Annotated in this window: 97 protein-coding genes, 1 tRNA gene and 4 pseudogenes (1 of these 102 running past the window's edge); 59 read left to right on the forward strand and 43 right to left on the reverse strand. The window is 70.2% G+C overall.

Annotated features, from left to right (window positions below; all coding sequences use genetic code 11):
* On the forward strand, window positions 1–309 hold a 309-nt coding region (locus tag BLV39_RS36970; RefSeq protein ID WP_425304725.1), incomplete at its 5' end, for a phosphate ABC transporter ATP-binding protein.
* On the opposite strand, the gene BLV39_RS36975 is transcribed toward BLV39_RS36970, so the two are convergent.
* The gene (locus tag BLV39_RS36975; protein WP_090802946.1) at window positions 306–773 is read right to left on the reverse strand and encodes a YkgB family protein; all 468 of its coding nucleotides are present in this window, start codon (window positions 771–773) and stop codon (window positions 306–308) included. The genes BLV39_RS36970 and BLV39_RS36975 overlap by 4 nt on opposite strands.
* A gap of 77 nt (window positions 774–850) precedes the next feature.
* Here BLV39_RS36975 and BLV39_RS36980 point away from each other — a divergent pair, with 77 nt between their 5' ends.
* Complete coding sequence (locus BLV39_RS36980) at window positions 851–2,584, forward strand: FAD-dependent oxidoreductase (protein ID WP_090802949.1); 1,734 nt, start codon at window positions 851–853, stop codon at window positions 2,582–2,584.
* On the opposite strand, the gene BLV39_RS36985 is transcribed toward BLV39_RS36980, so the two are convergent.
* From BLV39_RS36985 to BLV39_RS37010, 6 genes are read right to left on the reverse strand one after another with little or no spacing between them, the layout of a single operon-like run.
* A complete protein-coding gene (locus BLV39_RS36985; RefSeq protein WP_090802951.1) occupies window positions 2,544–3,491 on the reverse strand; it encodes a hypothetical protein in 948 nt (315 codons plus the stop codon). The genes BLV39_RS36980 and BLV39_RS36985 overlap by 41 nt on opposite strands.
* Complete coding sequence (locus BLV39_RS36990) at window positions 3,479–3,979, reverse strand: hypothetical protein (protein ID WP_090802953.1); 501 nt, start codon at window positions 3,977–3,979, stop codon at window positions 3,479–3,481. Before BLV39_RS36990 ends, BLV39_RS36985 begins: the two co-directional genes overlap by 13 nt.
* Window positions 3,980–3,982: 3 nt before the next feature.
* Window positions 3,983–5,149, reverse strand: coding sequence for a macrolide family glycosyltransferase (locus tag BLV39_RS36995; RefSeq protein WP_090802955.1), 1,167 nt, complete (start codon window positions 5,147–5,149; stop codon window positions 3,983–3,985).
* A complete protein-coding gene (locus BLV39_RS37000; RefSeq protein WP_090802958.1) occupies window positions 5,146–5,994 on the reverse strand; it encodes a patatin-like phospholipase family protein in 849 nt (282 codons plus the stop codon). Before BLV39_RS37000 ends, BLV39_RS36995 begins: the two co-directional genes overlap by 4 nt.
* A gap of 10 nt (window positions 5,995–6,004) precedes the next feature.
* Complete coding sequence (locus BLV39_RS37005; protein ID WP_090802961.1) at window positions 6,005–6,868, reverse strand: aldo/keto reductase; 864 nt, start codon at window positions 6,866–6,868, stop codon at window positions 6,005–6,007.
* A gap of 14 nt (window positions 6,869–6,882) precedes the next feature.
* Window positions 6,883–7,509, reverse strand: a complete 627-nt coding sequence (locus BLV39_RS37010; RefSeq protein ID WP_090802963.1) for a TetR/AcrR family transcriptional regulator — start codon at window positions 7,507–7,509, stop codon at window positions 6,883–6,885.
* 102 nt (window positions 7,510–7,611) lie between these two features.
* Between BLV39_RS37010 and BLV39_RS37015 the strand changes: the two genes are divergently transcribed.
* Complete coding sequence (locus tag BLV39_RS37015; protein WP_090802964.1) at window positions 7,612–7,887, forward strand: hypothetical protein; 276 nt, start codon at window positions 7,612–7,614, stop codon at window positions 7,885–7,887.
* Between the two features lie 147 nt (window positions 7,888–8,034).
* Here the strand turns inward: BLV39_RS37015 and BLV39_RS37020 are convergent, their stop codons facing one another.
* Together BLV39_RS37020 and BLV39_RS37025 are read right to left on the reverse strand one after the other, a co-directional pair.
* Entirely contained in the window at window positions 8,035–8,439 is a 405-nt protein-coding gene (locus BLV39_RS37020) for a GNAT family N-acetyltransferase (RefSeq protein ID WP_239084104.1), read from the reverse strand.
* A 1-nt stretch (window position 8,440) separates the two neighbouring features.
* Window positions 8,441–9,007 (reverse strand): TetR/AcrR family transcriptional regulator, encoded by a 567-nt coding sequence (locus BLV39_RS37025; RefSeq protein WP_090802967.1) that lies wholly within the window; start codon window positions 9,005–9,007, stop codon window positions 8,441–8,443.
* Between the two features lie 89 nt (window positions 9,008–9,096).
* On the opposite strand from BLV39_RS37025, the gene BLV39_RS37030 reads away from it, so the two are divergent.
* Window positions 9,097–10,491 (forward strand): MFS transporter, encoded by a 1,395-nt coding sequence (locus tag BLV39_RS37030; RefSeq protein ID WP_090802970.1) that lies wholly within the window; start codon window positions 9,097–9,099, stop codon window positions 10,489–10,491.
* A gap of 169 nt (window positions 10,492–10,660) precedes the next feature.
* Here BLV39_RS37030 and BLV39_RS37035 read toward each other — a convergent pair whose 3' ends face one another.
* A complete protein-coding gene (locus BLV39_RS37035) occupies window positions 10,661–11,479 on the reverse strand; it encodes an MBL fold metallo-hydrolase (protein WP_090802972.1) in 819 nt (272 codons plus the stop codon).
* A 187-nt stretch (window positions 11,480–11,666) separates the two neighbouring features.
* Here BLV39_RS37035 and lepB point away from each other — a divergent pair, with 187 nt between their 5' ends.
* The 5 genes from lepB (at window position 11,667) to BLV39_RS43360 (ending at window position 18,653) form a co-directional block, all read left to right on the forward strand.
* Entirely contained in the window at window positions 11,667–12,203 is a 537-nt protein-coding gene (gene lepB / locus BLV39_RS37040; protein ID WP_176985273.1) for a signal peptidase I, read from the forward strand.
* A gap of 300 nt (window positions 12,204–12,503) precedes the next feature.
* Window positions 12,504–13,391, forward strand: coding sequence for a fructose bisphosphate aldolase (locus tag BLV39_RS37045; protein ID WP_090802975.1), 888 nt, complete (start codon window positions 12,504–12,506; stop codon window positions 13,389–13,391).
* Window positions 13,392–13,630: 239 nt separating this feature from the next.
* Complete coding sequence (locus BLV39_RS37050) at window positions 13,631–17,818, forward strand: amino acid adenylation domain-containing protein (protein WP_176985274.1); 4,188 nt, start codon at window positions 13,631–13,633, stop codon at window positions 17,816–17,818.
* Between the two features lie 68 nt (window positions 17,819–17,886).
* Entirely contained in the window at window positions 17,887–18,228 is a 342-nt protein-coding gene (locus BLV39_RS37055; protein WP_090802980.1) for a PadR family transcriptional regulator, read from the forward strand.
* A gap of 2 nt (window positions 18,229–18,230) precedes the next feature.
* Window positions 18,231–18,653 (forward strand): hypothetical protein, encoded by a 423-nt coding sequence (locus BLV39_RS43360; protein ID WP_090802983.1) that lies wholly within the window; start codon window positions 18,231–18,233, stop codon window positions 18,651–18,653.
* A 6-nt stretch (window positions 18,654–18,659) separates the two neighbouring features.
* Here the strand turns inward: BLV39_RS43360 and BLV39_RS37065 are convergent, their stop codons facing one another.
* The 5 genes and pseudogenes from BLV39_RS37065 to BLV39_RS37080 form a co-directional block, all read right to left on the reverse strand.
* The gene (locus tag BLV39_RS37065) at window positions 18,660–19,007 is read right to left on the reverse strand and encodes a tetratricopeptide repeat protein (RefSeq protein WP_239084117.1); all 348 of its coding nucleotides are present in this window, start codon (window positions 19,005–19,007) and stop codon (window positions 18,660–18,662) included.
* Between the two features lie 6 nt (window positions 19,008–19,013).
* A pseudogene (locus tag BLV39_RS45205) lies at window positions 19,014–19,148 on the reverse strand (hypothetical protein); the annotation flags it as partial.
* Window positions 19,093–19,449: pseudogene (locus BLV39_RS37070) on the reverse strand (tetratricopeptide repeat protein); the annotation flags it as partial. The pseudogenes BLV39_RS45205 and BLV39_RS37070, both read right to left, overlap by 56 nt.
* Window positions 19,436–20,683, reverse strand: a complete 1,248-nt coding sequence (locus BLV39_RS37075; RefSeq protein ID WP_090802991.1) for an MFS transporter — start codon at window positions 20,681–20,683, stop codon at window positions 19,436–19,438. The gene BLV39_RS37075 and the pseudogene BLV39_RS37070, both read right to left, overlap by 14 nt.
* 129 nt (window positions 20,684–20,812) lie before the next feature.
* Complete coding sequence (locus tag BLV39_RS37080) at window positions 20,813–21,844, reverse strand: Gfo/Idh/MocA family protein (RefSeq protein WP_090802994.1); 1,032 nt, start codon at window positions 21,842–21,844, stop codon at window positions 20,813–20,815.
* A 168-nt stretch (window positions 21,845–22,012) separates the two neighbouring features.
* Here BLV39_RS37080 and BLV39_RS37085 point away from each other — a divergent pair, with 168 nt between their 5' ends.
* The 3 genes from BLV39_RS37085 to BLV39_RS37095 are packed head-to-tail and all read left to right on the forward strand — an operon-like array spanning window position 22,013 to window position 25,080.
* Complete coding sequence (locus BLV39_RS37085) at window positions 22,013–23,293, forward strand: ABC transporter substrate-binding protein (protein ID WP_176985275.1); 1,281 nt, start codon at window positions 22,013–22,015, stop codon at window positions 23,291–23,293.
* A gap of 54 nt (window positions 23,294–23,347) precedes the next feature.
* On the forward strand, window positions 23,348–24,226 hold the full coding sequence (locus BLV39_RS37090) for a carbohydrate ABC transporter permease (protein ID WP_204083031.1): 879 nt from the start codon (window positions 23,348–23,350) through the stop codon (window positions 24,224–24,226).
* Window positions 24,227–24,237: 11 nt separating this feature from the next.
* Window positions 24,238–25,080, forward strand: a complete 843-nt coding sequence (locus BLV39_RS37095; protein WP_090802999.1) for a carbohydrate ABC transporter permease — start codon at window positions 24,238–24,240, stop codon at window positions 25,078–25,080.
* 38 nt (window positions 25,081–25,118) lie between these two features.
* Here BLV39_RS37095 and BLV39_RS37100 read toward each other — a convergent pair whose 3' ends face one another.
* Window positions 25,119–25,901, reverse strand: a complete 783-nt coding sequence (locus BLV39_RS37100) for a GntR family transcriptional regulator (RefSeq protein ID WP_239084103.1) — start codon at window positions 25,899–25,901, stop codon at window positions 25,119–25,121.
* A gap of 189 nt (window positions 25,902–26,090) precedes the next feature.
* Between BLV39_RS37100 and BLV39_RS37105 the strand changes: the two genes are divergently transcribed.
* The 4 genes from BLV39_RS37105 to BLV39_RS37120 are packed head-to-tail and all read left to right on the forward strand — an operon-like array spanning window position 26,091 to window position 31,316.
* Window positions 26,091–27,977: a primary-amine oxidase gene (locus BLV39_RS37105; RefSeq protein ID WP_090803001.1), complete on the forward strand. Its 1,887-nt coding sequence runs from the start codon at window positions 26,091–26,093 to the stop codon at window positions 27,975–27,977.
* 29 nt (window positions 27,978–28,006) lie between these two features.
* Window positions 28,007–29,023: an SIS domain-containing protein gene (locus tag BLV39_RS37110; RefSeq protein WP_090803003.1), complete on the forward strand. Its 1,017-nt coding sequence runs from the start codon at window positions 28,007–28,009 to the stop codon at window positions 29,021–29,023.
* Window positions 29,020–29,922, forward strand: a complete 903-nt coding sequence (locus BLV39_RS37115) for an N-acetylglucosamine kinase (protein ID WP_204083030.1) — start codon at window positions 29,020–29,022, stop codon at window positions 29,920–29,922. Before BLV39_RS37110 ends, BLV39_RS37115 begins: the two co-directional genes overlap by 4 nt.
* The gene (locus BLV39_RS37120; protein WP_090803005.1) at window positions 29,922–31,316 is read left to right on the forward strand and encodes an aldehyde dehydrogenase family protein; all 1,395 of its coding nucleotides are present in this window, start codon (window positions 29,922–29,924) and stop codon (window positions 31,314–31,316) included. Before BLV39_RS37115 ends, BLV39_RS37120 begins: the two co-directional genes overlap by 1 nt.
* A 68-nt stretch (window positions 31,317–31,384) precedes the next feature.
* On the opposite strand, the gene BLV39_RS37125 is transcribed toward BLV39_RS37120, so the two are convergent.
* Together BLV39_RS37125 and BLV39_RS37130 are read right to left on the reverse strand one after the other, a co-directional pair.
* The gene (locus BLV39_RS37125; RefSeq protein ID WP_090803008.1) at window positions 31,385–31,756 is read right to left on the reverse strand and encodes a YciI family protein; all 372 of its coding nucleotides are present in this window, start codon (window positions 31,754–31,756) and stop codon (window positions 31,385–31,387) included.
* Between the two features lie 108 nt (window positions 31,757–31,864).
* Window positions 31,865–32,344 (reverse strand): hypothetical protein, encoded by a 480-nt coding sequence (locus tag BLV39_RS37130; protein ID WP_143050053.1) that lies wholly within the window; start codon window positions 32,342–32,344, stop codon window positions 31,865–31,867.
* A gap of 279 nt (window positions 32,345–32,623) precedes the next feature.
* Here BLV39_RS37130 and BLV39_RS37135 point away from each other — a divergent pair, with 279 nt between their 5' ends.
* Window positions 32,624–33,871: an MFS transporter gene (locus BLV39_RS37135; protein ID WP_090803013.1), complete on the forward strand. Its 1,248-nt coding sequence runs from the start codon at window positions 32,624–32,626 to the stop codon at window positions 33,869–33,871.
* On the opposite strand, the gene BLV39_RS37140 is transcribed toward BLV39_RS37135, so the two are convergent.
* Window positions 33,792–34,589: an alpha/beta fold hydrolase gene (locus BLV39_RS37140; RefSeq protein WP_090803015.1), complete on the reverse strand. Its 798-nt coding sequence runs from the start codon at window positions 34,587–34,589 to the stop codon at window positions 33,792–33,794. The genes BLV39_RS37135 and BLV39_RS37140 overlap by 80 nt on opposite strands.
* A gap of 72 nt (window positions 34,590–34,661) precedes the next feature.
* Here BLV39_RS37140 and BLV39_RS37145 point away from each other — a divergent pair, with 72 nt between their 5' ends.
* Window positions 34,662–35,840, forward strand: coding sequence for a glycoside hydrolase family 3 N-terminal domain-containing protein (locus tag BLV39_RS37145; RefSeq protein ID WP_239084101.1), 1,179 nt, complete (start codon window positions 34,662–34,664; stop codon window positions 35,838–35,840).
* A gap of 31 nt (window positions 35,841–35,871) precedes the next feature.
* On the opposite strand, the gene BLV39_RS37150 is transcribed toward BLV39_RS37145, so the two are convergent.
* Window positions 35,872–41,022: a caspase family protein gene (locus BLV39_RS37150; protein ID WP_176985276.1), complete on the reverse strand. Its 5,151-nt coding sequence runs from the start codon at window positions 41,020–41,022 to the stop codon at window positions 35,872–35,874.
* Between the two features lie 75 nt (window positions 41,023–41,097).
* On the reverse strand, window positions 41,098–41,961 hold the full coding sequence (locus BLV39_RS37155; protein ID WP_090803020.1) for a hypothetical protein: 864 nt from the start codon (window positions 41,959–41,961) through the stop codon (window positions 41,098–41,100).
* 144 nt (window positions 41,962–42,105) lie between these two features.
* Between BLV39_RS37155 and BLV39_RS37160 the strand changes: the two genes are divergently transcribed.
* From BLV39_RS37160 to BLV39_RS37185, 6 genes are all read left to right on the forward strand, one after another.
* Window positions 42,106–42,777 (forward strand): TIR-like protein FxsC, encoded by a 672-nt coding sequence (locus tag BLV39_RS37160; protein ID WP_090803023.1) that lies wholly within the window; start codon window positions 42,106–42,108, stop codon window positions 42,775–42,777.
* Window positions 42,777–43,988 (forward strand): TIR-like protein FxsC, encoded by a 1,212-nt coding sequence (locus BLV39_RS37165; protein ID WP_090803027.1) that lies wholly within the window; start codon window positions 42,777–42,779, stop codon window positions 43,986–43,988. Before BLV39_RS37160 ends, BLV39_RS37165 begins: the two co-directional genes overlap by 1 nt.
* 103 nt (window positions 43,989–44,091) lie before the next feature.
* Complete coding sequence (locus BLV39_RS37170) at window positions 44,092–46,344, forward strand: ATP-binding protein (protein WP_176985278.1); 2,253 nt, start codon at window positions 44,092–44,094, stop codon at window positions 46,342–46,344.
* Window positions 46,345–46,595: 251 nt separating this feature from the next.
* Window positions 46,596–47,474: a hypothetical protein gene (locus BLV39_RS37175; RefSeq protein WP_143050055.1), complete on the forward strand. Its 879-nt coding sequence runs from the start codon at window positions 46,596–46,598 to the stop codon at window positions 47,472–47,474.
* A 274-nt stretch (window positions 47,475–47,748) separates the two neighbouring features.
* On the forward strand, window positions 47,749–49,368 hold the full coding sequence (locus BLV39_RS37180) for a hypothetical protein (RefSeq protein WP_090803037.1): 1,620 nt from the start codon (window positions 47,749–47,751) through the stop codon (window positions 49,366–49,368).
* 29 nt (window positions 49,369–49,397) lie between these two features.
* Window positions 49,398–50,657: a hypothetical protein gene (locus tag BLV39_RS37185; protein WP_090803039.1), complete on the forward strand. Its 1,260-nt coding sequence runs from the start codon at window positions 49,398–49,400 to the stop codon at window positions 50,655–50,657.
* 55 nt (window positions 50,658–50,712) lie between these two features.
* Here the strand turns inward: BLV39_RS37185 and BLV39_RS37190 are convergent, their stop codons facing one another.
* Window positions 50,713–51,387, reverse strand: coding sequence for an alpha/beta hydrolase (locus tag BLV39_RS37190; RefSeq protein WP_090803042.1), 675 nt, complete (start codon window positions 51,385–51,387; stop codon window positions 50,713–50,715).
* Between the two features lie 860 nt (window positions 51,388–52,247).
* Here BLV39_RS37190 and BLV39_RS37195 point away from each other — a divergent pair.
* Both BLV39_RS37195 and BLV39_RS37200 read left to right on the forward strand, forming a co-directional pair.
* Window positions 52,248–53,711, forward strand: a complete 1,464-nt coding sequence (locus tag BLV39_RS37195; protein ID WP_239084100.1) for an aminopeptidase P family protein — start codon at window positions 52,248–52,250, stop codon at window positions 53,709–53,711.
* A gap of 4 nt (window positions 53,712–53,715) precedes the next feature.
* Window positions 53,716–54,927 carry an aminotransferase class V-fold PLP-dependent enzyme gene (locus tag BLV39_RS37200; protein WP_090803044.1) on the forward strand — a complete coding sequence of 404 codons (1,212 nt, stop codon included), beginning with the start codon at window positions 53,716–53,718 and terminating at the stop codon, window positions 54,925–54,927.
* A gap of 25 nt (window positions 54,928–54,952) precedes the next feature.
* Here the strand turns inward: BLV39_RS37200 and BLV39_RS37205 are convergent, their stop codons facing one another.
* Complete coding sequence (locus BLV39_RS37205; protein WP_090803047.1) at window positions 54,953–55,330, reverse strand: CPCC family cysteine-rich protein; 378 nt, start codon at window positions 55,328–55,330, stop codon at window positions 54,953–54,955.
* A gap of 146 nt (window positions 55,331–55,476) precedes the next feature.
* Here BLV39_RS37205 and BLV39_RS37210 point away from each other — a divergent pair, with 146 nt between their 5' ends.
* Window positions 55,477–55,908 carry a DUF6188 family protein gene (locus tag BLV39_RS37210; RefSeq protein ID WP_090803049.1) on the forward strand — a complete coding sequence of 144 codons (432 nt, stop codon included), beginning with the start codon at window positions 55,477–55,479 and terminating at the stop codon, window positions 55,906–55,908.
* A gap of 210 nt (window positions 55,909–56,118) precedes the next feature.
* On the opposite strand, the gene BLV39_RS43365 is transcribed toward BLV39_RS37210, so the two are convergent.
* Both BLV39_RS43365 and BLV39_RS37215 read right to left on the reverse strand, forming a co-directional pair.
* A complete protein-coding gene (locus tag BLV39_RS43365) occupies window positions 56,119–56,265 on the reverse strand; it encodes a hypothetical protein (RefSeq protein ID WP_176985279.1) in 147 nt (48 codons plus the stop codon).
* A gap of 263 nt (window positions 56,266–56,528) precedes the next feature.
* On the reverse strand, window positions 56,529–58,034 hold the full coding sequence (locus BLV39_RS37215; protein ID WP_090803051.1) for an alpha/beta hydrolase: 1,506 nt from the start codon (window positions 58,032–58,034) through the stop codon (window positions 56,529–56,531).
* A gap of 444 nt (window positions 58,035–58,478) precedes the next feature.
* On the opposite strand from BLV39_RS37215, the gene BLV39_RS37220 reads away from it, so the two are divergent.
* Entirely contained in the window at window positions 58,479–58,967 is a 489-nt protein-coding gene (locus BLV39_RS37220) for a hypothetical protein (RefSeq protein WP_090803054.1), read from the forward strand.
* Here BLV39_RS37220 and BLV39_RS37225 read toward each other — a convergent pair.
* Both BLV39_RS37225 and BLV39_RS37230 read right to left on the reverse strand, forming a co-directional pair.
* The gene (locus tag BLV39_RS37225) at window positions 58,964–59,608 is read right to left on the reverse strand and encodes a response regulator (protein ID WP_090803057.1); all 645 of its coding nucleotides are present in this window, start codon (window positions 59,606–59,608) and stop codon (window positions 58,964–58,966) included. The two genes, BLV39_RS37220 and BLV39_RS37225, sit on opposite strands and share 4 nt — an antisense overlap.
* Window positions 59,609–59,615: 7 nt before the next feature.
* Window positions 59,616–60,881 (reverse strand): sensor histidine kinase, encoded by a 1,266-nt coding sequence (locus BLV39_RS37230; protein WP_090803060.1) that lies wholly within the window; start codon window positions 60,879–60,881, stop codon window positions 59,616–59,618.
* A gap of 488 nt (window positions 60,882–61,369) precedes the next feature.
* Here BLV39_RS37230 and BLV39_RS37235 point away from each other — a divergent pair, with 488 nt between their 5' ends.
* Both BLV39_RS37235 and BLV39_RS37240 read left to right on the forward strand, forming a co-directional pair.
* A complete protein-coding gene (locus BLV39_RS37235; RefSeq protein WP_143050056.1) occupies window positions 61,370–61,552 on the forward strand; it encodes a hypothetical protein in 183 nt (60 codons plus the stop codon).
* Window positions 61,549–62,415 (forward strand): DUF4253 domain-containing protein, encoded by an 867-nt coding sequence (locus BLV39_RS37240; RefSeq protein ID WP_090803065.1) that lies wholly within the window; start codon window positions 61,549–61,551, stop codon window positions 62,413–62,415. The genes BLV39_RS37235 and BLV39_RS37240 overlap by 4 nt, the downstream gene beginning before the upstream one ends.
* 753 nt (window positions 62,416–63,168) lie before the next feature.
* Here the strand turns inward: BLV39_RS37240 and BLV39_RS37255 are convergent.
* Window positions 63,169–63,510 carry a hypothetical protein gene (locus tag BLV39_RS37255; protein WP_204082955.1) on the reverse strand — a complete coding sequence of 114 codons (342 nt, stop codon included), beginning with the start codon at window positions 63,508–63,510 and terminating at the stop codon, window positions 63,169–63,171.
* A 412-nt stretch (window positions 63,511–63,922) separates the two neighbouring features.
* Between BLV39_RS37255 and BLV39_RS37260 the strand changes: the two genes are divergently transcribed.
* From BLV39_RS37260 to BLV39_RS37295, 8 genes and pseudogenes are all read left to right on the forward strand, one after another.
* The gene (locus tag BLV39_RS37260) at window positions 63,923–65,017 is read left to right on the forward strand and encodes a substrate-binding domain-containing protein (protein ID WP_090803067.1); all 1,095 of its coding nucleotides are present in this window, start codon (window positions 63,923–63,925) and stop codon (window positions 65,015–65,017) included.
* A gap of 2 nt (window positions 65,018–65,019) precedes the next feature.
* Window positions 65,020–66,042: an ABC transporter permease gene (locus BLV39_RS37265; protein ID WP_090803070.1), complete on the forward strand. Its 1,023-nt coding sequence runs from the start codon at window positions 65,020–65,022 to the stop codon at window positions 66,040–66,042.
* A complete protein-coding gene (locus BLV39_RS37270; protein ID WP_090803072.1) occupies window positions 66,039–66,872 on the forward strand; it encodes an ATP-binding cassette domain-containing protein in 834 nt (277 codons plus the stop codon). Before BLV39_RS37265 ends, BLV39_RS37270 begins: the two co-directional genes overlap by 4 nt.
* 885 nt (window positions 66,873–67,757) lie before the next feature.
* Window positions 67,758–69,278, forward strand: a complete 1,521-nt coding sequence (locus tag BLV39_RS37275) for an HD domain-containing phosphohydrolase (RefSeq protein WP_090803075.1) — start codon at window positions 67,758–67,760, stop codon at window positions 69,276–69,278.
* A 75-nt stretch (window positions 69,279–69,353) separates the two neighbouring features.
* Window positions 69,354–69,923: an SRPBCC family protein gene (locus BLV39_RS37280; protein WP_143050057.1), complete on the forward strand. Its 570-nt coding sequence runs from the start codon at window positions 69,354–69,356 to the stop codon at window positions 69,921–69,923.
* A 226-nt stretch (window positions 69,924–70,149) separates the two neighbouring features.
* Window positions 70,150–70,416 (forward strand): annotated as a pseudogene (locus BLV39_RS43800) (ATP-binding cassette domain-containing protein); the annotation flags it as partial.
* Between the two features lie 302 nt (window positions 70,417–70,718).
* The gene (locus BLV39_RS37290) at window positions 70,719–71,051 is read left to right on the forward strand and encodes an antibiotic biosynthesis monooxygenase (RefSeq protein ID WP_090803079.1); all 333 of its coding nucleotides are present in this window, start codon (window positions 70,719–70,721) and stop codon (window positions 71,049–71,051) included.
* A gap of 536 nt (window positions 71,052–71,587) precedes the next feature.
* Window positions 71,588–72,154, forward strand: coding sequence for a hypothetical protein (locus BLV39_RS37295; RefSeq protein ID WP_090803082.1), 567 nt, complete (start codon window positions 71,588–71,590; stop codon window positions 72,152–72,154).
* Window positions 72,155–72,597: 443 nt separating this feature from the next.
* Here the strand turns inward: BLV39_RS37295 and BLV39_RS37300 are convergent, their stop codons facing one another.
* Complete coding sequence (locus tag BLV39_RS37300; RefSeq protein WP_090803084.1) at window positions 72,598–73,023, reverse strand: cupin domain-containing protein; 426 nt, start codon at window positions 73,021–73,023, stop codon at window positions 72,598–72,600.
* 310 nt (window positions 73,024–73,333) lie between these two features.
* A tRNA-Pro gene (locus tag BLV39_RS37305) sits at window positions 73,334–73,407 on the reverse strand.
* Between the two features lie 105 nt (window positions 73,408–73,512).
* Here BLV39_RS37305 and BLV39_RS37310 point away from each other — a divergent pair.
* Window positions 73,513–74,409, forward strand: coding sequence for a PLP-dependent cysteine synthase family protein (locus BLV39_RS37310; RefSeq protein ID WP_090804018.1), 897 nt, complete (start codon window positions 73,513–73,515; stop codon window positions 74,407–74,409).
* Here the strand turns inward: BLV39_RS37310 and BLV39_RS37315 are convergent.
* The gene (locus BLV39_RS37315) at window positions 74,378–75,655 is read right to left on the reverse strand and encodes a serine hydrolase (protein WP_090803088.1); all 1,278 of its coding nucleotides are present in this window, start codon (window positions 75,653–75,655) and stop codon (window positions 74,378–74,380) included. The genes BLV39_RS37310 and BLV39_RS37315 overlap by 32 nt on opposite strands.
* A gap of 88 nt (window positions 75,656–75,743) precedes the next feature.
* Entirely contained in the window at window positions 75,744–76,946 is a 1,203-nt protein-coding gene (locus tag BLV39_RS37320) for an acyltransferase family protein (protein WP_090803090.1), read from the reverse strand.
* 384 nt (window positions 76,947–77,330) lie between these two features.
* Here BLV39_RS37320 and rho point away from each other — a divergent pair.
* Window positions 77,331–78,494, forward strand: a pseudogene (gene rho / locus BLV39_RS37325) (transcription termination factor Rho); the annotation flags it as partial.
* Here the strand turns inward: rho and BLV39_RS37330 are convergent.
* Both BLV39_RS37330 and BLV39_RS43375 read right to left on the reverse strand, forming a co-directional pair.
* Window positions 78,429–79,544 carry an FAD-dependent oxidoreductase gene (locus BLV39_RS37330; protein WP_239084017.1) on the reverse strand — a complete coding sequence of 372 codons (1,116 nt, stop codon included), beginning with the start codon at window positions 79,542–79,544 and terminating at the stop codon, window positions 78,429–78,431. The pseudogene rho and the gene BLV39_RS37330 sit on opposite strands and share 66 nt — an antisense overlap.
* Window positions 79,545–79,597: 53 nt before the next feature.
* Complete coding sequence (locus BLV39_RS43375; RefSeq protein ID WP_176985281.1) at window positions 79,598–79,888, reverse strand: hypothetical protein; 291 nt, start codon at window positions 79,886–79,888, stop codon at window positions 79,598–79,600.
* 64 nt (window positions 79,889–79,952) lie between these two features.
* Here BLV39_RS43375 and BLV39_RS37335 point away from each other — a divergent pair, with 64 nt between their 5' ends.
* Window positions 79,953–81,416: a vWA domain-containing protein gene (locus BLV39_RS37335; protein ID WP_176985282.1), complete on the forward strand. Its 1,464-nt coding sequence runs from the start codon at window positions 79,953–79,955 to the stop codon at window positions 81,414–81,416.
* A gap of 90 nt (window positions 81,417–81,506) precedes the next feature.
* Here the strand turns inward: BLV39_RS37335 and BLV39_RS37340 are convergent, their stop codons facing one another.
* The gene (locus tag BLV39_RS37340; protein ID WP_204082956.1) at window positions 81,507–82,568 is read right to left on the reverse strand and encodes a Gfo/Idh/MocA family protein; all 1,062 of its coding nucleotides are present in this window, start codon (window positions 82,566–82,568) and stop codon (window positions 81,507–81,509) included.
* 54 nt (window positions 82,569–82,622) lie between these two features.
* Here BLV39_RS37340 and lpdA point away from each other — a divergent pair, with 54 nt between their 5' ends.
* The 5 genes from lpdA to BLV39_RS43380 all read left to right on the forward strand — a co-directional run bounded on the left by lpdA (window position 82,623) and on the right by BLV39_RS43380 (window position 89,206).
* Window positions 82,623–84,011: a dihydrolipoyl dehydrogenase gene (gene lpdA, locus BLV39_RS37345; RefSeq protein ID WP_090803104.1), complete on the forward strand. Its 1,389-nt coding sequence runs from the start codon at window positions 82,623–82,625 to the stop codon at window positions 84,009–84,011.
* 93 nt (window positions 84,012–84,104) lie between these two features.
* A complete protein-coding gene (gene pulA, locus BLV39_RS37350) occupies window positions 84,105–87,095 on the forward strand; it encodes a pullulanase-type alpha-1,6-glucosidase (protein WP_204082957.1) in 2,991 nt (996 codons plus the stop codon).
* Between the two features lie 83 nt (window positions 87,096–87,178).
* Window positions 87,179–87,478 (forward strand): hypothetical protein, encoded by a 300-nt coding sequence (locus BLV39_RS37355; protein ID WP_204082958.1) that lies wholly within the window; start codon window positions 87,179–87,181, stop codon window positions 87,476–87,478.
* Window positions 87,479–87,710: 232 nt separating this feature from the next.
* A complete protein-coding gene (locus tag BLV39_RS37360; protein WP_090803109.1) occupies window positions 87,711–89,042 on the forward strand; it encodes an MFS transporter in 1,332 nt (443 codons plus the stop codon).
* Complete coding sequence (locus tag BLV39_RS43380) at window positions 89,039–89,206, forward strand: hypothetical protein (protein WP_176985283.1); 168 nt, start codon at window positions 89,039–89,041, stop codon at window positions 89,204–89,206. The genes BLV39_RS37360 and BLV39_RS43380 overlap by 4 nt, the downstream gene beginning before the upstream one ends.
* Window positions 89,207–89,226: 20 nt before the next feature.
* Here the strand turns inward: BLV39_RS43380 and BLV39_RS37365 are convergent, their stop codons facing one another.
* Both BLV39_RS37365 and mdlC read right to left on the reverse strand, forming a co-directional pair.
* Window positions 89,227–89,631, reverse strand: a complete 405-nt coding sequence (locus BLV39_RS37365; RefSeq protein WP_090803111.1) for a tautomerase family protein — start codon at window positions 89,629–89,631, stop codon at window positions 89,227–89,229.
* 69 nt (window positions 89,632–89,700) lie between these two features.
* A complete protein-coding gene (gene mdlC, locus BLV39_RS37370; protein ID WP_090803114.1) occupies window positions 89,701–91,320 on the reverse strand; it encodes a benzoylformate decarboxylase in 1,620 nt (539 codons plus the stop codon).
* A gap of 422 nt (window positions 91,321–91,742) precedes the next feature.
* Here mdlC and BLV39_RS43805 point away from each other — a divergent pair, with 422 nt between their 5' ends.
* Both BLV39_RS43805 and BLV39_RS37380 read left to right on the forward strand, forming a co-directional pair.
* Window positions 91,743–91,991 carry a cupin domain-containing protein gene (locus BLV39_RS43805; protein ID WP_204082959.1) on the forward strand — a complete coding sequence of 83 codons (249 nt, stop codon included), beginning with the start codon at window positions 91,743–91,745 and terminating at the stop codon, window positions 91,989–91,991.
* Window positions 91,992–92,079: 88 nt separating this feature from the next.
* Window positions 92,080–93,528, forward strand: coding sequence for an endonuclease/exonuclease/phosphatase family protein (locus BLV39_RS37380; RefSeq protein WP_176985284.1), 1,449 nt, complete (start codon window positions 92,080–92,082; stop codon window positions 93,526–93,528).
* Here the strand turns inward: BLV39_RS37380 and BLV39_RS37385 are convergent.
* The gene (locus BLV39_RS37385; RefSeq protein WP_090803119.1) at window positions 93,518–94,882 is read right to left on the reverse strand and encodes a glycoside hydrolase family 43 protein; all 1,365 of its coding nucleotides are present in this window, start codon (window positions 94,880–94,882) and stop codon (window positions 93,518–93,520) included. The genes BLV39_RS37380 and BLV39_RS37385 overlap by 11 nt on opposite strands.
* Before the next feature lie 151 nt (window positions 94,883–95,033).
* On the opposite strand from BLV39_RS37385, the gene BLV39_RS37390 reads away from it, so the two are divergent.
* Genes BLV39_RS37390 through BLV39_RS37410 form a run of 5 tightly spaced genes read left to right on the forward strand, consistent with a single transcriptional unit; the run spans window position 95,034 to window position 105,049 of the window.
* Window positions 95,034–98,378 carry a DUF4132 domain-containing protein gene (locus BLV39_RS37390; protein ID WP_176985285.1) on the forward strand — a complete coding sequence of 1,115 codons (3,345 nt, stop codon included), beginning with the start codon at window positions 95,034–95,036 and terminating at the stop codon, window positions 98,376–98,378.
* Window positions 98,375–99,475, forward strand: a complete 1,101-nt coding sequence (locus BLV39_RS37395; protein WP_090803124.1) for an AAA family ATPase — start codon at window positions 98,375–98,377, stop codon at window positions 99,473–99,475. The genes BLV39_RS37390 and BLV39_RS37395 overlap by 4 nt, the downstream gene beginning before the upstream one ends.
* Entirely contained in the window at window positions 99,475–102,036 is a 2,562-nt protein-coding gene (locus BLV39_RS44550; protein WP_090803127.1) for a DUF5682 family protein, read from the forward strand. Before BLV39_RS37395 ends, BLV39_RS44550 begins: the two co-directional genes overlap by 1 nt.
* Window positions 102,033–103,157, forward strand: a complete 1,125-nt coding sequence (locus BLV39_RS37405; protein WP_090803129.1) for a VWA domain-containing protein — start codon at window positions 102,033–102,035, stop codon at window positions 103,155–103,157. The genes BLV39_RS44550 and BLV39_RS37405 overlap by 4 nt, the downstream gene beginning before the upstream one ends.
* Window positions 103,154–105,049, forward strand: coding sequence for a hypothetical protein (locus tag BLV39_RS37410; protein WP_090803132.1), 1,896 nt, complete (start codon window positions 103,154–103,156; stop codon window positions 105,047–105,049). The genes BLV39_RS37405 and BLV39_RS37410 overlap by 4 nt, the downstream gene beginning before the upstream one ends.
* A gap of 191 nt (window positions 105,050–105,240) precedes the next feature.
* Here the strand turns inward: BLV39_RS37410 and BLV39_RS37415 are convergent, their stop codons facing one another.
* Window positions 105,241–105,885 (reverse strand): M15 family metallopeptidase, encoded by a 645-nt coding sequence (locus BLV39_RS37415; RefSeq protein ID WP_090803135.1) that lies wholly within the window; start codon window positions 105,883–105,885, stop codon window positions 105,241–105,243.
* Window positions 105,882–106,901 (reverse strand): acyltransferase family protein, encoded by a 1,020-nt coding sequence (locus BLV39_RS37420; RefSeq protein ID WP_239084018.1) that lies wholly within the window; start codon window positions 106,899–106,901, stop codon window positions 105,882–105,884. The genes BLV39_RS37415 and BLV39_RS37420 overlap by 4 nt, the downstream gene beginning before the upstream one ends.
* Window positions 106,902–107,135: 234 nt before the next feature.
* On the opposite strand from BLV39_RS37420, the gene BLV39_RS37425 reads away from it, so the two are divergent.
* From BLV39_RS37425 to budA, 5 genes are all read left to right on the forward strand, one after another.
* On the forward strand, window positions 107,136–108,176 hold the full coding sequence (locus BLV39_RS37425) for a LacI family DNA-binding transcriptional regulator (RefSeq protein ID WP_090803140.1): 1,041 nt from the start codon (window positions 107,136–107,138) through the stop codon (window positions 108,174–108,176).
* A gap of 44 nt (window positions 108,177–108,220) precedes the next feature.
* Window positions 108,221–108,358 (forward strand): cupin domain-containing protein, encoded by a 138-nt coding sequence (locus tag BLV39_RS43385; RefSeq protein ID WP_176985286.1) that lies wholly within the window; start codon window positions 108,221–108,223, stop codon window positions 108,356–108,358.
* Entirely contained in the window at window positions 108,358–108,936 is a 579-nt protein-coding gene (locus BLV39_RS37430) for an NUDIX hydrolase (RefSeq protein ID WP_239084055.1), read from the forward strand. The genes BLV39_RS43385 and BLV39_RS37430 overlap by 1 nt, the downstream gene beginning before the upstream one ends.
* 95 nt (window positions 108,937–109,031) lie before the next feature.
* A complete protein-coding gene (gene alsS, locus BLV39_RS37435) occupies window positions 109,032–110,711 on the forward strand; it encodes an acetolactate synthase AlsS (RefSeq protein WP_090803145.1) in 1,680 nt (559 codons plus the stop codon).
* A 2-nt stretch (window positions 110,712–110,713) separates the two neighbouring features.
* A complete protein-coding gene (gene budA / locus BLV39_RS37440) occupies window positions 110,714–111,484 on the forward strand; it encodes an acetolactate decarboxylase (protein WP_090803147.1) in 771 nt (256 codons plus the stop codon).
* On the opposite strand, the gene BLV39_RS37445 is transcribed toward budA, so the two are convergent.
* Genes BLV39_RS37445 through BLV39_RS37455 form a run of 3 tightly spaced genes read right to left on the reverse strand, consistent with a single transcriptional unit; the run spans window position 111,481 to window position 114,516 of the window.
* Window positions 111,481–112,395 (reverse strand): RNA polymerase subunit sigma-70, encoded by a 915-nt coding sequence (locus tag BLV39_RS37445; RefSeq protein ID WP_090803151.1) that lies wholly within the window; start codon window positions 112,393–112,395, stop codon window positions 111,481–111,483. The genes budA and BLV39_RS37445 overlap by 4 nt on opposite strands.
* A gap of 2 nt (window positions 112,396–112,397) precedes the next feature.
* A complete protein-coding gene (locus BLV39_RS37450; RefSeq protein ID WP_204082960.1) occupies window positions 112,398–113,222 on the reverse strand; it encodes an alpha/beta hydrolase in 825 nt (274 codons plus the stop codon).
* The gene (locus BLV39_RS37455) at window positions 113,170–114,516 is read right to left on the reverse strand and encodes an MFS transporter (protein ID WP_090803156.1); all 1,347 of its coding nucleotides are present in this window, start codon (window positions 114,514–114,516) and stop codon (window positions 113,170–113,172) included. Before BLV39_RS37455 ends, BLV39_RS37450 begins: the two co-directional genes overlap by 53 nt.
* Before the next feature lie 66 nt (window positions 114,517–114,582).
* Between BLV39_RS37455 and BLV39_RS37460 the strand changes: the two genes are divergently transcribed.
* Window positions 114,583–115,343: the 5' portion of a DUF5937 family protein gene (locus BLV39_RS37460; protein WP_090803159.1), read on the forward strand. Its footprint extends 229 nt past the window's final position; the window shows 761 of its 990 coding nt (coding positions 1–761); it begins with the start codon at window positions 114,583–114,585; the stop codon falls past the right edge of the window.

Consider the following 115,343-nt stretch of genomic DNA (forward strand, 5'->3'; position numbering starts at 1 on the left):
TTGTGCATCGCGCGGACGATCGCGGTGGAGCCGCAGGTCGTGCTGATGGACGAGCCGTGCTCGGCGCTGGACCCGATCTCGACGCTGGCGATCGAAGACCTGATGTTCCAACTGAAGGATCTGTACACGATCATCATCGTGACCCACAACATGCAGCAGGCCGCCCGGGTGTCAGACCGGACGGCGTTCTTCTCGATCGAGGAGACCGGCGACCCGGGCCGCCTCATCGAGTACGACACCACGCAGCGGATCTTCAACAACCCGAGCGAGAAGAAGACCGAGGACTACATCACCGGCCGCTTCGGCTAACGGAAGCCCGCCGCCCGCAACGAGTCGGCGGTGGTGAGCAGGCAGGCGCCGAGGAGCACGCCGTCCTTCAGGAGGGCCTCGCCCAGCACCGAGAGCTGCGGCACGCCGTGTCCCTCGCGCCAGGCCTCCGGTGTGGTGACCAGGAAGCTGAGCGTGCCGACCATCATTCCCGCCGCGCCGAGGCTGCCGAGCGCCGAAGCCCGTGGTGCCAACGGTTTCGCCGCGATCAGTGCGCCCAGCGCGACCTGCGAGATGGCGACGATGCGGCCGAGCTTGCGCGCGCCGAGCTTGCGGCGCAGTCCCGCGGTGAGCGGACTTCCGGTGACCAGCGGCTCCGCGTTCTGGATCTCGTACTCCGTGAACTTGAGCCCGCCGACCCACACGAACACCGTCGCGAGGCCGTAGCGCATGACGGGTATGCCCACTGACGTCAGGACGCCGACGGGCGTGAGTCCTGTGCGCATGATTGGCCCCGTTTCCGCCCGGCAATGCCGGTCTGACCGACTCCGGTTCACCGCAACTTGAGCCTAGCGTTGGACGCATGTCGGAGCGTTCGGAACGTCGCCTGTCCACGTCCGTCCTCGTGATCGGCACCGGCGGGTCCGGGCTGCGGGCGGCCATCGAGCTGGCCGAGCGCGGGGTCGACGTGCTCGTCCTCGGCAAGCGTCCGCGACTCGACGCACACACCACGTTGGCCGCCGGCGGGATCAACGCGGCGCTCGGCACGATGGACCCGCAGGACAGTTGGCAGCAGCACGCCGCGGACACCGTCAAGGAGAGCTACCTGCTGGCCGACCCGCGCACGGTGGAGATCGTGACGCAGGGCGCCGCCGCGGGCATCCACGACCTGGAACGCTACGGAATGGCGTTCGCCCGCGAGGACGACGGCCGCGTCTCGCAACGCTTCTTCGGCGCGCACACGTACCGCCGCACGGCTTTCGCGGGCGACTACACGGGTCTGGAGATCCAGCGGGCGCTCGTGCGGCGGGCGACGGAGCTCAACGTCCGGATCCTCGACACCGTGTACGTCACCCGCCTGCTCGTCCACGACAACACGGTCTTCGGCGCGTACGGCTTTGATGTGGGCGACGGCACCCGCGCCGTGGTGCACGCCGACGCGGTGATCCTGGCGACCGGCGGGCACACCCGGATCTGGCGGCGCACCTCGTCGCGGCGGGACGAGAACACCGGTGACTCCTTCCGGCTCGCGGTGGCGGCCGGCGCGCGCCTGCGCGACCCGGAACTGGTGCAGTTCCACCCGTCGGGCATCCTCGAGCCCGAGAACGCGGCCGGGACACTGGTCTCCGAGGCCGCCCGGGGCGAGGGCGGAATCCTGCGCAACGCGTCGGGTGAACGGTTCATGGAACGCTACGACCCGGAGCGGATGGAACTGTCCACACGCGACCGCGTGGCACTGGCCGAGTACACCGAGATCATGGCGGGTCGTGGCACTCCGAACGGCGGCGTCTGGCTCGACGTGTCGCACCTGCCGCGCGAGACCATCATGCGGCGCCTGCCGAGGGTCTACCAGATGATGTTGGAGATCCAGATGCTCGACATCACCGCCGGCCCGATCGAGATCGCCCCGACGGCGCATTACTCGATGGGCGGAGTATGGGTCCGGCCGGAGGACCACAGCACCGACGTCGCCGGCCTCTACGCGGTCGGTGAGGCGGCCAGCGGGCTGCACGGCGCGAACCGGCTCGGCGGCAACTCCCTCTCCGAACTGCTCGTCTACGGCCGCATCGTCGGTGCGGCGGCGGCCGCGTACTCCGCCGGCCTTGACGCACAGCGTCGCTCCCGGGACGCCGTCGCCGAGGCCCGCGCCGAGGTCGACGACCTGCTCGCGGCGGACGGCCACGAGAACGTCCGCGCCCTGCAGCGGGCGGTCCGCGACACGATGACGGCGTACGCCGGAGTGGTCCGCGACGAGCCCGGACTGCGGGCCGGCCTCGCCGAGCTCGACGCGATCGAGGACCGCATGCAGGACGTGGGCATCCATCCGGACATCGCCGGCTTCCAGGACCTCGCGCACGCCTTCGACCTCAAGTCATCGGCGCTCGCCGCGCGGGCCACGTTGGCGGCGGCGCTGGAGCGGCGCGAGACCCGGGGGTGCCACAACCGCAGCGACTACCCGGACCTCGATCCCGCGCTGCGGGTCAACCTCGTCTGGTCGCCGGCGACGGGCGTCGTCCAGGAGGAGATTCCGCCGGTGCCCACCGAGATCGCCGAGCTCATGACCGAAGTGTCGAGTGTAGGGAAACTGGTGGAGTGACGCCGGCGCGGACCAACGAGATCACCGTGTCGGCGGTGTGGTCGAGGTGGGTGCGCCCGTCGGGCAGCGTGGCGGCCGGGCTGATGTAGCTGTTCGGGCCGATGTGGGTGGCCGGGTCCAGCCGGTGCACGGTGACCTTGCCGCTGCGTTCGGCCTGGTTCCACGGGCTCCGGCGAAACAGCCGCCACCGCTGCGGGAAGATCCGGGTGCCGAGGCGTTCGATCCAGTCGGCGTCGCTGGTGAGCCGGTGGAGGTGGGTCGCGTGGGTGAGGTCGTTGGCGCCGTTGTGGAACCCGCCGAGGTTGATGAGCTGGAGCGGGCAGCGTAGCTGCGCCCACAGCTCCTCGACCGCGCCGGTGGCGACCTGGGCGCCGCCGCTGTAGCTGAGCAGCACGACCGGGATGCCGCTGTCGCGCTGGTAACCCGCGAGTCGGAGCTGGGTGGCGATCTGTGAGCCGACCGCCCGGTTGTAGAGCGGGCGGTACCGGTGGTCGGCGGCGATGAAGATCTGCATCACGTTGTGCAGGAACAGCAGCAACCCGACGTGCCGGCGCAACCAGATCCACACTGGACGTTCGGCCAGGGCATAGGCCAAGGGGGAGTACGGCTGCACCTGGCCCAGCACCCGCAGCTCCGGCGCCGCCGCGATGATGGCCTTGACCAGCCGGCCGCCGTCGCGGGTGTCGCGGTAGTGGCGTTTGCCGATGCCGTCCAGATAGACGAGGTACGCCGCCGGCGGCGCGTCGGGCTCCGCACCCCGGGCGTGGGGGATGCGGGTGCGGAGCCCGCCGGTGGGCGCGCGCCAGCCGGCGGCGTAGGCCAGCACCTCGTGCCGGGCCAGCAGCGCCTCGGCCAGCAGGACCGGCCCGAGCACGCAGAGCAGCAGCAGGAGCGTCAGGCCGGCCATGTCAGTGCCTCCCGGGCCGGTGCCGTGTTGAGCCAGGCGGCCAGACGGCGGACCACCTCGACGGTGACGCCGAGGCCGACTCCGGCGACGGCAACGCAGCCCGCGGCGGTCCACCAGCCCAGCCCGACGAGCGGGGCGAGCGCGGTGGTCAGGCCGGCGCCCACTCCCACGAAGAGCGCCAGGTGCAGGAACGGCCCGAGCAACGGGAACGCGAGCACCGCGGCGAGCAGCAGCGGGGCGACCAGCCCTGGTGACCAGACCAGCGCCGCTCCGTCTTCCGTTCCGGGCGGCAGGATCAGCATGGCGACGGCCCAGGCCGACAGGGGCCAGAGCGCGAACACCGCCGCTTCGACGACGGCGCCGGCGGTGATGAGCCCGATCGCCCGGGTGCGGGACACACCGGACCGTGCCGCCACCACGGGCAGGACGCGCCCGACGGCCTCGGACAGCCCGGCGAGCAGGAGGAGGATGACGACGAAGGGTGACATGGGTCAGCCCCACACCGACTCGAGCTCGTCGGCTGCCCGCTGATAGCCGCCCGCCGCGCGCTGGGCGGCCCGCAGTTGGTCGGCGGCCGCCCGGAACCGGGGCTCGTAGAGCAGGCGTTGGGCGAGCTCGCGTACGACCAGCACCTCGACCTCCTCGGTCCGGATCGTCAGGCCCGCACCGAGCTCGACGACCCGGGCCGCCACCAGCGGCTGTTCGGCGCCCTGCGGGACGACCAGCATCGGGACGCCGGCGTGCATGGCCTCGTTGACGCTGTTCATCCCGCCGTGGGTGACGAACAGCGACGCGCGTTCCAGCACCTCGAGCTGGGGCACGGTGCGGCGGGCGAGCACGTTGGCCGGCAGCGGTCCGAGCGCCGCGGGATCGGTCTGCCCGGTGGAGACGACCACGGTGCCGGCCAGCGGGGACAGGGCGGTGGCGAGGCTGCGCAGCAGGCGCGGCTCGGCGTTGAACACGGTGCCGAGGGAGGCGTACACCACCGGCTCTTTGAGGTCGTCGATCGGGAACGACGGATCGGGCCGGCGGGCGCCGATGCTCGGTCCGACGAACCGGAACGACGCGTCGAAGTTCTCGGCGCCGAGCTGGAACTCCCGCGACGTGTAGACCAGGTTGAGCGGCTCGGCGATGTTGCCGAGGTCGAGCAGGGGCAGCCCGCGCGCGTCGAAGCGGCGGTGCAGGTCCCATTGCGAGCGCAGGAAGGCGCGCAGCGTACGAGGCCGGGCCGCGGCCAGCAGTCCCCACGACCCGCGGGTGGGGCTCGGCACCTGACGGTTGAAGGCGAACGTGGTGAACGAGGACACCGCGGGCACACCGAGCTCGCGGGCGGCGATCGCGCCCCACAGGCAGGCGGCGTCGTGGACGATCAGATCGGGCCGGGTACGCCGCAGGTCCGTCAGCACCGTGGGCAGCACGGCGACGGCGGTCTGCGCCAACCCCGCGAGCAGGGTGGCCGGGGTCGGCGGGTCGGGGAGCGGCTGGTCGCCGCCGGGGTAGAGGCACAGGGTCGCGCCGGCGGCCGTGACCTCCGCGCCGAACGAGGGCGAGGTGTGGTACGTGACGGATTGTCCACGTCGGACAAGCTCGGCCACGACCGGCAGCGTCGGGTTGACCCGACCGTGCATGGGGATGTTGACGAACGCGATGGTGCTCATGAAGCCTCCTCCGTCCGGTACAGGTGGGGACCGCTGACCCGCAGCCGATCCAGAAACCGTCCGGCCGTGGCGGACGCGGTGTCGATCAGCCGCTGCGACTGGTCGAAGTCCCACGGCGCGGGCCAGGCGTCGACGCCGGTCGGCAGGACGACGGTCGGAATCTGCTGGGACACCTCGAGCAGGTCCCGCTCGATCTGGTTGCGCAGCATCAGCAGCCCGGCCCGGGCGGCGATCGCGTCGGCCCGGCGACGCGGCGCGATCCTTTGCAGCGGACCGCTTTCCGGACCGGTCGACAGCACCACCACGCTGGCCGCACCGGCCTGGCGCGCGGCGCGCACCGGGACGTACGCCGTCACGCCGCCGTCGACCAGGATCCGGCCGTCGCGGGTGACCGGTGGCAGCACGCCGGGGATGGCGGTGCTGGCCAGCAATGCCGACTCGAGGTCGCCGTGGTCGAGCAGCGCCTGCTCGCCGGTGACCAGGTCCATCGCGACGGCCGTGAAGGGGATCGCGAGTCGCTCGATCCGGTCTGGCAGCCCGGCCCGGGCGATCAGGCGGCGCAGGCCGCGGTCGGCGAAGACGCTGGCCCGCGAGGGCGGGTAGCCGAACGGGAACACCTCGCGGCGCCGCAGCCGGGTCCACACCTGTTCCAGCCACGGTGCCGCGCGGTCGGGGTGGGCGGCGGCGATCGCCCCGGTCAGCGCGCCCACCGAGGTCCCGATGATCAGGTCCGGGACGAAACCACGCCGCTCCAACGCGTGGCCGACGCCGACGTGCGCGGCGCCGAGCACGCCACCGCCGCCGAGAGCGACGGCCACGGGGCGGGGCAGGTCGTGCAGTCCCATAGTCCCCTCCTCAGGTCACGTCGAGCGCCGCGCCCTGGATGTTCAGGGCTCCCGCGGCGGCGTTGGCCGCCAGGTGCTCGGGTTTGCCGGTGCCGGGGATGAGCAGCACGTGCGGGGCGTGCTGGAGCAACCAGGCGAGGCCGACCTGGGCGGGGGTGGAGCCCAGGTCGGCGGCTGCGGCGCGCACGGCCGGCGCGTCGGTCACCTTCGGCAGGCCGGGGGTGGCGCCGCCGAGCGGGTAGAAGGGCACCCACGCGATGCCCTCGGCCAGGCAGAGCTCGAGCAGGTCCTCGTGCTCGCGGTGCAGCAGGCTGTAGGCATTCTGGACGGACGCGATGCCGGCCGGGATGGCCCGCTTGAGCCCGTCGAGGTCCACGGCGCTCAGCCCGATCGCCCCGACCGTGCCCTCGTCGCGCATCGCCACGAGCGCCGCGAGCTGGTCCTCGAGGTCGACCACCTGGTCGCCGTCGAGCGGCATCCGGGCGCCGACGTCGAACCGTCGCAGGTACACGAGGGGCAGTTGGTCGACGCCGAGGCTGCGCAGGTTGTCCTGGATGCTGGCCCGCAGCTCGTCGGGCCGCTGGGCGGGACGCATCGGGAAGCGGCCACCCGGGTCGGGGTCGATGCCGACCTTGGTCGCCACGACGACGCTGTCGGTGGGCCGCAGCGCGTCACGGACCACGCCGTTGACGAAGCCGGCGGCGTAGACGTGTGCGGTGTCGACATGGTCGACGCCGAGGTCGAAGGCGCGGCGCAACAGCGCGACCGCGGCGGGCCGGTCGTCGCGCAGGCGGGCGAGCTGCATGGCTCCGTACCCGATGCGGGAAACGTCGTGTCCGGCGAGACGGCCGATGCCGCCTGGGCGTGTCTGCATGTGGTGCTCCTAGATCAACTGATTGCTTCGATGGCCGCGTGATCGATGGCGTCGGGCGCACCGAGCGCGGCGCGGACGAGGTGCGCCTGGTAGGCGGCGACGAGCTGGTCGGCCAGCCGTGCCGCCCGGGGGCCGGCCTCGGACGGTGCGTAGTCCTTGGCGGAGACCAGCCACTGCTCGCAGCTCGCCCGGAACAGGCCACGAATCCGATCGATCATCGCGACCACGACGTCGTGTATGGCGGGGTCGGTCGTGGCCTCACCCCAGGCCTGGAGGGCAACGCGCGCCTCGTCGCGGTCGGTCGCGGCGGCGAGGTGGACGATCACCTGCGCGGGGCTGGGCGGTTGGGCGCGGGAGGCGTACTCGGCCAGGATCGCGGCCCGTCGGTCCATCACGTCCTGGACGACAGCGAGGACGATCTCGGCCTTGCTGCTGTAGTGCGCGTAGATCGACCCGGCCGAAAGCCCCGACTCGGCGGTGATCTCCGCGACGGAGGTGCGCTCCATGCCATTGCGCACGAAGCAACGCCGAGCGGCCTGCACGATCTGATCGCGCCGCAACTGACTACGAGCCTCGGTCAACTTAGGCACGGCGACCCACTCTCGGTTGGCAAACAGAACGGTCCCTCCGTAAGCGAGCATACAAACAAAATGGCCATCCTGTTAGTGGCACCAGTCACACAGGCTCGATCGCGCTGTGGAGATGGCCCGCGCCGCGCCGCATGACGGGTGAGTTGACGTTTGGTGCGGATCGTCGTCGACGGGGTGGGAGTCTGCGCCCGGCGGCGTACGTGTTCTGGCACGTACGCACATGCCGGGACACGTAGGCCGCCCGGGAACACCCGGCCGGATGGGTTCGGCCTGCGTTTCGCGACGGCCAACAGCGACGGTTCGGAGCGGCCGAACCCGGAGATCGTCGACGGCAGCCCGGCGGCCATCACCCTGATCGACGTTATCGACCGGCGGTCCATCATGGACGGTGGCGGAGCCAGGTCATCGGCCCGGCTCGCTGCCTACTAGTGGAGGGCGCGTTGGCCACCCGTGACGCCGCGAACGAGGTCAGAGCCGACCTGCGGCTTCGGCGGCAGGCCGCTTCCGGCGCCAGTCGCACGGACCTGCGCGTGATGGCCTTACTCGCACTGCCCGCGCTGCCCTGGGAAGGGCGGGTTACAGCACCAGCGCCATGCCGACTGACTCCGGTGCGGTTTCCGTGAAGCCGAACTTCTCGTAGAGGTGGCGGGCGTCGCCGTCGGCGATGAGGGAGACGTAGGCCGTGCTGGGGGCGCGGTCACGTAGCTCCTGGATCAGGGACGACATGATGGTCTTGCCGACTCCGCGGCCCTGGTGCTCGGGGAGCACGCACACGTCGACGATCTGGAAGGCGGTGCCACCGTCGCCGATGACGCGGCCCATTCCGATCGGCTGGTCGTCGAGGTGGACCACGACCGCGTGCCAGGTGCCGGGCAGTCCGGCGGCCGCGGCGGCCGGTGACTTCGGAGTCATCCCGGCGCCGACGCGCAGGGCGCGATAGACCTCGGGCGACGGCGTCTCGTGTCGTATGACGTAGGTCAACTCAGGCCTCCAGCATCGACGAAATGGTGGCGGTGACCACGCCCGCGGCCTCAGCGGTCTTCAGCCGGCCGGCGCGGATCTCCTCGGCGGCGCCGTGCAGCAGGTACTGGACCGCGTTGACCAGCCAGGCCGTCGGCAGATCGGTGCGGAACACGCCCTGCCGCTGACCGCGCCGGATGAGCTCCTCCATCCGGTCGGCCGCGCCGGCGTGCAGCTCGCGGACCCGCCCCTCCGGCAGCACCTTCTGCGCCGCGACGAGCAGGGCGGCGGACTCGCTGACCAGGGACCAGCTCGACTCGAGCAGCCGGGTCAGCGCGTCGTGGGCGTCGCCGGACAGGTCGAGGCCGCCCAGTGTCTCTTCGCCGGAGCGCAGGGCGTCCGCGATCGCGGCTTCGACGAGTTCCGGGCGGGTGCGGAAGTGCCCGTACAGCGTCATTCGCCCGACGCCCGCGGCTTTGGCGATGTCGTCGACGGTGGCGTCCGGGTCGGCGCTCAGGGCTTCGCGGGCTGCGGCCACGATCCGGGCGATGCTGCGCTCGGCGTCGGCCCTCCGGCGGGGGCGCGTCATGAACGAACACTAGCTCGTATGGGCATGTACGAGCTAACCTGGCCACTGAACTCGTACATGAGAGTACGAATTAAGGTGGGAGGCCGTCGATGACTACCGACGAGAGACGCGACACCGAGGTGGCGCACGAGGCACCGCATCCCGCGCGCTGGCGGATCCTGGGCTTCCTCGGCATCGCCCAGCTCATGCTGATCCTCGACGTGACCGTGGTGGCCATCGCGTTGCCACACATGGAGACCGACCTGCACCTGAGCCGGGCGGCGCTGACCTGGACCGTCAGCGCGTACACCCTGACGTTCGGCGGCCTGATGCTGCTCGGCGGCCGGATCGCCGACCTGGTCGGCGCCAAACGCGTGGTGCTCGCCGGCCTGCTGATCTTCACCGCGGCTTCCCTGGTCACCGGTCTGGCCGGCTCGGCCACGATGCTCCTGGCCGGTCGCGTCGCACAGGGCGCGGGCGCGGCGTTGCTGTCCCCGGCGGCGCTGTCCCTGGTAGTCACCCTGTTCGGCGGCGAGGAACGCAACAAGGCACTCGGGGTGTGGTCCGCGTTGGGAGGCGGCGGAGCGGCCCTCGGCGTGCTCCTCGGTGGGCTGATCACCGCCGGCCCCGGTTGGCCATGGGTCTTCTACGTCAACGTCCCCATTGGACTGGTGATCGTCGCCCTGCTCGCGCGGATGTTGCCGAGCCGCACCCAGGCCGCGCCCCGGACCGGGCTGGACGTGCTGGGCGCCGTCCTGGTGACAGGCTCGTCGGCGGCCGTCATCTACGCGCTGATCCGGGCCGGCGACACAGGCTGGTTCACGGCCACCACCGGATGGCTGTTGCTGCTGGCGGCCATCGGGTACGTGGCGTTCGTGACCTGGCAGCGCAAAGCCCGGTCACCGCTGATGGACGTCGCGCTGCTCGCCCGCCGCCCGGTGGCGACCGGAACGTTCCTCATCCTGGTCGCGACCGCACTGATGATCGCGGTCTTCTTCCTCGGCACGTTCTACTTCCAACACGCACGGGGGTACGGAGCCATGCGCACCGGGCTCCTCTTCCTCCCCGTCGCCCTCGCCACCATCCTGGGCGCGCACACCACCGGTCAGCTCATCGCCAGGGTCGGCGCCCGTGCGCTCGCGGTGGCGGGGTTGGCGGTCGCGGCCGTGGGCCTCGCCGTGCCGGCGTTGACGATGAACCCCGTCGCGGTGGTCGCCGGTGTCGCGCTGGGTGCGGCCGGGACCGGTGCCATCTTCGTCGTCGCCTCGGCCACCGCGCTCGGGCACGTAGCGCCGCACGAGGCCGGGGTCGCGTCCGGCATCGTCAGCACGTTCCACGAGTTCGGCGCGTCGTTGGGCGCCGCGGTCGTCTCCAGCGTCGCCGCCGCCAGCCTCGTCGGAGACACCCTGACGGGATTCGAGGACGGCTTCACCGTCGCCGCGATCGCCGCCGCGGTGGCCGCCGTCGTCGCGGGCGTTCTGACACCCCGTCGGCAGACCGACTGACGTCGTCGGCCCTGGAGCGGGTCCTGCCGATCAACGCGGTCCTCCGTCTGGCGGTGAAGCCGGCGTTGGTCGGCAGGATTGTCCTGGGCACCGACGGTCCGGTCGTCAGGGCAGTTCGGATCGTTCGGCGAGGCGCTCCGATTTGTCCTGGGCGTCGACGGCTCGGCCGTCAGGGCAGTTCGCATCGTTCGGCGAGGCGCTTGACTTGTCCGTTGTGGACATCGGTCACCCATTCCCAGCCGGGCTTGGCCGATGGGCCGATCCGCGGGTCGTCGGGCATCTGGCCGTCGCGCAGGGCGAGCACGTACGCCCGATCGCGCTCGATCCGTGCCTGTAGCTCGTCGGCTCCGCCGACTGACCCGTGGCCGGGGACGACGACATCGACGTCGCCCGCCACGTCCTCCAACAGCCGCAGCGCCGCGAGGTAGTCCTCGACGGGATCACCGGCGCAGTCCAGGTCGAGCATCGGGATCAGGATGTCGGAGAGCATGTCGCCTGCGACGAGAACACCGCTCTCTTCCACGAGCAGCGCCGCGTGGCCCGGTGCGTGCGCCTGATGCTCGATGATCCGGACGTGCGGGCCGTCCCACGGAACCCGTGCCGTTTCGGCGGGCAGCGCGGTGATCAGGCCGTAGAGGTCGAGCGGGACGTGCTCAGCGATGCCCGTCGGCTCCAGGTGCTCGGTGATGCGGGCCTTCGCCTCCGGATCGGACAGCTCCTCCTGGAGGGTGGCCGCGCAGCGGGGCGTGCCGTAGCGAGGGGCCGAGCCGAAGTCGGCATGCCAGAGCGCGTGATCCCAATGTGGATGCGTGGAGAAGGCCGCCAGCACGGTCTGGCCTGAGAGGTCGTTAGCCAGGCAGACCATTTCGTGGCTCTGCAGCCCGGGGTCGACGAGCAGCACGCCGGCGCGGCCTTGCACGACAATGGCGTTGCTCTGCAAGAACTCGCTCTGGTGGACCAGCGCACGATCCGCGACCTGCCTCAGCACGGGTCAGCCTCCCATAGTGATTGCGATCTGCAACCACTCTACGCGGCGCAGGGTGCCCGCGCTGTTCGCGATGCTCGTCCGGCACCTGGGTAGCCGCCTCGCCGTACCCGCGCCATTACCGGGTGGAGCGCTGACCTCAACCCCTGCCGGCCACACGTCGCCTGTGTGTTCTGACAGGATCGGCCGGATGAGGAGACTGCTGTCGCTGTCGGTCGTCGTCGTGGTGGCTGCGACGAGTGGATGTTCGGGCGCCGCGACAGCAGGCGCGAGCCAGCCCACTGAGCGGTTCACCCAAGGCGGCGTCAGCATGGAGCCGACCGTCAAGTCCGGACAGGTCGTCACCGTCCAGGCTGTCGACGGCGGGTACCGTCCGCGGCACGGCGACATCGTCCTGTTCCGACCCAGCGGCGGGAAATGGGGCAACCGCGAGACGTCGTTCCTCAAGCGGGTCATCGCGGTGGGCGGCGAGACCGTCGGCTGCTGTGACCCGTCCGGGAAGGTGACGGTCAACGGCGCGCCGCTGGACGAGCCGTACGTCGCGGACGACGCGCCACTCGATTCGCCGCCGAACCCGGACGTGTGCGACTCGCGCCGGTTCGGCCCGATCGAGGTGCCGAAGGACGCCGTCTTCGTGATGGGAGACAACCGCGCGAGGTCGAACGACTCCCGGTGCGCGGGGCCGATACCAGCGACATCGGTGACGGCCATCGCGACCAGCCAGTAGTTTCGCGACCGCGAACAGGAAGCGGCGGTCGCTGCGGGCACGCTGCCGCGCGACGAGACGCACGCCGTCGAGCTGTGGCGGCCGTTGACGCCGTTCTCGAGGCGTTGCCTGGGCTCCCCTCTTGGCTGCCGCTTCGGTCGCAGTTCCCACCGCGGCCGCCATTCGTTGAGGCGGAGTCGAAAGACGCCAGCGCAACTGGCGATGTCGTGACCCGCGCGCTTGAACCTCGGACCGGCAGAACCCCCGCCGGTGTGCGAGGCGGCCACGTGAAGTTCGCCCATCGGTGGGTATCAACCAGGCATGGAGAAGGCCTGGACCGAGAGGATGAGCGGCGGTACGGGCTTCGTCGCCGCTCTTGACCAGAGTGGCGGGAGTACACCGAAGGCGCTGGCGATGTACGGCGTGCCTGAGTCGGCGTACTCCTCCGATCAAGAGATGTTCGACCTGATGCACGAGTTCCGGAGTCGGTTGATCACCGCGCCGGGGTTCACCGGTGAGCGCATTCTGGGCGCGATCCTGTTCGAGCAGACGATGGATCGGGACATTGAAGGCACGCCCGCGCCGCGATACCTGTGGGAACAGAAGAGCGTCGTTCCGTTCGTCAAGGTCGACGAGGGGCTGGCCCCCGAGGCCGACGGAGTGCGGCTGATGAAGCCGTTCACCAAGTTGCCCGCCGTGCTCGAACGGGCGGTGGAGCGGCAGGTGTTCGGCACGAAGATGCGGTCGTTCATCAGCCGCGCCGACGCCGGTGGCATCGCCGCCATCTTGGACCAGCAGTTCGCGTACGCGCGGCAGATCCTCGACGCCGGCCTCGTGCCGATCCTTGAGCCGGAGGTCGACATCGAAAGCCCGGAGAAGGCGCGGTCCGAGCAGTTGCTCAAGCAGGGTTTCATCGACCGCCTGGGTGACGTGCCCGACGGGCAGCGGGTCATGTTGAAGCTGTCGATCCCGACCGAGGACGACCTCTACCTCGACCTGATCCGGCATCCGAAGGTGCTGCGAGTGGTCGCTCTCTCCGGCGGCTACTCCCGGGAGGAGGCTGTCACCCGGCTCGCGCGCAACCACCGGTTGATCGCCAGCTTCTCGCGGGCCTTCACGGAGGGCCTGGAGCGCGACCAGGACGACGAGGTGTTCGACCGGATCCTCGACACGTCGATCGCCGAGATCTACGCGGCCTCCACGACCTAATTGTCACCGTGAGTAATTGAACGGCAACACGCGGTGCTCGGCTAATGGGATCTTGATTCTTCGTACCCCATGATCATGGTGTTTCTGCAGGTCAAGTGGGGGAAGAGCCAAGATCAATGAACATAGTGGAGTGTCGAAGTGCGGTCTTCGTCGGGGAGAACGCGCTTACGGTCGGGTGTGCTGAGCGTTGGCTCGCGGCGGGTCATGAGATAGCCGGGGTCGCCAGTGAGGTCGAGTCCGTGCGGGACTGGGCGCGGGTCCGCGGCATCCGTGACGCCGAGCGGGTCGGCGAGCTCGGGGTCGAGTTCGACTATCTGTTCAGCGTCGTTCATCTCCGGATGCTGCCGGACACGGTGCTGCGGCGGGCGAGGCTGCTCGCGGTCAACTTCCACGACGGGCTCCTGCCGGTCGACGCGGGTCTGCACGCCAGCGCCTGGGCCATCGTGCGGGGCGCGACCGTGCACGGCGTCACCTGGCACGTGATGACCGAGCGGGCCGACGCCGGCGACATCCTCGTGCAGCGGCGGGTCGCGGTCGGGCCGGACGACACGAGCTGGGACCTCAACACGCGCTGCTTCGCGGCCGGGCTCGACGCGTTCGGTGAGTTGGTCGACCGGCTGGACGCCGGCACGCTCCAGCCTGTCGCGCAGGATCTGGCCCGGCGTACCTATCACGGCGCCGCCGACCGGCCGACGCTGACGATCGACTGGGCCCAGCCGGCCGGTCGGATCGCCGCGCTCGTGCGTGCCACCGACTTCGGCGCGCACGCCAACGAGTTCGGCACGGCGAAGGTCGCCCTCGACGACGGCCGGCTCCTGACGGTGGGCGGTGCCGAGGTCACCGAGGCTCGCTCAACCGTGCGGGCCGGCACGGTGGTGGCAGGTGGCGAGGGGTCGTTGACGGTCGCGACGACCACTCACGACCTGACGCTCACGGCGGTCGCCAGCGTCGCGGGGCTTCCGGTCGACCTGCGGGACCTGGTGGGCCGGGTGCTGCCTGCCCTCAGCGAAGGCGCGGCCTTCACCGCGGCCCAGCGCGTCGCCGTCCGTCAGGAACGTGCGTGGGTGGCTCGGCTCGCGACAGCGCGCCCGATGGACGTGCCGTACCGACGTTCCGCCGCGCCTCCGTCCGCCTGGCACCACTTCGACGTGCCGGCTGTCCACGATGCTCCGGTCGCGGCCGTGTGCGCGTTCCTCGTCCGCATCGGTCGCGGTGAACCCGGCGACATCGGGCTTCGGGTGTCCACGGGCGATGGCGACGGTCTAATGGCGCCCGTCGTGCCGTTCGCGCTGCCGGAACTGAACCTCACCGAGTACGCGGGTGAGGTGGCCCGTCGGCTCGACGCGACACGTGCGTCAGGGACCTACCTGCGCGACGTGTTCGTCCGCCATCCCCGGCTGCACGACGTTCGCACGCTCGACGACGGGCTGCCGATCGAGCTCGACCTGACCGGCCACCCCTCGACAGCCGGTCCGGCGACCGTCCTGCGGATCGCGGTCGCCGAGGATGGCTCGTCTCGTTGGTCGGTCGCCGACAGCGTCCTGGTCGAGGCCGAGGCGCGGGCGCTGGTCGCGGCTTTCGCCGGCAGTGCGCCGGTTCCGGCTCAGGCACCGGCGGTGGACTACCCACGTGACCGCTGCGTCCATCAGCTCATCGCCGACCAGGTCGCCCGCACACCCGACGCCCTCGCCGTCACCTCGGCCGGGCAGGCGGTCACCTATGGGCAACTGCACGCGCGTACGCGAGAGCTCGCCGCTCGCATGGCGGCGCATGGTGTCGGCCCGGGCGACCTCGTCGGTGTCTCGGTCGGGCGGACGCCGGACCTGGTCGCGACGCTGCTCGCGGTGTTGCGGACGGGCGCCGCGTACGTGCCGCTCGACCCGGTGTACCCGCCCGAGCGCATCGCGACGATGCTCGACGACGCCCGGGTGCGGCTGCTCGTCACGGACACCGCGCCGGATCCCCTTGTTGGGGCTGCCGCACCGGCGATCCTGCACCTGCGCCCAGCCGGGCTGGCCATCGCGGCCGACCACCCGGACAGTGCCACACCAGACGACCGCGCCTACGTCATCTACACCTCCGGCTCCACCGGGCGCCCCAAGGGCGTGCAGATCGGTCACCGTGCGCTGACCAACTTCCTCTGGTCGATGGTGCGCGAGCCTGGCCTGACCGCCGACGACCGGATGCTCGCCGTCACGACGGTCTGTTTCGACATCGCGGTCCTGGAGTTGTTCGGCCCCTTGCTGGTCGGCGGCGCCGTGCACCTCGCCGACGCGGACACCGCCCGCGACGGGCACGCGCTCTGCGCGCTGATCGAGCGGGAGCGGCCGACCGTGCTCCAGGCCACCCCGGTCACCTGGAAGATGCTCATAGCGGCGGGTTGGCGCGGAACACCCGGCCTGCGCGCGTGGTGCGGGGGCGAGGCGCTCACCCGTGACCTCGCCGACGGGCTCCTCACCCGCGCTGCCGAAGTCTGGAACCTCTACGGCCCGACGGAGACGACCGTGTGGTCGACGGTGAGCCAGGTCGTCGCCGGAGCACCCGTCACCCTGGGACAACCCGTGGCCAACACCCGCTTGTACGTGCTGGACGACCAGTTGCGGCCGTTGCCCGTCGGGGTGCCGGGGGAGCTGGGCATCGGCGGCGACGGGGTCGCCGACGGCTATCTCGGCCGGCCGGTGCTGACCGCGGACCGGTTCCGGGACGATCCGTTCGCGGCCGGCCGCCTTTACCGGACCGGCGATCTGGTGCGCCGCAACGCCGACGGGCAGCTCGAGTTCCTGGGCCGCACCGACCACCAGGTGAAGATCCGTGGCTTCCGGATCGAACTCGGCGAGATCGAGGCCGTACTCGGCGCGGCCGCGGAGGTCGGCAGCGCGGTCGTGGTGGCCCGGCGCGACGGTGACGAGGCCACCCTGGCCGCGTACGTCACCCCCGCTCCCGGGCAGACCGTCGACATAGGAGCCTTGCGGCTCGCGGCGGCGCGAAGGCTTCCCGACTACATGGTGCCGGCGACCGTGACGGTGCTGGACGCGTTGCCGCTCACCGCCAACGGCAAGGTCGACCGCGGCGCTCTTCCCGCGCCCGCGCCGGCCGCCGCCGCGACGTCGTCCCGCCTGCCGGAAACGGTGCGGGAGCGCCAACTCTGCGCCCTCTTCGCCGCCAGCCTCGGCCGCGACATCGGGCCCGACGACGACTATTTCGCAGCCGGCGGCGACAGCCTGCGCGCGGTAGGCCTGATCGGCGCCGCACGCGACGCTGGGTTGGAGCTGAGCGTTGCGGACCTGTTCCGCGCACCGACCGCGGCCCGCCTCGCCGCGCACCTCGACGGGGCCGCCGCACCGCTCGCCCCGGTCGACCTGGCGGCCGAGGTCAGTCTTGACGTGGTCCCGCGACGGCGGCCTTCAGTCAGCCGCCCGCCCCGGCACATCCTGCTGACCGGTGCGACCGGCTTCCTCGGCGCCTTCCTGCTGTACGAGCTCGCCGCGGATCCCGCCGTGCGGGTCACCTGCCTGGTGCGCTCGGCGGACGGACTCGACAGGATCAGGAGGAACCTGCACGGGTACGGACTCCCGGAGCCGATCGGCAGCGTCGACGTGCTCACCGGCGACCTCGCCGGCGAGTTTCCGCTGACGGTCGACGCCGACGCGATCGTGCACGCGGCGGCCGACGTGCACTGGCTCCGGTCGTACCACCAGTTGGCTCCGACCAACGTCGGCGGAACGCGCCGGATCCTGGAGCTCGCCGCCCGGTCGGGCGCCGTCGTCCACCATCTCTCGTCGATGGGCGTGTTCGGGTACGGCCCGCGCGGCGCTGCCCGCGCGACGACCACATCGCCACTGCCGGCGCCGGAGCGGCTGGTCACCGGATACCAGCGGTCGAAGTGGGTGGCCGAAGGCATCTGTGAGCTGGCGCGGTCTCACGACATCCCGGTCACCATCCACCGGATCGCGCGGGTCAGCGGTGCGTCGACGACGGGAGCATGCCAGCGTGACGACTTCCTGTGGCGGATCCTCAAGGGCTGCGTCCAGGTCGGCGGGGTGCCGGCCGACACCGACCTGGCGTTCGACATCGTGCCGGTCGACCACGTGGCCCGCGCGATCGCGGACCTGGTGCGAGAAGGCGCGGGCGGCAACCACCACCACGCCAACCCGATGCCCGTGACGTTCGCGATGCTCGTGGGCCACCTGCGAGAGGACGGCTATCCGCTCGCCGACCTCGACCGTGGCAAGTGGACCGAGTTGGTCGGGACCGACCCGGCGAACGCGGCGCACACGCTGGTGGACAGTTTCGCCGCGACGGCCTGGGGGCCGGACCACGAGGTCTTCCTCGAACCCGGTCCCGCAAGCGCCGGCTGCCCAGCCCCGGACGCCGAGCTCCTCCAGACCTATGTCGAGTACTTCCGCCGGACCCGCTTCCTGCCTTAGCGGTCAAGGAGGGGCGGCCCCGGTCGCCCCTCCTTGACGTATATCCGTCGCGGATATAGTTTCGACCCATGGCAAGCGGCGGTCCCCTCACTCCAGCGGTGCTCCACATCCTGCTCGCGCTCTCGGCCCAGGACCGCCACGGCTACGGGATCATGAAGCAGGTCGAGGCCGATTCCCGAGGAAAGGTCACGATGGGGCCAGGGACGCTCTACGGGTCGATCCGCCGGATGACCGACGCGGGCCTGATCTCCGAGAGCGACAAGAAGGTCGACCCGAGTTTGGACGACGAGCGCCGCGTCTACTACCGCATCACCGCTCTCGGTCAGCAGACGCTGGCCGCCGAGTTGCAGCGCTACCGCGAGGTCGTGGCGGTCGCCCGGTCCCTGTCGCCCAAGACGGCGGGTGCCTAGTCATGCGCTGGTACAGCAGGCTGCTCCGCCTCTATCCGAGGCCGTACCGCGAGCGCTTCGGCGAGAGCATGGAGCAGACATTCAGGGACCTCCGCCGTGAACGCCCCGGGCCCGGGTTCACCCTTTGGATTTTCCTCGAGACGTTCGCGGGCATCGTCCGCGAGCGCGCGACAGACGTCGGGAGATCGGCCATGGCGAGGAACGTCTTCAAGACCGTCAAGTACGTCGCGCTGGCCGTCGGAGCCCTGATGGTCGCGGGCATCGTCACGGTCATGCTGCTGGCCCGAGGTACCGGCGAAGACATCACGGGCGTCGTGGCACCGGCATTGTTGCTGACGATTCTCTCGGTGGTGGCCGCCGTGGTCGCGACCGTCATGCAGGGTCGGCAGAACAGGCGCAAGACACGCGACGACCTGGCCGGCTGACGCCACTCACTCGCGCGTCGACAGCGCCGCTTGTTGCTCACGGCAGACCGTCAGCGTCGGGTGGTCGTCCTCGACCACGCCTTCCAGGACGCTGATCGCCCGTCCGTAGAACACCAGTGCCTCAGCCGCGCGACCGCGTTGCTCGCACAGCGTTCCGAGGTTCGTCAGGGTGGTCGCGAGCTCGGGGTGGTCCGGCCCGAGTGCCCGCTCCTTTATCGCCAGCGCGCGACGGTACAGCGGCTCTGCCCGGGCAGGCTCGGCACGCCGGTGGTAGATGCTGCCGAGGTTGTGCAGGCAGACAGCCACCTCGTGGTGATCAGCGATCCGCTCGAACACCTCCAGGGCCTCCTGGATGAGCTGCTCGGCCTCGTCGTCCCGGCCGAGGCCGTCGAGGATGGCCGCCAGGGCGCACTTTGTCGGCGGCGACGTCGGGATGGCCGGCGCCGACGGCCCTGACCCGGATGTCGACGGCCCGGCGGGCCGGTCGTTCCGCATCCGACAGCGCGCCGCGGGCGTGGGCCAGGCCGCCCAGGTTGTGGTAGATGCTGGCCACGTCGACGTGGTCCGGGCCCTGGACACGTTCGATGATCGCCAGCGCCCGGTCGTACAGGACCTGGGCTTCGTCGAACCGTCCCGTGTACTTGTAGGTGACCGCCAGCGCGTTGCAGATGTCCGCGATCGCCAAGGGGTCCGAAGCGTGCCGCAAGGTGCTCCGCAGCAGCGCGGCCGCCTCGGTGTAGCGGCCTTGGGCGCGCAACAGCTCGGCCCGGGCCAACCGCTTCTCAAGAGGTGGCATCGATCAGGTTCGCCTTCAACGGCAGCCGGCGGCCCACACTCCAGGCGAGCAACGCGACCACACCGAGCGTGGCGATCAGGACAGCGAACAGACCGTGTCCGTGGCCGGCGGCGATCACAAGGCCGGCGACCCCTGGCCCACCGACATAGCCGACGGTCCAGGCGAGCGCGTACGCCCCGTTGTAGCGCCCCCGCAGGGAGTCCGGCGCGAGGTCGTTGACGATCGCGGGGACGGTCGGCGACACCAGCGTCTCACCGATCCCGAAGAGCACCATGGCCGCCACGAACAGAGGCAGAGCACCGCGCGAGCCGGCGAACAGCGTCATCGCCCACGCCGCTGCCATGAAGGCGGCCGCCAGAGCGATGCCCCGAGTCCGCCGCCGACCGGTCATCATGCGCAGCACGACCAACTGGGCCACGACGACGGTGACCATGTTCGCGGCGAACGCCAGCCCTAGGCCACGCGGGCTCAGACCGCCAACTTCGGTGGCGTACGCGGGGAATGCCGCGTGGTACTGCGCGTAACCCGCCATCACGAGCAGGAAGACCAACACCCACATGCGCAGGAAGACCCGGTCCCGCAGCACGTGCCGATAGCTGCCCTCCGCGAACGAAGGCTCAGCCGCGTCGCTCTGCACGTCGCGCAGACGGCCCAGGACCAAGGCGAAAGCGACGAACGACGCGGCGTCGAGCACGAACACCAGCACGAAGGTCGACGGCGTCTGGAAGCTGACGATCAACGCGCCCAGCACGGTGCCGACGCTGAGCCCGACGTTCAACGTCGCATGTCGCACGGCGAAGACCTGCGGACGTTGCGCCGCGTCGACCGTGGTGGCCAACAGGGCGTCCTGCGCGGGCAGCAGCGCCGCCATGCCCATGCCGTACAGGAACGTGGCGGCGAAGCCGTGCCACGTGGCGTGCACCAGCGCGATCGCGCCGGCGCCGGCGGCCGCCACCGCCAATCCCGCGATGACGGCGCGCCGTGCTCCGATCCGATCCGCGAGCCACCCACCCGCCGGGTTCCCCACCAGGCCGGCCAGAGCCACGGTGGAGAGCATGAGCCCGGCGACCCCGAGGTTGATCCCCCGCACCTGATGCAGATAGACGAGCAGGAACGGCAGCGTCAGCCCACTGCCCAGGGCGGAGACAGCGTCGCCACCCAGGACGAACCAGGCGCGGGGGGAGAGCCTCGGTATCCAGCTACTTGCTGGTTCGGAGCCCAACCAGGATTTCATTGTGGTTGAGCGCGATGCCTCGGCGGACCTTCACCGAAGTGGTCTGCTTCGGCCGCTTGCTCTGCTTGCTCGACATGCCGTCCTCCAACCCCCGATGGGAGACCTATCCCACCGGTATAGCGGCACCTGTCAAGCGACGGGTTCCCAGCGGCCCGACTTCATCGAGCGGTAGCAGGCGTCGACGACCTTGTTGACCACCAGGCCGTCGTGGAAGGTCTCCAGTGGAGGCTCGCCGGCCGCGAAGCGGTCCACGAAATGCCGCATCTCCTGTGAGAAGCCGTAGGCACGCGTCTCCTCCGGCACCGGGTAGACCCAGCCCGTGTCCGCGTCGGACTTCTCCACGAGGTAGCCGACCGGCTTGGTGATGAAGCCCCACACCGGTGTCGACGCCGTGTCCGTCACCAGGCGGCCGGCGCTGCCGACGATCTCGTGGCGTAGCTGCATGCCGCCCTGCTCCACCCAGGAGCTCTCGATCGAGGCGACCTGTCCGCCGGCGAACTTCAGCAGGGCGATCGACGTGTCCTCGCCGGTGGTCTTGTCCTGGTGGGCGAGCGTCGCGCCCCACGCGAAGACCTCGACGATCGGGTTGTCCCGGCCGAAGAAGTGCCGGGCCGACTCGATCGTGTGGCAGCCCATGTCGAGCAGCGCGCCGCCGCCGGCCGTCTCGGCGTCCCAGAAGTGCGCGGCGTGCGGGCCGGAATGTCCTTCGCGGGCGCGCATCCAGAGCACGTCGCCGATGCCGCCGGCCGCGACGATCTCGTGTGCCTTGGCGAGGTTGGGGGAGAACACCGAGCTCTCCGCGTACCCATGCCAGATCCCCGCTGACGTGACCACATCGAGGATCTCGGCCGCCTCTGCACCGGTGCGGGCCAGCGGCTTGGTGCAGACGACGCCCTTGCCGGCCGCGGCGACCAGGCGCACGGCCTCCAGGTGCACCTCGTTGGGCAGGGCGACGACGACCAGGTCGACGGCCGGGTCGGCGCACAGCGACGCCATGGTGTCGTGTGGTCTCGTGTCCCGTCCCGGCTTCGCGGCGAAGGCGGCGGCCCGCTCCGGCGAGCGGGAGTAGTGCGCCACGAGCCGTGCGTCGCGTACGTCGTCGAGTGCCTCGGCGTAGGTCTCGCCGATGAACCCGGACCCCAGCAGGCCGACCCCGATCATGGATCCTCCAAAACCAACAAGTGGTACGCCGTGGATGCGCACCTTAGCATCACTGCAAACCAAAGCTGTACCTCTTGTTACCACTGGGTCTACCTGTATATGCTCCCGCCTCAGGCGCCGGCCACCGGGGGGAGCCGCGCGATGGCAACGATGACGAGAGGCAACTCAATGCGTGCATTCCGTGCGTCCGTTGCGCTGGTCGCGGCGGCAGCAGTCGTCCTGACCTCGGGCTGCTCCCCGTCGGCGAGCGGCGGTGATCCCGGCAAGGTCACGCTCACACTCGGCAGTTGGCGCACCGAGGACCTTGCGATGTGGCAGGACGAGATCCTGCCGGCCTTCGAGAAGACCCACCCGACGATCGACGTCAAGTTCAGCCCGACCAATACCAATGAATACAACGCCGCGATCCAGTCGCAGGTGGACGGCGGCACCGGACCGGACCTGATCACCTGCCGGCCGTACGACGTGAACCGTTCGTGGATCAAGAAGGGGTACTTCGAGAAGCTCGACGGCAAGCCCATGCTGGACGCCTTCGACCCGCTCGCCCTCGACCCGTGGGCCGGCGACGACGGCAGCCCCTACTGCCTGCCGACCGCCGCGGTCCTGGCCGGCTTCTTCTACAACAAGGACATCTTCACCGAGCTGAACCTCCAGGTGCCGACCACACAGGACGAGTTCCTGTCGGTGCTCAAGGCCATCAAGGACAACGGGAAGTACGCGCCGCTCGCGGTCGGCTCGGCCGAGTCCTGGCAGCTCGCGTACAACGGGCTCTACAGCATCGGCCCGGCGTACTGGAAGGGCGAGGAGGGCCGGCAGGGGCTGATCAAGGGCACCAAGAAGGTCACCGACCCGGACTTCGTCGCCGCGTTCTCGGCCTTCGACGCCTGGAAGCCGTACCTGCCGAAGGGCTCCGCGAGCCTGAAGTACTCCGACATGACGCAGTTGTTCGCGCTCGGCAAGGCCGCGATCCTGCCCGACGGTTCGTGGGACATCAACCAGGTGGCCGTGGGCAACCTCAACGTCGGTGTCTTCGGTCCGCCGGCGGCGACCACGGGCGGCGAGCGCTACGTCCAGGAGATGCCGGACATGGCGATCGGCGTCAGCGCGGCCAGCAAGCACAAGGCCGAGGCGGAGACGTTCCTCGCCTGGACCGCGACGCCCGAGTTCCTGTCGCTGTACGTGAACAAGCTCCCCGGGTTCTTCTCGATGGGCAAGGAGCCGGTCACCTACACCAACAAGCTCGCGCAGGAGTTCGCCGACCTGAAGCAGGGCGCCAAGCTCACGCCGCGGCTCGGCCTGGACCGGCTCAGCGCCGGCACGCCGCCCTTCGACGACGAGGTCTGGCGGGTGCTGCAGCTCATGTACACAAAGGACCTGAGCCCGCAGGACGCCACCGCGGAACTGCAGAAGGGCCTGTCGGCCTGGTACGCCCCGCAGCAGCAGAAGTAGCGGCCCGGACGGGGATGCGCGCGGCGCATCCCCGTCCTCACCGAAAGGACAACCGTGCGCAGGGCCCACTATCGGTACTTCCTCGCGTTCACACTGCCCGCGCTCGCGGTCTACGTGCTCTTCGCGGCGCTGCCGCTGCTGAACTCCATGTACTACAGCCTCTTCGACACCGACGGGGACGTGGCGCGGTTCGTCGGCCTCGACAACTACCACTACCTGTTCACGAACCCGACGACGAGCGAACGGTTCTGGAACGCGCTGGTCAACAACCTCGAGTTCTTCGCGATCCACCTGCTCGTCGAAGTGCCGCTCGGACTGTTGCTGGCCGCGCTGCTGACCTCCGGGCGGCTGAGGCGATCGACCGGCCTCTACCGCACGTTGCTGTTCATCCCGACCACCCTGTCGGTGGTGATCGTCGGGTTCATCTGGCGACTCATCATCAACCCGTTGTGGGGGCTGGTCGACTACCCGCTGCTCGGCACCGAGACCACGGCGCTGCCGACCATCTCGCTGATGTCGGTGTGGCAGTACGTCGGCATTCCGATGATCTTCCTGTACGCGGCGCTGCTCGCCGTGCCCAGCGACGTCCTGGAGGCGGCCCGGGTGGAAGGCGCGGGCGGCTGGACCACGTTCTGGCGGATCAAGTTCCCGCTCATCGCGCCGCAGTTCGGACTGATCGCCATCCTGACGTACATCTGGACGTTCAACGGGTTCGATCTGGTCTTCGCCCTCAACGGGTCGGCGCCCGGTCCCAACTACAGCACGGACATCCTCGGCACGCTGTTCTACCGCACGTTCTTCGGCTCGAGCGGCCAGCTCGCCGATCTCGACCTGGGCGCCACCGTGGCCAGCGTCATCTTCCTGATCATCCTCGTCATCACCGGCGCGTACTTCGGTCTGTTGCACCGCCGGCTGAAGTCGTACGAGCTGTGAGTGGTGGACAAATGAAGGCAGCACGCCGATCCTCCGAGCGCGCCGGCAACCTCGTGGTGCACGCCCTGCTGATCGTGTTCGCGGTGTTGGCGATCGCGCCGATCCTGCTGATCGTCGTCAACTCGTTCAAGACGACGCCGGCCATCTTCGAGCATCCGTTCGCGCTGCCGACCGCGGACACGTTCAGCGCCGCCGGCTACGAGCGGGTCTTCCAGCGTGGGCACTTCGTCGACAACTACCGCAACAGCCTCGTCGTCACGGTGGGCAGCACGGTGGCGACGCTGGTGCTGGCGACGCTGGCCGCGTTCGCGCTCACCGAGTACAAGGTGCGGTTCGCGCCGCTCGTCGGTGGGTTCTTCGTGGCCGGCATCATGCTGCCGATCCGCCTGGGCACCGTGCCGATCCTCAAGACGATGATCTCGTGGGGCCTGATGGACACGCTGACGGCGTTGGTCCTGGTCTACACCGCGATGAGCCTGCCGCTGGCCGTGGCACTGCTGATGACGTACTTCCGGTCGGTGCCGCACGACCTCAAGGAAGCCGCGCGCATCGACGGCGCCGGCGAGCTGCGTACCCTCTCGATCGTCCTGCCGATCGTGCGACCGGGCCTGGCCGCGGTCGCGTCGGTGACGATGCTGCCGATCTGGAACGACCTCTGGTTCCCGCTGATTCTCGCGCCCAGCCAGGAGAACCAGACGGTGACGCTCGGCGTGCAGCAGTTCGTCGGCCAGTTCCTCAACGACTACCCGGCGCTGCTCGGCGCGCTGACGCTCGGCGCCGTGCCGCTGGTGGTGCTGTTCGTGGTCTTCTCCCGGCAGTTCATCCAGGGTCTGAGCCAGGGCCTCGGCAAGTGAGCGAGCCAAGGCATCCGAAAACGAGCGTTCGTTCAGTTTCAGCGAGGTCCCCACGCCGGCCGGGCCGGCGCGCTGCGCAGGAAGAAGGTCCGCAGGCGGTAGCGGTCGCCGCGGTAGCGCACCACCGAGGAGAACAGCGGCCGGTCGGTCGGGCTGAACACGAGCTGGCGCATCACCAGCACCGGTTTGCCGATCTCGAGCTGGAGCTGCTCGGCGAGGTAGGCGTCGGCCTGCTGCGCCTCGACGGTCGCGTCGGCCTTGACCGGATCGAGGTTGGCGGCGGCAAGGTGGTCGTAGAGCGAACCGGTGCGGAAATCCACATCCGTGATGCCGGGTACGAACTCGGCCGGCACCTGCGTGAGGTCCAGCGCGATCGGCACGTCGTTGAGCAGCCGGACCCGTTCGAGTACGAACAGCGGCGTGCCCGGCGCGATCGAGAGGTGCTCGGCCTGGTCCAGGTCGGCCGCGACCACCTCCTGCCGCAGCACCGTGGAGCTCGGCGCCAGGCCCATCCGGCTGGCGGTCTCGCTGAACGACTCCAGGCTGTTCGGCCACTCGCGGGCGCTGGCGCTGGCCGCCACGTACCAGCCGCGGCCGTGCGAGGCGCTCAGCGCGCCCTCCTCGACGAGGGTGGTCAGCGCCTTGCGCAGCGTCACCCGGCTGATGCCGAGTCGCTCGCACAGCTCGCGCTCCGGGGGGAGCCGGCTGCCCGGTTTCAGCGCGCCCGTGCCGATCTGTTCTTTGATCAGGTTCACGGCCTGGATCCACAGGGGTTCCGGGTGGTCGGCGCGGATCGACGTGGACATCGCAGCCTCGGTCACCTTCGCATCATCGCGGACGAGCACGGTTTGTGCAAACCACAGAAGACCAGAGGGTCCCTGCGGTCCGGCCATTTTCCAGGGTTTCGTCCGTGTCTCGGGAAAGCCTGAGTTGCCACCCTGTACCAACGAGGCGAAATTGGTATTGTGTGGTCGACATTGGGTATCCCACTGGTCAGGGGAGGATTTGCCGTGGTTGAACCATCGAGCGCGCTCGCACCGCTTCGAGCCGAGGAGATCTCGGCCGCGCGTGAGCTTCTTGTCCACAGTGGCCTGCTGACCGACACGACGCACGTGGCGTACCTCGGGCTGGTCGAACCTGACAAGCGGCTCGATGGTGAGGCGGTGCCCCGGCGCTTTCGGGCGATGTTGATCGACATGGGCGACGGCACGTCGCACGACGTGGTGGTCTGCCCGATCGAGGATCGGGTGGTCTCCTCGACCCGCATCGAACCCGCCCGCGACGGCCAGGTGCCGGTCGTGATGCTCGAGTTCGCGATGGTCGAGGAGATCGTGCACAAGGACCCGCGCTGGCTCGCCGCCATGCACCGCCGGGGCCTGACCGACCTGTCCGTCCTGCGGGTGCAGCCGCTGTCGGCCGGCGCGGCGATGACAGAGTCCGAGCGCGGCCGCCGCCTCCAGCGCACCTTCACGTTCCTGCAGAAGCACCCCCAGGACCTGCCGTGGGCGCACCCGGTCGACGGCGTCGTCGCGTACGTCGACGTCATCGCCCGTGAGGTCGTCGACGTGGTCGACGCGGCGCTGCTCGCGGTCCCGCAGGAGGACGGCAACTTCCACCTGGCCGAGTTCAACGGCCCGACCCGCGAGGGCTTCCGGCCGATCGAGATCACGCAGCCACACGGGCCGAGCTTCACGATCGACGCGGACAACGTGCTCGAGTGGCTCGGCTGGAAGCTCCAGGTGTCCTTCGACTCCCGCGAAGGCCTCGTGCTGCGCGACATCTCGATCGCCGAGCGGCCGGTGCTCTACCGGGCGTCGATCGCCGAGATGGTCGTCCCGTACGCCGATCCGAGCCCACAGCGGTGGTTCCAGACGTTCTTCGACGGCGGCGAGTACCTGCTCGGCAACTTCGCCAACTCGCTGGAGCTCGGCTGCGACTGCGTCGGCGACATCACCTACCTCGACGTGGTCGTCGCCGACAACGCCGGCCAGCCCCGCACCATCCCGCAGGCCATCTGCATCCACGAGGAGGACGCCGGCGTGCTCTGGAAGCACACCAGCAGCTTCACCGGCTCCAGCGACGTGCGGCGCAACCGCCGGCTCGTCGTCTCCTTCTTCGTGACCGTCGGCAACTACGACTACGGCTTCTACTGGTACTTCTACCTCGACGGCACGATCGAGCTGGAGGTCAAGGCCACCGGTGTCGTGTTCACCTCGGGCCACCCTGGTGGCGACTACGCCTACGCCACCGAGGTCGCGCCGGCGCTGGGCGCCCCGCACCACCAGCACCTCTTCAGCGCCCGCCTGGACTTCACCGTGGACGGACCCGCGAACTATGTCGAGGAGGTCGACGCGGTCGCGGTGCCGCGTGGGCCGGAGAACCCGACCGGGACGGGCATCACCCAGCAGGTGACCCGGCTGCGCAGGGAGAGCGATGCTCCCCGGCTCGCGGACGGCAACCGCGGGCGGGTCTGGCGGATCGGCAACCCGTCGGTGCAGAACCGGCTCGGCCGCGACGTCGCGTACGTCCTGCACCCGCAGGGCCAGCCCGCGCTGCTCGCCGACGCCTCGTCGGATCTGTACGGCCGGGCCACGTTCGCGACCGGGCACCTGTGGGTCACCGCGTACGACCCGGCCGAGCAGTATCCCGCGGGCGACTTCGTCAACCAGCACCCCGGCGGCGCCGGCATCCCCGCGTGGATCGCCGCCGATCGCGACGTCGACGGCACCGACATCGTCGTGTGGCACACCTTCGGGCTCACGCACTTCCCGCGGCCAGAGGACTGGCCGGTCATGCCGGTCGACACCACCGGCTTCGTCCTCAAGCCTGCCGGCTTCTTCGGCCGCAACCCGACGCTGGACGTGCCCGCCAGCGGCGGCAACCACTGCCACGCCTGATCAGCCCTTCACAAGTACGGAGAACGCTTATGTCAACGCCGGAGGGTCACATCACCTTCGCCGCCGCCCGCGCGCAGCAGCACGACGTGCTCGAGGGCGCGTTGCGGCGGCTTGGCGCCGAGGTCGCGGCGCGGCAGGCCGATGGTTGGTTCCGCGGGCCCGGCCCGATCTTCGTCGCCATCGGTGCGAGCTTCGCCGCGGCCTGCGCGCCGACCTGGACCCTGCGCTCGCGGGGGATCCACTCGTGGCGGCTCAGTGCCGGCGACCACCCGTTGCCGTACCCGGCCAGCCGCCACCCGCTGCTCGCCGTGTCCCAGAGCGGCCGCAGCGCCGAGACGCTCGCGGTGCTGTCCTCGGTGGACGAACCGCTGCGGTACGCGGTGACCAACGCCGACCCGTCGCCCATCGGCGCCGCCGCGTCCCGGCACGTGTCGCTGGGGGACCTGCCGGACAGCTACGCGTCGACGATCGGCTACACCGCGACCGTCGCCGGGCTCGGCATGATCGCCGAGGCCTGGGACGGTGGGCGGGTCGACCCGGGGTGGGCACTGTTGCCAGAGCGGATCAGTGCTCTGGAAGCAGTGCTCGCCGAACGGGCCGACGATCTCGCAGCCACGTTCGCCGGCGCCCGGTCCGCGGACTTCGCCGGTGCCGGCCCGTCGGTCGGCTCGGCGGAAGCCGGTGCGTTGCTCTTCCGCGAGGTGGTGCGGCTGCCGGCGACCGCGATGAGCACGCGGCAGTACCTGCACGGCGCGATGGAGTCGGCCGGCGGCACCGCGCACGTGCTCATCGGCGGCGAGCGGGAGATCGCGGTCGCCCGCACCCTGTCCGGCGCGGGGCACCCGACGATCCTGGTGACGACCGACGACGTGCCGGCGGCGCCGCTGCTTCAGGTGGTGCGGCTGCCCGCCGTGCCGCTGAACCAGCGGGCGATCCTCGAGGCGATCGTGCTGCAGGTGCTCGTCGCCCGGGCGGCGGCACAGGCCGACATCGACATCGAGGAGTTCGTGTTCCACCACGACGACACGAAGGTGCCGGTGCTGTGAGCGTGGTGGTGGTCGGCCTCGACATCGGTGGGACGAAGACCCAGGTTCGGGTCGAGACCCTCGACGGTGCGCGGTTGGTGGACGCGGTCTCGCCCAGTGGGGACTGGGCGGCTTCGCCGGTGGCCGCCGCGGCCGACTGGATCGCGGCCGCCGTCGATCGGCACGTGCCGGCCGGTGCGGTCCTCGCCGCGATCGGTGCCGGCGCGCAGGGGTGTGACACCGAGGAGCACTGTGTCGCGCTGGGGCGGGCGTTGACGGCCGCCAGCGGGGTGCCTTCCACGGTCACCAACGACGCAGCGCTGCTCGTACCCGCTGCCGGACTGGTCAGTGGCATCGGCGTGATCGCCTGGACCGGTTCGATCGCCGTCGCCGTCCGCCCCGACGGGAGTCTCGGCTTCGCCGGTGGCTGGGGCTGGGTCCTCGGCGACGAGGGGAGTGCGCCGGCGCTCGTGCGGGAAGCGGTGCGGGCCGCGCTCACCCGGCACGACGCGGGCGGGGTGCACGACGTACTGCTGCCGATGTTGCTCGAAGCCTTTGGGGTGTCGAGTGCGGCCGGGCTCGCGCGCACGGTCAACGACAACACCGACCCGGCACACTGGGCGACCCGCGCGCCCGCCGTGTTCGCCGCGGCCTCGTCGGGTTCAGCGGATGCGCGTCAGGTGATCACCGACGGCGGGGCTGCGCTGGCCGCTCTCGTCGGCGTCCTGCTGTCGTCCGGCGCGGTCGGGGATGTCGTGGCCGCCGGCGGGGTCATCACGAGCCAGCCGTCGCTGTTCGAGGCGTTCCGGGGCACCCTCGCCCGCTCACACCCCGACCTGACCATCCATCTGTTGGACGCATCGCCGGTCGCGGGGGCCGTCGCCCTCGCCCGGCGCCATCCCCTTCCTGAGGAGCTGTGATGTCCACCCTTACTTCCCTGGACAAGGCTTCGGGCGTCGCCCTCGGCACCGTCCCGGTCTCCGCGCCCGAAGACGTCGATGCCGCGGTCTCGCGTGCCGCCGCGGCGCAGCCCGCATGGGCCGCGCTCACCTACGCCGAACGGGCCGCGGTGCTGCGCCGGGCCGCCGCGTCACTCGGTGACCGTGCCACGGCGATGCGCGAGCTCATCGTCCGGGAGACCGGCTCGATCTACGGGAAGGCCGACTACGAGATCGGCGCCGCGAGTGCTGAGCTGCTGGAGGCCGCCGCCCTGGCCGCCCGGCCGATCGGTGAGGTGCGGCCGTCCAACCACGCGGGCCGGTTCAGCCTGGCCGAGCGGGTGCCACTGGGCGTGGTCGCGGCCATCACGCCGTGGAACTTCCCGCTCGTGCTGGGCATGCGGGTCATCGCGCCGGCGCTGGCGCTGGGCAACGCGGTGGTCCTTAAGCCGTCGCCGGAGACACCGCTGTCCGGTGGCGCGTCCTTGGTCGAGCTGTTCTCGGAGGCCGGGCTGCCTGAGGGCGTGTTCCAGGTGGTGCAGGGCGGCGCTGACGTCGGTGAGCGCCTGGTCGCCCACCCGGCGACGGCGATGGTGCACTTCACCGGGTCGAGTGCGGTCGGGCGGTCGATCGCGGCCACGGCGGGTGGGCTGCTCAAGAAGGTGTCGCTGGAGTTGGGTGGCAACAACGCGCTCGTGGTGCTCGACGATGCCGACCTTGAGCAGGCCGCGATGATCGGCGCGTGGTCGAGCTTCCACTACCAGGGGCAGACGTGCATCACCGCTGGACGGCACGTGGTGCACGCTGCTGTCGCCGACGCGTACGTGGCCGAGCTCTCGCGCCGTGCGGCCGCGATCGTGGTCGGTGACCCGTACACGGGGCAGGTGGGTCTGGGTCCGATGATCAACTCGCGGCAGCATGGCCGCGCCGCATCCATGCTCGCGGAGGCGGTCGCCGACGGCGCGACGGTGGTGACCGGCGGCGCGGACGACGCGCCGTTCTTCCGGCCGACGGTCGTCACGTCCGTTGCCACCGACATGCGGCTGTGGCGCGAGGAGATCTTCGCCCCTATCGCCCCGGTGCTGGTGGTGGCCGACGAGGAGGAGGCGGTGCGGGTGGTCAACGACACGGAGTACGGCCTGGTGAACTCGGTCGTGACCGCCGACCTGCGACGTGGTCTGTCGGTCGCGCGCCGACTGCGCGGCGGCATGGCGCACGTGAACGACGCGACACCACAGGACGAGGCGCTGGCCCCGTTCGGCGGCATCGGCCTGTCGGGCCTGGGCGGCCGCTCAGGCGGCGACGACAACCTGGAGGAGTTCACCCAGCGGCGCTGGCTGACCACGACCGACCTGCCGGTCCACTACCCGTACTGACGCACCGCGCCGCGTGCGGGCCTCCGCGGGGCGTTGACCCCGCGGAAGCCCGCACGCGGTCGGGAAAGTCATCGCCGGTCGGACTGGCGGAGCATCTCGTCGACCCTGGGGTCGGCCCCGAGCTCCCGTACCTCCTGCGCGCAGCGGCAGGCGGCGGCGATCTTGGCGGCCCACTTCAGTGCCTCTTCGCGTGCGGCCACGTCGACGACCACGAACCCGCCGATGACCTCCTTGGTCTCCGGGTACGGGCCGTCGGCGACCAGCCCGTCCGTGCCCACGATGCTCGCCTGCTGCCTCTGCAGTCCGCCGCCGAACACGAACACACCGGCGTCCACCGCCTCCTGGACCGCGGCGTGCGCGGCGTCGCCCACTTCGGGGAGTTCCTCCTCGCTGATGTGGTCCATCGCGCCCTCGTTGAACGAGATCAGGTACCGCGCCATCCCATGACTCCCTAGTCCCGGCGGCCTCGTTCCGGCTGCCTCTCGCTTGCTCTACGAACGACCAGCCCCGGATCCGACGCACGGCCGGAACAATTTTGCCGGCAGTGGCTACCACGGCCAATGCGTGGCCAGGCGGATCGGGTCGTCGCCTGGCGACACCACGAACGTGTGTTCGCCGTTGTCGTCGAACACCAGGAGCGGTCCTGCCCGGGCCGCCAGTGCCACCGCCGCGGCCAGCACCGCGGCACCGGAGGGCTTGCGGAACCCGATGTCGGTCACGGGCTGGCCCAGCTCCACCGGTTCGACGCCCAGGCTGATCTCGCCTAGGTCCAACCCGCCCAGCGATGCGCAAGAGGCCGGGTCCGGGCAGACCGGAAGACCATGCCCGGCCGGGGACCACAGCGTGCCGTGGCAGCCGGCCTCCCCGAACGCGGACAGGATTTGCGCAACTGTCGGCAGCTCACGGGTCGCCGGCGGCTCCTCCGGCAGACCAAAGGACGATTCCGCGTCGGCCGCCCACTCGAGCCCGCCGTCCGCGGCCGCGAGGTGTAGGGGCGTCACCAGCAGGTGCCAACTCACAGCACGCATCGTGCCATCCCAGCCTCGGTGTTGGGCGTGCGTGCGCTGTGGGTCGGGTGCGGGCGCGCGACCACAGACGGGTGCGTTCGGCTCACTCCGGTGGGGTTGTGCGCCTTCGGCCACGCCGAAGCCCGCGTACCCACCGTTGAAGGAAGACGCCGCTTGGCGGTGCGCGATCGACTCCGGGTCACCGAGGCAGACGGAAGCGGGTAGCCACGCGTGGTCCTGGTGCGGAGGCGAGAACGTCTCGGATGAGCCGACGGGCGGCTACGCCGAGCCAGGATCGGCGTGACGGCCGCCTTCGGACTCGCCGGCGCTCTGTGCGGCGTCCTCACCGCGCGGATCCCGGCGCTGATGGACGAGCACGCTATCTCGCCGAGCCAGTTGGGCGGCGTGCTGTTTCTGTGGGGCCTCGGCGCGGTGGTCAGCACCCAGGCGCTGCGGTGGGTCATGGCACGCACGGGCAGCGCACCGGTGTTACGCGTGGCGGCGCCGGCGTATGCGATGGCATTGGCCCTCGTCGCCTGCGCGCCGACCTACGGAACGCTGCTCGCCGCCGTCACCGTGTTCGGGATGGGCCTGGGCGCGGTGGACGTCGCCGCCAACTCACAGGGCTCTGCCACCGAGCGGGCGTACGGGCGTCCGATCGTCGCCGGCATCCACGCGGGCTGGCCCGTCGGCGCCGGGGCCGGCGGCCTGATCGCCGCGTTCTGCGCCCACCTCGGCGTCCCGTACACGCAGACTCTCGTCGGCGCCGCGGTGCTCGCGCTGCCGGTGGCGGTGGTGCTGGGCCGGACACTGCTCCACACCCGCCCGCCACCCCTGGCCGGCCGTACGCGCGGACGAACCCGCCCGGTCGTCTACGGGTTGGGCGTCATCGCGTTCTCCGCGCTCGCGATCGAGGTCGCGGTCACCGACTGGACCGGCGTGCTGCTGCACGGCGGTCTCGGCACGTCCCAGGCCGTCGCCGCGCTCGCGTATCCGATGTTCCAGGCGGGCCTCCTGACCGGTCGGGTCGTGGCCGACCGGCTCCGCACCCGGCTGGGCGCGCGAGCGGTGCTCGTCTGGGCCGGCGCCCTCACCGCGGGATTCCTGGCCGTGACCTCCGCCTCGCAAGCGCTCGTCGTGCTCGCCGGCATCTACGGCGTCGGCGTCGCCATCAGCCCGGTGCTGCCGCTGGCCTTCTCCCTCGCCGGCAGCAGCGACGCTCAGAGCAGTGACGCGGTCATCGCCCAGCTCGGCGTCATCGCGTACGCCGGTGTGCTCGCCAGCCCAGCGATGATCGGCGTCCTCGCCGGCGCGTCGACGCTTCGGCTGGCGCTGGTCGTGGTCGCCGTCGCGCTCGGCGCGGCCATCGTGCTGGCGGGTCTGCTCCTGCCCATCGATCGTGCCGACGCCCGGCTGCGCGTCGGTGGCCTTCCCCAGCAGGCGAGGCGCGTCTCGGCTCCGTCCACGCTCAGCGCAGGAGCTCCGTCAGTGTCGCCAGCCACGCGGCCGGCTCGTCAAGGTGAGCGTCGTGTCCGGCGTCAGGGATGACGACGTGGTCGACATCAGGACGCATCGCGAGCATCCGGTCCACCTCGTTGTCCGGCACGGTGCCTCGGCTCCCGCGTACCAGCGTCGTCCTCGCCGTGATCCGCGCCCACTCCAACCAGCGTGCGCGAGCGGCCACCGCACCGATCGCCTTCGCCATGATGTCGGCGTCGAAGCGCGGCCAGAGGCCGTCGGGACGCTTCTCGAGATCCCGCGCCCACGCGGCGGCGATCGCCGTCCCGCCGAGGAACGTGACGGCCGTCTCCGCATCAGGAAAGGGGACGGGCCACGAGGCGAACCACGTCCCGAGGCGCTGCGGGTAGTCCCGGTCGGCCCCGCCGCCGACGCCACCTTCCAGGAGCACGAGCCGCTTGACCCGGTCCGGATGCCACGCCGCGGTGAGCAGGGCCGTGTGGGCGCCCATCGACTGCCCGACCAGCGTCACGTGCGCGACGTCGGCACCGCCGAGAGCGTCGAGCACGGCCAGAACGTCGGCGACATACGCCTCTCGTGACACATCGGACGGCCGCCGCGTGCTGTCGCCGTGCCCGCGCTGGTCGAAGGCGATGACCCGGTGGTCCGCCACGAGCGCCTGTGCGGTCGGAGCCAGCTCGCCGGCGCTGCCGGCGAGCCCGTGCAGCAACACCACCAGGCCGTCGCCGACGCCGCCGTGCCGGCACGAGAGCGTGACTCCTCCGCTTTCCACGCGAGCTGTTCTCACGACGGCAGCTAACCACTGTGGAGCCCATCGATATGCGCGCTGCGTCCGGCGATCGGCCGTAGCGTGGATCGGATGAAGGATGCATCCGTGACCCGGCGGCGGCTGCTCGCGGGCGTCGGCTCGGCCGTGGTGGCGGGTCTGGCGGGCTGCGGTTCCGGCAACGCCGAAACGCCCCCGCGACAGCCGGCGAGTCCGACACCGTCCCCGGCGGCCTCGCCGAGCAGCTTCGACGAGGCCGCCCTCCGGCGGAAGATTTCCAGCCTGCTCGTGGTCGGTTTCCGCGGCCAGACGGTCGACAACAACGACTGGATCGTGAAGGCGGTCAAGAACGGCCTCGGCGGCGTCATCCTGTTCGACAAGGAACTGGAGACCAACGCCCCGCGCAACATCACCTCGCCGGCCCAGGTCACCGCGCTCGTGAAGAGCCTGCGAGACGCCGCACCCGGGCCGCTCATCGTGTCGATCGACCAGGAGGGCGGCCAGGTCGCCCGCCTGAACCCCAGCAACGGCTTCCCGGCGACGAAGTCGGAGGCCGAGATCGGGGCCCAGAACTCGCCGGCCGCGACCCGGGCCTGGGCTCAGCAGATCGTCGACAGCCTCAGGTCGATCGGCGTGAACCTCAACTACGCGCCGGTCGTCGACCTGAACCTGAACCCGAACAACCCGGCGATCGGCCAACTCGGCCGCAGCTTCTCCGCCAACACCGACGTCGTCGTCACGAACGCGACCGAGGAGATCCAGGTCCACCGGGCGGGCAAGGTCAAGACGTCGATCAAGCACTTCCCGGGCTTCGGCACGGCGACCGGCAACACGGACTTCGACGTGGTCGACGTCAGCGCGACGTGGACGCGGGCCGAGCTCGTCCCGTTCCAACGGCTGATCAGCAGCGGAAACGCCGACTCGGTGCTGGTCGCCCACCTGCTCATCAAACAACTCGACCCAAACCTGCCGGCCTCGCTGTCACCGGCCGTCGTCACGAACCTGCTTCGCGGCCAGCTCGGCTTCAAGGGCCCGGCGGTCAGCGACGACATGCAGGCCGCCGCGATCACCAGGAGGTACGGCCTGGACGAGGCGGTCGCGCTCGGTCTGAAGGCCGGCCTCGACCTGCTCGTCTTCGCCAACCAGCAGGTGTACGACCCGAACGTCGTGGACGAGACCCTCGACAACGTCGTCAACCTGGTCCGCAACAAAACCCTCACCGAGGCCCAGATCGACCAGGCCGTGGCGCGCGTCGACACCCTGCGCCCCTGACTCTGACCCGTCGCGCGGTCGAATGCCCAGGTCACCGCCCTGATGGGTGCCCTGGGCTGAGGCGCACGTGGATGATTCCGAGTTCGGCGGCGGCGAAGACGCTGTTCGAAGGGCCGAGGACGATGTCGTGCGCCGCGGACGAGATGTCGATGGCGAAGTCGGGGTCCGAGTGGGCAACCGCGAGGCCCCGTAGGGTCCAGATCCGGATGAAGCCGCCGGTGCTGCCGGAGGCGATGATCGGTTGGCCGTCAAGCTGGCCGATCGCGACCGCGTACACCGCGCCGGTGTGACCGGTCAAGGAAGCTCCGATCTGGTTGCCGGTGGCCGGGTCCCATATCCGCACGCTTCGGTCGCTGCTGCCCGAGACGATGATCGTGCGTCCACCGACATCACCGACCGCGACCGCGTGGACCTGATCGCTGTGGCCGACGAACGGGAAGCCGGTGCGGATGCCGGTGGCGATCTCCCAGAGCCGAACGGTGTGGTCATCGCTGGCGGTGGCGATGATCGGGCGGCCGTCGAGGTCGCCTGTCGCGATGGCGTTGACCGCAGCGCTGTGGCCGGTGAGCGGGTCGCCGATCAGGGTCCCGGTGGCGGCGCTCCAGATCCGCACTGTTCGGTCGTCGCTGCCGCTCGCGATGAACGGACGGCCGTCGAGGTCGCCGATGGCGATCGCCTTGACGGCGGCGGTGTGTCCGGTGAGCGGCTTGCCGACCGGCGTGCCCGTGGCGCCGTCCCAGATCCGCACCGTTCGGTCGTCGCTGCCGCTCGCGATGATCGGCTGGCCGTGAAGGTCACCGACGGCGACGGCGTTGACCACGGCGACGTGGCCGGTCAGTGGGTCGGCGATCGGTGCGCCCGTGGCCGCGTCCCAGATCCGCACGGTGCGGTCGTCGCTGCCGCTCGCCACGATCGGGCGGCCGTCGAGGTCGCCGATGGCGATGGCGTTGACCGAGGCGGTGTGGCCGGCGAAGGACGAACCGACCGGCGCGCGGGTCGCGGCGTCCCATACCTGGACCGTGCGGTCGCTGCTGTTCGAGACGATGATCGGCCGGCCCTCTAGGTCACCGACCGCTACCGCGTCTACCGAGCCGGCGTTCCCGGTGAGCGGCTCGCCGATCGCCGCACCGGTCGCGGGGTCCCACACGCGGACGGTCCCGTCGACGCCGCCGGAGACGATGATCGGGCGATCATCGAGGTGACCGACCGCGACGGCGTACACCGCACCGGTGTGGCCGGTGAGCGGCGTGCCGATCGGGGCTCCCGTAGCGGCGTCCCACATCCGGATGGTCCGGTCGGCGCCGCACGAGACGATCATCGGGCGGCCGTCGAGCTGACCGATCGCCAGCGCGTGGACCTCGTCGGAGTGACCGGCGATCGGGAGGCCGATCGAGGCGCCGGTGGCGGCGTCCCACACCCGCACGGTTCCGTCACGCCCGCCGGACACGATGATCGCTCGATCGTGCAGTCGACCGACCGTCGCCGACTGAACGCCGCGGGCGTGGCCGGCGAGCGGTTGGCCGATCGGGGCTCCGGTGCCGGCGTCCCACACGCGCACGGTGCCGTCACCGCCGCCGGACACGATGATCGGCCGGCCGTCGCTCTGACCGATGGCCACCGCGTTGACCAAGCCGGTGTGACCGGCGAGCGCCTCGCCGATCGGGGCACCGGTGGCGATGTCCCAACGCCGCACAGTTCCATCGTCACTGCCGGAGACGACGATGGGACGGCCGTCGAGTTCACCGACCGCGACCGTGCGGACCCAGTCGGTGTGTCCGATGAGCGGTTCGCCGATCGGGGCGCCGGTGGCGGCGTTCCACATCCGCAGCGTCTGGTCGTCGCTGCCGGAGACGATGATCGGTCGGCCGTCGAACTGACCGACCGCGACGGCGTGCACCTCCTCGGCGTGCCCGGCGAAGGGATCGCTGATCGGGTTGTCAGTGGCGCTGTCCCAGACGCGCACGGTGCGGTCGCTGCCGCCGGACACGATGATCGGGCGGCCGTCGAGTTCGCCGACGGCGACGGCGCGGACCCAGTCGGTGTGGCCGGCCAGTGGTTCGCCGATCGGGTTGCCGGTTGTCGCGTCCCAGATGCGGACGGTTCGGTCGCTGCTGCCGGAGACGATGATCGGGCGGCCGTCGAGCTGGCCGATCGCGACCGCGTTGACCCACCCGGTGTTGCCTGCGAGAGGTTCGCCGATCGGGTTGCCGGTTGTCGCGTCCCAGATGCGGACGGTTCGGTCGCTGCTGCCGGAGACGATGATCGGGCGGCCGTCGAGCTGACCGACCGCTACCGCGTTGACATCGCCGGTGTGATCGGACATCGGCTGGCCGACGAGGGTGCCGGTGGTCGGGTCCCAGACCCGCACTGTTCGATCGTCGCTGCCGGAGACGATGACCGGTCGGCCGTCGAGTTCGCCGACGGCGACGGCGCGGACCCAGTCGGTGTGGCCGGCCAGTGGTTCGCCGATCGGGTTGCCGGTTGTCGCGTCCCAGATGCGGACGGTTCGGTCGCTGCTGCCGGAGACGATGATCGGGCGGCCGTCGAGCTGACCGACGGTCACCGAGTTGACTTCGCGGGCGTGGCCGGCGAGCACACCGCCGATCGGGTCGCCGGTTGTCGCGTCCCACACCCGGACGGTTCGGTCGCTGCTGCCGGAGACGATGATCGGGCGGCCGTCGAGTTGGCCGACCGCCACGGCGTACACGGAAGCGGTGTGACCGGCGAGTGGGTCGCTGATCGGGGTGCCGGTGGCCGCGTCCCACACCCGCACCGTTCCGTCGCCGCTGCCGGAGACGATCGCCAGGCGTCCGTTGAGGTTGCCGGTGACCACCGCGCTCACCAGGTCTGTGTGACCGATGAGGGTTTGGTGGGGTGGTTGCAGACGCCACGAGGCCCAGGCGGTCGCGAACGGCAGCGGCAGGCCACTGCCGGTGATAGCCGCGGCAAGGCCAGGTGCTCTCGCGCACCGGGCCGCGAGTTGAAGATATGCGGCGCGGTGGCGGTTCGACGCGGTGCGGATGCGCGTGGCCGCTCGGCGGTAGGCGTCGGCCGTCGCGTGTCCGTCGGCGGTGCGGATGTGCGGAAGGGCGGCTGACAACGGTGCTTGGGGAGTGTCAAGCAGGAACCGGGGTTGCGCCACGAGGTCGTCAAGGCGACTGGAGCCGGCCGCGTGGGTGGCGATGGTCGCGGCCGTGTAGGGATGAGCCCTCGCCCAATCGGTGGTGCCGTCGGGCAGTCTCGGGACGCGCCGGGTGAGGACGTCGACGATCGCGGCCTGGTCGGCTTCGATGTCTCGTGCGGCGCGCAGGTGTTCGGCGAGGGACTCGTGATGGAGGCGGTACACCGAGCGGGTGCCGAGCGTGGTTTCGATGACGTAATAGCCGGCTTCCTTCATCAGCCAGTCGAGATCACCGTTGCCGCACGGGCGGCCGGTGAGCGTGCGCACCAGTTCGGGCCACAGGTCCTCCCACGGCAAGCCGCTGGTCTGGGCGTACGCGAGCGGAAGAAGGAGGTCCCGCGCCCGTGGGGCTTGGTGGGTGAGGCGCTGGGAGAGGTCCTGACTCATCGCCTCGGCGGCTTCGCGGGGCAGCTCGACGCGCCAGGTCGGATCGTGCGGGTTGGTCACCGCGGCCGCGCGGAGGGCCAGGCTCTGGGCGGTGATGAACGCGACGAGGAACGAGTCGCCCGCGTTGGCGGCAACGGCGTCGGCGACGGCGTCCAGATAGGCGGCCGAGCGTCCACGGTAGGGCGAGGCGTCGGTGAGCGCGGTCAAGCAGGCCCGGGCGTACTGACGAACACTGTCCGGGTCAGCGAAACCGGGCTTGTCGAGGTCGAGCAGTTGCGCCTGCTGACCCAGACCATCGACCAGATGTGTGCGGGTGCCGAGCAGCAGGCGCAACGGTGTCCGTCCGGCGGCGGCTACGAGTGGGGCGAGGACCTGGTCCACCACCGGCGACCCGACCCCGGCGAGGTCTTTGCCGGGCGCGACGGCTTCGTCGATCGCGTCGATGATGACAACGATGCGCGTTCTGCCTTCCGGCAGGCGGCGAAGCAGTGCACCGACGGAGTCCACCGCGGCGATGTCGTCGACTTCGCACGCCTCGGCCAGTGCGGACAGGAGGTCCTGTGGAGTGTGACCCCGGGCGTGGATGAAACGGTCGATCACTCGAGGCGGGGGGATGGTGTCGGCGGGCAGCAGGTGAAGGTTCGGCACGCGCCCGCGGCGTTGGGCATCGCCGAGCACGTCGAGGCGACCCAGCAGTGCCGATTTGCCTGACCCGGGGCCGCCGGTCACGATCAGCGTCGCGGGGCCGGTGCCGCTGAGCCATCGATTGACGGTTCGCAGCGCGGCGTGTCTGCCGGTGAACAACCACAGGTCGTCCCGAACGGCGGGGCCATCGAGACCTTGGGCGCGTGGCATGACGTGGTCGTGACGCTCGCGCTCGCGTGCCTGCCGTTGATGTTGCCGGGCGCGTGCTTGCTGATCGAGGTCCGCGTACCAGTTCTTGAAGCGTGGGTTCGGAAAGAACTCTCCCGCGCGCTCGCCGATGAACATCAACTGTGCGTGCTGATGCAGCGGTGTGTTGTCGTTGACGGCAAGGACGACGGCGTCGAGTGGCAGGTACGGTATCTCGCGTCCGCCGACAGAGGTGTCATGGCCTATGGCGGCAGCCAACGCGCGGGTAAAGGCGCCCGCCGTCGCGGATTCGTAGTTTCGTGCGGCGCCGATCACGGCCACGGAAGGCGTGCCGGCCAGGGCTCGCAGCCGATCCAGGAAGGCAGCCGCGTTGGCACCCATGAGGCCTGCTGCCGCAGCGCTGTAGCAGGTGTCGAGAATGATCAGCAGTTGTTGACCGGTCACCTCTCCGGGTTCCTGGCTGTCGAGCAGCTTGCCGGTCAAGTCGCCGGCTCGCACCGATTGATAGGTGACATCAGTCGTGTCGGCCATCGGCAGAAGCAGATCGGTGCCGTGCCCAATGCCGTGACCGGTGTAGTAGACAACCACCACGTCGGTGGGGCGTCGATCCTCGGAACGCAGGAACTCGCGAAGCTGATCCTGGAAAGGCCGAGCCCCCAGCCCGAGACCGAAGCCGGGCACCACCTCATAGCCGATGCCGGCGAACAGCTCCCGCGCGCGCCAGAGCTCCTCGGCCAGTTCCGGACGATCGTCCAGATTCACCTCTGGCTGGTAGGTGATCGTTGCCGCGCCGATGAAGTATCGCCGTGGCTGGGGGGTCGCCATCCGACAATCCCGTCAGCGCAGCCCGGCCAGGACCGCGGCGCCGGTCTCCGCGGCCGACAGGTAGCGCTCCGCCGCGTGGCCCGAGACGCCGTTGCTGATGGCCACGTCGACGACGCGCTCGCCGAACACCGCCCGGAGCCGCGGTTGCAGCGCTACGAAGTCTCCGTCGTCATTGATGTTCACCCACCGGCTCACGCCCGGCCACACGCCGAGCGGCGCCCCCGCCCCGCTGCTCGGCTGCGGTCGCAGCCGGTGCAGGACGACATGCGGAACTCCCAGCGGGGAACCCAGCGTCACCAGATCCGTCACATTCGGGTGCTGTCGCGTGCACAATCCTTCGTACGCCAGGACGGAGCCGAGTGAATGCGCCACCACGACGCGGGTATCCGCGTCGATCGCTTCAGCGAACCGTTTCTGAATCGCCTGCCGCGTCTCGGCATCGGTGAAATATGTGCTGACCTGCTTCAACCACCACACCAATGTGCGCTCCGCGACCCGCGCCAGAAAGCGCGACCCGGCAAGGGCCAACAGAGCTGCCCGCGACGACGCCCGCGCCCCGAGGGTGCGACCGTCGGGCGGGGGCACTCCCGGATCTATCTCCGCCGCACGCTTCCACCATGCCAACAGCAGCTCGGTCTCGAGGCCGTCGTCGACATCGTCCGCTGTCAGCGGGGGGCCATCACCGCCGAGAAACCTGCCAGACGGACGAAAGATATCCCCGTAGGCCACGTAGCCGATGTCGTCTGTGGTCAGGATTCCGCGGGCGCCGCCAGCGAGCTCCACGCCACCGCGCAGCGCCGGTCCCCATGTCTGGGCCAATTGTGGGCCAGTGATGAAGGTATTCGAGATTCCATGAACGACGACGACTCGGCTCACAGGTCCAGAGCATAGGGCCAACGCGGTCCGGAAGGCTGCGCTCAATCGGTCGATAGATTTCGGCCACGAGGTTGACACTTCGGTGCTGGCCCGCCTCAATCTAGTCTTGGTTCGCGACTCAATCGGACGTGGGAGATCGACATCGTGAGAACCTCCAGGTACGACGTCGACCCGAGCGCGCCGTTGTTCTTCCTGAGCTACTCCCGGGCCAGTACGCGCACTGTCGCCCGCGATCCGGACCGACGGGTGATGGAGCTGTTCTCCGACCTGTCCGAGAACGTGAGCGAACTGGTCGGCGGGCTACCCGGCGAAGACCCGGGGTTCGTGGATCACGCGACGGTGGGCGGCACCCGATGGTCCGCCGAGCTCTTCCGCGCCGCCAGCACCTGCCAGGTCTTCGTCCCGTTGATCTCGGCGAGGCTGCTGAGCAGCACCTGGTGCGGCATGGAGTGGGACTTGTTCGCGCGGCGCAGAGTGGTTCGCATCAGCGACGGTGAGGTGTCCGATGCCGGAATCCTTCCGGTCCTTTGGACCCCTACGGACGACTACGCTTCCGCTCCGCCGGTGGTCAAAGATATTCAGCTCTTCACGCCGGTGGGCCTCCCAGATCCCCAAATGGCGGCGACCTACCGGCGGGAGGGGCTGCTCGGGCTGCGCATGGTCGGTGCGGATTCCGTCTACAACGCGATCGTCTGGCGACTCGCCCAGGCGATCGTAGAGATCGCCAGGCGGCATCACGTCGAGCGACTCGACCCGATCCCGACCAGCACTGACCACCTCCGGAACATCTTCCTCGCGGGCAGGGAGGTGGACTGATGGGCGCCAGCGACGCGCAGTCGCGGGCGGGAGGCGACAGCGGTATCTATTTCTACCTGAGCTACGCGCACTCGCCGCCGACGCCCGATGGCGTCGGCACCGACCGCCCGGTGGAGGCCTTCTTCGACGATCTTTCTCGCGCCGTCCAGCTCCGATCGCGTCCGGGTCGTGCGAGCGTCGGGTTCTCCGGCCAGCACGTTCCGGCTGGGGCGGACTGGAACGCCGTGGTCACCGGGGCGCTCGGCGCCGCTCAGGTCTTCATCCCGCTCTATTCTCCCCGGTATTTCAAAGGCGCGTGGATGACCCGGGAGCGCCGTGCGTTCGCCGAGCGGGTCGCGGCCACGGGCCAGGACCCCGTTGACCGGATCATGCCGGTGCGATGGATCCCGATGGAGACGTGGGATCAGACGCCCGAGACTCGGCGCGCCCTTCAATTCGGCAGCGACGTCCCGGAGTACGCCGCAGAGGGCATGCGTGCGTTGTGCATGGTGGGTCTCTACCGGGAGCCGTACGAACGGCTGCTCGACAAACTCGCGGTCGGGATCGTCGACCTCGCCGAACGATCGCCCTTGCCGCCCGTGTCCGGGCGATACCTCGGCCCGTTCCTGGACCAGCCGACCGAGGAGACAACTGCGGCTCCATTCGTCGTCGCGGTGACCGCGCCCATCGCCAGTCACCTGCCACCGCGCCGCGCTCCCGGCAGCTATGGCACCGTGAGCAGCCAATGGCGCCCCTTCGCACAGAGCCAGGAACGGCCAATCGGCGAGTACGGGGTGAACCTTGTCGAGCGGCTCGGATTGCGGGCCAGCCTCGCGTCGTACTCGAGTCGGTCGGAAATCTTCGCCTCGGCACCGGCGTTGCTTTTGATCGACCCCTGGGTGGCCGGTCAGCCGGACGGCATCAACGTGCTGCGTGCCGCCTTGAAGGATCTCCCGGAATGGGTAGTGCCCCTGGTCATCGCGGACCGCGACGACCCGCAACACTCCGAGCGCGGCGACCGCCTCGCCGGCGAGGTGATGACGATGCTCCAAATGGCTCGCCCCACGCGAGCGGAGCGAGTGGCCGGGCTAAAAGAGTTCACGGACATCGTGCCCGGGCTCGTCGTCAGGGCGAAACGGACACACCTGAAGCAGGCACAAGCGTTTCCGCCGCAGTCCGCGCGTCTCACGCGCCCTACGCTGCGTCAACAACGGCCGATGTCCACGGGGTAGGACGGCACGTTGCCCGGCGTGGCCCCGGCGCGGGATCATCGACGCCACGTGATGGCTGGCTTTCCGGGACCGGGGGTACATGCAGGCGCTCGATCCACGCGGAGTGACGACCGCAGAGGAGTTCGTCGTCCTGCTGCGCCGCGTACGGGACCGGTCGGGCCTGTCCTACCGGACGATCGCGAAACGGGCCGAGGTGGCCGGCGCGGTGTTGCCCGCCAGCACGCTCGCCACGATGCTCGCCCGGCAGACCCTTCCCCGCCGCGAGCTGGTGACGGCCGTCCTGACCGCGTGCGAGGTTCCGCCCGCGGCGGTACGGCAGTGGATCGCGGTGTGGGAACGGCTGGCCGAGGGCGCCGCCCCGGAACCGGAGCCCGCTGAGCGCCCGGTCCAGGTGCCGTTCCAGCTGCCACCCGCGCCGCCCGTGCTCGTGGGCCGCGACGACGAGCTCGACCGGCTCGCCGAGGGGCTGGCCCAGCCGCCGGGCGTGTGGCTGCTCACCGGTGCCGGCGGCGTCGGCAAGTCCGCCCTCGCGGTGTTGGCCGCCCACCGTGCGGCCGGCCGGCACCCGGGCGGCTGCCTCTACGTCGACCTGCGCGGTGCCAGCACCGATGCCGCGCCGAGCGAGCCGCACGACGTGCTCCTCGGCTTCCTGCGGGCCCTCGGCGTTCGCACCGCACCCGCCACGGTGGACGAGGCCAGTGCGCTGTTCCGCAGTACGACGGCCGACCGGGCGATGCTGGTCGTGCTCGACAACGCCGGGTCGGCCGCGCAGGTGCGGCCGCTGCTGCCCAGCGGCCCGCGGTCGACCACATTGGTGACCAGCCGGCGCCGGTTGCCCGACCTCGACGTGACCCGGCGCCTCCCGGTGGAGCCGCTGGCGGCCTCGGCCGGGCGGGACCTGCTCGCGCACCTGTGCGGGCCGGAGCGGGTGACCGTCGAGGCCGCGGCCGCCGGCGACATCGTCCGGCTGTGCGGCGGGTCCCCGCTCGCTCTGCGGATCGTGGGCGCGCGGGCGGCGGGCCGGCAGGCACCGGGCACCCTCGGCGCCCTCGCCGCCCACCTCGGCGACCACGCCCGCCACCTCGACGAGCTCGAGGTCGGCGACCTGTCGGTGCGCGCGGGCCTGCGGGTCGGATACCGAAGCCTGCCAGCGGACACGGCCGCGACCGTGTTCCGCCTCGCCGCGGTTCCCGAGTGGATCGAGCTGGGCGCGGCCGCCTGTGCCGCGATGCTCGACGCGCCTCAGGTGGCCGTCGAACGCGCCCTCGACGTCCTCGTCGATGCCCATCTGGTCGAGTGCCCGGCGCCGGGCCGGTTCCGTTACCACGACAGCGTGCGGATCTTCGCGCGTGAGCAGGCTTCGGAGGTGGATCCACCGGCTGCCCAGCTCGCGGTGCGGGAGCGGCTGGCGGCGGTGATGTTCAGCGCCGCCGCCAGCGCCGCGCGCACGCTCTTCCCGCACGACCCACTGCCGTACACGGAGATCGCTGGCACCGCGCAGCGTCTGATCGCGCCGGACGCCACCACCGCGCAGGCCTGGCAGTGGCTCGAACAGGAGCGGGTCAACATCAGAATGCTCGCCGGTCAGGAGTACGCGGCCGGCCGCGCGCTGCCCGCGATCCGTGACCTGGGCATCGCCGTGGCCAAGTACCTGGACTACGCCGGTCACTTCGTCGACCAGGCCCGCCTCGGACAGCTCGCGATCGCGGCCGCGCAGCGGCTCGGTGACCAGCGAGGCACGGCGCAGGCGCTCAACACGCTGGCCATCGCGATGCTGCGGCACGAGCGGCGGCGCGAGGGCATCGAGCTGCTCGACCAGGCGCTGGCGATCAGGCGGGAGCTCGGCGACCGGGCGGGGGAGGCGGCCTGCCTCAACAACCTGGGCAACGCCCACCGCGACAACGGCGACTTCGAAGCGGCGCTGCGGTGCCTGGAGCGCAGCCTGACACTGCGCAAGGAGCTCAGCGACCGCTACAAGACCGGGTCCACACTGGACAACATCGGGATCGTGCTGCGCCGGCTGGGACGGTTCGAGGAGGCGCTGGACCACCACCGCGCCGGCCTCGCGATCACCCGCGAGCTGGACGACCGGCTCCGGGAGGCGCTGGTGCTGACCAACCTGGCCGAGACCGAGCATCAGGCCGGTCAGCAGCGCCAGGCGCTCTGGCACGCCGAGCGGGCGCTGGCCATCAGCCGGGAGTTGCGCCACGACCGCGGGTGCGGCCTGGCCCTGCGGCTGTTGGGTGACATCCACGGGAGCCTCGGCCGGACGACGCAGGCGCAGGCGTGCCACGACGAGGCGGCGGAACTGCTGCACGAGCCGGCGATCGGCGTGGAGGCGCCGACCGCCGGCTGACATGCGCGCCGGACGGCCCCCGAACCACTGTGCCCGTCCGGCGAGTCGGTCGCCCGGAAAGCTGATGCGGCAATCGTCGGTGCGCGGGGTCCCTCGGGGAAAGGATCTCGAACAACCTCGAACGGATCCGAACGCGCTCGCGGCCCGCGACGGCGCTATGCACGAGGTCGATCTCTGACCATGCGATCAAAGCGAAAGCGCTACGAAATCAAACAGTCGCCGAGGCTCTGTTTCGCTCTACGCTGCGCGGCATGGAAGGACGCAGGTTCTGGCTGCGCCGCCCGATGTCGCTGGGCCGGCACGTCGCAGTCGTTCTGCTCGTCGCCGTTCTGGTGTTCGGGGTGGCGGCCGCCGTGCTCTGGCTCGCGGTCGGGGCGCCCCACCTGCCACGGGGTGCCGCCTTCACGGTCACCAACCAGCTTGAGTTGATCAAGCTCGCGCTCGCGGTGGTGGCCGGGGTCGGCGGCGTGGTGGCACTCGTCGTGGCATATCGGCGGCAGGCGGTGGTCGAGAAGGAGAACGAGCGCGCCGTCGCCGCCGCCCGCCGCGACGACACTCGCCTGTTCAACGAGCGTTTCGGCAGCTCGACGACCCAACTCGGCCACGAGCGGCCCGCGGTCCGGGCCGCCGCCGTCTACGCCGTCGCCGGTCTCGCCGACGACGCACCGAGCCAGGAGCTACGCCAGACCTGCGTCAGCGCGCTGTGCGCCTACCTGCGGCTGCCCTACCAGCCCGACCCGTCCGCGCAAGGCTGGATCGCGGGAGAAGACGAGATCCGCCAAGCGATCGTCGGCTCCATCCGGGCCCACCTCGCGCCCGGTCCACTGCCGAGCTGGAACGGCTGCTCGTTCAACCTGCGCAACGCGGTGCTCGATGTGATCTGGTTGCCCGGTATCCACCTCACCGACGGCACCCACCTCAACTTCACCGGCTGCCGGGTCGTGGGCGGCACGGTCGACCTGCGCGGTGCCCGGCTCACCGGCGGCCGGATGACGTTCACGGGCTTGGAACTTGCCGCGGGGGCGCGGTTCGTGTTCGACGGTGCGGTGGCCGAGGGGACGCGGATTGAAGGCGACCCGCTGCCGGCCGACGTGGCAGCGTTCCTCGACGCCGCCGCGCTGTCCGACTAGCTCGCGCTCGCGATGGCGCTACGGACGGACTTGGACGTCGTTTGATACACGTCATTCAATTGAGAATCGCAATTTCGTTCTTTCGAGTGAAGAATTGCGTTCGCGAGTCGTTGATCTGACTTGAAAGCCGACTGTACGTCGCCTTGACGACGCCTCTCTGGCGCGGCAACCCTCTTTAGGAAATGCCTTTCTTGAAAAGAGGTGTACGCGAATGAGCTTGGCAGGAAACCGAAATGCGAGACGGGTCGTCCTTCGGCGAATACGCGCGGCGCTCGTGGCCGTCGCCGTGGCCGCGACGTGCCTGGTGGCCTGGGCGGCGCCCGCGCAGGCGCTGCCGTTGAGCGTGACCGTCACGATTGTCAGGGTGGCGGAATGCTGTCCGGGCGGCCCGATCGACGTGACTTCGGACGCCGATTTCTATGGCCGGACGACCATCGCGGGCAACTCGACCGACTTCGGGGAGATCGAGGACAAGTCGATTATCACGCCGGACTGGAAAGCCACCGAAACGGTTGACCACAGCAATGCCACCACCGATGTGAAGATCGAGATTTTCGACGAGGACGACGGCCTGAATTTCCGCGACAACCAGATCGACCTCACCAACAATGATGCCGACCGGGCGGTGAACTTCTCGATCGACCTGCACCCGGAGGACTCCCGCTGCTACTTCACCGGTGACGTCAGCGGACCGTGCGGTGCCGAGGTCACGACGCAGGGCAACGCGGACGACGGCGACGTCGGCGACATGATCCTCATGGTCGAGGTCAACGAGCCGGCGCAGGCGCCCGGACGGCATGTCAGGTGCCTGCACTCTCCGTTGTGGCCGCAGCCCGGCGAGTCGGTCACCATCACCGCCGAAGCGTTCGGCGACCAATCCGACGGCGGCCCACTGCCGCAACTGATCTCCGACCAGTTGGACATCTTCTTCTCGACCGACGGCGGCGCGACCCGACAGAAGATCGGTGGTTCGGGCCGGCAGACGACGTTCAGCGCCAGCCGGACGGCCGGGGCGGCAGGCTCGACCTTCTCCTACAGCTGCCTGGCGATCGACAGACTCGAGCCTGTCGACTCCGGGTGGCACACGGTGCAGGTCGGGGATCCGCCGCAGGGACGCGCCGTACCCGTGCTGCTGTCCGGGGCCCGTGAGAGCGCCCTGGACGTGGTCCTGTTCCCGGCGACCACCAACGTGCGGAGTCAACCGAACAACCCGTCGAACACCAGCCTGCTGACCTTCCCGGTCTACAGCGGGCCGAAGGATTCCAACTTCCTCAACCACGCCCACACGGCCGTGGCGGAGCTGATGCGCGAGCAACTCGTGCTCGACAACCAACGTCACATCAACGTCTGGATAGCTCTCGACCCGGCGGCCACGGGCGGTTTCCGGGACCTGCGCAACGGCGACGGCATCGACGACACGTGCCAGCACCAACCGCCGGCCAACCTCGGCGTCGACTATGGATTCGCCAATGTCCGCGCGATCCTGCATCCGGCGACCCCGCCACCCGGCAACGCGAACACCCTGCGGGAATGCGCCTTCGGCGGCGTGCTCAGCGCCGAGGCCGGCGAGACCGGGGTGTTCATCCACGAGGTCGGACACGCCGGCTTCGGCCTGGCCGACGAGTACTGCTGCGACGGCGGCTACTTCCAGACCGACGACGCTCCGAACGTCTACCTGAGCAGCAACGCGTGCGTCAACGACGTCGGGAACCTCGGCGGGACCGCCGCCCAGTGCCGCGGCATGGACTCGGTCTTCGACACCGACACCAACTTTGATTTCTGGGTCTCCGACCCCGCGTCCAACGACCTGATGAACGACAACGACTTCGCCCGACGAGCCGACCGGCGACGCATGACCTTCGTGTTCGGTCTATGCGACCAGGCAAAGTGCTGAGGGGGCCCACGATGCGAAAACGCGTACCCATGCTGATAATCGGTGTCGTCGCCCTGGCGGTCGGCGCGATCCACGCGACCGCACAGGCGGTCCCCACCGTAGCCAACTCGGCCTTCGCTCCGGCTCCACAGCCCGAATACGTCGACAACGCCCGTAGCTTCGTCGCCACGATCGACTTCCAATCCGCGCTGTCCGGCACGTCGGCCGGCGTCGTGGTGGCGAACGTGGCCACACCGGGCACGGCGTTTTTGAAGCCGGACCTGACGGTGACCAGCATCGCCGACGGCGCGGTGCTGCGCACCACCACCATGCCGAACCCGGCTCTGGCGTACGCGGAGCATGCGGGCTTCACCGGCCAGGCCGGCCGCACCCAGGTGCTCGTGCCCTACGACAGCCGGATCGAGCAGATCAAGCTGGCCGGCCCGGCCGGTGCCACGGTGGCCACGGTCGACACCACGGCGGCCGTGCGCGACTACTGCGTCGCGAACCCGAACGACCCGGACTGCCACGAGAGCGACCTGTCGGTCGACGCGGTCGCGGCACCCGGGCCGCTGTTCGGCGTGATCGGCCGGCCGGTGACCATCACCGTGGCCAGCACGGTCGCCAACGCCGGACCCGACGGTCCGACCGAGGCCAAGGTGGAACGCAAGGTCGTGGCCGGTGCCGGCATCACCGTCACCCCCAGCGCTCCGGACACGACGCCGGCCACCATCGCGGTCGGCACACCGCAGCGGCTGGAGAAGACGTACACCGTGACTTGTGGCCAGCCGGGACCGCGCACGCTCGACTTCACCACCACGGTGACGCCGCGGCGGGCCTCAGTCGTCGACGCGAGGGCCGACAACAACCAGCGGACCGCGCGACTCACGCTCGACTGCGCGGTCCCGGTCACGATCAACATCCAGCCCGGCATCGCACAGAACTGGATCACCCTCTACGCGCCCTTCGTGCCCACCGCGGTGCTCACCACCCGAGCCGGCGAATACGGCAACCCGCTGGCGTTCGACGCGACCAAGATCGTCGCCAGTGCGACCCGGTTCGGCTCGCCAGACGTCCTGCAACGCGGCCAGGGCGTGCGGGACATCAACAACAGGATCCTCAAAGTGTTCTCACTGGAGCCCAACGAGCGCACGGTCGACCTCGACCTGGACGCGCTCCTCAACTTCGGACCACCACGCGACGCCTTGACCCGGACCGACACGACGGCCTGTGTCTTCGGCAAGTTCACCAGCGGCCCGTCGACGCAGACGAGCTTCTACGGCTGCGACACGATCAACATCATCCCCTAGGTACGCGCGGTCGGCTGTCAGGCCAAACCTGACAGCCGACCGTACGTGCGCCTGATCAGTGTCCGAACGCCCACGCCACCATCAGTGGAAACTCTTGCCTCCAGAACGCGTTGCCGTGCGAGCCGACCCGTTCGGTCAGGACAACGTCGCCGCCCGCATCGCGCAGCGCGTTCGCCCACCGGGTGGCGTTGTCGCGGAAGAACGGTTCTTTGGTGCCCGCGACGAGGTAGGCGCGCGGGAGTCTGCCGGGCAGCACGGCTGGTGGCTGATATCCCGCGCCGGGCGAGGCGCAGAAGACCGCGCCGTAGATGTCGGGGTGACGAAGCCCCATGGCGAGCGCGAGTTCTGCGCCGGCGGAGACGCCGAACGCCGCGGTTCGGTCGGCTGGCAGCTTGGCGCCCAGGCGGGTCGCCGCCCACCGGCGTACGTCCTCGACGAAGAACTTCTCGTGTGCCGCGAACCGTCGCGGGTCGAAGGCGAACGCGTCCGTGCTGCGGCCCGGTGAGTACTCGTGCAGCCGCAGCGTCTCATCCTCCAACCGGTGCGCGCCGATGATCATCGTGGGCGGCAGATCGGCGGCTTCCAGAACTCCTCCCCATGACGTGATCAACTGGCCGTCACCGGCGAAGACGATCGCCTCGGGCGCAGCCGCCGGAACGTAGGCGGTGACTTGACGTCCGCCGTCGTACTCCAGCACTTCGGTAATGAGCTCGCCTGCTGTGGACGACATCGGCGCGGGCTCCCTGCTGACGTGAGGTAGCTGCTGGCAGTCGCTCGTAAGCGCATCGGCCACACGCTGCCGCTCGCCGACGCGGCCAAAGCCACCGGTGCACTCCCGGCTCTAGACCAACACGTTTCCGTCGTGACCGCTGGCCCACCTCTACCGGTTGATCGCGCACTACGGCGAGATCAACACTATCCGGGCAACAAGAACTGGGCAGCGGCCCGAGCCGCTGTTGGCCATAGCGAAGATGAACCTGTCGGCGACGGCGATTCTATGAGGGCGAACTGGCATGCGGCGCGGCTCTCTTCGCGAGCCGACGCGTTTGCGCAGGTCATGGCCCCTGCCTCGACGCGTGTGAGGGGTGCGGGAACCAGCGAGGTCGAGCGCCCGTCTCCGCGGACTACGTTGCCCGATTATTTGTTAACCAACACACGGGTGCGTCTCAGATCCTGGAGCGTGCTCAATACGTTGGCGGAACAGCGAATCCTGAGTCCACAGTAAATAGGTGGCAGAGGTCCTAAGCGGAGTCGTCGCCGTCATCACGGCCTTATCTTTGCTGGTCGCGGCATGCGTGCCCCTGGTGCGTCTGCTCATGCGCAGGGAAGCTCCGCGGGATCAAAGAGCGCTCCAGCCCGGCCCAGACGCCGCGGATCGAAACGATCGTGCAGCGTAGGGGCGAGAAGTGCAGGGCGTGCGGGCGAACTGGTCGAGGGCAACATCCAACGCCAAGTTCGTGCCGTCGCCGCACCCCGGCCGGCCACAGGGCGTCGACCTGATGCCCGGTCTCGCTATTGCCAATAATATGCAATAGCCTAAGAGTTGCAGGTGATCATGGCCTGCCGGGACACACGGTCGAGGAGCAAGTGGTGACAGCAGGGGATGAACGGCATGAGGTGCGCACGGAGTCGTACGATCCCGATTTTCCGGACGGGTTCCTGAGCTTCATGCGGACCGGGTGGCGTGACGAGCCGCTCGAGGTGCGGCCCAGACCCGAGATCGGCCATCATGCCCGTCGCCGGGCGGCGCTGTCGGAGGGGTTTCCTGGCGAGACGCTGGTGATCCCCACCGGGTCGCGGAAGGTGCGGGCGAACGACACGACGTTCCCGTTTCGCCCCGGCAGCGACTTCGCGTACCTCTCCGGAGACCACGACCCTGACGGCGTGCTGATCCTGCGGCCGAACGGCGGCGGGCACGACGCCGTGCTGTACACACGGACACGCTCGCCCCGCGAGAGCGACGAGTTCTTCCGCAGCCGCGACGGTGAGCTGTGGGTCGGCCGGCGGCACGCACTCGCCGAGAAGGCGACCGAGCTGGGGATCGAAACCACCGACCTCGCCGACCTCGACGCCGCGCTCGCCGCGTGCGCACCCGGCCGCACGCGGGTGCTGCGCGGCCTGGACCCGGGCGTCGACCACGCCGTGCGGCCGCATGACCCGCAGCGGGCCGGCGCACGTGACCAGGAACTGGCCGCGGTGATAGCGGAGGCGAAGCTCGCCAAGGATGAGTGGGAGATCGCTCAGCTTCAGGACGCGGTCGACGCCACCGTACGCGGATTCGAAGATGTCGCCCGCGTCCTGCCGGCCGATCGTGGCGTGTCGGAACGGCTTGTGGAAGGTGTGTTCGGCCTGCGCGCCCGCCACGACGGCAACCACGTCGGCTACGGGTCCATCGTGTGCGCCGGCGCCAACGCCACCGTCCTGTGCTGGAAACGCAACACCGGCCTCACCGCGCCGGGGCAACTGCTGCTGATGGACATGGGCGTGGAGAACCGGCACCTCTACACCGCCGACGTGACCCGCACCGTGCCCGTCTCCGGCACCTTCACCCCGTTACAGCGGCAGGTCTACGACATCGTGTACGCCGCGCAGCAGGCCGGCATCGACCTGATCAAGCCGGGAGTCAGGTTCAGCGACGTCCACCAAACCTGCATGCGGGCACTGGCCGAGGGTCTGGCCGCACTCGGCGTGCTGCCGGTGAGCGTCGACGAAGCCATGGACCCACGTTCCACGATCTACCGGCGATGGACGCTCCACCCGTTCGGCCACATGCTCGGCATGGATGTCCATGACTGCGCGTCGGCTCGTCCGGACAAGTACCGCGACGGCGAGCTCGACGAGGGCTACGTGCTCACCGTTGAGCCCGGCCTCTACTTCCAGCCCGAAGACGACCTGGTCCCCGCCGAGCTGCGCGGCATCGGTATCCGCATCGAGGACGACATCCTCGTCACCGCCGCAGGCGCGACGAACCTGTCGACGGGTCTGCCACGCAAGGCCGACGAGGTCGAAGCCTGGCTCGCCGCCCAGCGCGAAGCCGGCCCCCGGCTGCCCTGAGACGATGACGCGAAAAGGCAATCCCGCGACCCTCGATGTCGATCGCGCGCGCCGGGAGACTCCCGGGTGCGCGAACGTCGTCCATCTCAACAACGCCGGGGCCGCCCTCCCGCCCGCGGTGGTGACCGACGCGGTTGTCGACCACCTTCGGCTAGAGGCGCGGATGGGCGGTTACGAGGCAGCCGCGGCGGCGGTGGCCTCGGTGAACAACGTCTACGACGCGATCGCCCGCCTGATTGGCAGCCGGCCACACGAGATCGCCGTCGTAGAGAACGCCACCCGTGCCTGGGACATGGCCTTCTACGCGATGCGCTTCGGCCCCGGCGACCGCATCCTGACCGCCAGGGCCGAGTACGCCAGCAACGTCATCGCCTTCCTCCAGACCGCGGCGCGTACCGGCGCCCGCATCGAGGTGGTCGACGACGACGAGCACGGGCAGTTCTCCGTGGACGACCTGCGTCGACGGCTCGACGACGACGTCAAGCTCGTCGCGGTGACGCACGTACCGACGCAGAGCGGTCTGGTCAATCCCGCGGCCGAGATCGGACGGCTGACCCGGGCGGCGGGCGTGCCGTTCCTGCTCGACGCCTGCCAATCCATCGGACAGCTACCCATCGACGTCGCCGAGATCGGCTGCGACGTGCTGTCCGCCACCGGCCGCAAATACCTGCGCGGGCCACGCGGCACCGGCTTCCTCTACGTATCCGACCGGCTCATCGACCAACTCGACCCGCCGTTCCTCGACCTGCACGCCGCGACGTGGACCGACCACGACCGCTACGAGCTCAGGCCGGACGCCCGGCGCTTCGAAAGCTGGGAGACCAACTACGCCACCAAAATCGGTCTCGGCGTCGCGGTGGACTACGCCCTGCGGTGGGGCATCGAGTCCATAGAGGACCGCGTCACCACCCTCGCCACCTATCTCCGCCGGCGCCTGGCTGAACTGCCCGGCGTCGTCGTTCAGGACCGCGGCAAGCGCCTCTGCGGAATCGTCAGCTTCACCGTCGACGGCATACCTGCCGCGGAGATCCAGGCACACCTGGCCAGGGCACAGATCAACACCTCGACCTCCACGGTCACCTCAGCCAGGTACGACCTGGCCGCCCGAGGCCTGTCCGCGATCGTGCGGGCATCGGTGCACTACTACAACACCGAAGACGAAATCGACCTGCTGTGCGCGGCACTGTCCCGCCTGCCCAACGGCCGGCCGCGGTAACAGGACGTCGAGGCTGGGCGAGTGCCTATCGGCGGCGCCTGCTCTCCCAGCGGGCTTGTCGTTCGGCATGGGCACGCCGCGCGTCCGCCAGACTGACCGGCCGCTCCGCATACGCGTGCCGCGCGTCCGTCAGGCTCATCGAGCCGTTCGGACCACCGCGAACCGTGTCGGCGTCTTCATCGTCTTGCCCGTCGTCCTCCCAGGCGCAGACGAAGCAGATTTCGAACTGACCTCGCCCGTCAAGCGTCGGGTGCCGGCAGCACGGACACGCGTGCGGTCCGCTGCCCTCTTCAATCACCACAGAACGTACATTCAACGCCTCGGCGTACTGCTCGAACCATTCAGTTCGCCTCGCGAGTTCCTCCGCGGACGGCCCCTCGTGCTTATCGGTGGCCTCGCCCATCCCCAGTACCTCTCCCCTTTGTGCGGCCCTGGTCGTGGAAGTCCCGCGCACGACGACAAGAGACCATCGCTAGATTCAAGGTTCGTAAACCCGAACCTCCACGCCAGCGGGCAACACCGCTGAACGGTCACGACAGGGTAGGCCTCGTGAGAATCCCGACCGCGTTGGTTGACTGCCGCGTCGACCGGACCGCCTTCGACTTCCAGGTCCGACTTAGCTTCAGCGGTCTCGGCCCCGACGAAGGCTATCGAGTTGATGCCGATCTGGTCATCGAGACCCCGTTCCTGCTCTGCGACGCCAGCGGTGAATGGCACGAGCTCGATCCCGGCACCGGATCCGGCCTCGCACCGGTGCTGGACCTCTTCCGCCGGACCGTCAGCACCGTAGAAATCCGTGGCCGAGGCGCCCTCCACTTGACGTTCGACGACGGCTCCGAGCTGCAGGTCGGTCCGCATGCCGAGTACGAGTCCTGGAATCTGACCGGCATAGGCGTCGACCCAATCACCGTCGGCCCCGGCGGAGAGACCGACTGGTGTCTCCTACCGATCGTCGAGCCGGGGCTGTCACGCATCACGTGACGCCGATCCGCAACGGATCAACGGGAGCCCGACAGCGTAACGATCACGATCCCGCCGAGTCGCCAACAGCGAGCCTCCGAGTACCAGTGCGCCGAAGGCGAGTTGGAAGCACAGAGCGTTCGCAGCCGGGACGCCTGTGTGCGAGCGGCGAACGGCATCGGCCTTGTCGACAGACCGTCGATTGTTCGTGCGGCACGGTCTAGTGCACTGTCAGCCGGTGATCACCGGCCAGGCGTACGCGAGCAGCGCGCACGCCGCGCCCAGCAGGGCCGGGGAAAATCCCCGCGGTCGCAGGGGCAGGGCGGCCACCGCGATCAGGATGACGGCGAGAACGTACAGGACTACCTGGACCGACATGGCGCTCTCGCTGGGGTGGTGGACCGGCGGCCGCCCCTTGTACCCGCCACGGCGAGCCGGCGAAACGTGGCGCGATCTAGTCACCCGACGCGCCAGATCGCACTCAGGCTGGATGGTGCCCGGGCGTGTGCCTGCTGAGCAGTGGCAGACTGGCCACTTTGTCTGTGCTGCCCGCAGGAGGCCGGCAGGCTAACTGGTTACGGCGGCGCGGAGGCCCTGAGGAAGGGCCGCGCGCCGCCGTATATGAATCAGTGAGCGGCCGGTTACTTCGTTTGGGCTGTGGCCCGGCAGGTCGCGCCAATCGGCGGGAGCTTGCGGTCGATCAGAAATCGGTCGACATACCCGGTGGTACACGCGGTACGTAGGTAAGCTCCGTGGCCCCAGCCCTGGTAGGTGACGAGCCGGCCGTTGTCACCAAGCTGGTCCGCGACGTTCCGCGCCCAGGCGTACGGGGTGGCCGGATCGTGCTGGGCATTAATCAGTAGTAGCGGCGTGGAGGTGTTTACCCGCAATCGGTGCTGTGGATTGTTCACTGTGCCCTGCCAGCCGAGGCACACCATGGTGGGTGCGAGGGCGCCGGTCGAGACGCGCAGGTGCGGCGCCACCGCACGCGATTTGTCGAGGTACCGGGACATCTGTGCGTAGCCGTCAATGGGCAACGACCAGTCTCCGCAGACCACCGGCAGGGGCAGTTCAGCGACCTCACCGGTCGACGGCGCGGCCGCTTTTGGCGACGTGGCGCCAAGGGTGGTGTTGTCCAGCGAGTCGAGCCAATTGGCCAGACTCGACCAGTTCGGCCCGTAGAACTCCTTGAACGCGTGCTTGCTCAGGTCGAACCAGGTCAACCTGTTGCCGCTGGTCGGGTCCACCAGCGTGCCGGTCTCGGCTCGACGCATCAGGTCGTCGTAGAGCGCACCTACGCTCCGGCCGTGCAGCGCGCACGCCGGACTCCGGTCGCACCAGGCGGCGAACTCGTCAAAGGAATCCTCGACCGCCGCCGCTTGGTCGACCAGGAACGGTTTGGTGCTCAGGCTGTGGTCCATGACGCTGTCGAGCGCGAGCGCCCGGACGCGACCCGGGAATCGCTCGGCGTACACCTGCCCGATCAGCGTGCCGTAGGACACCCCGTGATAGCTGATCCGCTGTGCGCCGAGTGCGGCCCGGATCGCGTCCATGTCGTAGGCCACGCTGAGGGTGTCCGCGTGGTCGAACAGGGGTCCGGTGCGTGCGCGGCAGTCGTCGTAGAGCCGCTTGTTGTAGGCGATCTGCTGGTCGTAATCCGCTTGGCTGCTTATCACCGGGTATGGCATCTGGGCCAGGAGGGAGACCGAGCAGACGGCCGGGCTGCTGCGGGCGACGCCACGCGGATCGAACCCGATGATGTCGAACCTTCGGCGGATCTCGGGACTGAACTTCGTATCCGCGTCGAACACGTAGTCGACGCCGGACAGGCCGGGACCGCCTGTGCCGACGAGCAGCGGTCCGATTCGCCTTTTCGGGTCGGTGGCGACCTGCTTGGCTATCGCCAATGAGAATGTCGGTCCGTGTGGGTGGGCCCAGTCGATCGGGAGGTCGAGGGTGGCGCAGCGCAGTCCGGGGTCGTCGGAATGTTGCGGGCACGGGTTCCAGGTGATGGGGCCGGCCCGCCAGCCGTTTGGCCCGCTGCCAGCCGTCCAACTCGGTTTCGCACCCGCGGGGCTGGCCATGGGAGCGATCAGTGCCATGACGGCTGCTGCCATAGCTACCGCAGTACGGATGGCATTTCGCATGAAAGGGCAACTCCATTCACCGATGGATGAGCTGCCGCAAGTCGAGCACGTGTCGATTCAGACCAGAAGAGATCGTCGACGGTTCCAGGGTGATCTCCGGGGAACCCCCCACGAGACGTCGCCGCGTCTGCAGAACATCCCTGAGTCGCTGCCGCCATCGCGACAGCGGTCAGCAAATGTCCTCTAGGGACGGTCCCGAGGTCGTTAGGGCAGGTCGAAGGTTTCCGAACGAAGCCGAGCGAATCCGAACAGTGTGGACCGCATGGTTCGGCTTTCCGAACCAGACAGTGTCGTGGCGGCACGATTGGCCCGCAGCCGGAGCTCTCACACGATGGACGGGTGAATACTCTCGTTGACCACCTGGCCCCGCCCACCGCTCTGACCCATGGCCGCCTCCGCAACTGGATTCGCATTGCGGGCCGGAGCCTCGCGTACTGTGCGCTCTTGCTGCCACTGTCCCTCGTGTCCTTGTTCGCCGCCGTCATCGGCCGTCAGCGGTGGACGGTCGCGTCGTGGCGGTGGCTGCGGACCAGGCTGCTGGACCTGCCCGCGGTGCCGGAGGGCCGGCCGCGGACGCGCGCCGTCGCCGGCCACGCGATGGGGAGCCTCCTTCTCGGCGTGATGGCCGTGGTGCCACTCGGGGTCGAGGTGCTGTGGCTGCTCCGCGCCGTCCTCTACGGGTTCGTCGACTCCGGCCCGTACGACCATTCGTGGGGCGGCCCGACCCGGGGCGGCGCGTGGGTGGCCCACTTCCTGATCGGCACACCGGAGGCGCTCGCCGGACTGGCCGCACTCGCGGGTATCGCCGCACTGCACCAGCGGTTGACGGCGGCGCTCGACGGGGCGCGGACGCCCCGCTGGCTGATGCCGACCGTCGTGGTCGCTGGCCTGGCCACCGCGCTGCTGTTCGTGGCCTGGACCCGCCAGCTCTAGGCGGCTTCCAGATAGCGCAGGACGGCCAGGACGCGCCGGTGGTCGGATTCCGATGCCAGCAGGCCAAGTTTGCTGAAGATGTTGGCCACGTGCTTCTCCACTGCGCGCTCCGTGACCACGAAGGTCTTCGCGATGGCCGCGTTGGTGCGGCCCTCGGCCATCAGCGCGAGGGCCTCGCGCTCCCGTCGGGTGAGCCGGGCGAGATCGTGGTCGCGTTGGCTGGCTCCGAACAGTTGGTTGACCACCTCGGGGTCCAGGGCGGTGCCGCCGGCGGCGACCCGCTCGAGGGCGTCGACGAATTCGTCGATGTCGCCGACCCGGTCCTTGAGCAGATAGCCGACGCCGGCGGCGCCGCCGGTCAGGAGCTGTTTGGCGAAGCGCGTCTCGACATATTGGGAGAAGAGCAGGACACCTACCGCGGGGTACGCCGCCCGGAGCGCGACCGCGGCCCGCACGCCCTCGTCGGTATGCGTCGGTGGCATCCGGATGTCGATCACCGCAATGTCGGGATGCCAGGCCCCGGCCCGGTCGTGCAGGGCCGCGGCGTCGCCCACGGTTGCGATCTGGTGTCCGCGCATCTCCAGCAGCTGCGCCAGCCCCTCGCGCAGGATGGCGAGGTCTTCGGCGATCAGGATGCGCATCGATTCCTCACAGATGGGCGGGCAGGAAGACGCTGACCACCGTGGGGCCTCCTGGCGGGCTGGTAAGGCTCAGTGTGCCGTCCACCGTAGCCACCCGATCGGCCAGCCCCCGCAGCCCGCTGCCGCCGGCCTCGTGCGCGCCGCCCGACCCGTTGTCCGAGACCACCACGCGTAGCCGATCGCCACGCCGGGAGAGCTCGACGGTGGCCCTGGTGGCCCTGCTGTGCTTGACGACGTTGGTGAGCAACTCGGCCACACAGAAATACGCGATCGTCTCGATCGCGGCCGCCGGTCGGTCACCGATCCGGATGTCGCAACTGACCGGCACCGAGCTGCGGGCGGTCAGGGTGGCGATCGCGGCCTCCAGGCCGTTGTCGAGGATCGGCGGATGGATGTCGTGAATGACGTCCCGCAGGTCTTTGATGGCGTCGCGGGCGTTGGCCCGCGCCGACTCCAGCAGGTCACCGGTCTGCCCCGGACCGCGGCCGACCAAATCGCCGATCATAGCCAGGTTCATCGTCAACGCGACGAGTCGCGCCTGCACGCCGTCGTGCAGGTCGCGCTCGATGCGCCGCAGCGTGGCGGCCGCGTCCTCGACCGCAGCGGCCCGACTGCGCCGCAGGGCGGCGATCCGCACGGCGCGTTCGTCGCGGCTGAGCAGGCCGCGAACCAGGAGCCGATCGACGACCAGCACCACCCGCAGCGACCACGGCGCGATGACCAGCAGCGCCGCACCGGCCGCGCTGAGCAGCGCGACCCCCACCCAGCTGTCGATCAGGACGCCCGCTACCACCAGGCCGCGCCGGCCGTCGACCGTGTTCTGGTTGAGGTCGAGGGCGTGCTGTAGCGGTGCGGTGAGCCCGACGACACCCCACGCCCACGTGAACAGCACCACGGTCAGCTCGACCAGCGCCAACGGCAGCGCCGAGAGCTGAAAGGCGACCGCGCGCCATCCTGGGCCGTCCCGAAGGCCGGTACGCAGCCAGGCGAAGAGCCCCGCGGCGGGCCGGAACGCCAGCGGCGCCAGCACGACCTCGCCGAGCAGCCATCGGGCGAGCGCGAGTCGCGTCCGCGCGATCAGGCGTGTGCCAGGCACCATAGCCGCGAGCACGGGAACACCGAGAGCCGTGATCGACAGCACCGCACACACCACGAAGCCGGCGAGCACATAGCCGAACCCGAGGGCCGTCAAGGGCGCGGTCAGCAGCACATACAGCAGTTCCTTCCCGGCGCGTCCGCGCGGCGGTGCCAGCGCACTCCACCACCTCGGCATCCGGCCATTCTGCTCGACTTGTTTGAATCCGTGCGCCCGCTCGACGACACGATCCGCACCTCGTTGCAACACCGCACCGCTTCGAGCAACTTCGCCATGACGCCTGTTCGCCAGGACCTGCGGCCGGATCGGATGTGGCGGGAAGCGAACGCGAGCCACGCTGACGTCGTTGTGTGCCCGGCTGGAGCCGGTCCGGTCCGGATGTTAGGGGTCTTAGTCGAAGACCGACGTGCGAGTCTGATGGTGTCGCGGCGCTTCGATCTCGTCTATGACGGCGACCGCCAGGTCGGCGTAGGACAGGGTCGCCGATCCCGGCCGGGTCTCCGCCGGTGCGGTAGCGACCGGTCCGAGGCGCAGCCACATCCAACATGGCCGGCGGGTCCACTGTGGCGTCGGCAGCCCGGAGCCGTTCCAACCAGCGGTGTGCAAAGGCCGAAGGGACGTAGGTGCCCGAGGAACGATGTGGGGTCGTCCAGGACCAGCCGACCGTGCTCATCGTGCAGGTTGGCGAAGAGACCGATCAGAATGAGACGTCGTACGCCGGCTCGCGGCATTCCCTGCAGGAGAGCGTCGACGCCGTGGACGAAGAAGTCTGCGTCGAACCGGCGCGATCGGCGTCGACGCCGCCGGGTTACCGGGATCGCCGCCAAGGGCTACGGTTCGCGGCGTGACTTCGGCGTTGGACGACCCCGACGAGATCGCCGCCGTATTCCGGGGGACTGTATTGGACGGGCTTTCGATCGAGGAGGGCCTCGGCGACACGTGGGTAGTCACCGGCGTCGACAAAAGCCAGCTACTTCCCGCCTGGCGGGCGGCACGGGCGGCAACGGCACAGACCGGCCGATGGCCCGTCCTCGCCATGGTCGACGGGCAGTGGCTGGACCCCGAACGCGAGCAGATCGAGGCGCTTGAGCATGCGGCCCGGACGGTGGATCCGTGGGCGGTCCATCAATGGTCGGGGGCTGACGCACACTCCCTTATCGAGCCCGATCAGCTGCACCTGTGGCTGCCCGATTTCCTCGGGCAGGACGCCACGCAGCAGGCCCGGCAGGATCTTCGCCCGCCCACGACACCGGTCGCGGTCCAGCGTTGGACCTGGGAGCGGCTGTTGGCCGACCCAACGGCCCTTGAGCAGGCTTGGCCGCACACTGCGCCGTATGTCGGCACCCGGTGCTGGTTCACGCCCCTGGAAGGGGCGGATGTAGTGCTGCTGCCCACGCCGGTGCAGTGGCTTGCCCCGGCATGGTTCGACTACTGGGGTGCGATCTCGCTGGGCAATCGTGGTGGTGACCCCGGCCGGGACGGTCTCGCTGCGGCGATCCGTCAATGGGAGCAGCAGTGGGGCGCCGAACTGGTGGCGTCCTGGGGGACGATGCTGCAGTTCGTCGTCAGCAGGCAGCCCGCCCTGGGCGAACAGGCGTGGCAGCTCGCTCTCCAGCACCTGGCGGTCGGCGGCAGTCTCGAAACACCAGCCTGGAAGCTGGCTCTTGCGTTGACTCGCAGCGACGCCTGGTTGCTGCACGACCGCCCCTGACCCGGCGCCACGTACGCGCGCTCGCCCTGCCGGACTGGCCGGCCCTGGTCGCCTGGCGACCGCGCTGGTGGAACGCTCGCATGGCCGCTATCAGGGGTGGGGCGATGTGGTCACGTTCGCGGGCGGCACCGCCGCACGGATTGGGGAGGTCGCGGGTGTCCGGCGTGCCGACATCGACCGGGATTCCTGGATCTGGACGGTCCGGCGACAGACAACCACCGGACCCGGATGGGGGAGCGGCATGCTCGGCAACGTTTCCCAGGTCGTGCAAAGCATAGGCCAGCTGGGTAAAGGAGTCGCCGCAAACTCCCTCGGTGTCCACAATGGTTTCGTTGTCGCCGGGCCCTCCGTGGACGAACCCGGGTCGTCTTGGCTTGGTCGGTCCGGTCGAGGCGGCGACGACATCGTTGGGACCGCGACGTTGCCGCTGTTCGTCCGCGGCCGACCAGGCCGACGTCTTGGGACCGGCTCGACCGATGTGCAGACGCCGAACGGCTACGTCATGCCGTGGTCGAACGCCGTGAGCGGCTCGTCCCCTGGGCCCTCGCAGGGTCGCAGCCGCGGTCGCTGATGCACAGACGCTCGCCGGCGACCGCGTGGTCGCGGTCACCGGTGGCACCATCGCCCGAGAAGGCCTCGAACTGGGGCTGCTCGACGAGGTGCCTTCCGGTGGTCGACCGTGGGCGCGGAGTCGACGCCACCTGTCGGCTCAGACGTCGGTTCTCTGTCCGGCGTCAGCGGCCTCGCTCGCCTTCAGCGTTGTTGCGGGCCTCGGCGGCCTTGATGGCGTGCTCCAGTTCCGTCGGGCTGCGGGCTCAGCGTGTAGGTGAAGCCCGACTTGCCACCCCACGTGTTGGATTCCGTGGTGGTGACCACGACGTGGTTCACGTCCGACCAGTCGTAGTGCATGCGTTCCCAGACGCCGCCTGAGCCCTCGGTGACGTCGGCCTGATCGATGCCCCGTTCGTGCACCTTGAGATAGCCGTCGGCGCTGCGGCTGAAGATGTCGGACCGCCCGGGCCCGAAGTCGGTCAACGCGGCGACGAACTGCTCGGGTGTCGCGGTCGTGGACTTATGAAGGTGAATCGTGGTCATGCCGGTTCCTCGTCGCGACGTGTGGCACGTTCGCGCAGGTCATCCACCACTTCAGCCTAGAACGGCGGGCACATGATGGATGCCAAGGCCTTATAGGCGTACGCGGATGATCGTCTTTCCCTTGACGTCGGGTGTGTAGCTGGTCGGGCCTTCAGCGGACCACCACCGACCAGCCCTTGTCCGACCGCGACGACAATGGATCCAAGTGTTCTTCATCGGCGGACGTCACTGGACCGGATCACCATCTGGCAGCTACGGTCAGCCTGGCAGTAGCGACCAGTTCAGCAGTGGAGCCGGCCTCCTCCTTCATTGCTGGTTGCGCAACCAGGGCGGTCCCAGGTCGGGCTAGCCGCCGGTCAAATCGGCGACCTGCTGGCCGCCTAAGAGAGGGAGCAACCCCACCATGACTCGCATGACTTTCAGCAATTCGTCCTGCCGACGGGCAATCGCCATCGTCGCGGCAGTCTCGACCGCCGTGACCGTGGCAGCCTGCAACCGCGGCGATTCCTCCAGTTCGGGTACCGGCGGCGAGGCGGCCATCGGCGTCACCCTCATCACCAAGGACTCCACCAACCCGTTTTTCGTCGCCATGCAGAAAGGCGCAAAGCAGGACGCCACGAAGAACAACGTGAAGCTGACCGTCGCCTCGGGCAAGGAGGAGGGTGACGACCAGGGCCAGATCACCGCGATCGAGGACGCCATCGCCCGCGGCGACAAGGGCATCCTCATCACCCCGATGAGCAACGGCGTCAACGCCTCCATGACGAAGGCTCGGGATGCGGGCCTGTACGTCATTGCGCTGGATACCCCCCCGGACCCGGCGGACACCGTCGACATCACGTTCGCCACCGACAATCGTCAGGCTGGCAACCTGGACGGGAAGTGGGCAGCCGCGCAGCTCGACGGCAAGCCGGCGGTCATCGCCCTGATCGACCTGTTCGACGACAAGATCGTGTCGGTGGACTACAACCGCGACCAGGGCTTCCTCGAGGGGATGGGCATCGACGTCGCCGACCCGAAGAAGAACGGCGACGAAGCGAAGACCGGCAAGTACACGGGTGGCAAGGGGGGCACGTACACCATCGTCTGCAACGAGGCCGGACAGGGCGCCGAGGACGGTGGCCGGACCGCTATGGAGAGGTGCCTCGCCAAGAACCCCAACATCAACCTCGTGTACACGATCAACGAGCCGACGGCTGTCGGGGCGAACGCCAGCCTGAAGGCCGCCGGCAAGACGGCCATCATCGTCTCCGTGGATGGTGGCTGCGCCGGCGTCGCGAGCGTCGAGAGTGGCATTGTCGGCGCGACCTCCCAGCAGTACCCGCTCAAGATGGCGACTCTCGGCATGGAGGCCATAGCCAAGATCGCCCGCGGTGGTGAGAAGCCGAAGACCTCGCCCGGCCTCGACTTCTACAACACCGGCGTTGCGCTGGTGACCGACAAGAAGGTGGATGGAGTCGACAGCATCTCCTCTGACGAGGGCGCCAAGATCTGCTGGGGTAACTGACCATGAGTAATACGGTCACGTCTGCTGCCGCCGAGTTCGCCCGGCGGCAGCACTCTCCCGTTCAACGCGTCCAGCACCAGCTGCACGCTCGGCCGTGGTTGAGTCCGCTCTTTCTGCTGTTCGTGGCCTTCGTGGTGTTCTTCATCGCCACGCCCACGTTCCTCACCGCCAACTCGATGGGCATCCTGCTCCAGCAGACCGCCGTCGTCGCGACGCTCGCGGTCGGCCAGACGCTGGTCATTCTCACGGCCGGCATCGACCTGTCGGTCGGGGCCATCATGGTGCTGACGATGATGGTCATGGCCTCGCTCGCCAGGGACGGGGGCATGCCGGGCCTGCTTGCCCTGCTGATCGGATTCGTGCTCGCCTTGGCGGCCGGAGCGCTCAACGGATTTCTCGTCACCCGGATCAACCTGCCGCCGTTCATCGTCACGCTCGGCACGCTAAGCGTCTACACCGCGATCGCCCTGCTGTACTCCGGTGGTGAGAGCATTCAGGCCTCTCACCTGCCCGGGTTGCTCAACGTCCTCGGCGACGGCTTCGCCATCGGAGGCTTCCGGTTGACCTGGGGCATCGTCGTCATGGTGATCATCTACGCCGTCGTCGGCTTTGCTCTGTCGCAGACGGCGTGGGGCCGATACGTGTATGCCGTGGGCGACGACCCCGAGGCCGCGCGCCTTTCCGGCGTGCCCAGCAAGCGAATCCTGCTCGCCGTCTATACGGTCGCCGGCCTGATCTACGCCGTCGCTGCCTGGGAACTCATCGGACGTGCTGGGGCCGCGACGCCCAATGCCGTTCCCGATGCGAACCTGCAGTCCATTACGGCTGTCGTCATTGGAGGCACGAGCCTCTTCGGTGGCCGTGGTGTCCTGATCGGCACCCTTCTCGGCGCCCTCATCGTCCAGACGCTCCAGTTCGGATTGTCCCAGATGGGCGTCGACCAGCAGTGGCGCGTGCTCGCGACCGGCATCCTCATCGTCGTGGCCGTCGCTGCCGACCAATGGATCAGGAAGGTCAAGGCATGACCACACGAGATCTCGAGGTCGCCCATGGTGGCATTCCCGTGGGCAAGGAGGGCATATACAGCCAGCAGCCCATCCTGTCAGCGCGCAAGCTCGTCATCACCTTCGGCCGGGTCGTCGGCCTGGACGGGGTGGACCTCGATCTCTACCCCGGTGAGATCCTCGCCGTCATCGGTGACAACGGCGCCGGCAAGTCCACACTCATCAAGTGCCTCACCGGGGCGTACATCCCCGACTCCGGCGAGATCCTGATGAATGGGCAACCGGTCCACTTCAGGAAGCCCCAAGACGCCCGAATGGCGGGTATCGAAACGGTGTACCAGCAACTCGCCGTCGTCCCGGCCCTCGACATCGCGAGCAATCTGTACCTCGCCCGCGAGGAGCGTCGCAAGGGTCCGCTCGGCTCGGTCTTCCGGATGCTCGACAAGAAGGGCATGGAGCGCCGCGCTGGTCAGGCGATACAGCGCCTCGGCATTCAGACCATCCAGAACATGGGTCAGGCCGTTGAGACCTTGTCCGGTGGCCAGCGCCAAGCCGTCGCGGTAGCCCGCGCTGCGGCGTTCGGAAGCAAGGTCGTCGTCCTCGACGAGCCGACGGCAGCCCTTGGGGTCAAGGAGTCAGGCATGGTCCTCGAGATGATCAAGCAGTTGCGTGACGGCGGCCTGTCGATCATCCTCATCAGCCACAACATGCCGCATGTGTGGGAAGTCGCAGACCGCATCCACATCCAGCGGCTGGGTGCTCTGGCGGGAGTGATCACCCCGCAGTCACACGACATGGGTGAAGGCGTGGCGATCATGACGGGCGCCAAGCGGTTGGCGCCCTCCGCGTGACCGAGAGCATCGTGAGGGCGGCCGCTCCCCGCCGATCAAGGGCTAAGACGACGGGCTTACGCAGCCAGCCGAGGGCCCGGGCGTCAGGGCAGGCGCGGCAGGAACGGGTCGGTCGGGTACACGCCCCGGCGTAGTGAGGGTGGCGAGGCGTTGGGCGGGGATCGCCTCAGCCACTGGGTCGGTAGGCGGTGCAGTGGCAGTGTCAGCGACACGGTGCCGGGATATGAATCCAAGCCCGCACCATCGGCGCGGTCAGCGGCGACCTCGCCACGGGTAGGCGGTGCTGTCCAGGATGCTTGATCCTGCTGGCCCGCCCCACCATGTCACGGAGACCTGGACGGTCACGTCGGCCCGATCTTCGCTCCGTTGATGACACAGCGCTACCTGCACCCTGACCGGCGGTCGATCAAGGACGCGGGAACGTCACTCAGTGCCCACCTGAAGGCACGTCGGTCCCCAGATGGTCCCTAGGCACCCGCTGCCTAGATCATCTCTACCGCGCTAGGGGAGAGGTGCTAAAGGGCCGCTGACCTGCGGATTTGAATCCCAGGTTAGCGGCCCTAGCGGGTGTCGGGACGGCGGGATTCGAACCCACGACCCCTTGACCCCCAGGCAACCAACCGGATCCGATGACCTCAGATGCCAGTAAGCCTGGCCAAGATGAACGATCCGTCAACGTCCATGATGGTGCATCGGGATCGCTGCCGATTGTCACGCAGTTAGTCACTCGGCGCGCGGCAACGCTTGCCAACCCGAGGAAGTCCCATCAGTGGATTGAGCAGGCTGAGTCGGCCAGCCCGCCCGTGCCGCTAGATTATTAGACTGGGCCGCGTGACCGGGGCTTCAGCTGATCTGCGAGTGCGCCGCCTAGAGCTGCTGGCTGTCATGTCGCTGGGTGCCGATCTCGGCCTCGGTCAGCCAATGGAGCACGTGCTGCGTGAGTGCCTGATCGCGATGCGGCTGGCCGAGCGAGTCGGACTGGATACGAAGGGCCGCGCGACCGTTTGCTACACGGCGCTGCTGACCTGGGTCGGCTGCCACGTGGACGCGTACGAGCAGGCGAAGTGGTTCGGTGACGACCTGGCATTTAAGTCTGACTTTCCGATGGTCGACGGGGCCGGGACGGGTTTCGTTCTGCGTCATCTGGGGGCAGGGCGACCGCTGGTCGACCGGGCCCGGCTCGGGTTGGCGCTGATCGGCGGTGGCCGACGCGAGGTCGAGGCGATCATCGACAACCATCGGCGGGCAGCGGAGGATCTGGCCCACCAGCTCGGTCTCGACGCCGAGGTTCGAGACAGCCTTGGGCAGGCTTTCGAACGGTGGGATGGAAGGGGTACGCCAGGGCTGGCTCGGGGGCCCGCGATCTCGCTGGCCTCACGGCTGGTGAGCATGGCCGATGTGGTCGAGGTTTTCCACCGGCTGGGTGGCGTTGAGGCGGCCGTGGCGGTCGCACGTGAGCGGCGGGGGACTCAGTTCGATCCGGAGCTGGTCGACCTGTTCGTGTCCGTCGCCGACGAAATCTTGGTGGGGCCTGGCGGCGAGGCGACCTGGAACGCGGTGATCGCCGCCGAGCCCGAGCTGGACGTCGTGCTGACTGGCGCGGAGCTCGACGCGGCGCTCGCGGCGGTAGCCAACTTCGCCGATGTGAAGTCGCCTTACACGCTCGGCCATTCGTGCGCGGTGGCCGTGCTGGCCGAGTCGGCGGCTCGGACCGCCGGACTGGTCGAGGCTGACGCGGTGCTGGTGCGGCGGGCCGCGTATGTCCATGACCTCGGCCGGCTTGGCGTGTCCAATGCCATCTGGGACAAGCCGGGCAGCCTCAGCGTCGGCGAACGGGAGCGGGTGCGGCTGCATCCGTATCTGACCGAGCGGATGCTGGCAGCGTCGGCACTCGCTCCACTGGGGACGGTGGCTATAGCCCATCACGAACGGCTGGACGGCTCTGGGTACCCGCGGGGCATCACCGGCGATGCTCTGCCCATGGTCGCCCGGATTCTCGGAGCGGCCGATGCGTACCGGTCCAAGCTGGAACCGCGACCGCACCGAGCCCGGCTGACGGCCGATCAAGCCGCGGCCTACCTGCGCGATGAGGTACGGGTCGGCCGGCTCGACGGCGACGCGGTCGAGGGTGTGCTTCAGGTGGCCGGGCATGCGGTGCGTCGCCGCCGTTCCTGGCCGGCCGGGCTCACGGCCCGAGAGGTCGAAGTCCTCCGGTTAGCCGCCCGAGGACTGGCGGTCGCGGCCATTGCCGCCCAGCTAGGCATCTCCAAGAAGACCGCCGCCAACCACGTGGAGCACATCTACGTCAAGATTGGTGTGTCCAACCGGGCCCGGGCCAGTCTGTTCGCCGTAAAGCACGGCCTGATCGGCGACGACGACATCGACGCGGAGTCGCGACAAAGATGAGGTGAATGCCTCATGTCCGCCCCCGTGCTCCGACCTAACGTCGAATGCCTGGGTACCGGCATGAGGGAGACGGCCTTGACTCGCGTGGTGTGGGATGGCGACAACTTCTACGAGATGGTGCTCGAGGCGCACTGCGACGCCTCGCCATCCGCGGTTTACGACGTGCTGGCAAACCTGGAGACCCACCTGGAGTGGGCCGGCCGCAAGCAACGGCATGGGTTTCAACTCACGTCGCTGAGGGCCGACGGCCCGATGCGGGCAGGCGCCGAATTCACGAGCGTCGGATCAATGCCGATGACCCGCACCCGTTGGCAGGATCACAGCGTGGTCGTGCGGGCCGACCGGGCCGCCGTCATCGAGTTTCACACTGACGGCGTTGCGGTGTGGCCAAGCGGCCGCCACACCGAGGCCCGGTGGGAGCACCGGTACGACATCGAGCCGGCCGCCGACGGCGCGCGGGTGATCTACCGGCTGCGTCGGGCATCCATGACCAACCCGCCGCTGCGGATGCGCCTTCCCTTCATGGCCACGATGACTCACCGCGTGATGATCCCGTTCCTGTGCCGCCGTGGCTTCCGCAATCTGCTCTGGGCGGCCGAACAGTTGGCCCAGCCTGTGTCGCCCGCGGCTTGGTCCATCGACTGACATGCGCTGTCAGCGGTCGGCCGGTTCGGGCCGTGTTTGGCTTGGCACGGCCGAGCGCGCGGGCCCGGCCTTTACGGTGAGCCAGGTTTCCCGACCGGTTTGACCCTGACAATTGGACCCTGAGCTGCGCAAACTCGGTTCGGATACGGCCGCGTCTGGTCCACCAAGAGGGTGCCGCCGTCCCCAGCCGGGGGCTTTCGTGGTGGCGTCGCGTCCGCTCTTGGGCATCTTCGCCCTGCTCGGCTCCAACGGGGCGGGGGAAGACCACGGTAGTGAAGACCCTGTCCACGCTGCTAGGCCGACGCCGGGACGGCCCGGTCAACGGTTTCGATGTCGCGGCGTAGGCCGCTGACGTACGCGAGCCAATCAGTCTGACCGGGCAGTTCGCGGCGGTGGAAGAGATCCTCAGCGGGGACCAGAACCTCATCCTGATCGCCAAGCTGAGGCACCGCAAATCCGGGCGATCGCGGATGACCTGTTGCGGTGCTTCGCGCCGCCTCTTCATCGGAATCCTCAATGGAGCTACGCTCCGCCGCAGGAAGCGAGGCGGCCTGCCAGTTTGGGTTTGGCGCGCCGCAGGTAATCCCAGAAGATCCCAAACAGATGATCGGCATTTTGGGCAAGATCGTGATCGAACAACGGGTTGCTCACGAGGACCGGACCAAGAACAGCCGATGATCATCTAGCCGGAGCTGTCGCGGATCATCAGCCGAGCCTGGTCGGCTTCTTCGCCGCGCGGCGCATGATGCGATGGTTGTGGTTTGGATGTGGCGCCGTTCAAAGAGAGGGTGAGAGATGATCTGTCGGATCTGGCGGGGCTGGACCACGCCCGAAAACGCCGACGCCTACGAGTCCGTCGTCCGGGGCCAAGTGATTCCGGGCATCGAGGCGCGGACGCTGCCCGGTTTCCGGCATATTGACCTGATGCGCCGTGACCTCAATGGTGAGGTCGAGTTCCTCACGGCCATGTGGTTCGACGATGTCGCATCCATCCGGGGCTTCACCGGCGACGACTACGAAGTGAGCCACGTGCCGGAAGCCGCCCGCGCCGTACTGTCGCGCTTCGACGAGCGTGCCGCCCATTACAGCGTTCTAGAGGATCGGCCGCAGCCAGGTCCCGAGGGCTGACGTGACCGGGGCAGGTCGCCACCGTACGGTCTCGGCGCGGGAGTCTCCGACCGGCCTCGGGTTTCGACCCGCACCCGCGCGATCTGGCGGAGCGCCGCGCGGCGGCGCCGGCCGAGGTGTGGGCGTTGCCGAGAACGCCGCGGGCTTCCCGGCTGGAAAGGTTGGTCGTCTTTGTCGGCGAACGGGGCCAGGAAGGCGAGGTAGTAGTCGCGGGAGCAGCGATCCGAGCATCCAACGCCGCACCAGTCGAGATTCCGGTCCGTGCCCGGCACAGCGAGGAACTCGGCCGACTCGACCACTAGCCAGAAACTGGGCGATGCTGGCGATGATCAACCCGTCGGTGTCGTCTGACGTAGGGTGATGTCCGTGCGCGTCCGTGGCTGTCGCGAAGGGGCAATACGACCATGGGAGATCGGCCGAGGCAGCAGCCGCCGGTTAGAAAGCCGCCATCCCTCGACAGCCTCGAAGTCACCGGGACCCCGCCGCATGCGCAGTTCTTGGCGAGCGAGCACTGGAGCTTGCTAGCCACCCGCAGCATGACCTGGAACGAGATCTTCAGCCGGACCGGCACCTATCTGACCGTTCTCTCGGCCGCCGTCATCGCACTCTCGCTGGTGGCGAACGCGACCGGTGGCTTCGGGCAGGACTTCCGGACGTTCGCGCTGCTGGTACTCCCCGTTGTCCTGCTCGTCGGCGTGGGAACGTACTTCCGCCTGATCGAGGCCGATATCGAGGACGCCTGGCTGGTGATCGGCATGAACCGGCTACGGCACGCCTACATTGAGCTAGCACCGGAGCTGGATCCTTACTTTGTCGCAAGCCATCACGACGACGAATCGGGCATGCTGCAGACGTATAGCTTCCGCAGTCGGGTCGGCCTGACCCACTGGCTCTCGGGATCGCCGGTCATCGTGGGCATCATCGACGCCGTCGTCACCGGCGTGCTGACTGCGGTCGTCTGTCAGGCCGTGGGCGCCGGGGCTGTCCTGCGCACCATCGCCGGCGTCCTCGCCGCCCTCGCGGCCGCGGTCTTGCTCGGCACTATGGGCTATCGAAAGGTCCGCCAGGTAAGACGCGACTACCGCCCGCGTTTCCCGAGTTGACCGCCCAGCCACGGTCTGCGCGAGATCCACACCGGGCCCTGCCGAGCCGATCAGGAGAATTCCGGTTAGCGGCTCGATGCGGGCACGTACTCGGGGCGGCGCAGGGATTGCGCCGACCCGGTCGACGAGCACGACGTGTCCGCTGAACCAGGCCAGATAGAGCAGGGGGAAGATCGCGGACAGCTGGTCCGGATCGGCGGTCGATTCGCGCGGCGAGGGGAGGCCCTCACCGCGCATCTTTCAGCTAGCCGGTCCCCAATGATCCCCTGCGGGGCATCGCATGCGAGCGTTGGCCATCGGGGACTGCCCGTGCCGCGAGATCAGTTTGCCGTCTCAGCCGACGGCGGCCTTCCCGTCGCGATCGTCGAAGGGAGGGGTTCCGACACAGGGCATATCGGCACGCTGGGCCTTCTGCGCACAGACGGGTGAGGCTCGGCCGGGTGTCAGGTTCGCGTTGCAGGGCGTGAAGGCCAACCCGCAGGAGCCGAAGGGTCCGCCGAGCTGACCCGGCCGGGTCGTTTGGCCGCGAGCTCCTCGTCATCGACGTATGTGATCATCTCGACGCCGGGGGGACAGAACATGGTCACGACGAACCGGCTCCAGCTGTCCGCGAGCAAGTTCGAGACCGTGTAGTGGATGACATCGCCACCTGGTTCCCAGAATGCCTCTCCGGCCTTGACCGGATAGGGCGCCCCGCCTTCGAGCTCGAACAGCATCTCCCCTTCGAGCATGAAGCCGAAGACGGGTCCGGAGTGCCGGTGCGGAGCGATGCCGGGGTCCCCTGGCGGCAGGTCGAGGTGTCGGACCATCGCCAACGAACCCTCCGGGATGGACGGCGGCTCGACCTCCAACAGGTCCCTCTGTGTCATGTGGGACTCGACAACAGGCATACGACCAGGCTAGCTCTGTGTGGCCGCGCTGGTAGGGCGCTCGCTCTTGCCGGGGTCGATGCAGCCTTGCCGTCTCGGCTTGTGGATGTCACCAAAGCCGCCCGGCGGAGGCGGCGGGTGCGCCGACCGTGTCGCTGGCCGGTTCTTGCGTCCGGCTGCCAGCGTGATGACCGGCTCTTCGCCAGACCGTGGTCAAAGTTGGTCGCTGCCGTCGTGTGACCGGAACCGATAGTCACTCAGGGACGAAGAGAGGGCATATCCATCGATCAGATATGCCCTCTGAGCTGTGTCGGGACGGCGGGATTCGAACCCACGACCCCTTGACCCCCAGTCAAGTGCGCTACCAAGCTGCGCCACGTCCCGTTGCCTCGCGGGGTGTTGCGTCCCGCATGGCAGCCGCTACAGAGTAGCGCACAGGGGGGCCCGGTGTTCCGCGTGGTCTGTGGTGTCGAGAGGCTGGAGGGGTCGATGGGCGGTTTGGGGGCGATCGGGAACACTCCGTTGGTCGCGTTGGAGCTTGGCGGCGGGCCCGGGGAGGTCTGGGTCAAGGTTGAGGCGGCCAATCCGACCGGGTCGTACAAGGACCGGATGGCGCTCGCGATGATCGAGGCCGCTGAGCGGGACGGGCGCCTGCAACCCGGGCAGACCGTCGTCGAGTACACCGGCGGCAGCACTGGCTCCTCGCTTGCCTTTGTCTGTGCCGTCAAGGGCTACCCGCTCAAGATCGTGTCCTCCGACGCCTTCGCCACCGAGAAGATCAGGACTATGCGGGCCTTCGGGGCCGAGGTTGAGCTCATCCACAGCCCGGGTGGGATCACCCCGCAGCTCATCCCGGCCATGGTCGCGCGGGCCGCGGAGATCGCCGCCGAGACCGGGGCCTTCTGGACCGATCAGTTCAACAACACCGACATGACCGACGGCTACCGCAGGATGGGGGAGGAGATCCTCGAGCAGGTCGACACCCTCGACGCCTTCTGCTCGTACGTGGGCACTGCCGGCGCCTTCCTCGGCGCTAGTCGGGCGCTCAGACAAAAGCTGCCCAAACTCAAGCGAGTCGCCGTCGAGCCCGGCGAGTCGGCCGTGCTCTCCGGCAAGCCGGCGGGGACCCACCACATCGAGGGTGGCGGCATCGGCTACTGGCCGCCCCAGCTAAGCCCGGCAGACTTCGACGAGGTGATCGCCATCCCCGACGCCGAGGCGTTCGCGACCGCGAGGAAAGCGGCCAGACAACACGGCATCTTCAGCGGCCCGTCCACCGGCGCCAACCTCGCCGCGGCCCTTCAAATAGCAGCCAAGGACCAGCGAGTGGTCACCATCCAGGTAGACAGTGGACTCAAATACCTGTCCGGACCGCTCTACGCCTGAACACGACGACCAGCACCAGGCCGGAGAACACCAACAGCGCGCCAGCCAAAGACAACGAGACCACCGGTGAACCGGTGATAGGCAACCCACCAACGGGCGGCGGCGACTCGATGTAGTCGTACACCGCCCGCGCCAACTCCCGCACCGTCGATGCACCGAGCTCCTCGGGACCAGCGGTCAGGAACGCGACCGCGATCTCCGTACCCGGGATCAGGTAGTAGCCCACGTCGTGCGACACGTCGACCAGTTCCCCGGTCTTGTGCGCGACCGGCACCCCCGAGGGCAGCGCCGCCGGGATCTTGCCGTTGAGGGTCTGCTCCAGCATGAAGCTCAACAGCAGGTCCCGGTTGACCTGGCGCAGGACGTTCCCGGACCAGACCGCGCCCAGCAGGGAGATGACGTCGTCCGGTGACGTGAAGTTCTCCGGCGGCGCCGGCGCGAGCATCTTGCGCGCCAGCACCGTCTGCGTCTGGTTCATCGAGTCCGCCAGGGCGTTGACCGGCCCGAACCCACCGAGGTAGTCGATCAGCACGTTGGTGGCTGTGTTGTCGCTGTACTTGATCGTGTACTGGGCCAGCCGAAACAGTGTCACGTTCTGCGGGAACGTCTCGTGCTGGAGCTCGCCGGTTCCTCCGACGACATCGGTCGGCAAGACCAGAACCGTGTCCGTGTACGCGGCCTGCCCGCAGTCGATGCGGCGCATGAGCTCGGTGATCACCCACAGCTTGATGAGGCTGGCGGCCTTCGGCCGGAAGCGCCCGGCCACCGAGATCTGCTGCTCGCCGTAGCGGCCGGACAGGTCGCGGACCGATACGCCTGCGGTCACCGGCGCCGCGTCCACGATCGCCTGCAGCTTCGCGCCCAGGGGGCGCAGCCGGCGACCGAGTGAAGGCGAAACGGGCGGCTGCGGGCTGGTCACCGTCGGACCGCTGAGGTGCCGCCGGCCAATCTCCAGAAAGCCGGTCGAGCGCCCGACCAACGGCACCCGGAAGCGATAAGCCGTCCCCTCGTACGTGATCCGCCCGCTCGCGAAACCGCCACCGACCCGCATCGTCGGGTTGTACAGCCGCCCGGTGTCGACCGAGCACGACCGGTACCGAACAGTGCGCGTGGCGGCGTCGACCGAGAAGATCCCGTCGCCGGCGGGCATCCAAACAAGGGGAGCGGAAGCGGCAAACGAAGGCGACGCCGGCAGTGGCGCGACCAGGGCGACCAGCACCATCAGCGCCGCGTACCAACGCGCCATTCCGACCCCCGAGAAAGCAGCGACGCAACGTGTCAACAAGAACACGAAGAGTAGTCGAGGGTCGGGCCGGCACGCCGCAGGAACAGGATCAATAAACCAGGACGAGGTACGCCGTGAAGGCCGCCACGGCCGCGACCGCGAAGGCCCGGTGTCGCGCCGTGACCACCGCCGCCGGCCGCTCGAACCGGCGCACCAGCACGACGAGCAGCCCGAGCGCCAGGGCCAGCACCGGGAACCAACTGAGCCGCTCCGCCACCCAAGCTCCGGAGGACGGCGCGTCGGTCAGCCCGTCGAACGAGCCCAGCCGTGCCGCGCCGGCGGACACCGCGACCAGCGCCGTCTGGTGCCAGCAGAAGATGGTCATCGCGCACAGGTTGAGCACCGCGACGACGGTCCACAGCGCGTTGTGCCGGTGGAGGAGCCGGTCGAAGCGCTCCCGGAGCAGGATCGCCGCACCCGACTGCACGGCCGCCAGCGCCGGCACCAGCAGCGACGGCGGGTTGGAGTTCGAGCGGCCCGCGCCGGGCACGGTCACCATGCTGGCCGGATACCGCAGAACGACCACCAGAGTCGCGAACAGCGCGGCTCCGCCGAGCAGCAGGCGCCACGCGGTGGTCCGGGTGATGCCGCCGCGGGCCCACGCCACGCCGAGCTGATAGGTGAACATCCACGCGGGTACGACGGTGAGGTACCCGGCCCAGTCCGGCACGAGGTGCAGCCCGTAGCGCGCCACGTCGGCGACGGCGACCATGCCGGCCAGCGGCAGCGCGGCCGCCCAGCCCCAGCGCCGGTCCAGCCACATCGCCACCGGGGTGAGCGCCGTCACCACCGCGTAGATGCCGATGAACCAGAACGGCTGCACCAGCAGCACCGCCCAGGTGCGCAGCGTCGTGGGCGCCGCGCCGGCCAGCGCGGCGAGCGGCAGGGCGGCCGTGACCAGCGCGACCGCGGCCAACACCGGCCACGCCAGGCGCAGGAATCGCCGCCTCAGCCAGGCCCGGTCGGTGCCTCCGCCCGCCCGCCACCGGGTCAGCGAAGCGCCCGCCGCGTAGCCGCCGACGAGAAAGAACACGCCGAGCATCTGGAGCAGCCAGGTCATGGGCGCGAGCCAGGCGGCGGCGCGCAGAGGGCTGTCGACGACGAGCCCGCCGGCGGTGCCCGGGCTGAGCCCGCCGACCAACCAATGTCCACACACGACACCGAGGATCGCCAGTGCCCGCAGGCCGTCTATGGCCCGTTCGCGATGAAAAACGGCGGGGGCGACCGGGGTGAGGGATACCGTCGCGGTCATGCTCTCGACGCTAGGTCCGACGGCGACGGGACTCGATCCAGCGGCCAACCGGATCCGAGGTGGTGACAACCCCACCCGTAAGGGGATTTCCGGAGGTGCTTGCGGTGTGTAGTGGGGGCGCGCTACCGTTCAGCCAGGCGAAGACGATCCGTCCTCAGCCGTCGCGCTGTTGTCGCAGCGCGAAGTCTACCGGTCACCCCCGTGGATGTGCGCAGCTTTCCTGCTGCCCCCCGGGAGGCCGTTCGTGATCGAGGCAGTTCGCCCGATCCATCTCGACCGCTCCCGGCGCGCCCAAAGAACACGCCGGGAACGACTACTTCCCATGAGGAGACGCGCGTGCGCGCTACCCCCAATGCTCCACAAGAGACGCCCGCTGGAGCGGATCCCGTCGACGGGATCGTCGACCAGCGCGGCGACCAGTACTTCCTGCGGACCCAGGGCTACGCGCCCGGCCCGCAGGACGCCTATCTCCCTCCGCCGCTGGTCCGCCGGCTCGGCCTGCGCCCCGGCGACCGGATCGTCGGCACCCTGCGCGCCGGTGAGGGCCAGGCCAAGAAGGCCGGCGGCCGCCAGCCGCAGAACAGGTCGCAGAGCAAGCCGCAGGGCAACCGCCCCCGCCCGGTCGAGACCGTCGACACGATCAACGGCCGCGACCCGGAGCAGATCCGCCGGCGCCCTGACTTCTACGACCTGACTCCGGTGCACCCGCACGAGCGGCTCCGTCTGGAGACCGACCCGCGGCTGCTCACCACCCGGGTGATCGACCTCGTCATGCCGATCGGCAAGGGGCAGCGGGCGCTGATCGTGTCGCCGCCCAAGGCCGGTAAGACCATCGTGCTCAAGGCGGTCGCCCAGTCGGTCCTGCGCAACAACCCCGAGTGCCACGTGATGGTGCTGCTGATCGACGAGCGGCCCGAAGAGGTCACCGACCTGCAGCGCTCCGTCAAGGCCGAGGTCATCGCCTCGCCGTTCGACCGGCCGGCCCAGGACCACACCGCGGTCGCCGAGCTCGCCATCGAGCGGGCCAAGCGGCTCGTGGAGCTCGGCCGCGACGTCGTCATCGTGATGGACTCGCTGACCCGGCTCGGCCGCGCCTACAACAACACGGCCGGCGGCAACAGCCGTACCCTCTCCGGCGGTGTCGGCGCCTCCGCTCTCGCCCCGCCCAAGCGGCTGCTCGGCGCGGCCCGGGCCATCGACGGTGGCGGCTCGCTGACCATCATCGCGAGCGCGCTGATCGACACCGGCTCGCGCGGCGACACGCTGATCTACGAGGAGTTCAAGGGCACCGGCAACGCCGAGCTGACCCTCGACCGGGCCAGCGCCGACGGGCGGATCTTCCCGGCCGTCGACCTCAACCAGTCGGGTACGCGCAACGAGCACCTGCTGATGCCCCCGGACGAGCTGGCCGCCGTCCACCTGCTGCGCCGCGCGCTCGCCGGACGGGAGACCGTGCAGGCCCTACCGCAACTGCTCGAGCAGCTAGCCCGGACCGGCAGCAACGCCGAGTTCCTGCACCGCACCGCCGGCCACGCCCGCGTCGCCTGAGCCCGGCGCCGCCAGCAACACTCGCAACTCGCGTACCGCCGCCCGCCCCGCGCGGTTCGCCCCGACCGTGCTCGCCGACGGCCCGTAGCCGACCAGATGGATCCGGGGATCGGCGACCACCCGGGTCCCGTCCATGACGACGCCGCCACCCTCGCCGCGCAGTCGCAGCGGCGCCAGGTGGTCCAGGGCCGCCCGCCAGCCGGTGGCCCACAGAATCACGTCGGCGGCCTGCCGGGTGCCGTCGGCCCAGACCACGCCGTCGGGTTCGATGCGCTCGAACATCGGCCGGCGGACCAGCACCCCGCGCTCGGCGGCGGCCGCGTACTGCGGCGTCCAGGGCAGGTCGGTGACGCTGACCACGCTGCGCGGCGGCAGCCCCTCCTTGACCCGGGCCTCGACCTTGGCGATCACGGCCCGGCCGTACTCCTGGTCGAAGGGTCCCTCGCGGAACACCGGCGGCCGGCGGGTGACCCAGGTGGTGTCCGCGGCGACCTCGGCGACCTCCAGCAAGGTCTGCACGGCCGACGTGCCGCCGCCGACGATCACGACGCGCTGGCCGGCGAACGCGTCCGGGCCGGGGTAGTCGGCGGTGTGTAGCTGCCGGCCGCCGAACGTCTCCTGGCCCGGGTAGACGGGCCAGAACGGCCGGGTCCAGGTGCCGGTGGCGTTGACCAGCGCCCGCGTACGCCAGACGCCGTGATCGGACTCGACCAGCAGCCGTCCGTCGTCGCCGGGGCGGACCGCGGAGACCTTGACCGGCCGCCGCACGTCGAGCGAGAACCGCCGCTCGAAGGCGGCGAAGTAGGCGGGCACCGCGTCGGCGGCACGCTCGTCCGGCGCCGGCGGGTCGAAACGCATCCCGGGCAGGTCGAAGATCCCGTGCACGGTCGCCATCCGCAGGCTCGGCCAGCGGTGCTGCCACGCGCCGCCGGGACCCGGGTTGGCGTCCAGCACGACACTGCTCAGCCCCGAGCCCCGCAGGTGGTAGGCGGCGGAAAGCCCCGCCTGCCCGGCCCCGATCACCACGACGTCGACATCCCGCACGATCACGACAACGCCGCATGCCGCCCGACGCATCCCGGACGGGGCGGATCTCACACCGGCTAGAGGCGTTCCGCGCAGACGAAGGTGTAGTCGCTGGTCGAGGACGACAGCAGCGGACCGACCGTGAACGAGATGTGCCGGCCGTCCTCGGGGCACTTGGTCTGGCTAGGGGTGGGCCGGCTCAGCCGGCGGCGACGAGTATCGATGCGGTTCGCCTCACGCGCCGCACGGTACCAATGCCGGGCAATGGTCTCGGCGCGGACGCGTATCGGTCTCGGTGGCGACTCGCGGAGGTTACGGAAGGACACGCTGCGATCACGGTTGTCGCGCTTCGGCAACGGCTCGGCCACGACGGGAGCGCTGGGCCGACGACGTCTGTCCAATGAAGAGGACATGACGAGCGGGGAGGAACAGATGAAGCGCACGATGGTACGCCTCGCGGCGGTGCCAGTGGTGGCCCTGCTGGCGTTGACCGGCTGCGGCGGTGACCTGGGTGGCAGCTCGACCGGCCGCGAGGCCTCGGCACCGAACTACTCGCAGGAGGAGGACGGGAGCGGCGACCGCAATCCACTCGACGATCCACAGTCGACGTTCGCGGTGGACGTCGACACCGCCTCCTACGGCTATGCCCGGCGGGTGATCCAGGACGGCAACCTGCCCGACCCGACGATGGTCCGGCCGGAGGAGTTCGTCAACTCGTTCGACCAGGACTACCCGGAGCCCCGCGGTGACGGCTTCGCGGTCTTCGCCGACGGCACCCGTCCGCCCGCGGCCCACCGCGCCGAGGGCGACGTGCGCATCATGCGGGTCGGGCTGCAGACCCGCTCGGAGTCCGAGTTCCGCCGCCCGGACGCCTCGCTGACCTTCGTCGTCGACGTCTCCGGCTCGATGGCCGAGCCCGGCCGGCTCGACCTGGTCCGCGACGCCCTGCACACGCTGGTCGACCAGCTCCGCCCCACCGACTCGGTGGCCATCGTCTCGTTCAGCGACAAGGCGAAGGTCCTGCGCGAGATGACCCGGGTGTCGGAGAAGGCCGACCTGCGCAAGGCGATCGACCGCCTGCGCCCCGACGGGAGCACCAACCTCGGCGCCGGGCTCAAGCTCGGCTACCGGGTCGCCCGTGACGGGTTCCGGGAAGGCACTTCCAACCGGGTGATCGTGCTCTCCGACGGGCTGGCCAACTCCGGCGACACCGAGGCCGACTCGATTCTGCGCCGGGTCCGCGAGGAGGCCGCCAAGGAGATCGCGCTGCTCGGTGTGGGTGTCGGCAGCGACTACGGCGACGCGCTGATGGAGCGCCTCGCCGACGGCGGCGACGGGTTCGCCGTCTACGTCAGCGAGCCGGAGCAGGCCCGCGACGTCTTCGTCAACCGGCTGCCGGCGACCCTGGAGGTGCGCGCGCTCGACGCCAAGGTCCAGGTGACCTTCGACTCCCGGGCGGTCAAGGACTACCGGCTGATCGGCTACGAGAACCGCGCGGTGGCCGACGAGGACTTCCGCAACGACAAGGTCGACGGCGGCGAGGTCGGTCCCGGGCACAGCGTGACCGCGCTCTACGAGGTGCGCCTGACCGCCGAGGACCTCGGCGCCGAGGTGGCCACCGTCCGGGTGCGCTGGCTCGACCCGGGCAACCGCAGCCCGGCCGAGGCGTCCCACCGCGTCACCGTGGCCGACCTCGACCGCGGCTTCGAGGAGGCGGCGCCCCGGCTGACCGTCGACTACGTGGCCGCCTATCTAGCCGAGACCCTGCGCGGCGGCGAGCAGTCGATCCCGATCACGGACCTGCGCCGGATCGCCGACCGGGCCGCCGACCGCGCGGCCGACCCGGCGGTGGGCGAGCTCGCCGAACTGGTGGCCCGCGCCGAGGAACTCCGTTAGGGCCGCGTCCTGACCGTCGCCGGGCTGGGACGGGCGCCGACCAGGCGCCGGTCCGCACCTCGGACCGGCATGAGCGAGCTCGCCACTCCGCTAGAACGTGTCGAACGGCTCCGGGCGCACGCAGGTCGTGCGCACCGGTAGTCGTTCGCCGCGCTCGGCGGCGGCGTGGATGGTCTCCATCGTGTCGAGCACGTGCAGGGCCAGCGTCGCGGACGCCCGGTGGTCGCGGCCGGCCTCGATGGCCGCGACCATCTCGGCGACACCGAGGCCTCGGGAGTTTTCCGACCAGGGCGTGCGTAGCGGCTCCTCCCGCCACTCGGTGTCGCCCTTGCCGCGGGACAGCACCGGCCCGCCGAAGTTGTTGGGGTCGTGCACGACCAGCGTGCCGTCGCTGCCGTAGAGCTCGATGCCGTGCGGGACGGTCGAGGCGGGCACGTCGAAGCTGAACACGGCGGTGACGGTCGCGCCGCCCTCGAACTCGAGCACCGCGCTGACGTGCGTCGGCACCTCGACCGGGATCTCCCGGCCCTGCGGGGTGCGCCGGGTCGGCGAGCCGGAGGTGGCCACGGCGCTGGCGGCGGCCACCGGGCCGAGCAGGTTGACCAGCGCGGTCAGGTAGTAGGGACCCATGTCGAACAGCGGCCCGCCGCCGCGCTGGTAGTAGAAGTCGGGCTCGGGGTGCCAGTGCTCGTGGCCGGGGGAGAGCATGTGCACCGCGCCGGCGCGTGGGGTGCCGATGGCGCCCTCGTCGAGCAGGGCGCGGGCGGTCTGTAGGCCGGCCCCTAGGAAGGTGTCGGGCGCGCTGCCGACCCGCACGTTGTGCTGGGCCGCCTCGACCAGCAGCTCGCGGCCGTCATCGGTGGTGAGGGCCAGCGGCTTCTCGGCGTAGACGTGCTTGCCCGCCCGGACGGCGGCCAGGCCGACCGCCACGTGGGCCGCCGGGATGGTGAGGTTGACCACAAGGTCGACCGAGTCGTCGACCAGGAGGTCGTCGACGCTGCCGGCGGACGGGATGCCGTGCTGGGCCGCAGCCTCCTTGGCCCGCCCGACGTCGAGGTCCGCGCAGCGTACAACCTCGGTCTGGGGCAGTTGGGGCAGGTTTTGGAAGTAAATCCCGCTGATCTTGCCGCACCCGATCACACCGATACGCATGCGGCGGATGCTAGTCGCGGGCACCGACACTTCGGGAGTCCTAGGCTTGCGGGTATGACTGAGCATTTCGATCTCGTCGTTCTCGGCGCGGGCCCGGGCGGCTACACCGCCGCGGTCCGTGGCGCCCAACTCGGCCTGCGGACCGCGGTCGTCGAGGAGCGCTACTGGGGCGGCGTGTGTCTCAACGTGGGCTGCATCCCCTCGAAGGCGCTGCTGCGCAACGCGGAGCTCAACCACATCTTCACGAACGAGCGCAAGACGTTCGGCATCAACGTGACAGGTGAGGTGACCTTCGACTACGGCGCCGCGTTCACGCGCAGCCGCAAGGTCGCCGACGGGCGGGTGCGCGGCGTGCACTACCTGATGAAGAAGAACGGCATCACCGAGATCAACGGGCGGGGCACGTTCGTCGACGCCCACACGCTGGCCATCGGCGACCAGACCGTGACGTTCGACAACTGCATCATCGCGACCGGCGCCTCGACCCGACTGATCCCCGGCACCTCGCTGTCCGACCGGGTCGTCACGTACGAGGAGCAGATCCTGAGCTCTGAGCTGCCGTCGTCGATCGTGATCGCGGGCGCCGGTGCGATCGGGGTCGAGTTCGCGTACGTGCTGCACAACTACGGCGTCAAGGTCACGATCGTCGAGTTCCTCGACCGGATGCTGCCGCTGGAGGACGAGGAGGTCTCGGCGGAGCTGCTCAAGCGCTACAAGCGCCTCGGCGTCGAGGTGCTGGTGTCGACCAAGGTCGAGTCGGTGTCCGAGTCCGAGTCCGGTGTGCAGGTGACCGTGTCGAACACCGAGGGGCAGAGCCGCGTCATCGAGGCCGACAAGCTGCTTCAGGCGATCGGCTTCCAGCCCAATGTCACCGGGTACGGGCTGGAGAGCACCGGTGTGTCGCTCACCGATCGTGGGGCGATCGCGGTCGACGGGCGTGGGCGTACCAACGTGTCCGGCATCTATGCCATCGGTGACGTGACCGCCAAGCTGATGCTCGCGCACGCCGCCGAGAGCATGGGCGTCATCGCCGCCGAGACGATCGCGAACGCGGAGACCATGGAGCTCGACTTCGTGATGATCCCGCGGGCGACGTTCTGCCAGCCGCAGGTGGCCAGCTTCGGCTACACGGAGGCGCAGGCCCTGGCAGCGGGGTACGACGTGCAGGTCGCGAAGTTCCCCTTCACCGCCAACGGCAAGTCGAACGGGCTCGGTGACACGGTCGGGTTCGTCAAGATCCTCTCGGATTCGAAATACGGCGAGCTGCTGGGTGCCCATCTGATCGGGCCTGAGGTGACCGAGTTGCTGCCGGAGCTGACGTTGGCCCAGCAGTGGGATCTGAGCGTGCACGAGGTGGGGCGCAACGTGCACTCGCACCCGACCCTGAGCGAGGCGGTCAAGGAGGCCATCCACGGTCTCGCGGGGCACATGATCAATATGTGAGGCGGTTTCGCGCGACTCGCCGGTAGTGGGTTGACGCAGCGTCGCCGGACGACTCCAATGCGAGGAGCTTCGATGCTTCTTGGGGAGGGTCCGATGCGTCCACGCTGGCGGGTCGCGGTTGTCGCTGTGTTCGGTTTGGTGGCGTCTTTGGGCGGCGCCCCGGCCTTCGCTGATCACACGCCGCTGCCGACGCAGGTGACGCTGGTCGGGTCGCTCCAGTCCGAGTTGGGCTGTCCCGGCGACTGGCAGCCGGAGTGTGCGCAGTCCGGGCTGGCTCCGGTCGCCGGGTCGCCGGGGCTGTTCCGTGCCTCTTTTGTGGTGCCCGCGGGCGCGTTCGAATACAAAGTTGCTTTGAACGGCTCGTGGGACGAGAACTACGGCGCCGGTGGGGCACCTGGTGGGGCAAACATTCCGCTGACCGCGCCGGGTGGCCTGCTCACCTTCACCTATGACCACGCGACGCACCGGATCGTCGACGACGCGCCTCGCGCTCTGGGCGCCGAGTCTGCGGCGCACTGGGTTTCGCGGGGGCTGATCGCCTGGCAGCCGCCGGCTTCGGCGGTGCGCTTCGCGCTCTACGCCGCGCGGTCGGGCGGGATGTCCGTGGTCGACGGCGCGGTGGTCGGTGGTTCCGCTTATCCATTGGGGATACGCGCGGCGGGGTTGCCTGATGGCGTACGGCGGGACTTTCCCCACCTGGCATCCATGCACGCGCTGACGGTCCCGTCCTCGGTGCCGGCCTCCACGGTCCTGACCGGGCAGCTCGCCGTTGCCGGGTTCGACGCTGCCGGGGCCTTGGTCGACGCGACCGGAGTGCAGATTCCCGGCGTGCTCGACGATCTCTACGCCGGCGCGGCGCGGCGGACTCTTGGGGTGTCGTGGTCGGCGCGCGGGGTGCCGTCGTTCGCGTTGTGGGCGCCGACGGCGCAGTCGGTCTCCCTGCTGGTCGATGGTGTCGCGGCGCCTGTTCCGATGCGGCGGGACCGTGACGGGGTGTGGTCCGTTGCGGGTTCCCGCTCCTGGAGTGGGTTGTCCTACCTCTACTCGGTGCGGGTGTTCGCCCCGACGACCGGGCGCGTCGAGACCAACGAGGTGACCGATCCGTACTCGGTGGCGCTGACCGCCGACTCGACCCGGTCAGTGCTGGCGTCGCTGTCCGACCCGTCGTTGACGCCTGCGGGCTGGAGCCGCCTGCGCAAGCCCGCTCTTGCCGCGCCGCAGGTCTACGAGTTGCACGTGCGGGACTTCTCCATCGGCGACTCGACGGTGCCCGCCGCCCACCGGGGCACCTATGCGGCGTTCACCGACCGGTCCAGTGCGGGGATGCGGCATCTGCGGTCGCTGTCCTCGGCCGGGGTGAGCTATCTGCACCTGCTGCCGGTGTTCGACTTCGCGACGGTGCCGGAGCCGCGTTCCTCCCAGCAGGTGCCGGGTTGTGATCTGGCCGCGCTGCCGTCTTCGTCCGAGCAGCAACAGGAGTGCGTCGAGCCGGTGCGGCCGACCGACGGGTTCAACTGGGGCTATGACCCGTGGCACTACACGACGCCCGAGGGCTCCTACGCGGTCGACCCGGCCGGCGCAGCGCGTACCCGCGAGTTCCGTTCGATGGTCGCCGGCATCAACGGCGCCGGGCTGCGGGTCGTGATGGACGTGGTCTACAACCACACCACCGCGTCCGGCCAGGCGCCCAAGTCGGTGCTGGACCGGATCGTGCCGGGCTACTACCAGCGACTCACCCTCACCGGTCAGCAGGAGACGTCGACCTGCTGCGCCAACACGGCGACCGAGCACCGGATGATGGAAAAGCTGATGGTCGACTCGCTGGTCACCTGGGCCCGCGACTACAAGGTCGACGGCTTCCGCTTCGACCTGATGGGCCACCACTCCAAGGCCAACATGCTCGCGGTTCGCCACGCCCTGGACCGCCTGTCGCTGGCCCGAGACGGCGTCGACGGCCGGTCGATCCTGCTCTACGGCGAGGGCTGGAACTTCGGCGAGGTGGCCAACGACGCCCGCTTCGTGCAGGCGACCCAGGCCAACATGGCCGGCACAGGCATCGCCACGTTCTCGGACCGTTTGCGGGACGCGGTCCGCGGCGGTGGGCCTTTCGACGAAAACCCGCGGTTGCAGGGCTTCGGCTCGGGCCTGTTCACGGACCCCAACGGCGACCCGGTCAACGGCAGCGCTGACGCGCAGCTCTCGCGTTTGTTGCTTTCCCAGGACCAGATCAAGGTGGGCCTGGCCGGCAACCTCCGCTCCTACCGCTTCGAGTCTCGCACCGGCGCGGTGATCACGGGCGCTGAGGTCGACTACAACGGCCAACCGGCGGGCTATGCGGCGTCACCGGCCGACACAGTGACCTATGTGGACGCCCACGACAACGAGACGCTCTTCGACAACCTGCAGTACAAGCTGCCCCAGTCCCTGCCGATGGCCGACCGGGTCAGGATGAACACGCTGTCGCTGGCCACGACCACCCTGTCGCAGGGAGTCGGCTTCTGGCACGCGGGCACCGACCTGCTGCGCTCGAAGTCCCTGGACCGTAACTCTTACGACTCAGGCGACTGGTTCAACCGCATCGACTGGTCGGGCTCGTCGTCGACGTGGGGCTCGGGCCTACCCCCACGCGGCGACAACGAGGCCAAGTGGCCCTACATGCGCCCGCTGCTGTCAGACCCGGCCCTGAAACCAATGCCTGCTGATATCGCCGCGGCCGCCACGGGATCCGCCGACTTCCTACGGATCGCGGGTTCGTCACCCCTGTTCGCACTACCGTCGGCCACCGAGATCCAGCGACGGGTGACCTTCCCGCTAGGCGGCCCATCCCAGACCCCGGGCGTGATCGTCATGGTCCTGGACGACACGACCGGAAAGGACATCGACCGCCGCTGGGAGCGGCTGGTAGTGGTCTTCAACGCGTCCCCGACGGCCACGACGCAGACGGTCACGGGCGTCGCGGGCCGCTCCTACGCGCTGCACCCGGTGCAAGCAAACGGAAGCGATGCGGTGGTCAAAACGGCCCGCTACAACGGCGGCGGCGCCTTCACGGTGCCGCCGCGGTCGGTGGCGGTGTTCGTGTCGTAGGTCAAGACGGCCCGCTACAACGGCGGCGGCGCCTTTACCGTGCTGCCGCGGTCGGTGGCGGTTCGTGTCGTAGCCTCAGCTCCGTGCCCGCACCACCGCCGCTGCTACGCGCGACCTGGCCCACGTTCGCGGCGGAGCTCGCCGCCGCCCTCGACGAGCCTGGGCTGAAAGACCAGGTCGACCGACTGCGCGTGGTCGAGGAATGCGGCTGCGGTGACGACTTCTGCCGGAGCTTCCACACGGCCCCGAAACCCACCGGCCCGTACAGCGCAGGCCACCGCAACCTGGAACTTCCCGCACCGTGGCCGGGCTACCTCATCCTCGACGTGGTCGACGACGAGATCGTCTTCGTCGAGGTCCTCTACCGGTCGCCGCTGAACTGACATCGACCCCAGCTTTGCCCCGCCACCCGGTGGTAGGACGACGACGCCGACGGGGCTGGCGCCCCTGGTTACCTGGGGCTGCGTCTGCGGCGACGCCGATGGAGCTGACGAGCGACCTCGCCCCCGCGGCGTCTGCTACGGCGCCGGCGGCGGACTCAGCTCGCCCGGCGTTTGTCGCTGGTGGCGGATAACTCGGTCGCGAAATGTCGTACCCCCTCGTCAAGATGACCCCATGTTCCGCGACGTCCTGCCCCAACGACCCGAGGCCCGGCGGTTGCTGGCCGCCACCTTCTTCTCCGCCACCGGGCGGGGCTTGACGCTGCCGTTCATGTACATCTACCTGACCGACGTGCGCCACCTGCCGTCCGGCACCGCGGGCCTGGTCATCGGCTGGATGGCGGTGTGCGCGCTGGCCATCGGGGCACTCGGCGGCTGGGCGGTCGACCGCTACGGCGCGCGCCGCGTCGTGCTTCCCATGCTCCTGGTCGAGGCGGTCGGCGTGGGCAGCGTCGGCTTCGCGCACACCGCATGGCAGGCTCTCGCGTCGGTCACCCTGGTCGGCGCGGGCGGCGGCGTGATCTGGGCGGCCAACACGACGATCCTGTCGTCGGTCACCGACGGCCTGGAGCGGCAGAAGACCTTCGGCCTGAGCTTCGCCCTGCTCAACCTGGGCATCGGTGCGGGCACGGTGATCGCCGGCTCGATCGTCGACTCCAGCCGCCCCGGCACGTTCCAACTTGTCTACCTGATCGACGCGTCGCTCTACCTGGTCCCGTTCGTCAACCTGTTGACCATGCCCGGCGTCGGCCGCCGACTAGCCCCCGACGGCAGCGGCGCCGCGCCGACGCGACAGCGCCAGCCCGGCTACCGAGAGGTCTTCGCGCATCGCGGCTTCCGCCGGCTGCTGCTGTTCAGCATCGTGCTCACGATCAGCGGCTACGCCCAGCTCGAAGTCGGTTTCACTGCCTTCTCGGTCAACGTGGCCCAGGTGACCCCGCAGGTCGTCGCCTACGCCTTCACGGCCAACACCCTGGTCATCGTCCTGGCCCAACTGTTCGTCGTGCGCCTGATCCAGGGCCGCAGCCGCACCCGCCTGCTGTCCGTGGTCGGGGTCATCATGGCCGCCTCGTGGCTGATCCTCGCCGTGGCGGGCGTGACAGACAATCGCAACACGGCGATCGCGATCGTGGCGGTCATCGCGTGCGCGGCGGTCTTCGCCTTCGGCGAGACGCTGCTGTCCCCAATCAGCCCGACGCTGCTCAACTCGCTGGCGACCGACGAACTACGCGGCCGCTTCAACGCCCTCGGCGCGATGGTCTGGGGCATCAGCGGCATCGTCGGCCCGATCACCGCGGCCCCGCTGATCGGCGGCGGTCACAGCTCGGTCTGGCTCGGCCTGACCGTCGCGGGCTGTCTGATCTCGGCCGTATTGGCGGCCTCCCTACGCAAGGTCATCACCGCGGAACAAGACGGGCGCGTCCCATCGGCAGCGCCGGATGAGCCTGGCGGGGCGGCGCCGACAGAGAACGAAGCACCGGCCACGCCGGCCACCGCGGGTCGGTGAGCAGCAGGAAGAACATGGCGGTGTCGTCGGACCCGCGGGGAGGGACGGGTGTTGCCGCCCTCGCTGCGGGTCCGATCGACGGCTCGTCGGCCCGCCGGCCGACCCCCGACCGCGAGGCGGCGCGGCAGCCCGCCGCCGCGGGTGACGACGACACCGTCAGCTAGCTCGCTGCGGGCTGTACCTCTTATGCCGGGTGTTGCCGCCGTTGCCAGTTGGCTTCGTCGCCCGGCTCCGGCAGCACGCTGCCATGCTCGACCGCTGACCGGGCCGGGCTGTCGTCGATGACAACCAGCACTTGTTTCTCGCTCTTGTGGGTGATCGTCGCCGCCGCCTTGGACACCTCCAACGCCAGCCGGGTCACGTCTGGCTGGGGATGTCCACGTCGTGCCCACCCGCTGATCAGGACCGGTGTTCCCGGCTCCGAGCCTACGTAGACGTTGTCGGTGGGTAGCTCGGTGAAGACCACGTTGACGTAGTCCGGTGGAACGTGGTTGATGGCCGAGTGAATCTTGCTGATCTCCGCCGCGAGCGAGGCCTTGGCGTCGTTCGTCAGCGTGCCCTCGGCGGTTGTGCAGGTGTAGATGGGCATTCGTCGTCTCCGGATCACTGGACCGGTCGGTGCCCGGAGGCCGGAGCGGACCGGCCTCCGGGCTAAGGCTCAGAGAGTCGTCTTCTGCGGCTGGGTCCGCACCACGATGACCGTGGGACCGTCCGCGGCCAGCGCCGTCCGGAACTCCTGCTCGAGTTCGGCGATCGTCTCGACCTCGGCGGCCCCGCATCCCAGACCGTGGGCCTCGGCGGCGATGTCCAGGTCTGGCAGGTCCATTCCCGGCACGCCGGGCGTGTGTTCCAGCTCGGCGAACGACTTGAGAATCGAGTACTCGCCGTTGCGCATGGCGACGAACACGATCGGCAGGTTGTGCTGGGCGGCGGTCCACAGGCTCTGGATGGAGTAGTGGAAAGAGCCGTCTCCGATCAGCCCGATCACGGGACGGTCGTCGCCGCTGTCGCGCAGCCCCAGGGCGACGCCGACCGTGGCCGGCAGGCCCCAGCCGATGCCGCCGCTGGGCGTGCCGTAGTACGACTCCGGCTCGATGGTCGGCAGCCACTCCGCGTGTTGGGCCATCGTCGAGGTGGACTCGTTGAGGATGACGGCGTGCGGCGGCCGCAAACGGCTCAGTGCCGCGTACACCTCGTCCGGGGTCAGCGGGCTGCTCTCCTTCGCGGGCAGCTTGTGCGGCCATGACAGCGTGGCCGGTGGCGTGCGGTCACTTCCGTCCGCCACGAGCTCGGTGAGCGACTCCATCGTCATCCGGGCGTCGCCCAGCAGGCTGTCACCGACCCGCGCCGCGCCCGCCTGCATCGGGTCGTGCGTGATCTGCAGGAGATCCGTGCCGTGCGGCAGGATGTCGCCCGCCACGAACGGGTAGTACCGGAACACCTCGGCCCCGACGACCACGACCAGGTCATGGCCGGCAAGGCGGCCGCTGATCTCCGCGTACGACATTCCGACCGGCCCTTGATAGAGCCTGTGGTCCTCGGGGAACGAGCCGCGGTCGGAGAGCGGTGCACTGAAAACGGCGGCGTTCAGCTTCTCCGCCAACGCCACCGCGGCCTGCCAGCCGTGTGCGCGGTCCACGTCCGGGCCGATGATCAGTGCCGGGTGCTGGCTCGCGCTGATCCGGTCGGCGAAGTGCCGCAGCCGCGCCGGATCGGGTGCGAAGGTGCTGCTGACCGAGCGACGGATGGCCGGGCCCTCCAGCGGGCGGTCCCAGTCGTCGAGCGGGATGGAGAGGTAGACCGGCCCAGCCGGCGGTTGCAGCGCCATCGCGTAGGCGCGCATGAACGCCTCGGGCACGTCCTCGGCGCGGGCCGGCTCGTACGACCACTTCACCCACGGGCGCGGCATGTTGGTGGCGTCCGGATTGCTGAGGTACGGATCGCCGATCACCATCTCGCGGTGTTGCTGCCCACTCGTGACGATCAGGGGAGTGTGGCCCTTGTTCGCGGCCACCATGTTGCCCATGCTGTTGCCGAGCCCGGCGACCGAATGCAGGTTGACCAGGGCCGGTCGCCCGGTCGACTGGGCGAACCCGTCAGCGATCCCGATCGCCGACGCCTCCTGGAGCGCCAGCACGTAGGTGAAGTCGTCCGGGAAGTCGCTCAGGAAAGTCTGCTCGGTGGACCCTGGGTTGCCGAAAACCGTTGTCAGGCCGAGCGACCTGAGCAGATCGTACGTGACATTGTGGACAGTGGTCTTGACGTGGTTGTCGCCCATCTTGGGAGATCAGCTCCCTCGCTATCGCGTGGACGCGACACTCCCCAGAGGGTCGTCGTGAAGATTCGGACGACCGGCCGATGCGGCGTGCCGTCCGGCGCACCGCCCACGAACCGGACACGTTTAAAGCAAAAATGGTAACGGCCAGGCCGCACCTGATGTCGCCGATTCAGCGAACTCCCGCAGCGCACCTCGATAACGTCGGCTGCAGCGAGTGCCTTACGTTGGGGAGGAGGCCGAGCCGTGAGCGCACTGAATCCCGCTCAGACAATGATCACCCTCCCCGAGAACGTCGCCTGGCAGACATCCAAGGACGCTCCCGACAGGTCGGTGGAGATGGCGACGCTCGCGGGAGGGGAGAAGGAAACCGGTCCATACCTCGTACTCATGAGGTGGTACCCGGGATACATGAGCGCCCCCACATGTACCGCACCGACCGACTCTGCGTGGTCGTCTCAGGCACCTGGTGGTGCAACAGCGGCGACGACTTCGACCCTGGGAGCGCGGTCCCCGTGCCCGCCGGCGGCTTCGTCCGCCGAGTCGCCGGAACACCCCACTACGACGGCGTCCTCGCCGACGCCAGTCAACCGGCGGTCATCGCGATCTCCGGGTTGGGACCGGTCGACCAGACGTGGATCGACCCGACCCAATCATGGTGGCGCCGAACGTAGGCGCCGCGCCAGACGTTAGGGCACGGTTCGGCCGGCGTTGGGGCGCACGTCGATGGATGGCTGCCGCGCGCCGCCTAGCGTGGCGACCATGCGAGCACGGCGGATCTTGGCGGGCGCACTGGCGGCCCTTGCGCTTGGAACAGTGGGCGTCGCCCAGCCGGCGCAGGCCGGCGGCCACCCGAGCCGGATCAAGGTGATGACGCTCAACGTCTTCTACGGCGGCGACGAGCTCGACCTGGCCACCGGCGACTTCTGCGCCGAGCCCGACGCCTGCACGGAGACGCTGACCGAGGTCAAGCGGGTCATCCAGGCTGCCGGCGCGGACATCGTCGGCATCCAGGAGCCCGAGCGCAACACCTCGCGGATCGCACGCCTGCTCGGCTGGTACTCGAGCGACCGCGCCCACGTCATGTCCCGCTTCCCGATCATCGATCCGCCGGACAGCGACGGCCTGTACGTCTTCGTCGAGGTCGCGCCCGGCCGGGTGGTCGCGGTCGCCAACATGCACCTGCCGTCGGATCCTTACGGGCCCTACCTGGTACGCGACGGCGGCACCAGGAGCGACGTCCTGAAGCTCGAACGCGACACCCGCCTCGCCGCCGCCAAGAGCGCCGTCAAGCCGCTGCCGAAGTTGGCCAGGCAGGGCATCCCGGTCTTCCTCACCGGCGACTTCAACAGCCCCTCGCACCTCGACTGGACCCAGGCCGTGGACGACGCCCGCGACGACGTGCCGTTCGCCGTCGACTGGCCGGCCAGCCACGCGCTCGCGGACGCCGGCCTGAAGGACACCTTCCGCGAGGCGCACCCGAACCCGGTCAAGGACCCCGGCTTCACCTGGACGCCGGGCGGCCCGGAATCCGACCCGCACGAGGTGTACGACCGGATCGACTGGGTGCTGCGCGCCGGGCCCGGGCACACCGTCGCGAGCCGGGTGGTCGGCGAGCGGGACGTGGACCCGTACCCGACCGATCATCGGGGTGTCGTCTCCACAGTGGACGTCACACCCGCCGTGCCGCCGGTGCTGGCCGCTCCGCGAGAGCGCAACGTCGACCTCGGCGACCCGATCGTGGTCGACTACCACGGCACCGACGCGGTGACCTTGCGCGACGACGCCGGCCGCCTGATCGCCCGGCAGGCGACGCCGCGCCAGGACGGCACCGTGCGATTCGCCACGCGCGACCTGAAACGCGGCCGCTACACGGTCAACGGCGCACCGGTCTGGCTCTATCCCCGCGACGAGCCCGTGCGCGTGGCGACGACGAAGACCAGCTACCGCACAGGCGAGAAGATCGCGGTCGACTTCAGCAACGCGCCGGGCATGGGACTCGACTGGATCTCGGTGTTCCGTGCAGGAGACGGCAACGATGCATACCTCGCGTACGCGTACACGGGCAGCTTGATCGAAGGGCGCCTGAGTATCGGCCCGGACGGCATCGGTGACTGGCCGCTGCCGCCCGGCCGGTACGTGGTGCGCCTGCTGCCTGACGACGGCCTGCGCTCCGTCGCCGAGTCCAAGCCCTTCACCGTCAGGAAGTGACCCGGAACGTCGCGTCCTGCCGCTCGGTCGCGGTGCTGATCGGGTCGATCCGCAGCAGGTAGTCGTAGTGCCGTAGGTAGCGGGTCGGGACGTTGTAGGACCGGAACGACGACCAGGCGGAGTCAGCCAGGCCGGCGGTGCGGTAGAAGGTGGCGTCGGCGCGGAAGGTCGCGGTGTTGTCGTTCGGGTCGAGGCGGATCGCGTAGTTGTAGTGCCGCAGGTACGAGCCGGGGTAGTTGACCGACTCGAACGACACTCCGGCCGAGTCGGCGAGGCCGGCGACCATGCGCCACAGCTGGTCCTGGTACGGGTCGAACGGGTACGCGTCGATCCGGCCGATCCGGTTGGCGTGCCGCACGTACCGGTCGGGGAAGTTCGACGACTTGAGCCGCACCCACGCCGGCGTGCCCCAGCGGGAGATCGCACCGGCGTACTCCGTGGCGCTGATTCCGATGATCGAGCCGTGCTTGGCGTTCAGCGGCGGCGTGTAGTCCCGCTGGTTCATCACCGACCACGACCCGCCACCGACGTTGCTCGTGGACCAGGCGTAGTAGTCGTTGTTGACCGGCCCGAACGAGTCGCCCCACAGCCGCCAGCCGCCGTCGTTGGCCTTCAGCAGCAGCGGCGCCTCGATCGCAGTGCCTTGCCGCAACCCGCCCGTGTACGTGCTGAAGCTGTTCGGAGCCCCGGAAGAGGAGCGCGCGCCGTACAGGTAACCGTCGTTGAGGTTCTTGTAATACAGATAGGTCGTGGCGCCGTCGACCACGATGTCGCCGTCGAGCACGCCGAAGCCGGGGTTGAAGAAGATCTGGGGCGCGCTGACGGCGCGGAAGTCCGAGGTGTAGTTGACCTGGAACAGGTCGCGGCCACCGTTGACGGCGGAGTAGACGATGCCGTATTGGCCGCGCGACGCGTCCCAGAACGCGGTCGGCGCCCAGGTGTGGGTCGCCAGGGTGTGCATCTGGATGCGCCGGTAGCCGGTGAACGCGGTCAGGTTGGTCGAGTCCCAGACGTGCAGGTACTGGTTGTTCAGGCCGAAGTTCGTGCCGTTGAGATCGGTGGCCAGCACGACGAACGTGCCGTCCTGTTTGCGCAGCACGAAGGGGTCGCGCAGGCCGAGCGTCCCGGCGGTGGGGGTGACGACCGGGTTGTTCTGGTTGAGCGGGGTCCAGTTCCAGCCGTCCTGGCTCACGGCCAGGTGCAGCCCGTAGTTCGCGCCCTGCATCTGCGGCGACTCGGTGAAATACGCCATCAGGTACGCGGTGTTGGCCGCGAGCGCGGCGCGTGGCAGCGAGAACATGCCGGCCGCGGCGGCCAGCGTGCCGGCGGTGAACGCACGTCGGGTCAGGGACATCAGAATCACCAATCTTTTCCGGCGGTACGGGGATGTGAGCGTTAACATAGACGCTCATAGATTGTCAGATCGGACCGCGTACTTCAAGACGAGGTTTTGTCGTACCCAGCCGCTACGGTTCCACCGTTCACAACGGATCGGGGAGGCTGTGTTGTCGGTCGGGCAGGAGCACATAGTGGGCGAGGACGGGCCGTTCACGCTGCCGGTCGCGTGGCGTCGGCATTTCTATCCACGCCGCGGCGGCACGCCCGGGCCAGCCCTGACCGCCGACCTGGCCAAGGCCGACGAGCTGGTGCGTGCGGCAAAGGCCACAATGGATGCTCGGTTCGTCAACGCCCACAGCGATCCGCGACTGATCGCCGCGGGTGAGGCTTACCTGGCCGATCCCGCATCCGGCTCGCCGGAGGGGGCGGCCGTGGTGGCCGCGCTGGTCAGTGCCCATGTCGGCCGCAGCGAGCCCGACCGGGTCGGCAAGCTCGCCGACGACTGGGTGGCGCGGCACGGCGTGGTGTTCGCCGCCCGGGCCGCGCTGGTCATGGCCCGGATGGAGCTAGGCGGCTATTGGAGCAACGGGCGATCGTTCGACCCGCGACTAGCGTTCCGCACGAACAGCGGCTACTGGAGCTTCTTCCCGCACTGGTTGGCGATCGCCGGCCGGGTGCGGGCCTACCTTGCGGTGGCCAGCGACGACGACTACGCCGCGGCGATCGACACACTCGCCGGGCTACGCGGCGACTCGGCGGAGGCGCGAGCGGCGAGCTCGTTTCTGGTGCCGACACAACAACTCTGGGTCGACGCCGACTGCGTGGAATTCAGCGCGACCGGGCACGGATTTGGCCCCCAACTGCTGTGGTGCTCGGCGGCGACGAACGACCAGGCCACGCTGATCGCCTCCGCGATGCACACTTGGGGCATCGTCAACGGCACCGACCTGTTGTCCACCGCGGTCGACGGGGTCGGGCCGGCCATCCTGCCGCAACTGCTCGCCTGGTTCGACCACGACACGGTCGGTGCCGAGGGGCTGCAACGGCTGGTGGGCCTGGTCGCGCAGTTCCCCACCGACGACGCGTTCGCTGCCCTGGTCGCCCGACTCAACGACAGATATGTGCCGGCCGCCGCCATGACGGCGGCCCGTCAGTTCCCGCGCCGGGCCCTCCGCATGCTCGCGGACGCGGGCACCAGGGCTGCGGCAGACCAGCTCCGGGTCCACGTCCTGACCAACCAGGAGCTGGCCGAAAGCGAGCTACCCACGCTGCCGCCCGCCGCTCGAGCCCGGGTCGAGGCCATCCTCGCCGAGCGGTCCACCACGCCGGACGCGCTACCCGAGGCGCTGCCGCCCGTCCTGGTCACTCCACCCTGGACGGTCAAGCGGAGGGCGGCCAAGCCGACCGTTCTGACCGGGCTGGTCTTCACGGGGGATCCCGTGATCACGTGGGAGCCAGGCGAGCAGGAGGAGTGGGCGGCTACTACCGTACGCCGCCTGGCCTGGTGGAAGCTCGACATCCCGATGGAGCGCGCGATCGAACTCTGTCGTGCCGGACGGCTCGAGGAGCGCCACCACGTGACGCTGATGGTCACCGGGCCGCGTGACGAGGTGTCGACGCTCCTTCCCGACTGGCGACCCGAGCGGGCCTGGGACGCCGACGAGTGGATGCCGACGATCATCGCCACGCACGGTGTCACCGCCCTGCCGGCGACCATGCACGTGGCCAAGGCGCTGCCAGCGAGCTGCACAGACTTGTTGATGCCGTTCGCCAGCGCCGAAGTCGCAGAGCGGATGGCCGAGGCGCTGGCCCGGCTCAAGTCGTTGCGCCCGCACGCGATCGCCTGGCTCGACCGGCACCCCGCCTATGCCGCCCGGGCCCTGACCCCGGCCGCACTGGGCAAGCCCGGCCCGGCCCGGCGGGCCGCCGAGGGAGCACTCCGGCAGATCGCGGCCAGGCACCGCGACGCCGTGCTCGCGGCCGCCGACGACTACGGTCCGGCCGCCCGGGCCGGCGTCGAGGAACTGCTCGGCGCCGACGCGCTCGAGCTCCTGCCGGCGCGCATCCCGCAGCTACCGGTCTGGGCCGAGCCCAACCTGTTGCCGCGGATCCTGCTCGCCGACCGGTCGGCCGCCCTGAGCCCCGAGGCGGCGCGGCACCTGTGCACCATGCTCGCCATCTCCAAGCCCGGCGACGTCTACGCGGGCGTTCCCATCGTCCGCGAGGTGTGCGACCGAGGCTCGCTGGCCGAGTTCGCCTGGTCGCTGTTCAAGGCGTGGCAGGCGGTCGGCGCGCCGCCGAAGGAGGCCTGGCCGCTGCACGCGCTGCGCTGGATCGGCGACGACGAAACGGTCCGCCGCCTGTCGCCGGTGATCCGTGCCTGGCCGGGCGAGGGCGGCCACACCAAGGCGCTGACCGGGCTCGACGTGCTCGCCGAGATCGGCTCCGACCTCGCGCTGACCCACCTGCACGGCATCGCGCAGAAGGCCAAGTTCAAGGGGCTCAAGGACCGGGCGGGCGAGAAGATCGCCGAGGTGGCGGACGGGCTCGGGCTCACCGCCGATCAGCTCGCCGACCGGCTCGTGCCCGACCTCGGGCTCGACGACAACGGCTCGCTGACCCTCGACTACGGCCCCCGCAAGTTCGTGGTCGGTTTCGACGAGCAGCTCAAGCCCTACGTGGTCGACGAGTCGGGTGCCCGCCGCAAGGACCTGCCCAAGCCCGGCATCCGCGACGAACCCGCGCTCGCACCCGTGGCACACCAGCGCTTCGCCGGCCTGAAGAAAGACGTCCGCACCCTCGCCGCAGACCAGATCCGACGGCTGGAGGCGGCGATGGTCGGCCAGCGACTCTGGTCGGCGGAAGAGTTCCGCGACCTGTTCGTGCGGCACCCGCTGCTCTGGCACATCGTCCGCCGCCTGGTCTGGGTCGCGCAGGTCGGCGACGGCGCACCGGTCGCGTTCCGGGTGGCCGAGGACCGCAGCTACGCCGACGTCGACGACGACACCTGGGAGCTGCCGGCGGACGCCAAAGTCCGCGTGGCCCACCCGCTGCACCTCGGCGCCGAGGCGGCGGCGACCTGGTCGGAGATCTTCGCCGACTACGCGATCCTCCAGCCCTTCCCACAGCTCGGCCGCCCGGTCCTCGCCCTCAGCGACGCCGAACGCGCGGCGACCGCGCTGACCCGCTTCGCCGACGAGACGGTGCCGAGCACGACCCTGCTCGGCCTCGAACGCCGTGGCTGGCGCCGGGGCGAGCCACAGGACGGCGGCGTCCAGGGCTGGTTCTGGCGCGCCACGCCTGACCGCCGGGCGATCGTGCTCGACCTCGACCCCGGCATCGCCGTCGGCGCACCCGACATCCTCGAAGAGCAGACAATCACCGCCGTCTGGATCAACACCCGCCCCCATGGGGACTGGCGACGGCCCGACCTCACCGAAACCTTCGACACTCTCGACGCGGTGACCGTGTCCGAGATGCTCCGCGACCTGAGCGAGGTGCTGTCCCGATGACCACCGAGACCAGGCGCGACGCGGTGCAGCGGCCGCCGGCCGAGGTCCGCTACGCCGACGAGCTGGTCCGGCTGCGGGAGACCGACGACGGGGAACGCCCACCAGGCTGGGCGTTGAGCCTGCGAGCCGCCCGCACATTCATCGTCGGCGACCCCGACGCCGGCATCAGCCGCAAGTTCGTCGGTGACGCGTCGCTGATCGACCGGGCGCTGGTCACCCTGGCCACCAGCCGCGGCCTGCTGCTGGTCGGCGAGCCCGGCACCGCCAAGTCGCTGCTCTCCGAGCTGCTGGCGGCCGCGGTCAGCGGTGACTCCACATTGGTCATCCAGGGTGGTGCCGCCACGACCGAGGACCAGATCCGCTACTCGTGGAACTACGCGCTGCTGGTCGCCGAAGGGCCGTCGACCCGGTCGCTGGTCGCCGCGCCACTGTTGCGGGGCATGGCGGAGGGCCGCGTGGTGCGGTTCGAGGAGATCACCCGCTGCCCGCTGGAGGTGCAGGACTCGCTCCTGTCACCGCTGTCCGACCGGATGCTGGCGGTCCCGGAGCTCAGCGGCGACGACGGGCTGGTCTTCGCCCGCGACGGGTTCACCGTCATCGCCACCGCCAACACCCGTGACCGCGGGGTCAACGAGATGAGTGCGGCGCTCAAGCGGCGCTTCAACTTCGAGACCGTGTTCCCGATCCCCGACCTGGCCACCGAGCTCGACCTGGTCGAGGCGCAGGCATCCGAGCTCCTGGCACGCTCGGGCGTCCGGGTGCCGCCCCGCCGCGACGTGCTGGAGGTGCTCGTCACCACGTTCCGCGAGCTACGCGGCGGCGTCACCGAACGCGGCGACACGATGGAACGCCTGTCGTCGGTGATGAGCACCGCCGAAGCGGTCTCGGTCGCACACGCGGTCGGGCTACGAGGCTGGTTCCTGCGCGGCGAGGCCGGCCAGGCCGCCGACGTGGTCGCCTGCCTGGCCGGCACGGCGGCCAAGGACAACGCCGACGACCTGGCGCGGTTGCGCCGCTACCTGGAGCAGCAGGCGCGGGGGCACGCGGGCGAGCAGTGGCAGGCACTGCACGCTGCCCGGCACCTGCTGCCGGGCTGATGGCCGCGCCTGTCACCGTCGTCGGCGTCCGCCACCACAGCCCCGCCTGCGCCGGACTGGTCGCCGCGACGATAGAGACGCTGCGTCCGGCCTACGTGCTGATCGAAGGCCCGGCCGACGTCAACGACCGGATGGACGAGCTGCTGCTCGGGCACACACTGCCGGTCGCGATCTTCACCTCCTACCGCGACGGCGAGCGGACGCACGCCTCCTGGAGCCCGTTCTGCGGCTACTCGCCGGAATGGGTCGCCGTGACCCAGGGCCGCGCGAGCGGTGCCGAGGTCCGGTTCATCGACCTGCCGGCCTGGCACCCGGCGTTCGCGACCAGGGAGAACCGCTACGCCGACGCGGAGGAGCGCTACCTGCGGGCGACGGAGCGACTATGCGCGGCGTTCGGGATGGACAACGCCGACACGCTCTGGGACCACCTCGTCGAGGCCGCACCCGCCGAGGGCCTGGCCGACCGCCTGTCGGTCTACTTCGAGACCCTGCGCGGCGACTCCGCGGCCGGCGCCGCCGACCTGGAGCGCGAGGCCTACATGGCGACCTGGATCCGCGCCGCAGCGGCCCGCGACGAGGGCCCGGTGCTCGTCGTGTGCGGCGGCTTCCACCGTCCGGCGCTGGAACGCCTGCTCGCCACGGACGACAGCGCCGCGGCCAGGCCCGCGATGCTGGCGCCCCCGCCCGGGGCGGTGGGGTCGGTGCCTGAGGTGCCGGCGGCTCCGCGTGGCTGCCACCGCCCTGCGTTGAAACCGCCGGTCGAAGCCTGCGAACGCAATGCGGCCACGCCCGAAGTGCCGGCGCCCCCGCCCAAGGCGGTCGGGTCGGCGGCTGAGGTGCCGGCGGCTCCGGGCGGGGCGGCCTGGTCGGTGTCTGAGGTGCCGGCGGCTCAGGGCGGAGCGGTCGGGTCGGTGCCTGAGGTGTCGACGCCTCCAGGCGGGGCGGTCTGGTCGTGGCCTGCGGTGCCGGCGCCGCCGCCGGGGGCGGTCGGGTCGAGTTATCTCGTCCCGTATGCGTTCAAGCGGCTGGATGCCTTCCACGGCTACCAGTCCGGGATGCCGTCGCCCGAGTTCTACCAGCGCGTCTGGGACGACGGGCCGGAAGCGGCCGGGCGCGGGCTCGCCGAGACCGTGGTCACCCGGCTGCGTCGGCGCGGTCAGCCCGCCTCCACCGCCGACCTCATCGCGGCCCGCACGATGGCCGAAGGGCTCGCCCGGGTGCGCGGCCACGCCTACCCGGCGCGCGCCGACGTGCTCGACGGTCTGGTCTCGGCCCTGGTCGGCGAGGCGATGGAGGCGCCGCTGCCGTGGGCGCACCGCGGCCGGCTCGCCGTCGGCACGCACCCCGTGGTCGTGGAGATGGTCGCGGCCCTCGCCGGCGACCGGGTCGGCGCGCTGCACCCGGACACGCCGCAACCCCCGCTGGTCGGGGCCGTGACCGCCGAGCTGACCCGACTCGGGCTCGACGTGGCCGGGGCAAGGACGCTGGACCTGACCGACGGTGCGGACCGGGAGCGCAGCCGGGCGTTGCACCGGCTGCGGGTGTTGGGGGTGCCCGGATACCAACGCATCAGCGGGCCGAAGCCGGGCGTCGACCCGGCGCTGACCGAACAGTGGCGGCTCGCCGACGACCCGAACCGGTTGGTCGCGCTGATCGAGGCCGGCGGGCACGGCGCCACGCTCGCCGACGCCGCTGCCGCGGCCCTGCTCGAACGGGCCGCCGACGCGGGCGGCCGAGCTGACGTTGTCGCCGACGTGCTCTTCGACGCCGCGCTGTGCGGCGTCGCGGCCGTCACAGGAGAGATCGTCGCCTCGCTGCGCCGGGCGGTCGGCGGCATCACCGACCTCGCTCAGCTCGGCGGGGTGCTGGCGGTCGCGCTCGGGCTGTGGCGGCACGACCGGTTGTTCGGCGCCGCCCGCAGCGAACAGCTCGGCGAAGTCATCCACGGCGGCGTGACCCGCGGACTGTGGCTGGCCGAGGGAGTGCATGGTGGACCCGCACCGGCCGACCTCGCCCGGCTGAGGGCCGTCGTGGCGATCCGCGACGGGCTGCGGCACGCCGCGGAGGCGCTCGACATCGACCGCGCAGCCGGGCTCGCCGTCATGGCGCGGATCGCGGCCGACGCGGCGGCACCTCCCGACCTGCGCGGCGCCGCGTTCGGGTTCGGCTGGTCGCTGGGCGGCGGCGGCGACCCCGCCCGGGCCGTGCGAGGCGCGGCGGCACCGGGTGTGCTCGGCGACTGGCTGGCCGGGCTGTTCAGCGTCGCCCGGGACGAGGCGACCGCCGACGGCGGGCTCCTCGACGTGCTCGACGGGCTGGTCGGCGCGATGACCGACGGCGACTTCCTGATCGCCCTGCCCGCGCTGCGCCAGGCGTTCGCCTACTTCCCGCCCCGCGAGCGGCAGCGGCTGGCCGAGGCGGTGCTGGCCCGGCGGGGGATCGTGGAGGACGGCCGCGCGCTGCTGCGCCTGCGGGCCGACCCGGTGCGGCGCGCCCGGGCGATCGAGCTGGACTCCTATGTAGACGAACTGCTCCGCACGGAAAGACTCGTGGCGCCGTGACCGCCCCAGACCTCGAACGCTGGCGGCTGATCCTTGGCGAAGCCGCCGACGCCTGCCTGGCCGGTCAGCCGATGAGCACGACCGCGGCGGGGCGGGACGCCGCGCTCGACTGGCTCTACGGCCGCGACGAGGACCTGGACCGGCGCGACGTCCGGCGCCGGTCCGGCGGCGACGGCGCGTCTCAACTGACCACGATGGACTGGCTCGATCAGGTCAACCGGCTCTTCCCGAAGGAGACGGTGGAACGCCTCGAACGCGACGCGGTCGAGCGCTACCAGATCCCTGACGTGCTCACCGACCCCGAGGTGCTCGGCCGGATCGAGCCCAACGCCACGCTGCTCAAGGCCGTGCTGCGCACCAAACACCTGATGAACCCCGCGGTGCTCGCACTGGCCCGGCGGATCGTCCGTACCGTCGTGCAGGACCTCGTCGACCGGCTCGCGGTCAGCGTGCGGCAGTCGTTCACCGGCGCCCGGTCGCGTCGCCCGAGCCGGTTCCGGCAGGCCCGCAACCTCGACATGCGCCGGACGATCCGCGCGAATCTGGGCAACTATCAGCCGGACCAGCGCCGGTTGCTGGTCGAGGACGTGCACTTCTTCGGGCGTACGCGGCGGCAGCTCGAGCCCTGGCAGTTCATCCTGCTGGTCGACCAGTCCGGCTCGATGGTCGACTCGGTCATCCACTCCGCCGTCACCGCCGCGTGTCTCTGGGGGCTGCCCGGCATCCGCACGCACCTGGTCGCGTTCGATACCGAGGTGGTCGACCTGACCGCCGACGTCGACGACCCGGTCGAGCTTTTGATGAAGGTCCAGCTCGGCGGCGGCACCGACATCGCCCGCGCGGTCCGCTACGGCGCCGGGCTGGTCGACAACCCGCGCCGGGCGATCGTCGCCGTGGTCACCGACTTCTACGAGGGCGGTGCGCCGGGCGGGCTGGTGCGCGCGGTCCGCGGGCTGGTCGAACAGGGCACGCACGTGCTCGGGCTGGCCGCCCTCGACGAGGAGGCCAATCCGTCGTACGACCGGCAGACCGCGCAACTCCTCGCCGACGCCGGCGCCCACGTCGGCGCGATGACCCCCGCGCACCTGGCCGAGTTCGTCGCCGAGAAGGTGGGCCGATGAGGGCCGACCTGCTCGCGCTGACCACCGACGCGCTGGCCGCACTGACCAACCGCGGCCTGGTCAAGCGGGCCAGCCGCGCCGTCGAGTCCGGTGACCGGCCGACGATCCGGACGGACCCCGACGGGTCCGTGCATGCCGACTTCTCCGACGGGGTACGCACGACGCTGCCACCCGGTGGCCTCGTCGCCGCCTTTTGCACCTGCGGCGCGACCACCACCTGCCGCCACGCCCTCGCGTCGATCCTCGCCTACCAGGCCGACCCACCCACCGTGGAGCCCGCGGAGCCCGCGACCGCGTGGTCGCCCGGCACCTTCACCGACGCCGACCTCGCAGCCGCGATCGGGAAGCGCGCGTTCGCCGCGGCCCGACGGATCGCCCGCGCCGGCTACCAGGCCCAGGTCCACCGTCCGACGGCCACCGACCACGCGCCGCGCGTCGACCTGCCGGCCTGCACGGTCCGGTTCCTGGTGCCGCACGACCTCGGCTACGTGCACAGCGACGCCGCGCATGGCGGGACGGACCACACCGTCGCGCTGGCCGTCTGGGCGTTCCGGGTCGCCGACGAGCAGGATCCGGCGGCCGCCCGGCAACAGGTCGACGTCGGCAGCGGCAGCACCGGCCCGCTCGGCGCGCTGGACGACGCCGTCGCCCTGGCCGACGACCTCCTGCTCGACGGCGCCGCGCACGCCACGCCGCTGCTGCCCGCCGTCGCGGCGGTGGCCAAGGGGCTCGACGGCGCCCGGTTGCGCTGGCCGTTGCTCGCGCTCGAGGACATCGCGGACCAGCTCACCGCGTACGCCGAGCGCAGCGCCCGCTACCGCCCGGAGCAGCTCGCGGAACTGCTGGCCGAGTTGCACGCTCGGCGCCGGGCCGCCGCGAAGGGTGCACGAGTCCTGGGCACCGAGGAAGCCGCGGAGACGCAGCTACGCAGGGTGCGGCTGACCGGCCTCGGTTGCCGGATCAGCTCGGCCGGCCTGGAGCACACCGCCGACATCTTCCTGGCCGACCCGGCGACCGCCACCGTGCTGACCCTGCGCCACCGTTGGACGCACGCGGACGGCCCGGCCGCCGGGTCACGCCGGGTCGCGGGCACCACGATCGCCGCCCTGGCCGGTGGCAACCTGGTCAGCGAGTCGGCGGTACGCACCGCGAGCCGCCGGGTCCGCCTGCCGGCCGGGCGGCTGTCCCGCAACAGCGTGCTGGGCTCGGCGGGGGAGTGGGGCGACCTGCCACCCGGCATCCTCGCCCCCGACCTGGCCGCGCTCACCGCCGAGCTCGACCGACTACCACCGCGGCTGATCCGGCCTCGGGTCGACGCCGAGGCGGTCCGCGTCGTACCCGTCGCCGAGGTCAGATCCGTCCGCTACGCCCCGGGCGACCAGCGACTCGACGCGGTCGTCGCCGACGCGGCCGGCGGCACGGCGACGGTGTCCGCGGTCCATCGCTCCGCCAGCCCGGGTGCGCTGGACGCGGTCGCGGAGGCCCTGCCGCGGGCGCGCTTCCTCGCCGGTGTGGTCCGCCGTGGTCGGGGTGGCCTGGTCATCAGCCCGCTCGCGATCGTCGCGGGCGAAACGGTCGTGGTGCCGGACCTGGCGACCGCCGGCGGGCCGCTGGCCGCTGATGGCGACGCGGAGGACAGCGACGAGATCGGCCGGGCGCTCGACGACGCACTCGGCCTGCTCGCGGAGGTGGCACACCGCGGCGGGCACCACCTACCGCCGACCTATCCGGAGCGGCTGCGCACTGCGGCGGCCACCCTCACCGACACCGGCCTGGCCCGCTGCGGCCAGGCGCTGGCGGCCGTGGCCGGAGCCTGCGGATCACCGGAACGACTACCGACGGCCTGGGCCGACGCCCAGATCCGCCTGATGGTCGCGTCGGACAACCGCTGACCAGTTCTTTTGGCCGACGCCGCGACCCGGCGGCTGGCCAGCCCGGCCCGGGTCGATCGGTCAGTGGCGGGTCCGGCTGGCGCCGGACCGGCTCAGCCCAGGTGGCTGGGCCGTGGCGAGTCTGGCTGGCGCCGGACCGGCTCAGCCCAGGTCGATCGGGCCGTAGCGAGTCTGGCTGGCGCTGGACCGGCTCAGCTCAGGTCGATCGGGCCGTAGCGGGTTTGGCTGGCGCCGGTGCCTAGGGCCCAGTAGCGGTCGCCGTACGACCAGTGCCACCACTCAGTCGGGTAGTTCGCGAAGCCGGCCAACCGCAACGCCGTCCCCAGCACGTACCGGTTGCGGCGGGCCAGGGCCGAGATGTGCGCAGCAGCCGTGAAACAGGCGTTCCCACTGGCGACTGGGCTGTCGTTGACGGCCGTACCCATGTCGAGCTCACGCCCGTCCGGCCCGACCAACGTCAGGTCCACAGTGCCACCGGTGCTGTGCGGCGCCACCGACGGCGGCGACACGTACTTGCTCGCCTCGACGTACACCCGCTCCTCGTCCCACCCGGGATACAGCGCCCGCAATTCGGACTGATAGTCGTTGAAGTACGACCGCTGCAGGCTCAACGGCCGGTAAGCCTCGACGACCAGCAACCGCAGCCCGGCCGGCAGCGACCGTTGCGCCGCGAGGAGGCGCGACACCGCGCCCTCACGCATGTGCGCGTACGCGCCAGCCGGATCGGCCAGCCGGTCGTCCACCCGGAGCTCGTCCACGGTGCGCAGGTCGACCATAGCCTCGCCGGTGTCGTGTACCGGCACGGCGGCGACCCGCGGGTCGGAGATCAGGATCATGCGGAAGCTCCTAAGCGTCGAGAGGGCAGGTCGAACAACCAGCGGGCACGAACAGCAATCAGTCCACGATGGATACCGAGGCTCAGCCCGATCACCACGGCGGTCAGCACCGCCGGGTAGCCGACGGCGACCACCAACTGGGCTCCGCCGCCGAGGGCGGACACCGGCCCGACCAGCAGGCCGTGCAGCAGGGCGAGCACCGGCATGTGGATCACGTAGATCGGCAGCGTGATCCGGCCCAGCCGGGCCAGCCGGGCGCTCAGCGAGGGCCGGGCGACGGCCAAGCGGGCGGCCGCGGTTACCCCGAACACCACCGCCACCGCGGACACCACGAGCCACACCCCGAACCACTCCTCCGCGCCGAGGGCCGCCATCAGGGCGAGGGCGACCGCGTACACCGCGCCGGTCAGCCACAGCCGGCGCCGGGTCGCGGTCGCCGCCAGCCGCTCGATCCGTGGCCGGAAGTACAGGCCGGCCAGGAAGAACACCAGGTTCTGGTAGAAGCCACCGCGGTCGCCCGGGGTGGGCAAGAAGCCAACGCCGGCGGACAACACGGCCGCGGGCACCAGCACCGCCGCCACCGGCAGCCGCCGCACGGCCTTGGCGAACGCGAAGTAGAGGGCCAGGGCGTACAGGTACCAGAGGTTCGACGGTGTGATGGTCAGCTGCGACAACAGACCCAGGGGCGAGTGAGCCCGCTCGGTCGGAAAGGAAGGCACGAGGGCCAGGACCGCGGTGTGTACGAGCAGCCACACCGTGTAGAGGTAGAGGAACTTGGCGATCCGCCCACGGGCGACCACCCGCCACGGCCGCGCGAGAGCGCTGGTCGCGAAGACGCCGGAGATGGTGAAGAACAGCGGCATCCGCAGCGGCAGCAACTGCTCGCCCAGCGTCCCCCACACACCCGGCAGGGGCAGGCCGATGTGCCAGTCGACCAGCAGGTAGTCCTTGACGATCACGTGCCACGCGACGACCAGGATGATGCAGACACCCTTGGCCGTATCCGCCCACGCCACTCGTTGTGACGGGACGTGCGAAGCCCACGACGAGACCCAGACGGCACGGGCTCCGGTGCGCGAGGCGAGGCGAGGCGAGGGCGTTTCCACGGGTCAGACGGTGGCAGCCGCGTGTCCGCGACCCATCCACGCGATGTCACGGGCACGTAATGGAGACGCGTGACGATGGCCACAAGCGCCCGCCGGGCGGTGGATGCCGCATCGATCGCTGGCTGTGGCACCCTGGTCACACCTATGACTGAGCTACCCGGCGGTGTGCGGATCAAGGACGTGGCGGCGGCCGCCGGCGTCTCGGTCGGCACTGTGTCCAATGTGCTCAACCGGCCGCATCTGGTCGCCCTGCCGACCCGGCGTCGGGTGAGCGCCGTCATCTCCAAGCTCGGCTTCGTGCGCAGCGAGTCGGCCCGCCAGCTCCGCGCCGGGTCCAGCCGGACGGTCGCCATGCTGGTGCTCGACGTGGCCAACCCCTATCTGACCGATGTCGTACGCGGTGTCGAAGACGAGGTGGCCGCCGCCGGGCTCGTGGTCATGCTCGCGGGCAGCGGCGGGCTGCTCGGCCGGGAGCAGCGCTACCTGGAAATGTTCCAGCAGCAGCGGGTACGCGGACTGCTGTGGAACCCGACCAACCTGGCGCCGCCGCGGGCCGACGCGTTCGACCGGCTCGGCATCCCGATCGTCTTCCTCGACCGGCATCTGGAGCGCACCCACTCGAACGTCGCCGTGGACGACGTGGCCGGCGGCCGGATCGCGGCCGAGCACCTGCTCGCGCGGGGCCACCGACGGATCGCGGTCGTCGGTGGGCCGGCCACGCTGGCGCAGATCGAGGACCGCCGGGACGGCGCGTACGAGGCGATCCGCCGGGTGTCCGACGGCGCCACCTTGTTCCTGTCGATCCCGACCGCCGACCTGACCCTGCGCTCCGGCCGCGCCGCCGCCGACGACCTCCTGGCGATGCATCCCGCGAGCCGGCCCACGGGCGTCTTCGCCGCCAACGACCTGGTCGCCATCGGGCTCCTGCAAGGGTTGCTCGCGCACGGCGTCCGGGTGCCCGAGGAGGTGGCCATCGTCGGCTACGACGACATGGAGTTCGCCGCCGCGGCGGCCGTCCCGCTGACCTCCGTGCGGGCGCCCCGCGCCGACCTCGGCCGGCACGCGGCCCGCCTGCTGCTGGAGGCGATCGTGGAACGCGAGAACGGCACCCGGGTCGCGGCCCAGCACCTGCGCTTCGAACCGAGCCTCGTGCCCCGCGCCTCCACGGCCCACCAGCACTCTTGACGGCGGTGGCGCGGCCGTCGATGCTTCCTGATGATGGCCGGCGGGTGACAGACAAGTCGCCGCTGCCGGGCGACGCCGAGGGCGGGTCGGTGGCCTTCGACGCCGAGCCGGCCGGCCGCAGGACGGGCCGTGGCCTCCAATGCCTGCTGCCGGCCGGAGCCGCACGTACGATCCCGTGGTGATGTCCCATGCGCACGTCGCCGAGGTGGTCGCCGGCTACCTGGCCAGGAATCCGACCGAGGCCGACCGGCTCGCACCGCTGACCGGAGCGCTGGCCGCCAAAGCCGGACCCGACATCGTCTCGCGAAAGACCTTCGTGCCCGGCCATGTGACCGCGTCCGCCGTCGTGCTCGATCCGGCCGGTCGCATGCTGCACATCCGGCACAACGTCTTCAACAGGTGGCTCCAGCCCGGCGGGCACCTCGAGCCCGGCGACACGACGCTGCTCGGCGCGGCCCGCCGTGAGGTCGAGGAGGAGACCGGGATTCCGTCGCACCTGCTGACCCTGGCCGACGAGACGCCGTGCGACGTCGGCGTGCACGCGATCGCCGCCAACCCGGCCCGGTCCGAAGCCGCGCACCACCACTTCGACGTCCGCTACCTGTTCACCACGGTCACCGAGCCGGCCACCCGGATGCGGGCCGACGAGGTGCACGGCATCGCCTGGCTGCCGCCCGACGAGGTGGAGCAGGACTTCCGGCAGAAGGTCAGGGCGTGGGCCACCGGGACCTCCCCTGCCGGGGGTGTCGGTAGGGCTTGACCGGGTAAGCGCTGCGGGAACCCTCCGGCCGAGCCGGACACGCGCGGTGTTCGGTGCCCAAAGGTGAGTCGGAGCGGCCAACCGGAGGTGCTCCGATGACCCAGCCGCACGCCCGACCCGTCCGCACCGCCGACCGGCTCGTCGAGGGCCTGGCGGCGCAGGGCGTCCCGTACATCTTCGGGGTGCCGGGTGCCAAGATCGACCAGACGTACGACGCCCTCAACGACGGTGGTCCGGAGCTCGTGGTGTGCCGGCACGAGCAGAACGCCGCGTTCATGGCCGGCGCCGTCGGGCGGCTGACCGGCACGCCCGGCGTCGTGCTGGTGACCTCCGGACCGGGCACCACCAACCTCGCGACGGGTCTGGTCACGGCCAACACCGAGGGCGACCCGGTGTTGGCCCTGTGCGGCGAGGTGCCGCTCACCGATCGGCTCAAGCGCACGCACCAGTCGATGAACGCGGCCGGCCTGCTGGAGAACGTCACCAAGTTCACGGAGGAGATCACCGACCCGGACACCGTGCCGGAGGCGCTCGCGAACGCCTTCCGCGCCGCCGTCAGCGACCGTCGGGGCGCCGCCGCGCTGGTGCTGCCGGACGACCTGATGGCCGCGCCGAGCGCCGCCGGCACGCTCACGCCCGCACCGCCGAGCGCCCTCGGACCCGCGCCCGCAAGCGACATCGCGCGGGCGGCTGAGCTGATCCAGGCGGCCCGGCGGCCGGTGCTGCTGGTCGGGGTGCGCGGCGCCGACCCGGCTGCCTGCCAGGCGGTCCGCGAACTGGTCGCGGCCACCCAACTGCCGGTCGTGGAGACGTTCCAGGCCGCCGGCGTGGTCTCGCGGGAGCTGGAGTCCCGCTACGTCGGGCGGATCGGGCTGTTCAAGAACCAGCCCGGCGACGCCGTCGTGGCCAACGCCGACGTGCTGGTGACCATCGGGTACGACCCGGTCGAGTACGACCCGCGCCTGTGGAACACCGACGTCGAACGCACGATCGTGCACATCGACGTGGTCCCCGCGGACATCGACAACCATTACCGCCCGGCGGTCGAGCTGCGCGGCGACGTCGACGCCACGGTCCACGCGTTGGCCCGCCAGCTCGACGGCCTGGAGCTCTCCATCGAGTTCGAGGCCGAGATCGCCCGGCAGGGCGAGGCGCTGGCCGCGATCGACCGGTCGGCGGGCAGCCCGTCACGTGGCCCCGGCGGCGTCAACCCGGCGTGGCTCGTGCTCCAGCTCCGCGAGCACCTCGACGACGACGCGATCGTCGCGGTCGACATGGGCACGAACTACATCCACATGGCCCGCCACTTCCGGGTGTACGAGCCGCGGCACCTGCTGTTCAGCAACGGCCAGCAGACGTTGGGCGTTGGCCTGCCGTGGGCGATCGCCGCCAAGCTGGTGCGGCCGGACACACAGGTCGTGTCGGTCTCCGGTGACGGCGGCTTCCTCTACAGCGCGATGGAGCTGGAGACCGCGGCCCGCCTGGGCAGCAAGCTCACGCACGTCATCATGCGCGACAACAGCTACGACATGGTGAAGTTCCAACAGGTGCTCACGTTCGGCCGCGAGTCCGGCGTCGAGCTCGGGGACTACGACATCACCGCGTACGCGGCCGCCTTCGGTGCGCACGGCTATCGCCTGGACGGGCCCGACGAGTTCGCGCCGACGTTGCGGCGGGCCCTCGCCGAAGAGGGAGTGTCCATCATCGACGTTCCCGTCGACTATTCACACAGCGGCGACATCGCCGCACAGCTGCACGAGGAAGTACTGATCTGACCATGGACAGCGAAGCATACGGCCGGTTCCGGGCGTGGGGTCGCGCGATGATCCACGACGGGCACGCCGACGAGATCTACCAGACATCGACCATGGGTGCGCTGCTCGACGGGCTCTACGACGGCGACGTGACGATCGCCGAACTGCTCCGGCACGGCAACTTCGGGCTCGGCACCTTCAACCACCTCGACGGCGAGATGGTCGTCCTCGGCGGGACCTGCCACCACCTGCGGGCCGACGGCAGCGCGCGGGTCGCGGAGCCCACCGACCTGACCCCGTTCGCCACCGTCACCTGGTTCCGGCCGGAGACCACGCTGCGGGTCACCGATCCGATCGACCGCAAGGACCTGCTCGACCGCATCGACCGGGCGTTGCCCACCACCAACCTGACCGCCGCCGTCCACGTCACCGGCCACTTCGACGCGGTCGAGACCCGCACGGTGATGGAGCAGAAGCCGCCGTACCCGCCGCTGACCAAGGCCACCGAAGGGCAGGCGGTCACGACCTTCCGCGACGTCGACGGTGACCTGGCCGGGTTCCGCTCGCCGGCCTACGAGCAGGGCATCTCGGTGCCGGGCTACCACCTGCACTTCCTCACCGCCGACCGCGACCACGGCGGCCACGACCTCGACTTCACCCTGGTCGAGGGCGAGGTGCGGGTGGCCACCGAGACCGAGCTTCACCTCAGCCTGCCGCGTACCGCCGCGTTCGCGAACGCGAACCTCTCACCGGACAACATCGCGGGCCAGATCCGCCAGACCGAGGGCGGTTAAGCCGGTGTCGTCCGCAGCACGGCCGGATAGCCGAAGCGGGCGACGTGGTCGGCCCCGGTGAACAGGACGATGCCGCGCAGGCCCGTCGGAGTCGGTGACAGCAGCACCACGCCGAAGGCGGCGCCGGCGCGGTAGACCACCACGGCCGGCTGGTCGTTGGCGGTCACCGGGAACATCGCCCACTCGCCGGGCTCGCCGAGCACCGAGGCCAGATAGGGCACGCAGACGGCCTTGCCCGCGAACCAGGTGCGCGAGGGTACGACCTCGAGCGTGGCGTCCTTGCGCAGCGCCGCTTCCAGCGCGCGCAGGTCGCTGTTGACGAACGCGGCCAGGTACGCGTCGAGCTGTGCCAACGCCTCCGGCGAGTCCGGGTCGGACAGTGGCTCGCCGCGCGCCGCGTCCAGGCGGGCCCGGGCCCGTTGCAGGCTGCTCTTCACCGCCGGCACCGACATGTCCAACATGGACGCCACCTCGGTCGCGGGGAACTCCAGCACCTCGCGCATCAGCAGCACCGCCCGCTGTCGGGGCGGCAGCAACTGCAGGCTCGCCACCAGCGCCAGGCGCAGGCTCTCGTGCCGCACCACCGTGTCGGCCGGGTCGTCGGCGAAGGGCTGGAGCCACGGCACGTCGAGGTCGACCGTGCCGGGTGTGGTCGGGTCGTCGGCGGGCGCGCCGAGGCCGGAGGGCAGCGGGCGGCGGGCCCGCTGCCCCAGCGCGGTCAGGCAGGCGTTGGTGGCGATGCGATAGAGCCAGACCCGCACGGACGCCCGTCCCTCGAAGCGCTCAGCGGCCCGCCAGGCCCGCAGGAAGGTCTCCTGCACCACGTCCTGCGCCTCTTCGGCCGAGCCGAGCATGCGGTAGCAGTGCGCCGTCAGCTCACGGCGATACGGCTCGAGCTCTCCCGCATCCATCCTCACCGCTCCAGTCTCGGTCGTACCCAGTCGGCGAACCGCCGGATCGCGTCATCCGCCTCCGGCGCGCGCCCGGCGGCCATCTGGAAGGTGTGCTGCTGCTCCTCGAACACGTCCCGGCGCACCTCCACGCCGAAGTCGCGGGCGCGCTTCTCCAGCATCCGGCTCTCGTCGAGCAGCGTCTCGTCGGCACCCACCTGGATGAACATCGGCGGCAGCCCGGTCAGGTCGGCATGGAGCGGGTTGGCCCCGGGGTCGTGCGGGTCGCGCCCGGCCAGGTACATCGCGGCCAACTCCCGCACCACGTCCCGGTAGAAGAACCCGTCGCGTTCGGCGTTGATGTCGAAGCTGTCGCCGCTGACCGCCATGTCCACCCACGGCGAGATGAGCAGCAGCGCGGCCGGCGCGGGCAGGCTCCGGGCGCGGGCGGCCCGGGCGGCGGTCACGGCGAGACCGCCACCGGCCGAGTCGCCCACCAGGACGAGCCGATCGAAACCCTGGGAGACCAGATCGGCGTACGCGGCCAGCGCGTCGTCGAGCTGTGCGGGGTACGGGTGTTCAGGGGTGTGCCGTTGGTGCGCGATCAGCGCCGGCACGCCGACCGCCTTGGCGAGATGCCCGTACAGCTTGCGGTGGGTGAAGACCGACCCGCTGACGAAGCCGCCGCCGTGCAGGCAGAGCAGCGCGGCGCGGCCCCCGTCGGTCCCGTGCGGCACGAGCCGCAGCCCGTGGTCCACCTCGACGTAGTCCACCCCGCGCGGCTCCGCCGTCAGGTCACCCCAGTGGTCGTCGGTCTCCCGTGGCTCCGGCTCCGGCGGCGGGTTCAAGCGGTCCCGGGTCCACGTCCGGTACATGCGCTCCACGGCGCTCGACTGTGTGCTGGCCATCGTGGCTCTCCTTCCCTCTGCCGGTGTTGACCGCACCGGGGTCGAGAAGGAATCGGCTCTTGGGCACCAGAAGCACGGTCGTGACCGTGGTCACACCGGCCAGGGCGACCGCCCAGCGCGGTGCCGTCAGTGAGGCCAGCGCGCCGAACACCGCCGGTCCCACGCCTTGCAGCGTCATCAGGCCGGTGGAGAGCAGGCCGAAGGCCTGGCCCCGCCCGCGTTCCGGCACCGCGTCGACGAACGCCCGCTGCACGCCGAGCGAGTACGCGAACCCCGCCCCGCTGGCCACCATCAGCACTGAGCAGACCAGCAGCGGTGGGTCGAAGGCGAACGCCACGGGTGGCAGCCCGAGCAGCAGCACCAGCGGCGCCACGAGCCGGACCCGGGTGTCCGGCGGCACCAGCCGGCCGACCACGAGATGGCCGACCAGCATGCCCAGGGGCGAGCACGCCATCAGCAGCCCGACCGCGCTGGCGGGGAAGCCCCGCGTCGACGCGTACGCGACCATCAGCGCCTCGGCCCCGACCACGAACGCCGAGGGCAGCCACTGCAGCAGCAGCAACTGCCGGACCCACGGGTCGGCCAGCAGCGTGGTGTTGCTCGCCCAACTCTGCCGCACCGCGCCGCCGTCGGCCGCGGCCGGCACCGCGGGCAGGTCGGCCAACCCGAACCGGACGATCAGCGCGGCGACGAGGTGGCAGGCGGCGGTGAGCAGCAGTGCCCGCTGCGCGCCGAGCGCGGCGATCGCGACGCCGCCGGCCGCGAGCCCGAGCAACTGCGCGCCGCCGGACGCCATGCTGCTCAGCGAGCGTCCCAACACGTACGCGTCGCCGGTCAGCACGTCGGCGACCAGCCGGCCGGAGGCTCCGTTGAACACCGGAGTGCCGATGGCGACGACGGCCACCAGCGCCAGCCTGGCCCAGGTCGGCAGCGGGACCAGCGCCAGGGTCAGGGCGGCCACGCACTCCGCGCCGTAGCCCGCCACGATCAGCGGCCGGGGCCGGAGCCGGTCGGCCAGCGAGCCGAACAGCGCTCCGCCGAGCACCTGCGGCAGGAAGCCGATGGCGAAGGTGATCGCGGACAGCAGAGGTGAGCCGGTCGCCGCGAACACCAGCACCGAGAGCGCGACGATGCGCAGTGCGTCGGCGGCGATCGCGATCGAGCGGCTGGCGAACAGGACCCGGAAGGCCGGCACCGCGAAGACCTCGCGGTAGGTGGCGGACTGTGTGCTCACTGCCGCAGCCTGCGGGAGGCGCTGCCCCGGTGGCCAACGTTACGGTTCTGGCCGTAACGTCAAGGTATGCTCCGCTACCTCGTCGACCAGGCTGACCTGCTGCACAGCCGGTTCGCGCTGTCGCCGAGCTTCGAGCTGGAGAACCTGCTCCGCTACTTCGACGGCACGGACCGGCACGGCCCCCGCACGCCCGGCCCAGCCGTCCGGCTGCGCCCCGCGTTCGAGCACCTCCGCCGCACCGACCCGGCCATGCGGGCCCTGCTCGCGCTGCACCACCCGCACGGCGGCGCCGACTTCGTCGCGCCGCCGCCGACCCGAGCGGGGCTGCAGACCATCGAGGACGACCTCGAGGTGGTGCGGTCGGTGCCGCTGGCCGTCGCCCGCGCCGAGATCGCGGTGTGTCTGGCCGCCCGGCCGGCGGAGGACCCGGACGCCCGGGAGGTCCTCGCCTCGCCGGACGTCGCGCCGCTGCTGGCCGATGGCCTGCGCCGTGCCTGGGACGCCCTGCTCGCCGCCGACTGGCTCCAGCTTCGGGCGATCTGCGAGCGCGACATCGTCTACCGCTCCGGCCTGCTGGCCCGGCACGGCTGGGCGGCGGCGCTCGACGGGCTGCACTCCCGCGTGCGCTGGCGGGACGGCCGCATCGAGGTGAGTCGCATCCTGGACCGCGATGTCGTGGTCGGCGGCCGGGGGATGACGTTCATCCCGTCGGTGTTCATCTGGCCCAGCATCGCCGCACACTCCGACGACCCGTGGGAGCGCGCCATCATCTACCCGGCGCGCGGAGTCGCGCAGTGGTGGGGTGCCAAGCCGGCGCCGCCGTCGGC

The organism is Asanoa ishikariensis (assembly GCF_900107455.1).
Taxonomy (GTDB): Bacteria; Actinomycetota; Actinomycetes; order Mycobacteriales; family Micromonosporaceae; genus Asanoa; species Asanoa ishikariensis.

Excerpts from the sequence above, each read along its gene's own strand:
- BLV39_RS36995 (WP_090802955.1), bottom strand. The coding sequence starts at position 5,149 with ATGAGCACCATCGCGTTCGTCAACATCCCCATGCACGGTCGGGTCAAC.
- BLV39_RS37025 (WP_090802967.1), bottom strand. The coding sequence starts at position 9,007 with ATGACGCGCCCCCGCCGGAGGGCCGACGCCGAGCGCAGCATCGCCCGG.
- BLV39_RS43805 (WP_204082959.1), top strand. The coding sequence starts at position 91,743 with ATGTACCGCACCGACCGACTCTGCGTGGTCGTCTCAGGCACCTGGTGG.
- BLV39_RS37425 (WP_090803140.1), top strand. The coding sequence starts at position 107,136 with ATGACTGAGCTACCCGGCGGTGTGCGGATCAAGGACGTGGCGGCGGCC.
- BLV39_RS37270 (WP_090803072.1), top strand. The coding sequence starts at position 66,039 with ATGACCACACGAGATCTCGAGGTCGCCCATGGTGGCATTCCCGTGGGC.
- alsS (WP_090803145.1), top strand. The coding sequence starts at position 109,032 with ATGACCCAGCCGCACGCCCGACCCGTCCGCACCGCCGACCGGCTCGTC.
- BLV39_RS37175 (WP_143050055.1), top strand. The coding sequence starts at position 46,596 with ATGGAAGGACGCAGGTTCTGGCTGCGCCGCCCGATGTCGCTGGGCCGG.
- pulA (WP_204082957.1), top strand. The coding sequence starts at position 84,105 with ATGCGTCCACGCTGGCGGGTCGCGGTTGTCGCTGTGTTCGGTTTGGTG.
- BLV39_RS37075 (WP_090802991.1), bottom strand. The coding sequence starts at position 20,683 with ATGAAATCCTGGTTGGGCTCCGAACCAGCAAGTAGCTGGATACCGAGG.
- BLV39_RS37030 (WP_090802970.1), top strand. The coding sequence starts at position 9,097 with ATGACTACCGACGAGAGACGCGACACCGAGGTGGCGCACGAGGCACCG.
- BLV39_RS37230 (WP_090803060.1), bottom strand. The coding sequence starts at position 60,881 with ATGCCGAGGTGGTGGAGTGCGCTGGCACCGCCGCGCGGACGCGCCGGG.
- BLV39_RS37410 (WP_090803132.1), top strand. The coding sequence starts at position 103,154 with ATGAGGGCCGACCTGCTCGCGCTGACCACCGACGCGCTGGCCGCACTG.
- BLV39_RS37080 (WP_090802994.1), bottom strand. The coding sequence starts at position 21,844 with ATGATCGGGGTCGGCCTGCTGGGGTCCGGGTTCATCGGCGAGACCTAC.
- BLV39_RS36985 (WP_090802951.1), bottom strand. The coding sequence starts at position 3,491 with ATGGCCGGCCTGACGCTCCTGCTGCTGCTCTGCGTGCTCGGGCCGGTC.
- BLV39_RS37265 (WP_090803070.1), top strand. The coding sequence starts at position 65,020 with ATGAGTAATACGGTCACGTCTGCTGCCGCCGAGTTCGCCCGGCGGCAG.
- BLV39_RS37125 (WP_090803008.1), bottom strand. The coding sequence starts at position 31,756 with ATGGCGCGGTACCTGATCTCGTTCAACGAGGGCGCGATGGACCACATC.
- BLV39_RS37095 (WP_090802999.1), top strand. The coding sequence starts at position 24,238 with ATGAAGGCAGCACGCCGATCCTCCGAGCGCGCCGGCAACCTCGTGGTG.
- BLV39_RS37340 (WP_204082956.1), bottom strand. The coding sequence starts at position 82,568 with ATGCGTATCGGTGTGATCGGGTGCGGCAAGATCAGCGGGATTTACTTC.
- BLV39_RS37165 (WP_090803027.1), top strand. The coding sequence starts at position 42,777 with ATGGGCGCCAGCGACGCGCAGTCGCGGGCGGGAGGCGACAGCGGTATC.
- BLV39_RS37000 (WP_090802958.1), bottom strand. The coding sequence starts at position 5,994 with ATGGGACTGCACGACCTGCCCCGCCCCGTGGCCGTCGCTCTCGGCGGC.
- BLV39_RS43365 (WP_176985279.1), bottom strand. The coding sequence starts at position 56,265 with ATGTCGGTCCAGGTAGTCCTGTACGTTCTCGCCGTCATCCTGATCGCG.
- BLV39_RS37430 (WP_239084055.1), top strand. The coding sequence starts at position 108,358 with ATGTCCCATGCGCACGTCGCCGAGGTGGTCGCCGGCTACCTGGCCAGG.
- BLV39_RS37415 (WP_090803135.1), bottom strand. The coding sequence starts at position 105,885 with ATGATCCTGATCTCCGACCCGCGGGTCGCCGCCGTGCCGGTACACGAC.
- BLV39_RS37110 (WP_090803003.1), top strand. The coding sequence starts at position 28,007 with ATGTCAACGCCGGAGGGTCACATCACCTTCGCCGCCGCCCGCGCGCAG.
- BLV39_RS36990 (WP_090802953.1), bottom strand. The coding sequence starts at position 3,979 with ATGTCACCCTTCGTCGTCATCCTCCTCCTGCTCGCCGGGCTGTCCGAG.
- BLV39_RS37055 (WP_090802980.1), top strand. The coding sequence starts at position 17,887 with ATGGCAAGCGGCGGTCCCCTCACTCCAGCGGTGCTCCACATCCTGCTC.
- BLV39_RS37010 (WP_090802963.1), bottom strand. The coding sequence starts at position 7,509 with ATGCTCGCTTACGGAGGGACCGTTCTGTTTGCCAACCGAGAGTGGGTC.
- BLV39_RS37380 (WP_176985284.1), top strand. The coding sequence starts at position 92,080 with ATGCGAGCACGGCGGATCTTGGCGGGCGCACTGGCGGCCCTTGCGCTT.
- BLV39_RS37275 (WP_090803075.1), top strand. The coding sequence starts at position 67,758 with ATGTCGCTGGGTGCCGATCTCGGCCTCGGTCAGCCAATGGAGCACGTG.
- BLV39_RS37260 (WP_090803067.1), top strand. The coding sequence starts at position 63,923 with ATGACTTTCAGCAATTCGTCCTGCCGACGGGCAATCGCCATCGTCGCG.
- BLV39_RS36975 (WP_090802946.1), bottom strand. The coding sequence starts at position 773 with ATGCGCACAGGACTCACGCCCGTCGGCGTCCTGACGTCAGTGGGCATA.
- BLV39_RS37085 (WP_176985275.1), top strand. The coding sequence starts at position 22,013 with ATGCGTGCATTCCGTGCGTCCGTTGCGCTGGTCGCGGCGGCAGCAGTC.
- BLV39_RS37295 (WP_090803082.1), top strand. The coding sequence starts at position 71,588 with ATGACCTGGAACGAGATCTTCAGCCGGACCGGCACCTATCTGACCGTT.
- lepB (WP_176985273.1), top strand. The coding sequence starts at position 11,667 with ATGAGGAGACTGCTGTCGCTGTCGGTCGTCGTCGTGGTGGCTGCGACG.
- BLV39_RS37360 (WP_090803109.1), top strand. The coding sequence starts at position 87,711 with ATGTTCCGCGACGTCCTGCCCCAACGACCCGAGGCCCGGCGGTTGCTG.
- BLV39_RS37365 (WP_090803111.1), bottom strand. The coding sequence starts at position 89,631 with ATGCCCATCTACACCTGCACAACCGCCGAGGGCACGCTGACGAACGAC.
- BLV39_RS37310 (WP_090804018.1), top strand. The coding sequence starts at position 73,513 with ATGGGCGGTTTGGGGGCGATCGGGAACACTCCGTTGGTCGCGTTGGAG.
- BLV39_RS37445 (WP_090803151.1), bottom strand. The coding sequence starts at position 112,395 with ATGGATGCGGGAGAGCTCGAGCCGTATCGCCGTGAGCTGACGGCGCAC.
- BLV39_RS37290 (WP_090803079.1), top strand. The coding sequence starts at position 70,719 with ATGATCTGTCGGATCTGGCGGGGCTGGACCACGCCCGAAAACGCCGAC.
- BLV39_RS37190 (WP_090803042.1), bottom strand. The coding sequence starts at position 51,387 with ATGTCGTCCACAGCAGGCGAGCTCATTACCGAAGTGCTGGAGTACGAC.
- BLV39_RS37120 (WP_090803005.1), top strand. The coding sequence starts at position 29,922 with ATGTCCACCCTTACTTCCCTGGACAAGGCTTCGGGCGTCGCCCTCGGC.
- BLV39_RS37395 (WP_090803124.1), top strand. The coding sequence starts at position 98,375 with ATGACCACCGAGACCAGGCGCGACGCGGTGCAGCGGCCGCCGGCCGAG.
- BLV39_RS37300 (WP_090803084.1), bottom strand. The coding sequence starts at position 73,023 with ATGACACAGAGGGACCTGTTGGAGGTCGAGCCGCCGTCCATCCCGGAG.
- lpdA (WP_090803104.1), top strand. The coding sequence starts at position 82,623 with ATGACTGAGCATTTCGATCTCGTCGTTCTCGGCGCGGGCCCGGGCGGC.
- BLV39_RS37315 (WP_090803088.1), bottom strand. The coding sequence starts at position 75,655 with ATGGCGCGTTGGTACGCGGCGCTGATGGTGCTGGTCGCCCTGGTCGCG.
- BLV39_RS37255 (WP_204082955.1), bottom strand. The coding sequence starts at position 63,510 with ATGACCACGATTCACCTTCATAAGTCCACGACCGCGACACCCGAGCAG.
- BLV39_RS37215 (WP_090803051.1), bottom strand. The coding sequence starts at position 58,034 with ATGCGAAATGCCATCCGTACTGCGGTAGCTATGGCAGCAGCCGTCATG.
- budA (WP_090803147.1), top strand. The coding sequence starts at position 110,714 with ATGGACAGCGAAGCATACGGCCGGTTCCGGGCGTGGGGTCGCGCGATG.
- BLV39_RS37185 (WP_090803039.1), top strand. The coding sequence starts at position 49,398 with ATGCTGATAATCGGTGTCGTCGCCCTGGCGGTCGGCGCGATCCACGCG.
- mdlC (WP_090803114.1), bottom strand. The coding sequence starts at position 91,320 with ATGGGCGACAACCACGTCAAGACCACTGTCCACAATGTCACGTACGAT.
- BLV39_RS37130 (WP_143050053.1), bottom strand. The coding sequence starts at position 32,344 with ATGCGTGCTGTGAGTTGGCACCTGCTGGTGACGCCCCTACACCTCGCG.
- BLV39_RS37205 (WP_090803047.1), bottom strand. The coding sequence starts at position 55,330 with ATGGGCGAGGCCACCGATAAGCACGAGGGGCCGTCCGCGGAGGAACTC.
- BLV39_RS37045 (WP_090802975.1), top strand. The coding sequence starts at position 12,504 with ATGGAGAAGGCCTGGACCGAGAGGATGAGCGGCGGTACGGGCTTCGTC.
- BLV39_RS36980 (WP_090802949.1), top strand. The coding sequence starts at position 851 with ATGTCGGAGCGTTCGGAACGTCGCCTGTCCACGTCCGTCCTCGTGATC.
- BLV39_RS37320 (WP_090803090.1), bottom strand. The coding sequence starts at position 76,946 with ATGACCGCGACGGTATCCCTCACCCCGGTCGCCCCCGCCGTTTTTCAT.
- BLV39_RS44550 (WP_090803127.1), top strand. The coding sequence starts at position 99,475 with ATGGCCGCGCCTGTCACCGTCGTCGGCGTCCGCCACCACAGCCCCGCC.
- BLV39_RS37005 (WP_090802961.1), bottom strand. The coding sequence starts at position 6,868 with ATGCAGACACGCCCAGGCGGCATCGGCCGTCTCGCCGGACACGACGTT.
- BLV39_RS37225 (WP_090803057.1), bottom strand. The coding sequence starts at position 59,608 with ATGCGCATCCTGATCGCCGAAGACCTCGCCATCCTGCGCGAGGGGCTG.
- BLV39_RS37335 (WP_176985282.1), top strand. The coding sequence starts at position 79,953 with ATGAAGCGCACGATGGTACGCCTCGCGGCGGTGCCAGTGGTGGCCCTG.
- BLV39_RS43360 (WP_090802983.1), top strand. The coding sequence starts at position 18,231 with ATGCGCTGGTACAGCAGGCTGCTCCGCCTCTATCCGAGGCCGTACCGC.
- BLV39_RS37145 (WP_239084101.1), top strand. The coding sequence starts at position 34,662 with ATGAAGGATGCATCCGTGACCCGGCGGCGGCTGCTCGCGGGCGTCGGC.
- BLV39_RS37385 (WP_090803119.1), bottom strand. The coding sequence starts at position 94,882 with ATGTCCCTGACCCGACGTGCGTTCACCGCCGGCACGCTGGCCGCCGCG.
- BLV39_RS37200 (WP_090803044.1), top strand. The coding sequence starts at position 53,716 with ATGACGCGAAAAGGCAATCCCGCGACCCTCGATGTCGATCGCGCGCGC.